Annotated in this window: 105 protein-coding genes and 1 pseudogene (1 of these 106 only partly in view); 67 read left to right on the top strand and 39 right to left on the bottom strand. The window is 73.2% G+C overall.

Annotated features, from left to right (window positions below):
• The first annotated feature begins 2 nt into the window (after positions 1 to 2).
• From ACWHYA_RS15105 to ACWHYA_RS15075, 7 genes and pseudogenes are all read left to right on the top strand, one after another.
• Positions 3 to 2,369, top strand: coding sequence for a bifunctional salicylyl-CoA 5-hydroxylase/oxidoreductase (locus ACWHYA_RS15105; RefSeq protein WP_425940940.1), 2,367 nt, complete (start codon positions 3 to 5; stop codon positions 2,367 to 2,369).
• On the top strand, positions 2,366 to 4,438 hold the full coding sequence (locus tag ACWHYA_RS15100; RefSeq protein ID WP_425940942.1) for an acetate--CoA ligase family protein: 2,073 nt from the start codon (positions 2,366 to 2,368) through the stop codon (positions 4,436 to 4,438). The genes ACWHYA_RS15105 and ACWHYA_RS15100 overlap by 4 nt, the downstream gene beginning before the upstream one ends.
• A 4-nt stretch (positions 4,439 to 4,442) precedes the next feature.
• The gene (locus tag ACWHYA_RS15095; RefSeq protein WP_425940944.1) at positions 4,443 to 5,978 is read left to right on the top strand and encodes an AMP-binding protein; all 1,536 of its coding nucleotides are present in this window, start codon (positions 4,443 to 4,445) and stop codon (positions 5,976 to 5,978) included.
• Positions 5,979 to 5,994: 16 nt separating this feature from the next.
• A complete protein-coding gene (locus ACWHYA_RS15090; protein WP_425940946.1) occupies positions 5,995 to 7,530 on the top strand; it encodes an acyl-CoA mutase large subunit family protein in 1,536 nt (511 codons plus the stop codon).
• Between the two features lie 472 nt (positions 7,531 to 8,002).
• Positions 8,003 to 8,926 carry a sodium:calcium antiporter gene (locus ACWHYA_RS15085; protein WP_425940948.1) on the top strand — a complete coding sequence of 308 codons (924 nt, stop codon included), beginning with the start codon at positions 8,003 to 8,005 and terminating at the stop codon, positions 8,924 to 8,926.
• A 167-nt stretch (positions 8,927 to 9,093) separates the two neighbouring features.
• Positions 9,094 to 12,036 carry a S8 family peptidase gene (locus ACWHYA_RS15080; RefSeq protein ID WP_431473743.1) on the top strand — a complete coding sequence of 981 codons (2,943 nt, stop codon included), beginning with the start codon at positions 9,094 to 9,096 and terminating at the stop codon, positions 12,034 to 12,036.
• Positions 12,037 to 12,146: 110 nt separating this feature from the next.
• A pseudogene (locus tag ACWHYA_RS15075) lies at positions 12,147 to 13,236 on the top strand (ISL3 family transposase); the annotation flags it as partial.
• A gap of 79 nt (positions 13,237 to 13,315) precedes the next feature.
• Here the strand turns inward: ACWHYA_RS15075 and ACWHYA_RS15070 are convergent.
• Positions 13,316 to 14,500: a thiolase family protein gene (locus ACWHYA_RS15070; RefSeq protein ID WP_425940952.1), complete on the bottom strand. Its 1,185-nt coding sequence runs from the start codon at positions 14,498 to 14,500 to the stop codon at positions 13,316 to 13,318.
• A gap of 31 nt (positions 14,501 to 14,531) precedes the next feature.
• Between ACWHYA_RS15070 and ACWHYA_RS15065 the strand changes: the two genes are divergently transcribed.
• Positions 14,532 to 15,311: an alpha/beta hydrolase family protein gene (locus tag ACWHYA_RS15065; protein WP_425940953.1), complete on the top strand. Its 780-nt coding sequence runs from the start codon at positions 14,532 to 14,534 to the stop codon at positions 15,309 to 15,311.
• A gap of 7 nt (positions 15,312 to 15,318) precedes the next feature.
• On the opposite strand, the gene ACWHYA_RS15060 is transcribed toward ACWHYA_RS15065, so the two are convergent.
• The 5 genes from ACWHYA_RS15060 to ACWHYA_RS15040 all read right to left on the bottom strand — a co-directional run bounded on the left by ACWHYA_RS15060 (position 15,319) and on the right by ACWHYA_RS15040 (position 18,845).
• The gene (locus ACWHYA_RS15060; RefSeq protein WP_425940955.1) at positions 15,319 to 15,603 is read right to left on the bottom strand and encodes a PAAR domain-containing protein; all 285 of its coding nucleotides are present in this window, start codon (positions 15,601 to 15,603) and stop codon (positions 15,319 to 15,321) included.
• Positions 15,604 to 15,611: 8 nt separating this feature from the next.
• The gene (locus ACWHYA_RS15055; RefSeq protein WP_425940957.1) at positions 15,612 to 16,088 is read right to left on the bottom strand and encodes a phage baseplate assembly protein V; all 477 of its coding nucleotides are present in this window, start codon (positions 16,086 to 16,088) and stop codon (positions 15,612 to 15,614) included.
• Positions 16,089 to 16,114: 26 nt separating this feature from the next.
• A complete protein-coding gene (locus tag ACWHYA_RS15050; protein ID WP_425940958.1) occupies positions 16,115 to 16,618 on the bottom strand; it encodes a glutathione peroxidase in 504 nt (167 codons plus the stop codon).
• Positions 16,619 to 16,683: 65 nt separating this feature from the next.
• Positions 16,684 to 18,288: a GMC family oxidoreductase gene (locus ACWHYA_RS15045; protein WP_425940960.1), complete on the bottom strand. Its 1,605-nt coding sequence runs from the start codon at positions 18,286 to 18,288 to the stop codon at positions 16,684 to 16,686.
• Complete coding sequence (locus ACWHYA_RS15040) at positions 18,285 to 18,845, bottom strand: hypothetical protein (protein WP_425940961.1); 561 nt, start codon at positions 18,843 to 18,845, stop codon at positions 18,285 to 18,287. Before ACWHYA_RS15040 ends, ACWHYA_RS15045 begins: the two co-directional genes overlap by 4 nt.
• Positions 18,846 to 18,978: 133 nt before the next feature.
• On the opposite strand from ACWHYA_RS15040, the gene ACWHYA_RS15035 reads away from it, so the two are divergent.
• Entirely contained in the window at positions 18,979 to 19,299 is a 321-nt protein-coding gene (locus tag ACWHYA_RS15035) for a putative quinol monooxygenase (RefSeq protein WP_425941030.1), read from the top strand.
• Between the two features lie 324 nt (positions 19,300 to 19,623).
• Here ACWHYA_RS15035 and ACWHYA_RS15030 read toward each other — a convergent pair whose 3' ends face one another.
• Positions 19,624 to 19,827, bottom strand: coding sequence for a hypothetical protein (locus ACWHYA_RS15030; protein WP_425940963.1), 204 nt, complete (start codon positions 19,825 to 19,827; stop codon positions 19,624 to 19,626).
• Here ACWHYA_RS15030 and ACWHYA_RS15025 point away from each other — a divergent pair.
• The gene (locus ACWHYA_RS15025) at positions 19,826 to 20,587 is read left to right on the top strand and encodes a hypothetical protein (RefSeq protein WP_425940964.1); all 762 of its coding nucleotides are present in this window, start codon (positions 19,826 to 19,828) and stop codon (positions 20,585 to 20,587) included. The genes ACWHYA_RS15030 and ACWHYA_RS15025 overlap by 2 nt on opposite strands.
• A gap of 59 nt (positions 20,588 to 20,646) precedes the next feature.
• Positions 20,647 to 20,994 (top strand): hypothetical protein, encoded by a 348-nt coding sequence (locus ACWHYA_RS15020; RefSeq protein WP_425940966.1) that lies wholly within the window; start codon positions 20,647 to 20,649, stop codon positions 20,992 to 20,994.
• Between the two features lie 52 nt (positions 20,995 to 21,046).
• Here ACWHYA_RS15020 and ACWHYA_RS15015 read toward each other — a convergent pair whose 3' ends face one another.
• Both ACWHYA_RS15015 and ACWHYA_RS15010 read right to left on the bottom strand, forming a co-directional pair.
• Positions 21,047 to 21,445 (bottom strand): DUF1304 family protein, encoded by a 399-nt coding sequence (locus ACWHYA_RS15015; RefSeq protein ID WP_425940968.1) that lies wholly within the window; start codon positions 21,443 to 21,445, stop codon positions 21,047 to 21,049.
• Positions 21,442 to 22,533, bottom strand: a complete 1,092-nt coding sequence (locus ACWHYA_RS15010; RefSeq protein WP_425940970.1) for a methyltransferase — start codon at positions 22,531 to 22,533, stop codon at positions 21,442 to 21,444. The genes ACWHYA_RS15015 and ACWHYA_RS15010 overlap by 4 nt, the downstream gene beginning before the upstream one ends.
• Before the next feature lie 74 nt (positions 22,534 to 22,607).
• Here ACWHYA_RS15010 and ACWHYA_RS15005 point away from each other — a divergent pair, with 74 nt between their 5' ends.
• The 11 genes from ACWHYA_RS15005 (at position 22,608) to ACWHYA_RS14955 (ending at position 33,935) form a co-directional block, all read left to right on the top strand.
• Complete coding sequence (locus ACWHYA_RS15005) at positions 22,608 to 23,027, top strand: MarR family winged helix-turn-helix transcriptional regulator (RefSeq protein ID WP_425940972.1); 420 nt, start codon at positions 22,608 to 22,610, stop codon at positions 23,025 to 23,027.
• 129 nt (positions 23,028 to 23,156) lie between these two features.
• Positions 23,157 to 23,294: a hypothetical protein gene (locus ACWHYA_RS15000; protein WP_425940974.1), complete on the top strand. Its 138-nt coding sequence runs from the start codon at positions 23,157 to 23,159 to the stop codon at positions 23,292 to 23,294.
• A 95-nt stretch (positions 23,295 to 23,389) separates the two neighbouring features.
• Positions 23,390 to 25,570 carry a glycoside hydrolase family 3 protein gene (locus tag ACWHYA_RS14995; protein ID WP_425940976.1) on the top strand — a complete coding sequence of 727 codons (2,181 nt, stop codon included), beginning with the start codon at positions 23,390 to 23,392 and terminating at the stop codon, positions 25,568 to 25,570.
• 147 nt (positions 25,571 to 25,717) lie between these two features.
• Positions 25,718 to 26,851: a N(5)-(carboxyethyl)ornithine synthase gene (locus ACWHYA_RS14990; protein ID WP_431473746.1), complete on the top strand. Its 1,134-nt coding sequence runs from the start codon at positions 25,718 to 25,720 to the stop codon at positions 26,849 to 26,851.
• A 47-nt stretch (positions 26,852 to 26,898) separates the two neighbouring features.
• Positions 26,899 to 27,171 (top strand): type II toxin-antitoxin system VapB family antitoxin, encoded by a 273-nt coding sequence (locus tag ACWHYA_RS14985; protein WP_425940979.1) that lies wholly within the window; start codon positions 26,899 to 26,901, stop codon positions 27,169 to 27,171.
• The gene (locus ACWHYA_RS14980; protein ID WP_425940981.1) at positions 27,168 to 27,560 is read left to right on the top strand and encodes a type II toxin-antitoxin system VapC family toxin; all 393 of its coding nucleotides are present in this window, start codon (positions 27,168 to 27,170) and stop codon (positions 27,558 to 27,560) included. The genes ACWHYA_RS14985 and ACWHYA_RS14980 overlap by 4 nt, the downstream gene beginning before the upstream one ends.
• A 138-nt stretch (positions 27,561 to 27,698) precedes the next feature.
• A complete protein-coding gene (locus ACWHYA_RS14975) occupies positions 27,699 to 29,291 on the top strand; it encodes an FAD-binding oxidoreductase (protein WP_425940982.1) in 1,593 nt (530 codons plus the stop codon).
• Entirely contained in the window at positions 29,288 to 30,100 is an 813-nt protein-coding gene (locus ACWHYA_RS14970) for a hypothetical protein (protein ID WP_425940983.1), read from the top strand. The genes ACWHYA_RS14975 and ACWHYA_RS14970 overlap by 4 nt, the downstream gene beginning before the upstream one ends.
• A 290-nt stretch (positions 30,101 to 30,390) precedes the next feature.
• A complete protein-coding gene (locus ACWHYA_RS14965) occupies positions 30,391 to 32,271 on the top strand; it encodes a zinc dependent phospholipase C family protein (RefSeq protein ID WP_425940985.1) in 1,881 nt (626 codons plus the stop codon).
• Between the two features lie 12 nt (positions 32,272 to 32,283).
• Positions 32,284 to 33,414 (top strand): hypothetical protein, encoded by a 1,131-nt coding sequence (locus ACWHYA_RS14960; RefSeq protein ID WP_425940987.1) that lies wholly within the window; start codon positions 32,284 to 32,286, stop codon positions 33,412 to 33,414.
• A gap of 50 nt (positions 33,415 to 33,464) precedes the next feature.
• Positions 33,465 to 33,935 (top strand): hypothetical protein, encoded by a 471-nt coding sequence (locus ACWHYA_RS14955; RefSeq protein WP_425940989.1) that lies wholly within the window; start codon positions 33,465 to 33,467, stop codon positions 33,933 to 33,935.
• Between the two features lie 621 nt (positions 33,936 to 34,556).
• Here the strand turns inward: ACWHYA_RS14955 and ACWHYA_RS14950 are convergent.
• Positions 34,557 to 35,255, bottom strand: coding sequence for a hypothetical protein (locus ACWHYA_RS14950; protein ID WP_425940991.1), 699 nt, complete (start codon positions 35,253 to 35,255; stop codon positions 34,557 to 34,559).
• Positions 35,256 to 35,390: 135 nt separating this feature from the next.
• On the opposite strand from ACWHYA_RS14950, the gene ACWHYA_RS14945 reads away from it, so the two are divergent.
• The 4 genes from ACWHYA_RS14945 (at position 35,391) to ACWHYA_RS14930 (ending at position 39,749) form a co-directional block, all read left to right on the top strand.
• Positions 35,391 to 37,352 (top strand): sensor histidine kinase, encoded by a 1,962-nt coding sequence (locus ACWHYA_RS14945; RefSeq protein WP_425940993.1) that lies wholly within the window; start codon positions 35,391 to 35,393, stop codon positions 37,350 to 37,352.
• Positions 37,340 to 38,011 carry a LuxR C-terminal-related transcriptional regulator gene (locus ACWHYA_RS14940; RefSeq protein WP_425940995.1) on the top strand — a complete coding sequence of 224 codons (672 nt, stop codon included), beginning with the start codon at positions 37,340 to 37,342 and terminating at the stop codon, positions 38,009 to 38,011. Before ACWHYA_RS14945 ends, ACWHYA_RS14940 begins: the two co-directional genes overlap by 13 nt.
• A gap of 57 nt (positions 38,012 to 38,068) precedes the next feature.
• Positions 38,069 to 38,218, top strand: a complete 150-nt coding sequence (locus ACWHYA_RS14935; RefSeq protein ID WP_425940997.1) for a hypothetical protein — start codon at positions 38,069 to 38,071, stop codon at positions 38,216 to 38,218.
• 76 nt (positions 38,219 to 38,294) lie between these two features.
• Positions 38,295 to 39,749 (top strand): phage tail sheath family protein, encoded by a 1,455-nt coding sequence (locus ACWHYA_RS14930; protein ID WP_425940999.1) that lies wholly within the window; start codon positions 38,295 to 38,297, stop codon positions 39,747 to 39,749.
• 52 nt (positions 39,750 to 39,801) lie between these two features.
• Here ACWHYA_RS14930 and ACWHYA_RS14925 read toward each other — a convergent pair whose 3' ends face one another.
• Positions 39,802 to 40,659, bottom strand: coding sequence for an alpha/beta fold hydrolase (locus tag ACWHYA_RS14925; protein WP_425941001.1), 858 nt, complete (start codon positions 40,657 to 40,659; stop codon positions 39,802 to 39,804).
• A 343-nt stretch (positions 40,660 to 41,002) separates the two neighbouring features.
• Between ACWHYA_RS14925 and ACWHYA_RS14920 the strand changes: the two genes are divergently transcribed.
• From ACWHYA_RS14920 to ACWHYA_RS14905, 4 genes are all read left to right on the top strand, one after another.
• Complete coding sequence (locus ACWHYA_RS14920; protein WP_431473750.1) at positions 41,003 to 42,340, top strand: HNH endonuclease signature motif containing protein; 1,338 nt, start codon at positions 41,003 to 41,005, stop codon at positions 42,338 to 42,340.
• Between the two features lie 232 nt (positions 42,341 to 42,572).
• A complete protein-coding gene (locus ACWHYA_RS14915; protein WP_425942848.1) occupies positions 42,573 to 43,370 on the top strand; it encodes an LLM class flavin-dependent oxidoreductase in 798 nt (265 codons plus the stop codon).
• Positions 43,371 to 43,570: 200 nt separating this feature from the next.
• Positions 43,571 to 45,562 carry an LTA synthase family protein gene (locus tag ACWHYA_RS14910; RefSeq protein WP_425942847.1) on the top strand — a complete coding sequence of 664 codons (1,992 nt, stop codon included), beginning with the start codon at positions 43,571 to 43,573 and terminating at the stop codon, positions 45,560 to 45,562.
• Between the two features lie 163 nt (positions 45,563 to 45,725).
• On the top strand, positions 45,726 to 46,796 hold the full coding sequence (locus ACWHYA_RS14905) for an alpha/beta fold hydrolase (protein WP_425942846.1): 1,071 nt from the start codon (positions 45,726 to 45,728) through the stop codon (positions 46,794 to 46,796).
• Here the strand turns inward: ACWHYA_RS14905 and ACWHYA_RS14900 are convergent.
• Together ACWHYA_RS14900 and ACWHYA_RS14895 are read right to left on the bottom strand one after the other, a co-directional pair.
• On the bottom strand, positions 46,742 to 47,344 hold the full coding sequence (locus ACWHYA_RS14900) for a hypothetical protein (protein ID WP_425942845.1): 603 nt from the start codon (positions 47,342 to 47,344) through the stop codon (positions 46,742 to 46,744). The genes ACWHYA_RS14905 and ACWHYA_RS14900 overlap by 55 nt on opposite strands.
• Before the next feature lie 262 nt (positions 47,345 to 47,606).
• Entirely contained in the window at positions 47,607 to 48,326 is a 720-nt protein-coding gene (locus ACWHYA_RS14895) for a hypothetical protein (RefSeq protein ID WP_425942844.1), read from the bottom strand.
• A gap of 309 nt (positions 48,327 to 48,635) precedes the next feature.
• Here ACWHYA_RS14895 and ACWHYA_RS14890 point away from each other — a divergent pair, with 309 nt between their 5' ends.
• Positions 48,636 to 49,598, top strand: coding sequence for an ATP-grasp domain-containing protein (locus ACWHYA_RS14890; protein ID WP_425942843.1), 963 nt, complete (start codon positions 48,636 to 48,638; stop codon positions 49,596 to 49,598).
• Positions 49,599 to 49,733: 135 nt separating this feature from the next.
• On the opposite strand, the gene ACWHYA_RS14885 is transcribed toward ACWHYA_RS14890, so the two are convergent.
• Complete coding sequence (locus ACWHYA_RS14885) at positions 49,734 to 50,915, bottom strand: FAD-dependent oxidoreductase (protein ID WP_425942842.1); 1,182 nt, start codon at positions 50,913 to 50,915, stop codon at positions 49,734 to 49,736.
• Positions 50,916 to 51,101: 186 nt separating this feature from the next.
• Between ACWHYA_RS14885 and ACWHYA_RS14880 the strand changes: the two genes are divergently transcribed.
• Positions 51,102 to 52,250 (top strand): 6-phosphofructokinase, encoded by a 1,149-nt coding sequence (locus ACWHYA_RS14880; protein WP_425942841.1) that lies wholly within the window; start codon positions 51,102 to 51,104, stop codon positions 52,248 to 52,250.
• Between the two features lie 38 nt (positions 52,251 to 52,288).
• Here the strand turns inward: ACWHYA_RS14880 and ACWHYA_RS14875 are convergent, their stop codons facing one another.
• The 4 genes from ACWHYA_RS14875 to ACWHYA_RS14860 all read right to left on the bottom strand — a co-directional run bounded on the left by ACWHYA_RS14875 (position 52,289) and on the right by ACWHYA_RS14860 (position 58,510).
• On the bottom strand, positions 52,289 to 53,533 hold the full coding sequence (locus ACWHYA_RS14875; protein WP_425942840.1) for an amidohydrolase: 1,245 nt from the start codon (positions 53,531 to 53,533) through the stop codon (positions 52,289 to 52,291).
• Positions 53,530 to 54,648, bottom strand: a complete 1,119-nt coding sequence (locus ACWHYA_RS14870; protein WP_425942839.1) for a pyridoxal-phosphate dependent enzyme — start codon at positions 54,646 to 54,648, stop codon at positions 53,530 to 53,532. The genes ACWHYA_RS14875 and ACWHYA_RS14870 overlap by 4 nt, the downstream gene beginning before the upstream one ends.
• 443 nt (positions 54,649 to 55,091) lie before the next feature.
• Positions 55,092 to 56,225, bottom strand: a complete 1,134-nt coding sequence (locus ACWHYA_RS14865) for a ScyD/ScyE family protein (protein ID WP_425942838.1) — start codon at positions 56,223 to 56,225, stop codon at positions 55,092 to 55,094.
• A gap of 56 nt (positions 56,226 to 56,281) precedes the next feature.
• Positions 56,282 to 58,510: a BTAD domain-containing putative transcriptional regulator gene (locus ACWHYA_RS14860; protein ID WP_425942837.1), complete on the bottom strand. Its 2,229-nt coding sequence runs from the start codon at positions 58,508 to 58,510 to the stop codon at positions 56,282 to 56,284.
• A 160-nt stretch (positions 58,511 to 58,670) separates the two neighbouring features.
• Between ACWHYA_RS14860 and ACWHYA_RS14855 the strand changes: the two genes are divergently transcribed.
• The 8 genes from ACWHYA_RS14855 (at position 58,671) to ACWHYA_RS14820 (ending at position 63,845) form a co-directional block, all read left to right on the top strand.
• Complete coding sequence (locus tag ACWHYA_RS14855) at positions 58,671 to 59,660, top strand: adenosine deaminase (protein WP_425942836.1); 990 nt, start codon at positions 58,671 to 58,673, stop codon at positions 59,658 to 59,660.
• Between the two features lie 148 nt (positions 59,661 to 59,808).
• On the top strand, positions 59,809 to 60,039 hold the full coding sequence (locus tag ACWHYA_RS14850; protein ID WP_425942835.1) for a hypothetical protein: 231 nt from the start codon (positions 59,809 to 59,811) through the stop codon (positions 60,037 to 60,039).
• A 181-nt stretch (positions 60,040 to 60,220) separates the two neighbouring features.
• Positions 60,221 to 60,781: a mycothiol transferase gene (locus tag ACWHYA_RS14845; protein WP_425942834.1), complete on the top strand. Its 561-nt coding sequence runs from the start codon at positions 60,221 to 60,223 to the stop codon at positions 60,779 to 60,781.
• A 104-nt stretch (positions 60,782 to 60,885) separates the two neighbouring features.
• Positions 60,886 to 61,413, top strand: a complete 528-nt coding sequence (locus ACWHYA_RS14840; protein WP_425942833.1) for a gamma carbonic anhydrase family protein — start codon at positions 60,886 to 60,888, stop codon at positions 61,411 to 61,413.
• 59 nt (positions 61,414 to 61,472) lie between these two features.
• Positions 61,473 to 61,784 (top strand): UBP-type zinc finger domain-containing protein, encoded by a 312-nt coding sequence (locus ACWHYA_RS14835; protein WP_425942832.1) that lies wholly within the window; start codon positions 61,473 to 61,475, stop codon positions 61,782 to 61,784.
• Positions 61,781 to 62,683 carry a DUF5996 family protein gene (locus ACWHYA_RS14830; RefSeq protein WP_425942831.1) on the top strand — a complete coding sequence of 301 codons (903 nt, stop codon included), beginning with the start codon at positions 61,781 to 61,783 and terminating at the stop codon, positions 62,681 to 62,683. The genes ACWHYA_RS14835 and ACWHYA_RS14830 overlap by 4 nt, the downstream gene beginning before the upstream one ends.
• A 110-nt stretch (positions 62,684 to 62,793) precedes the next feature.
• Positions 62,794 to 63,390: an NADPH-dependent FMN reductase gene (locus ACWHYA_RS14825; protein ID WP_425942830.1), complete on the top strand. Its 597-nt coding sequence runs from the start codon at positions 62,794 to 62,796 to the stop codon at positions 63,388 to 63,390.
• 71 nt (positions 63,391 to 63,461) lie between these two features.
• On the top strand, positions 63,462 to 63,845 hold the full coding sequence (locus tag ACWHYA_RS14820; RefSeq protein ID WP_425942829.1) for a nuclear transport factor 2 family protein: 384 nt from the start codon (positions 63,462 to 63,464) through the stop codon (positions 63,843 to 63,845).
• A 53-nt stretch (positions 63,846 to 63,898) separates the two neighbouring features.
• On the opposite strand, the gene ACWHYA_RS14815 is transcribed toward ACWHYA_RS14820, so the two are convergent.
• Positions 63,899 to 66,046 (bottom strand): ABC1 kinase family protein, encoded by a 2,148-nt coding sequence (locus ACWHYA_RS14815; RefSeq protein ID WP_425942828.1) that lies wholly within the window; start codon positions 66,044 to 66,046, stop codon positions 63,899 to 63,901.
• Between the two features lie 100 nt (positions 66,047 to 66,146).
• Between ACWHYA_RS14815 and ACWHYA_RS14810 the strand changes: the two genes are divergently transcribed.
• Positions 66,147 to 67,250 carry a maleylacetate reductase gene (locus tag ACWHYA_RS14810; RefSeq protein WP_425942827.1) on the top strand — a complete coding sequence of 368 codons (1,104 nt, stop codon included), beginning with the start codon at positions 66,147 to 66,149 and terminating at the stop codon, positions 67,248 to 67,250.
• Positions 67,251 to 67,317: 67 nt separating this feature from the next.
• On the opposite strand, the gene ACWHYA_RS14805 is transcribed toward ACWHYA_RS14810, so the two are convergent.
• Positions 67,318 to 67,956 (bottom strand): alpha/beta hydrolase, encoded by a 639-nt coding sequence (locus ACWHYA_RS14805; RefSeq protein WP_425942826.1) that lies wholly within the window; start codon positions 67,954 to 67,956, stop codon positions 67,318 to 67,320.
• Entirely contained in the window at positions 67,953 to 68,936 is a 984-nt protein-coding gene (locus tag ACWHYA_RS14800; protein ID WP_425942825.1) for a ring-cleaving dioxygenase, read from the bottom strand. The genes ACWHYA_RS14805 and ACWHYA_RS14800 overlap by 4 nt, the downstream gene beginning before the upstream one ends.
• A 143-nt stretch (positions 68,937 to 69,079) precedes the next feature.
• Between ACWHYA_RS14800 and ACWHYA_RS14795 the strand changes: the two genes are divergently transcribed.
• The 6 genes from ACWHYA_RS14795 to ACWHYA_RS14770 all read left to right on the top strand — a co-directional run bounded on the left by ACWHYA_RS14795 (position 69,080) and on the right by ACWHYA_RS14770 (position 75,701).
• Entirely contained in the window at positions 69,080 to 69,583 is a 504-nt protein-coding gene (locus ACWHYA_RS14795; protein WP_425942824.1) for a MarR family winged helix-turn-helix transcriptional regulator, read from the top strand.
• A gap of 141 nt (positions 69,584 to 69,724) precedes the next feature.
• The gene (locus tag ACWHYA_RS14790; protein WP_425942823.1) at positions 69,725 to 71,410 is read left to right on the top strand and encodes a ribonuclease J; all 1,686 of its coding nucleotides are present in this window, start codon (positions 69,725 to 69,727) and stop codon (positions 71,408 to 71,410) included.
• A gap of 44 nt (positions 71,411 to 71,454) precedes the next feature.
• Positions 71,455 to 71,994 (top strand): hypothetical protein, encoded by a 540-nt coding sequence (locus tag ACWHYA_RS14785; protein WP_425942822.1) that lies wholly within the window; start codon positions 71,455 to 71,457, stop codon positions 71,992 to 71,994.
• Positions 71,991 to 72,905, top strand: a complete 915-nt coding sequence (locus ACWHYA_RS14780; protein ID WP_425942821.1) for an ABC transporter ATP-binding protein — start codon at positions 71,991 to 71,993, stop codon at positions 72,903 to 72,905. Before ACWHYA_RS14785 ends, ACWHYA_RS14780 begins: the two co-directional genes overlap by 4 nt.
• Positions 72,902 to 74,539, top strand: coding sequence for an ABC transporter permease (locus ACWHYA_RS14775; protein WP_425942820.1), 1,638 nt, complete (start codon positions 72,902 to 72,904; stop codon positions 74,537 to 74,539). Before ACWHYA_RS14780 ends, ACWHYA_RS14775 begins: the two co-directional genes overlap by 4 nt.
• Before the next feature lies 1 nt (position 74,540).
• A complete protein-coding gene (locus ACWHYA_RS14770) occupies positions 74,541 to 75,701 on the top strand; it encodes a lycopene cyclase family protein (RefSeq protein WP_425942819.1) in 1,161 nt (386 codons plus the stop codon).
• An 83-nt stretch (positions 75,702 to 75,784) separates the two neighbouring features.
• Here ACWHYA_RS14770 and ACWHYA_RS14765 read toward each other — a convergent pair whose 3' ends face one another.
• Together ACWHYA_RS14765 and ctlX are read right to left on the bottom strand one after the other, a co-directional pair.
• On the bottom strand, positions 75,785 to 76,432 hold the full coding sequence (locus tag ACWHYA_RS14765) for a hypothetical protein (RefSeq protein WP_425942818.1): 648 nt from the start codon (positions 76,430 to 76,432) through the stop codon (positions 75,785 to 75,787).
• A 141-nt stretch (positions 76,433 to 76,573) separates the two neighbouring features.
• Positions 76,574 to 77,602, bottom strand: coding sequence for a citrulline utilization hydrolase CtlX (gene ctlX, locus ACWHYA_RS14760; protein ID WP_425942817.1), 1,029 nt, complete (start codon positions 77,600 to 77,602; stop codon positions 76,574 to 76,576).
• Positions 77,603 to 77,892: 290 nt separating this feature from the next.
• On the opposite strand from ctlX, the gene ACWHYA_RS14755 reads away from it, so the two are divergent.
• A complete protein-coding gene (locus ACWHYA_RS14755) occupies positions 77,893 to 78,327 on the top strand; it encodes a hypothetical protein (RefSeq protein WP_425942816.1) in 435 nt (144 codons plus the stop codon).
• A gap of 52 nt (positions 78,328 to 78,379) precedes the next feature.
• Here the strand turns inward: ACWHYA_RS14755 and ACWHYA_RS14750 are convergent, their stop codons facing one another.
• Positions 78,380 to 78,787 (bottom strand): hypothetical protein, encoded by a 408-nt coding sequence (locus tag ACWHYA_RS14750; RefSeq protein ID WP_425942815.1) that lies wholly within the window; start codon positions 78,785 to 78,787, stop codon positions 78,380 to 78,382.
• A complete protein-coding gene (locus tag ACWHYA_RS14745; RefSeq protein WP_425942814.1) occupies positions 78,784 to 79,188 on the bottom strand; it encodes a DoxX family protein in 405 nt (134 codons plus the stop codon). Before ACWHYA_RS14745 ends, ACWHYA_RS14750 begins: the two co-directional genes overlap by 4 nt.
• 133 nt (positions 79,189 to 79,321) lie before the next feature.
• On the opposite strand from ACWHYA_RS14745, the gene ACWHYA_RS14740 reads away from it, so the two are divergent.
• A complete protein-coding gene (locus ACWHYA_RS14740; protein ID WP_425942813.1) occupies positions 79,322 to 80,221 on the top strand; it encodes an SDR family oxidoreductase in 900 nt (299 codons plus the stop codon).
• Positions 80,222 to 80,226: 5 nt separating this feature from the next.
• Here the strand turns inward: ACWHYA_RS14740 and ACWHYA_RS14735 are convergent, their stop codons facing one another.
• On the bottom strand, positions 80,227 to 81,567 hold the full coding sequence (locus ACWHYA_RS14735) for a T3SS (YopN, CesT) and YbjN peptide-binding chaperone 1 (protein ID WP_425942812.1): 1,341 nt from the start codon (positions 81,565 to 81,567) through the stop codon (positions 80,227 to 80,229).
• Positions 81,568 to 81,949: 382 nt separating this feature from the next.
• Here ACWHYA_RS14735 and ACWHYA_RS14730 point away from each other — a divergent pair, with 382 nt between their 5' ends.
• The 6 genes from ACWHYA_RS14730 to ACWHYA_RS14705 all read left to right on the top strand — a co-directional run bounded on the left by ACWHYA_RS14730 (position 81,950) and on the right by ACWHYA_RS14705 (position 85,657).
• Positions 81,950 to 82,336, top strand: coding sequence for a GntR family transcriptional regulator (locus tag ACWHYA_RS14730; protein ID WP_425942811.1), 387 nt, complete (start codon positions 81,950 to 81,952; stop codon positions 82,334 to 82,336).
• A complete protein-coding gene (locus ACWHYA_RS14725) occupies positions 82,333 to 82,485 on the top strand; it encodes a hypothetical protein (RefSeq protein WP_425942810.1) in 153 nt (50 codons plus the stop codon). The genes ACWHYA_RS14730 and ACWHYA_RS14725 overlap by 4 nt, the downstream gene beginning before the upstream one ends.
• Complete coding sequence (locus ACWHYA_RS14720; protein WP_425942809.1) at positions 82,482 to 83,072, top strand: AAA family ATPase; 591 nt, start codon at positions 82,482 to 82,484, stop codon at positions 83,070 to 83,072. The genes ACWHYA_RS14725 and ACWHYA_RS14720 overlap by 4 nt, the downstream gene beginning before the upstream one ends.
• Complete coding sequence (locus ACWHYA_RS14715; RefSeq protein WP_425942808.1) at positions 83,069 to 83,848, top strand: hypothetical protein; 780 nt, start codon at positions 83,069 to 83,071, stop codon at positions 83,846 to 83,848. Before ACWHYA_RS14720 ends, ACWHYA_RS14715 begins: the two co-directional genes overlap by 4 nt.
• Positions 83,849 to 83,939: 91 nt before the next feature.
• Entirely contained in the window at positions 83,940 to 84,839 is a 900-nt protein-coding gene (locus ACWHYA_RS14710) for an ABC transporter ATP-binding protein (protein ID WP_425942807.1), read from the top strand.
• Positions 84,836 to 85,657, top strand: a complete 822-nt coding sequence (locus ACWHYA_RS14705; RefSeq protein ID WP_425942806.1) for an ABC transporter permease — start codon at positions 84,836 to 84,838, stop codon at positions 85,655 to 85,657. Before ACWHYA_RS14710 ends, ACWHYA_RS14705 begins: the two co-directional genes overlap by 4 nt.
• Before the next feature lie 31 nt (positions 85,658 to 85,688).
• On the opposite strand, the gene ACWHYA_RS14700 is transcribed toward ACWHYA_RS14705, so the two are convergent.
• A complete protein-coding gene (locus ACWHYA_RS14700; protein WP_425942805.1) occupies positions 85,689 to 86,156 on the bottom strand; it encodes a PPOX class F420-dependent oxidoreductase in 468 nt (155 codons plus the stop codon).
• 55 nt (positions 86,157 to 86,211) lie between these two features.
• Between ACWHYA_RS14700 and ACWHYA_RS14695 the strand changes: the two genes are divergently transcribed.
• The 5 genes from ACWHYA_RS14695 to ACWHYA_RS14675 all read left to right on the top strand — a co-directional run bounded on the left by ACWHYA_RS14695 (position 86,212) and on the right by ACWHYA_RS14675 (position 90,973).
• On the top strand, positions 86,212 to 86,448 hold the full coding sequence (locus ACWHYA_RS14695; protein ID WP_425942804.1) for a hypothetical protein: 237 nt from the start codon (positions 86,212 to 86,214) through the stop codon (positions 86,446 to 86,448).
• Positions 86,445 to 86,957, top strand: a complete 513-nt coding sequence (locus ACWHYA_RS14690; RefSeq protein WP_425942803.1) for a metallophosphoesterase family protein — start codon at positions 86,445 to 86,447, stop codon at positions 86,955 to 86,957. Before ACWHYA_RS14695 ends, ACWHYA_RS14690 begins: the two co-directional genes overlap by 4 nt.
• 2 nt (positions 86,958 to 86,959) lie before the next feature.
• Complete coding sequence (locus ACWHYA_RS14685; protein ID WP_425942802.1) at positions 86,960 to 88,204, top strand: cation:proton antiporter domain-containing protein; 1,245 nt, start codon at positions 86,960 to 86,962, stop codon at positions 88,202 to 88,204.
• A 109-nt stretch (positions 88,205 to 88,313) separates the two neighbouring features.
• Positions 88,314 to 88,541, top strand: coding sequence for a hypothetical protein (locus ACWHYA_RS14680; protein ID WP_425942801.1), 228 nt, complete (start codon positions 88,314 to 88,316; stop codon positions 88,539 to 88,541).
• A 137-nt stretch (positions 88,542 to 88,678) separates the two neighbouring features.
• Entirely contained in the window at positions 88,679 to 90,973 is a 2,295-nt protein-coding gene (locus tag ACWHYA_RS14675; protein WP_425942800.1) for a heavy metal translocating P-type ATPase, read from the top strand.
• Between the two features lie 122 nt (positions 90,974 to 91,095).
• On the opposite strand, the gene ACWHYA_RS14670 is transcribed toward ACWHYA_RS14675, so the two are convergent.
• A complete protein-coding gene (locus ACWHYA_RS14670) occupies positions 91,096 to 91,500 on the bottom strand; it encodes a secondary thiamine-phosphate synthase enzyme YjbQ (protein WP_425942799.1) in 405 nt (134 codons plus the stop codon).
• 170 nt (positions 91,501 to 91,670) lie between these two features.
• Between ACWHYA_RS14670 and ACWHYA_RS14665 the strand changes: the two genes are divergently transcribed.
• From ACWHYA_RS14665 to ACWHYA_RS14655, 3 genes are all read left to right on the top strand, one after another.
• Positions 91,671 to 92,567: a dimethylarginine dimethylaminohydrolase family protein gene (locus ACWHYA_RS14665; RefSeq protein WP_425942798.1), complete on the top strand. Its 897-nt coding sequence runs from the start codon at positions 91,671 to 91,673 to the stop codon at positions 92,565 to 92,567.
• Between the two features lie 82 nt (positions 92,568 to 92,649).
• Positions 92,650 to 94,233: an HNH endonuclease signature motif containing protein gene (locus ACWHYA_RS14660; protein WP_425942797.1), complete on the top strand. Its 1,584-nt coding sequence runs from the start codon at positions 92,650 to 92,652 to the stop codon at positions 94,231 to 94,233.
• 151 nt (positions 94,234 to 94,384) lie between these two features.
• Positions 94,385 to 94,768 (top strand): 2-polyprenylphenol hydroxylase, encoded by a 384-nt coding sequence (locus ACWHYA_RS14655; protein WP_425942796.1) that lies wholly within the window; start codon positions 94,385 to 94,387, stop codon positions 94,766 to 94,768.
• 5 nt (positions 94,769 to 94,773) lie between these two features.
• Here ACWHYA_RS14655 and ACWHYA_RS14650 read toward each other — a convergent pair whose 3' ends face one another.
• The 3 genes from ACWHYA_RS14650 to ACWHYA_RS14640 form a co-directional block, all read right to left on the bottom strand.
• On the bottom strand, positions 94,774 to 96,747 hold the full coding sequence (locus ACWHYA_RS14650; protein WP_425942854.1) for an FAD-dependent oxidoreductase: 1,974 nt from the start codon (positions 96,745 to 96,747) through the stop codon (positions 94,774 to 94,776).
• 104 nt (positions 96,748 to 96,851) lie between these two features.
• Positions 96,852 to 97,808 carry a hypothetical protein gene (locus tag ACWHYA_RS14645; protein ID WP_425942795.1) on the bottom strand — a complete coding sequence of 319 codons (957 nt, stop codon included), beginning with the start codon at positions 97,806 to 97,808 and terminating at the stop codon, positions 96,852 to 96,854.
• 29 nt (positions 97,809 to 97,837) lie between these two features.
• A complete protein-coding gene (locus ACWHYA_RS14640) occupies positions 97,838 to 98,533 on the bottom strand; it encodes an SDR family NAD(P)-dependent oxidoreductase (RefSeq protein WP_425942794.1) in 696 nt (231 codons plus the stop codon).
• 59 nt (positions 98,534 to 98,592) lie between these two features.
• On the opposite strand from ACWHYA_RS14640, the gene ACWHYA_RS14635 reads away from it, so the two are divergent.
• Entirely contained in the window at positions 98,593 to 99,471 is an 879-nt protein-coding gene (locus ACWHYA_RS14635; protein ID WP_425942793.1) for an oxygenase MpaB family protein, read from the top strand.
• Positions 99,472 to 99,566: 95 nt separating this feature from the next.
• Positions 99,567 to 100,010 (top strand): 2'-5' RNA ligase family protein, encoded by a 444-nt coding sequence (locus tag ACWHYA_RS14630; RefSeq protein WP_425942792.1) that lies wholly within the window; start codon positions 99,567 to 99,569, stop codon positions 100,008 to 100,010.
• 42 nt (positions 100,011 to 100,052) lie between these two features.
• On the opposite strand, the gene ACWHYA_RS14625 is transcribed toward ACWHYA_RS14630, so the two are convergent.
• From ACWHYA_RS14625 to ACWHYA_RS14610, 4 genes are all read right to left on the bottom strand, one after another.
• Positions 100,053 to 101,099 (bottom strand): NAD(P)-dependent alcohol dehydrogenase, encoded by a 1,047-nt coding sequence (locus tag ACWHYA_RS14625; RefSeq protein WP_425942791.1) that lies wholly within the window; start codon positions 101,097 to 101,099, stop codon positions 100,053 to 100,055.
• 70 nt (positions 101,100 to 101,169) lie between these two features.
• On the bottom strand, positions 101,170 to 103,020 hold the full coding sequence (locus ACWHYA_RS14620; RefSeq protein WP_425942790.1) for a DUF5671 domain-containing protein: 1,851 nt from the start codon (positions 103,018 to 103,020) through the stop codon (positions 101,170 to 101,172).
• Positions 103,017 to 103,472 (bottom strand): nuclear transport factor 2 family protein, encoded by a 456-nt coding sequence (locus tag ACWHYA_RS14615; RefSeq protein ID WP_425942789.1) that lies wholly within the window; start codon positions 103,470 to 103,472, stop codon positions 103,017 to 103,019. The genes ACWHYA_RS14620 and ACWHYA_RS14615 overlap by 4 nt, the downstream gene beginning before the upstream one ends.
• Positions 103,473 to 103,612: 140 nt before the next feature.
• The gene (locus tag ACWHYA_RS14610) at positions 103,613 to 106,084 is read right to left on the bottom strand and encodes a DNA gyrase/topoisomerase IV subunit A (protein ID WP_425942788.1); all 2,472 of its coding nucleotides are present in this window, start codon (positions 106,082 to 106,084) and stop codon (positions 103,613 to 103,615) included.
• A gap of 490 nt (positions 106,085 to 106,574) precedes the next feature.
• On the opposite strand from ACWHYA_RS14610, the gene ACWHYA_RS14605 reads away from it, so the two are divergent.
• Positions 106,575 to 107,123: a hypothetical protein gene (locus ACWHYA_RS14605; RefSeq protein ID WP_425942787.1), complete on the top strand. Its 549-nt coding sequence runs from the start codon at positions 106,575 to 106,577 to the stop codon at positions 107,121 to 107,123.
• A 144-nt stretch (positions 107,124 to 107,267) separates the two neighbouring features.
• The gene (locus ACWHYA_RS14600) at positions 107,268 to 108,518 is read left to right on the top strand and encodes an MFS transporter (RefSeq protein WP_425942786.1); all 1,251 of its coding nucleotides are present in this window, start codon (positions 107,268 to 107,270) and stop codon (positions 108,516 to 108,518) included.
• Positions 108,519 to 108,590: 72 nt separating this feature from the next.
• Here the strand turns inward: ACWHYA_RS14600 and ACWHYA_RS14595 are convergent, their stop codons facing one another.
• The 4 genes in view from ACWHYA_RS14595 to ACWHYA_RS14580 are tightly spaced (at most 46 nt apart) and all read right to left on the bottom strand, a layout consistent with a single transcriptional unit that may run on beyond the window.
• A complete protein-coding gene (locus ACWHYA_RS14595; protein ID WP_425942785.1) occupies positions 108,591 to 108,860 on the bottom strand; it encodes a muconolactone Delta-isomerase family protein in 270 nt (89 codons plus the stop codon).
• An 11-nt stretch (positions 108,861 to 108,871) separates the two neighbouring features.
• The gene (catA, locus tag ACWHYA_RS14590; protein ID WP_425942784.1) at positions 108,872 to 109,768 is read right to left on the bottom strand and encodes a catechol 1,2-dioxygenase; all 897 of its coding nucleotides are present in this window, start codon (positions 109,766 to 109,768) and stop codon (positions 108,872 to 108,874) included.
• A gap of 46 nt (positions 109,769 to 109,814) precedes the next feature.
• On the bottom strand, positions 109,815 to 110,975 hold the full coding sequence (locus tag ACWHYA_RS14585) for a mandelate racemase/muconate lactonizing enzyme family protein (protein WP_425942783.1): 1,161 nt from the start codon (positions 110,973 to 110,975) through the stop codon (positions 109,815 to 109,817).
• A protein-coding gene (locus ACWHYA_RS14580; RefSeq protein WP_425942782.1) for a LysR family transcriptional regulator crosses the window boundary here: on the bottom strand, positions 110,972 to 111,453 show its 3' portion. 460 nt of this gene lie beyond the right edge of the window; only the last 482 of its 942 coding nucleotides appear in the window; the start codon falls outside the window, past its right edge; its stop codon occupies positions 110,972 to 110,974. The genes ACWHYA_RS14585 and ACWHYA_RS14580 overlap by 4 nt, the downstream gene beginning before the upstream one ends.

The following is a 111,453-nucleotide window of genomic DNA, read 5'->3' as shown; positions in this document are numbered from 1 at the left end:
GGATGCGCATCGCGATCATCGGGGGAGGCCCCGGTGGGCTCTACTTCGCAGCGCTCACCAAGGCGCTCGACCCGTCCCACGAGATCACGGTGTGGGAGCGCAACGCCCCCGACGACACCTTCGGCTTCGGGGTGGTCTTCTCCGACGAGACCCTCGGCGGCATCGAGCACGCCGACCGCGCGGTCTTCGAGGCGATGCAGCGCGACTTCGCGCGCTGGGACGACATCGACGTCCACCTCGACGGGCAGGTCTTCACCTCGGGCGGCCACGGCTTCGCGGCGATGACGCGCAAGCGGCTCCTGGAGATCCTGCAGGCCCGCTGCCGCGAACTCGGTGTCACCATGCACTTCCGGACCGAGGCCCCGGACGTCGAGGAGCTGGCCCGCGACCACGACCTCGTGCTCGCCGCCGACGGGCTCAACTCGGCCGTGCGCCGTCGCTTCGGGCAGACCTACCGGCCCACCCTCGACGCGCGCAGCGCCAAGTACATGTGGCTCGGGACCTCCAAGGTCTTCGACGCCTTCAAGTTCTTCATCCTGCGCACCCCGTGGGGTGTCATGCAGGTGCACGGCTACCCCTACGACGCCACCGGCTCGACCTTCATCCTGGAGATGCACGAGGACGTGTGGCGTGCCGCAGGCTTCGACGCGTCCGAGGGCAGGCAGTGGGCGCCGGGGGAGAGCGACGAGGAGTCGATCGCGCGCGTCCGCGAGCTGTGCGCCGACATCTTCGAGGGTCACGACATCTTCGCCAACAACTCGCGCTGGATCACCTTCACCACGGTGCGCAACGAGACGTGGCGCGCCGGTGAGCGGGGCAACGTCGTCATCCTCGGCGACGCCGCGCATACCGCCCACTTCTCGATCGGCTCGGGCACCAAGCTGGCGATGGAGGACGCCCTCGCGCTCGCGGCCTGCCTGCACGAGCAGGGCTCGGTCGACGAGGCGCTCACGGCCTACGAGGCCGAGCGCAAACCGGTCGTCGAGTCCACCCAGCGGGCGGCGCAGGCGAGCCTGGAGTGGTTCGAGAACCTCGGACAGTACGTCTCGCAGGACCCCGAGCAGTTCGCCTTCAACATCATGACCCGCAGCCGACGGGTCACCCACGACAACCTCAAGGTCCGCGACCCCGAGTTCGTGACGAGGATCGACGAGTGGTTCGCCAGGTCCACGCCCGGCGGCCGGCCGGACACCCCGCCGATGTTCCAGCCCTTCCGTCTGGGCGAGCTCGAGCTGACCAACCGCGTCGTGGTCTCCCCGATGGACATGTACGTCTCTCCCGGCGACGGCATGCCGACCGACTTCCACCTGGTCCACCTCGGTGGAAAGGCCATGGGCGGGGCCGGGCTGGTCATGACCGAGATGGTCTGCGTGTCCCCGGAGGGCCGGATCACGCCGGGCTGCACCGGGATCTGGAGCGAGGAGCAGACCGCGGCCTGGGGACGGATCGTGCAGAGCGTGCACGACCTGTCGTCGGCGAAGATCGGGCTGCAGATCGGCCACTCCGGCCGCAAGGGCTCCACCAAGCTCATGTGGGAGGGCATCGACGAGCCGTTGGAGGAGGGCAACTGGGAGGTGGTCGGCCCCTCGCCCCTGCCCTACCGGGAGGGCGTCAACCAGGTCCCGCGCGAGCTGAGCCCGGCCGACATGGAGCAGATCACGGACGAGTTCGTCGAGGCGGCCCGCCGCGGCGCCGAGGCCGGCTTCGACCTGCTCGAGCTGCACTGCGCGCACGGCTACCTGCTCTCCTCCTTCATCTCGCCCCTGACCAACCAGCGGACGGACGACTACGGCGGCGATCTGGCGGGTCGGCTGCGCTACCCGCTGGAGGTGTTCGCCGCGATGCGGGAGGTGTGGCCGGCGGAGCGGCCGATGACCGTGCGCATCTCGGCGACCGACTGGACCGAGGGCGGGATCGACGTCGAGGGCGCCGTCCAGATCGCCCAGGCCTTCAAGGACGCCGGTGCCGCGGCGATCGACGTCTCCTCCGGGCAGGTCACGCCGGACGAGCAGCCGGCGTTCGGCCGCTCCTACCAGACCCCCTTCGCCGACGCGATCCGCAACCGGGTCGGCATCCCCACGATCGCGGTCGGGATCATCTCCTCCTGGGACGACGTCAACTCGATCGTCCTGGCCGGCCGCGCCGACCTGTGCGCCGTCGGCCGGGCCCACCTCTACGACCCGAGCTGGACCCTGCACGCGGCCGTCGAGCAGGACTACGACGGACCCGGTGCGGTGTGGCCGCAACCGTGGCGCGCCGGGCGGCGCAAGCCGCAGGGTGGGCGCTCGGACGGCCCCAAGCCGCGGCTGCAGCTGGTCCGTGAGGGTGAGCCGCAGGCCCGGCACGCACGGTGGAGGCCCGGCCGGTGACCCTGCGCCCCCTCTGGGAGGCCCGCGGCGTCGCGGTCGTCGGGGCGAGCGACCGCCCCGGCGCGGTGGGCCGCCTGCCGGTCGAGTTCCTCCGGCGCTACGGCTATGCCGGCGGTGTCTACCCGGTCCGGCCCGACGGCGCACCCGTCTGCGGCCTGCCGTCGTACGCCTCCGTCGTCGACGCGGGCCGGCACGGGCCGGTCGACCTGGCCATGCTGATGGTCGCGGCGGACAAGGTGGTCGGGGGGGTGCGCGACTGCGCCGCGGCCGGTGTGCCCGTCGTCATCGTCTGCTCCAGCGGCTTCGCCGAGACCGGGGAGACGGGCGCCGCGCTGCAGGACGAGCTCGTCGGGGTGGCCCGGGAGCTGGGCGTCCGGGTCCTGGGGCCCAACTGCATCGGCACCGTCGGCACGGGCAGCGGGCAGGTCAGTTCCTTCAGCCCGCTGTTCTCGGGGGAGTCGACCGAGCTGGTTCCGGGCGGCCTCGGCTTCGTCAGCCAGAGCGGTGCCCTGGGGTATGGCGCGGTCTCGCTCGCGTTCCAGCGCGGGCTCGGTCTCGGCTGGGTGGTCAACACCGGCAACGAGGCCGACATCGGTGCGGCCGAGGTCATGGCCGAGATCGCCCGGGAGCCCGGGTGCACCGGGATCCTGGGGTATGCCGAGTCGCTCACCGACGTCGGTGCGCTGGCGCAGGTGGTCGCCTCCGGCGTGCCCGTCGCGGTGCTGAAGGCCGGCCGGTCGGAGTCCGGAGCCCGGGCGGCCGCCTCGCACACGGGAGCGCTCGCGACCGGGGACAGGGTCGTCGACGCGGCGCTGCGGCAGGCGGGGGTCGTGCGGGTCGACGACATCGAGGAGCTGCTGGACGTCGGTGACGTCATGGGCCTGGTCCCGTCGGTGCGGGGACGGCAGGTGCGCCGCGTCGCGGTCGTGACGACCTCCGGCGGGTCCGGGATCCTGGCGGCCGACGCGATCGAGGCCGCGGGGAGGGGCCTGGAGCTGGCGGCCCTGTCGGAGCCGACGCTGGCCGCGCTGGAGGAGATCGTGCCGGCCTTCGGCTCGACGGCCAACCCGGTCGACGTCACGGCCTCGGTGATGAGCGACCCGGCCCTCTTTGACAGGGCGCTGAGCGTGATCGCCGAGGACGGGAACGTGGACGCGATCGTCGCCTGCTTCTGCGTCCTCACCGGCAAGGACGTCGACGACGTCGTCGCGGCCCTCGCGCGGGTCCGGGAAACCCGCGACGTCCCCGTCGTCGTCGTGCGCACCGGTGCCGACCACCTGGCCCCCGACGCCGGCGCCGCCATGCGCGCCGCCGGCCTCCCGGCATACCCCACCCCCGAGCGCGGTGTCCGGGCGCTCGCCGCCCTCGGCCGGATGGCTGCGTCGGAGCACCGGGACCGGCCGACCTCGTCCCCGGTCGACCTGGAGCTGTCCTGGGACATGGGCGAGGACGCGCTCAAGCAGGCCCTCGCCCGGCACGGCCTGCCGGTGCCGGTCGGGCGGATCGCCCTCGACCGCGCCGACGCCGTCGCCGCGGTCGAGGAGGCAGGCGGGCTCGCGGTCCTCAAGGCCGTCGTCCCCGGCCTGCTCCACAAGTCCGACGCCGGCGGCGTGGTCCTGGCCGTCACCGCGGAGGCTGCCCCGGACGTCTTCGACCGCCTCGCCGCGATGGGTGGCTCCGTCCTCGTCGAGGAGATGGTGCCCGGCGGCGTCGAGGCGCTCGTCGGCACCACCGACAGCCCGCTCGGACGGGTGCTCACGGTCGGCGTCGGCGGGATCCTCACCGAGCTGGTAGCTGACGTCGCCCTGCGGCTGCTGCCCGTCGACCGCCAGGACGTGGAGGAGATGCTCGACGAGACCCGGCTGGCCCGCCTGCTCGACGGCGTCCGCGGTCAGGGCCCCGCCGACCGGGCCGCGCTCGTCGACACCGTCCTGGCCGTTGCCGACGTCGCTGCAGCCCTCCCGCCCGGCGCCGAGCTCGACCTCAACCCGGTGACGGTGCTGGCCCAGGGCCGGGGAGCACGCATCCTCGACGCGGCCCTCGCCATACCCCAGGAAGCAGGAGACTGACGCCATGGACATCGGCACGCTGGTCACCCGGGCCGGCCACCGCTTCGGCGACCGGGTCGCGATCGAGGGCACCGACGCCTCCCAGAGGCGGACGTTCGCCGAGCTCGCCGACCGCGTCAGCCGTGTCGCCGGCGGCCTTCTCGCGCTCGGGCTCGAGCCCGGCGACCGCGTCCTGGACCTGCAGAGCAACAGCACCACCTACGTCGAGACCGACCTGGCGATCCGCGCCGCCGGGCTGGTGCGGGTCGCCCTCAACTACCGGCTGCACCCGAGCGACTGGCAGCGGATCGCCGCCGACTCCGGCGCGCGGGGACTGGTGTACGCGGAGCGGTTCGCCGACGACATCGCGCCGGTGCGGGAGCAGGTGCCGCACGTGGTCGTGGTCGGCGACGGCCCCGAGACCTCCCTCGAAGCTCTGGCGAGCGACGCCACCGCCGGGACGCTGCCGGTCCGCGCACCCGACGACCTGTGCGGCCTGCACTACTCCTCGGGCACGACCGGTCACCCCAAGGGCGCGCAGCGCACGCACCGCAACTGGTTCGCCTCGATCGTGAACATGACCCAGGACGTCCTCGACGGCCCGCCCGGCCCCGACGACTGCTACGTCCACGCCGGCCCGGTCACGCACACCAGCGGCCTGTTCGTGCTGCCCTTCCTCGTCGCCGGCGCGCGGCAGATCGTGCTGCCGACGTGGGACCCGCAGACCTTCGTCGAGGCGGTCGTCGAGCGGGGCGCCACCCACTCCGCGCTCGTGCCGACGATGGTCGCGCGCCTGATGTCGCACGGCGCCACCCGGGAGGAGCTCGCCGGGCTGAAGATGCTGGGCTACGCGGGCGCCCCCATGCCGCCCGAGCAGATGCGCCGGGCGCACGACCAGCTCACGCCCCACCTGGTGCAGTACTACGGCCTGGTCGAGGCGATCCCGCCGGTCACCGTCCTGGACGCCGCGGACCACGCGCGCGGCCTGGGCGGGGAGCCGGAGCTGCTCACCAGCGCCGGCCGCCCGGCGCTCGGCGTCGAGCTCGCCGTCGTCGACGAGGACGGCCGTCGCCTCGCGCCCGGTGAGGTCGGTGAGGTCATCACCCGCGGCGACCACGTCATGGCCGGCTACTACAACGCCGCGCAGCGCAGCGACCTGTCCAAGGCCGTCGTCGACGGCTGGCTGCACACAGGCGACCTGGGTCGTCTCGACGAGGAGGGCCACCTCTGGCTGATCGACCGCAAGGGCGACATGATCATCAGCGGCGGCTACAACATCTACCCGCGCGAGGTCGAGGAGGTCGTCGCCGAGCTGCCGGACGTGGCCCAGGTCGCGGTGCTCGGGGTCACCGACCCCGACTGGGGACAGCGGGTCGTCGCCTTCGTGACCCCGCGCGCCGGGACCCGCGTGACCGAGGACCAGGTGCGCGAGCACTGCGCGAGCCGCCTGGCGTCGTACAAGAAGCCCAAGGAGGTCCGCGTCGTGGAGGAGTTCCCCCTCAACTCCACCGGCAAGATCGCCAAGAAGCAGCTGCGCGCGCAGCTGGAGGAGGGCTCGTGAGCCCAGGAGGTATGCCGTGAGCTGGGAGGATCCGCAGCTCCGGGTCGACTACGCGCCGGAGGGCGCGGAGCACCCGGGCGAGTACCCCTACACGCGGGGGGTCAGCGCCGAGCCCAAGGTCTGGATCATGGGCCAGTACGCCGGCTTCGGGACCGCCAAGGAGTCCAACGCCCGCTTCCGCGCGCTGCTGGACGCGGGCGTCACCGGCTTCTCCGTGGCGATGGACCTGCCGAGCCAGATGGGCATCGACTCCGACGACCCGCGCGCGGCCGGCGAGGTGGGTCGGGTCGGCGTGGCCATCGACAGCCTCGCCGACATCGAGGTGCTGATGGACCGCATACCGCTGGAGGAGCTGTCCCAGGTCCGCACCACCGCCAACTCCATCGGCTACCTGTGGGCCGCGCTGTTCGTCGCGCTCGCTGAGAAGCGCGGGGTGCACCCGGACCGGTTCGGCATGTTCATCCAGAACGACGTGCTCAAGGAGTTCATCGCCCGCGGCACCCAGATCTTCCCGCCGGAGGCCTCGCTGCGGCTGTCGGTCGACTGCATCGAGTACGTCGCGCGCGAGGCGCCGAGCTGGGTGCCGCTGGCGATGAGCGGCTACCACATCCGCGAGTCCGGGTCGTCGGCGACGCAGGAGATCGCGTTCACGTTCGCCAACGCCCGTGCCTACCTGGACGAGTGCGTGCGCCGAGGGATCGACGTGGACCAGGTGGCACCGACGCTGTTCACCTTCCTGGCGATCACGACCGACGTCCTGCCCGAGGTCGCGAAGTTCCGGGCGGCCCGACGGGTCTGGGCGCGCCTCATGCGCGAGCGCTACGGGACCACGGACCCGCGCTCGGAGCAGCTGCGCATCTTCGCGTTCACCGCCGGTTCGACGCTGACCGCCCAGCAGCCGATGAACAACGTGGTCCGGACCTCGGTGGAGGCGACGATCGCGGCGCTGGCCGGGGTGCAGACGCTGCACGTGTCCGCCTACGACGAGGCGCTGGGCGTCCCGACCGAGGCGGCCGCGACCCTCGCGCTGCGCACCCAGCAGGTGGTCGCCCACGAGACCGGCCTCACCACCACCCTCGACCCCTTCGCCGGCTCGTACGCCGTCGAGACGCTGACGGACGAGCTCGAGACCTCGATCTGGGCGCTGATGGAGGACGTCGAGGAGCGTGGCGGCGCGCTGGAGGCCATCGGGTCGGGCCGGTTCGCGCGGGACCTGTCGGAGGCGGCCTACCGGCTGGCCCGGTCGGTCGAGTCCGGGGAACGGACCGTGGTCGGGGTCAACACGTTCCCCGCCAGGACCGAGCCGCTCGAGGTGTTCACGATCGACCCCGGCACCGAGCAGGCGCAGGCGGAGTCGGTGCGCCGGCTGCGCCAGAGCCGCGACCAGGCCGCCGTCGACGCGGCCCTCACCCGCCTGGGGGAGGACGTGCGGGCCGGCCGGTCGGTGATGCCGGCCACGATCGAGGCGGTGAGGGCCTACGCGACGATCGGCGAGGTGGTCGCGGTCCTGAGGGAGGAGTTCGGCAGCTGGCGACCCAGCGCCGACTTCTGAGGCGAATCCGGCTCTTCGTCTTCGAGGGTGGGGTGAGCGCGGCGCGCCGACGGGCTGGGTGAGGCGGGGACGGGGTCGAGGTCCCCGATGATCAGAGGACTCTGACCTCTCCTGATCTCCAAGGACCTCGACGTGAATCACCCTACGTCGTGCTGCCGTGCCCTGGGCGCCGGCGGCGCGTACTGCCACAATTGCGACCTGCTCCTGGGGCTGGAGGGCCTGCATGTGCTGGCGGTCGACCGCGGCCCGGACCTGCTCACCGTCACGGTGGAGTCGACACCAGGGCCGGTCGGGTGCCCGGCCTGCGGAGTGGTGGCCGAGTCGCTGGGCCGGCGGACGGTTCGGTTGGTCGACGCGCCGTGCTTCACGTGGCGCTCGCCTACCGGTCGGGGCTCGTGCGGCCGTAGGCGGGCCGGTGGCTGGTGGGCCGCTCCGCAGGACGTGGGGCCCTTCGCCCCTAGTGTGCGTGCGCGTGGACCGCGACGCCGGCCGCATCCTCCTCGGGCTCGTCCTCCTGGTCGCCGGTGGTGAGCTGCTCGTCCGGGGCGCGTCGTCGCTCGCCGTGCGGGTGGGACTCAGCCCGCTGGTGGTGGGCCTCACGGTGGTGTCGGTCGCGACGTCCTCGCCGGAGCTGGCGGTGAGCGTCGGCGCCGAGCTCGACGGGCAGTCCGACCTCGCCGTCGGCAACGTCGTGGGCTCCAACGCCGCCAATGTGCTGCTGATCCTGGGCATCTCGGCGCTCGTGCTGCCGCTGAGTGTGCGCGAACAGCTGGTGCGCTTCGACGTGCCGTTCCTCGTGGGGCTGCCGGTGCTGCTGCTCGTCCTCGCCCTGGACGGCCGGCTCTCCACCGGGGAGGGCGTGCTGCTGCTCGTGGCGATGGTCGTGCACACGGTGCTGACCGTGGTGGTCCGCGGCGTCGGAAGGCCGCCGCGCAGGCCCCGGACGAGACCGAGGCCGGCAAGCCACCCGCCCGGCTCGTCGTCTCGCTGCTCCTCGTCGTCGCGGACGTCGCCCTGCTCGTCGTTGGGCAGCTGCATCGCCAACCTCGGGCTGGTGCTCGGCCTTCCGGCGGTGATCTCCTCCGGCGGCCTGCCCGTCGCCCCGGCCGCGGTCGCCCTCGACATCCCGCTCATGCTGGCGGCGAGCGTGGCCCTGTTGCCGGTGGTCCTGACCGGCTTCTGCGTCGCCCGGTGGGAGGGCGGGCTGTTCGTCCTGCTCTACGGCGCCTACGTCGGGTATGTCGTGCTCCAGGCGATCAACCACGACGCCCTCGAGGGGTTCACCCTGTTGATGGTGGTCTTCGTCCTGCCGCTCGTGCTCGTCACTCTCGTCAGCACGGTGGTCTTCGAGGCCGGGGTCCGGCGCGGCCGGCGGGAGGCGCTGCAGGACCATTGACCCGGGGGAAAGCGAGCGCTAGCGTCCTGCGGGTGCGCTCACGCAAGGCAGGGTGACGCCGATGTCGCCGGTGCCGCGCGCACGTCTCGGCTGCGACGGCGCTACCGGGGACAAGGAGAACGAGCATGGGGCACAGAGGGCGCAGGACCTGGGCAGTGGTCGGGGCGATGAGCATCGGGATGTCGATGGGGCTGGCCTCCATCGCCTCCGCCGCACCTGACGACGCGGAGCTCACCTTCGACGGCCGGGTCGTGGAGAAGAGCGAGACCGGCAGCTACGTGGTCCTGATGGAGGAGGATCCGTTGGTGGTCACCGTCGGCCGCGACCGGATCGACACGCCGTCCGGACGGGCGAAGGGCCGCGAGATGCGGGCAGAGCATGCGCGCGCGGCCGATGCGGCGGACGTGCGCATCCTCAACGACTACACCGTTGCCCTCAACGGGTTCTCGGCGCAGATGTCCCACAAGCAGGCGACGGCGCTGGCCGCGCGTGAGGACGTGAGGCTGGTCCTGCCAGACGTGTGGCGGGAGGCCACCACCGACTCCAGCCCCGAGTTTCTCGGTCTGACGGGCGCCGGTGGCGCGTGGGCCAACGGCCTGACCGGCGAGGGCGTCGTGGTCGGTGTGATCGACACCGGCATCTGGCCCGAGCACCTGAGCTTCGCCGACGACGGCAGCTACCCGGCCGCCCCGGAGGACGTGCCCGAGGACCTCCCGTGCGAGTTCGGCAACTCCGAGCACAACGCGGCCGACGCCCCCTTCGACTGCAACAACAAGCTGCTCGGCGCACGGCAGATGCTCGAGACCTACCGGTCCGTCGTCGGCGCCGAGCCCTTCGAGTTCGACTCGGCGCGCGACGACAACGGGCACGGCACCCACACCGCCTCCACGGCGGCGGGCAATGCCGGGGTGCCCGCCACCATCGAGGGCCAGGACCTCGGCGAGGTCTCCGGCATCGCGCCGGGCGCCCACGTCATTGCCTACAAGGGGCTCGGGACGCTCGGCGGGTTCTCCTCGGACCTGGCCGCCTCGATCGACCAGGCCGTGACCGACGGCGTCGACGTGATCAACTACTCGATCGGCGGCGGAGCCTCTCTCAACGGCGCGGACGACCTCGCGTTCCTCTTCGCGGCGGACGCGGGCGTCTTCGCCGCCACCTCAGGCGGCAACTCGGGTCCGGGGGCCGGGACCATCGGTGGGCCCGGGAGCGTGCCGTGGATCACGACGGTCGGCGCCAGCACCCAGTCGCGGTTCTGGCAGGGCACGATCGAGCTCGGCAACGGCGAGAGCTATGTCGGCGCATCGCTGACGGACGACGTGCCCGACCAGACCCCGCTCGTGGACGCCGCCTTCGCCTACAAGGGAAGGCCGACCGCGCCCGACGCCGACCTGTGCCTGCCGGGGACCCTCAAGCCCGGGGTCGTGCGGGACGCCATCGTGCTGTGCCGCCGGGGTGTGATCGCCCGGACCGACAAGAGCCTGGCGGTGCAGCAGGCCGGTGGCGCGGGGATGATCATGTACGAGAACGACGACGCCGGCGACCGCATGACGGACAACCACCACGTCCCCACGGTGCACGTGGACAACACCCCGGGTCTGGCGATCAAGGCCTACATCGCCGGCAAGCCGCTGCGCAAGGCCACGGCCGCCCTGGTCGACACCGCGACAGCCGGCGTCTTCGAGGGCGCCCCGTCCATGACGTCGTTCTCCTCACGCGGGCCGGACACGGTCGCCCTCGACCTGATCAAGCCGGACGTCACCGCACCGGGGCTGCAGATCCTCGCCGGTGCGAGCCCCTACGCGGACCCGGGCGGCAACGACTTCCAGTCGATCGCCGGCACCTCGATGTCGAGCCCGCACGTCGCGGGGCTGTTCGCGCTGCTCAAGCAGGAGCACCCGGACTGGTCGGCCGCCGCGGCCAAGTCGGCGCTGATGACCACGGCCAGCCAGGACGTGCGCAGCAACGACCGCCTGACCCCGGCCACACCCTTCGAGATGGGCGCCGGTCACGTCGCCCCGGGCTCGCCCACGGAGACCGGCTCGTCCTTCGACCCCGGCCTGGTCTACGACGCGGGGCTGTTCGAGTACGTCGGGTTCCTGTGCGACGCCGCCCCCGGGACCTTCACGGCGGGCAGCTGCGCGTTCGTCGAGGGCCGGGGTGTTCCGATGGAGTCGGAGGACCTCAACGTCCCCTCCATCGGCGTCTCGGACGTGCCCGGCACGAAGACGGTGACCCGCACGGTCACGAGCGTGTCCGACACGGCACAGACCTACACCGTGTCGGTGGACGCCCCGGAAGGGTTCGAGGCCGTCGTCTCGCCGACGACGCTGGAGCTCGGCCCGGGCGAGTCCGCCTCCTACACGGTCACGCTGAACACCCTGGACGCCGAGATCGGGGACTGGCGCTTCGGATCGCTGACCTGGAGCAGCGGCAGCTACGACGCGACCAGCCCCATCGCCGCACGCGCCTCGTTGCTGAGCGTCCCGGACGAGGTGACCGGTTCCGGTGAGGCCGGGTCCGTCAGCTTCGACGTCACGTTCGGCTATGACGGCGAGTACACCGCCGGCGACCACGGCCTGACTCCCGCCACCGTGTGGGTGGACGACGTCGCCCAGGACCCGGACCAGACGTTCGACCCGGGCGACGTGGGCAACGGCGCCGTGGCCCACGAGGTGACGACGACGGACGCCGCCCTGCTGCGGGTGGTGATCCCGCCGGACGGCGTCACGGACCCTGATGTCGACATCGACCTGTTCGTGCACGACTCGGCCGGCAACCTGGTCGCCTCCAGCACCAACGGTGGCACCGACGAGCAGATCGACCTGGTCCTGCCCGCCGACGACACCTACAGCGTCTACATCCACGGGTGGCAGACCGTGGACCCGACGACGTCGGTCACGAGCTACCTGTGGGTCCTGCAGGCCGACCCGTCGGCAGACGACGGCAGCCTCACCGTCGACGGGCCGGCGGCGGCCAGCGTCGGCGCCACGGAGACCGTCACCGCGTCGTGGACCGGGGCGACCGCGGATCAGTGGCACCTCGGCGCCGTCTCGCACAACGACGGCGACGGCGTCATGGAGCTGACGGTGGTCGACATCGACAACCGGTAGCCGGTCGTCACAGCAGCGGGAGGGGCTCCGGTCGAGCGACCGGGGCCCCTCCTCGTGCTCAGTCCCTGCTTACCGAGTTTCGGCGACTCGCCGGACGAACCCCCACCCCGGTCGTGCTGCTGTGGCACAAGCGCCGCTACCGGTGCCGCGAGGACGCCTGCGAGAAGGTCACGTTCACCGAACAGGAACTGGACCTGGCCCGCCCTCGTGGGCTGCTCACCACCCGTGCCGCGCGGTGGACGATCGCGCAGATCCGGCGCGAGCACGCCTCGGTGCAGGGCGTGGCCCGCCAGCTCGGGGTGCGGTGGCGCACGGTGTGGGCCGCGATCAAGCCGATCTTGACCGCAGCCGCCGCTGAGGAGTCCCGCTTCGCCGGCGTCACCGCCCCCGGGGTGGACGAGCACGTGTGGCACCACGTCTCCACCTGGGCGCCCGAGGACGGCGGCCGAGGACCCAAGGAGCTGACCGGCATGGTCGACCTGACCGTCGATGAGAACGGGGAGGTCAGTGCCCGTCTGCTGGACCGGTCCAGGGTCGTACCCGGGCCGCGTACGCCGACTGGCTGGAGGCACGCGGGGAGGAGTTCACCGCGGGTGTGGACGTGGCCACCCTCGACCCGTTCCAGGGGTACAAGAGCGCCATCGGCGATGAGCTGGCCGACGCCACGGCGGTCCTGGACGCCTTCCATGTCGTCGCGCTGGGCACCAAGTGTGTGGACGAGATGAGGCGGCGGGTGCAGCAGGACACCACCGGGCACCGTGGTCGCAAGGGCGACCCGCTGTACGGGATCCAGAACGTCCTGCGCGCCGGCTCCGAGAACCTCACCGACAAGCAGCGCGGGCGCATCGAACGGGCCTTCGCCGCGCACGCCGAACACGAGAAGGTCGACCTGACCTGGCAGTGCGCCCAGCAGCTGCGCGCCGCCTACAAGCATGGGACAAGGCCGAGGGTCGCAAGATCGCCGAGCGCATCGTCGCCTCGTTCCCCTCCTGCCCGATCCCCGAGGTAGCCCGCCTGGGCCGGACCCTGCGCAAGTGGAAAGAGGCGTTCCTGGCCTACTTCGACACCGGCGCCACCAACGGCGGCACCGAGGCCACCAACGGCCTCATCGAGCTCCACCGCCGCATCGCACGAGGCCTGACCAACTTCGAGAACTACCGCCTGCGCATGCTCCTCATCGGCGGAGGGCTGAACCTATGACCCCACCCTCAAAGACGAAGTGCCGCGAATCCCGAGCGACGGGGGCGGCGGCGTCCTTGGCTCGGGGGGGTGACCCGGGTCAGGTGCGTGGCACCTCGACCAGAACCGCGGTGCCCTGACCCACGCCGATGCAGGCCGCGGCCACGCCGAGCCCGCCGCCGCGGCGCCGCAGCTCGCGGGCCAGGTCCACCACCACGCGGGGGGCGCTCGCGCCGAGCGGGTGCCCGATGGCGATCGCACCTCCGTTGACGTTGACCCTGTCCGGGTCGATCTCCGGCAGCTCGTGCAGCACCGACAGCACCACGGCGGCGAACGCTTCGTTGATCTCCCACAGGTCGACGTCGTCCGCGCGGTGCCCGGTCCGCTCCAGCAGCTGCTGGATCGCCGGCACCGGAGCCACGGCGAAGAGCTCTGGTGACACACCGACCGTGCGCGAGCCCACGATCCGCGCCAGTGGGTGCACCCCCAGCTCGTCCGCCGCCCGCGCGGTGCCGACCAGCGCGGCCAGCGCTCCGTCGTTCACGGGTGAGGAGTTGCCGGCCGTGACGCTTCCGTTCTCGGTGAACGCCGGGCGCAGCGCCCCGAGGGACTCCATCGAGGCCTCAGGTCGGAGCGACTCGTCCCGCTCGACACCCTCGAACGGCACCACGAACCCCTCGTGCAGCCCGGCCTCGTAGGCGGCGTGCACGAGACGGTGCGAGCGCACCGCATAGTCGTCCATCTGTTCGCGCCCGATGTCGCGGTCCCCCGCCACCAGCTCGGCGGAAGCGCCCAAGGACGTCGTCCAGTCCGCAGGGAAGGCGGGGTTGACCATCCGCCACCCGACGGTCGTCTGGTGCAGCTCCATGCGTCGTGGCAGCGCCTCGTCGGGCTTGGGCAGCACGTAAGGCGCCCGGCTCATCCCCTCGACACCGCCGGCGACCACCAGGTCGGCGTCACCGACCGCGACGGCACGGCCGGCCTGGACCAGGGCCTCCGAGCCGGAACCGCAGAGCCGGTTGACGGTGACGCCCGGAACCGTGACGGGCAGCCCGGCGAGGAGCGCGGCCATGCGGGCGACGTTGCGGTTCTCCTCGCCCGCCCCGTTGGTGTTGCCGTAGTACACGTCCTCGACGCGGGCAGGGTCGAGGCCCGGGTGGCGGGCCATCAGGCTCCGCAGCGGTGCGGCCGCGAGGTCGTCGGTGCGCACGTGCGACAGCCCGCCCCGCAGCTTGCCGAACGGCGTGCGCACAGCGTCGAGCAGAAACACTTCGTGACCGGCCATGTGCCCATGATGCCCGGTGCAGGATGGGGGCATGACGACGACGCTCAGGTACGGCGGGTCACCGGACCAGGTGGTCGAGGTGCTGGAGCCGCTCGGGGTCCCTGCGGGTGCGGCGGTCCTGCTGCACGGCGGCTACTGGAGGGCGCGGTTCACCAAGGCGCTCATGGACCCGCTGGCGCAGGACCTCCTGGACCGCGGCTGGTGGGTCGCCAACGTCGAGTACCGCCGGCTCGGCGTGAAGGACCCTCAGCCGCCCGCCGGCGAGGAGAGGTCCGGCGCATGGCCGACGTCGCTCGTCGACGCCACGGCCGCGCTGGGGGCCGTGCGCGACCACCTCCGAGGGTCTCGGTTTCACCTGCCGGTCGTGAGCGTAGGGCACTCCGTCGGCGGCCAGCTGGCGCTCCTCACCGCAGGGCAGGTCGACGCGGTGGTGGCGCTCGCCCCGGTGACCGACCTTGCCCGCACCCGCGAGGAGAGGCTGGGGGAGGACGCGGTGCGCGGCGTCATACCGGAGCCTCCGCAGGAACGGCCCGAGGCGTATGCCGAGGGGTCGCCGCTGCACCAGCTGCCGGTGGGACGACCGACCCTCCTGGTGCACGGGGACGCGGACACCAGGGTGCCGCTCTCGCACAGCGAGGCCTACCTGCGTCGGGCCAGGGAGCTCGGTGACGATGTCGGGCTGACGGTGGTGCCGGGCCTGGACCACCTGGGTCTGATCCGCCCGGACGCGCCCCACTGGCCAGGGGTCGTCGACTGGGTGAGCCGGTGCTCAGGCGCTCCTGCCCCGGGCGACGACCTCGTCCGCCCCTGACCGCCGCTCACCCGCCGATCAGCACGGTCGGGCACCCCTGCACCAGGACCGCGCCGCAGCCGGTCCTGTCGCCCACGCGAGCAGCCGGTCGTCCGCCGACCAGCACCGTGCTGCTCGCGCTGGTGATGACCGACGAGCCGTGAAAGACCCCCGGGGACCACTGCATGGGGCAGGTCGTGAGGTCCCCCAGCACGGCGGCCGGCACTCCGCCGACCAGCACGGTCGGGACACCGGGCGGCGCGACCCCGCCACCGTGGGTGGTGGGGTCCGCGATGCGGGCGGCGGGCGGCATACCCGACCTCAGTTGATCCGGACGAGGGATCCGGTGACCTCGCACGTGCCGGACGAGCGCAGCGTCGTCGCGGCACCTCCCTCGAGCCTCAGGGTGGCACCGGCCCGGAGCGTCACCCCCGCGGTCGTGAGGACCAGCTCGGCCGAGCCGTCGGCGAGGCGGAGGGTGATGCCGTCCTCGTCGATGACGACGCTGTGCCCGGCGTGCGTCAGCCGCAGCTCGGTCGGCTGCTCGGCGCGCGGGGTCTCGACCGGGGGACCGAGACGCCCCAGGACGACCGGACTGCCTGTCCCACGGCCCTCGTGACCGACGAGCACGGTCTCGCCGACGGCCGGCGGCCGCCCGGCGTCCGCGCCGAGCGGCAGGCACACCTCCGCCCAGGCCTGACGACGGGACCGGGCCCGCCCCGCGAAGGAGACCTGGAGACGCCCACGACCCTCCGGGTCCTCGACGTCGACGACCTCGGCACGTTCGAGCTGTGTCATGGGGACATCCTGCCGTCCCCGGCGGCTCAGCGGGTGACGCCGATCCCGGCCAGCGCTGCTTCGATCGCCCCGACGACCTGCGGGTCGGTCGGCTCGGTGCGGGAGCGGAACCGGGCGACCGGCGCACCGTCGCCGTCCACGACCCACTTCTCGAAGTTCCACCCGACGTCGCCGGCCTTACCGTCGCCGTCGCGCACCTGCGTCAGTTCGTCGAAGAGCGGGTGCCGGTCCTCCCCGTTGACGTCCACCTTGTCCATCATCGGGAAGCTCACGCCGTAGGTCGCCGAGCAGAACTGGGCGATCTCCTCGTTGGTGCCCGGCTCCTGACCGCCGAACTGGTTGCAGGGGACGCCGACCACGGTCAGGCCGCGCTCGCCGTACTCCTCCTGCAGCCGCTCGAGGCCGGCGTACTGCGGGGTCAGCCCGCAGCGGGAGGCCACGTTGACGACGAGCAGGACGCGACCGGCGTGCTCGCCGAGGGTTGTCGGCCGGCCGTCCATGGTGGTCAGGGGGATGTCGTGGAGAGTCACCCGGCCACTCTAGGCACATGCCGGCGGCGTGCCGGTCGCCGGAGCTGTCGGTCGGGGCCTCGCCGTCAGAGGTCACCCGTGCGCAGCTGGTCCATGATGTGCTCGGCCTGCCTCATGGCCAGGGCCACGATGGTCAGGGTGGGGTTGGCCGAGGCCCCGGTGGTCATGACGGAGCCGTCGCTGACGAAGAGTCCCGGGACGTCGTGCGCCGCGCCCCAGGCGTCCAGCGGCCCGTCCTCGGCGCGTCCGGCCATGCGGCAGGTCCCCAGGTTGTGGGTCGAGGGGTAGGGGGGCGTGTGGTGGACGCCCTGGGCTCCGACGGCGCGGTAGAGCTCGTCGGCCGCGCGGTAGGCGTAGCGGCGCATGGCCGCGTCGTTGGGGTGGTCGTCGAAGTGGACGTTGGGCGCGGGCAGCCCGTGCTGGTCCTTGACGTCGGCGTTGAGGGTGACCCGGTTGGAGGCCTGCGGCATGTCCTCGCCGACGATCCACATCCCGGCGGTGTTCTCGTAGGCGTCGAGCAGGTGGGTGAACTCCCGCCCCCACGAGCCGGGCTCGACGAAGCTGGCCAGGAAGGCCGGGCCCAGGGAGAGGGTCTCCATGTAGAACCCGCCGACGAACCCCCGGGAGGGGTTGTAGGAGGCCTCGTCGGCGATGATCCCGGCCATGGTCTCGCCGCGGTACATGCGCACCGGCTGGTCGAAGCGTGCGTATGCCGAGCCCGTCAGGTGCCGCATGTAGTTGCGGCCGACCTGGCCGGAGGAGGAGTTGGCCAGCCCGTCGGGGTGCATCGAGGAGGCGCTCATGAGCAGCAGCCGCGGGGTCTCGATCGAGTTGCCGGCGACGCACACGGCCCGGGCTGCCTGCCGGTGCAGGGCACCGTCGGCGTCGAGGTACTCCACCGCGTCGACCCTGCCGGTGTCGTCGTGGGTGATGCGCACGGCCTGGCACTGGGTGCGCAGGTCGACGTTGCCGGTCTCCAGGGCCCGGGGGACCTCCCGGGCGGCGGTGGACCACTTCGCCCCTGACTTGTCCCCCTGGAAGTTGAAACCGTCCTGGATGGAGGCCGGTCGTCCGTCGTAGGGCTCGGCGTTGGTCCCGTAGGGGCCGGTGGCGTAGTACTTGTAGCCCACGCGTTCGGCACCGTTGGCGAAGACCTTGTAGTTGTTGTTCGCCGGCAGCGGTGGGCGGCCGTGCCGGTGGGTGGACCCGATCGCCTTCTCGGCCCGGTCGTAGTACGGCTCGAGGTCCTGCAGGGTGATGGGCCAGTCCAGCAGGTTGGCCCCCTCGACGGGACCGTAGGTGGACAGGGCCTTGAACTCGTGGGCCATGAACCGGGGCGTTGCCCCGGACCAGTGCGTGGTGCTGCCGCCGACGGCCTTGACGATCCAGGCCGGGAGGTTGGGGAAGTCGCGCACGATGCGCCAGGACCCGGACGTCGTGCGCATGTCGAGCCAGGCCATCTGGGTGAAGGCCTCCCACTCGTCGTTGACGTAGTCCTCGCGCTGCAGGTAGGGCCCGGCCTCCAGGACCACGCACCGGACCCCGTTGGTGGCCAGCTCGTGGGCCATGGTCCCGCCGCCGGCCCCGGAGCCGATGATGACGACCACCGGGTCGTCGTGCTCGATCTGCTTCCCGTGCTGGGTGGGACGTGGCTCGGTGGTCTGGCTCATGCGTCCGCTCCCTGGGTGTCGGAGGTGATGATCTCGGGTCGGGGCTCGCCGTCGTACTCCTCGATCCTGGGGTCCGGCAGCCAGTCCAGGTCGTCGAAACCGCGGTCGACGTACCCACCCTGGTCCACGCTGGGACCTTCGTAGCCGAGCAGCTGCCAGACCTCTGAGTCGTCGTAGAGGGCGACCACGGCGACCCCACGGACGGCGCGGAAGTAAGGCTCGTCGGAGTACTCGCGCAGCCACCGGGTCGCTGTCTGCTCGTCGACGGAGAGGAAGTCACCGCCGGCGATGACGTCCAGCTGGTCCAGGTCCTGTCCCAGGGTCCGTGCCAGGCGCTGGTCGTCGGCCGTCGCCGCGACCACCGCGTCGGCGGTGCGCTCGTAGGGCCCGTCCGGGAAGGAGTCGTGGGGATAGGCCACCCGCAGCAGCCGGACGAGGATGGCACGCTGCCGTTCGCTCAGCTGTGCGGGTGAGCCGGCCACGGTCGCGCTGGTGTCGCGCTTGATGTCCTCGGGGTCCTTGGCACTTCGTCGGTCTGCGTCGTGGGTCTGGCTCACGGACTGCCTCCTTGCAGGTCAGCGAACGCTGTGTGATCTGCGCCACGCTAGCGACTCCGGCCCTGCCCGCCAACCCCTCCGGCGCACGTGTGTGGTCTTGACGGCGAGGGCGAGCCTGGGGAGCATGCCTGGCATGTACCTCATCGTCGTCAAGTTCCCCGTCAAGCCCGAGTCGGCCGACCGATGGATGGACATCGTGGCCGACTACACCTCCGCCTGCCGTTCCGAGGAGGGCAACCTCTTCTTCGAGTGGTCCCGCAGCGTGGAGGACCCCCACGAGTACGTCCTCGTGGAGGCGTTCACGGACGAGGGCGCTGCCGCCCACGTCCAGAGCCCCCACTTCCAGCAGGGCATCGACGCCATGCGTCCCCACATCACCGGGACCCCCAAGATCGTCTCCCGCCAGGTGGAGGGTGACGGCTGGGACGAGATGGGCGAGCTGAAGATCGACTGACGGTCCGGCGGTGTTTCCGTCGCCGTGTGCGTCTTGCTCAGGTTGTCGGCGCTCATGGCTGGGTCGCGGGTCATCTGGGCGGTAGGTGTGGTTCATGAGTCAGGGTCGTGCCAAGGGTCCAGGGTGCGCCCCTGCACGAGGATCGTGCGGCTGGTAGGGGCTCGTCGGTAGTCCGGGGTAGATTCCATCCCATCGATCGACGGTGGGAGGGGCCCACCGGCAGGAGGGACCGAGGGTGACGAAGCGAGCACGTGCGTGGACGGCAGGTGCCGCGGTTCTCGTGCTGGTCGCGTGTTCGCCGGGGACGGACGAAGACACGGCGCCTCAGCCGCCCGCGCCCTCTCCTGCTGCCACCGAGACCGCGTCCGCGGCCGCGACCGCGGAGACCACGGTCGAACCCACGTCGGAGACCACGGAGGCGGACCTCCGCGAGATGGTGGACGACGCGGTGACCTCCGCCATCAGCGATGTCACCCCCGCGATGTGCGAGGACTGGCAGGACCGCCGCGAATCGATCCTGGATCTCATGACCGAGACGATCGTCGAGAACCTCGAACCACTCCAGCCCGGGGATCCGGACCAGATCGTCGAAGTGTCTGAAGCGGCGATCAGCGAACAGCTGGACAAGCAGTGCCAGGACATTCTTGCCGAGGGCGAAGCCACCGTCTCCAGCGGCATGGCCGCTGCGGCGGGTCTGGAGACCTGCAACGAACCGTGGACGACGACCGACCACGTGGGCAACGACTTCACCGTCACGGTGTGCACCACCTCTGACGGCCAGTCGGTCAGCCTGTACGAGTACGAACGGTCGCAGTATGCCGGCATGGTGCGCGAGTACACCGAGACCGCGCACGTGGCACCCACGTGGGCGGTGGCCGCGTCCAGCCAGCGACAGCTCGAGAGGGTGCTCGTCCGGCTCGGTGCGGCCGGGTGGGCAGGGGCTTCCGGTCAGCGCCCCGCTCAGGTGGAGGAGCCGCCGGCACCTCAGTCCGAGACGGATGGCTGGGACGTCGTCAACGGGGACTACTACGCCACCGTGACCGCTTGTCCGATCAAGGACGGTTTTCCCACGGCGGTGGTGAAGGTCTTGAACGACGGCTCCGACGACGCGGACGTCATCGGGACCGTCGAGGTGATCGACCTGGACACCGACGAGCGGGTCAGCGAGCTGTACTACTACGCCGAGCGGGTCAAGCCGGGACAGACTGTCAGCGTCGAGGCGATGGGCTTCGAGGACGTCCCGGACAACCGGTTCTGTGTGGCGCTCACCGTGGAGCCGATCGACTGACCGCCCACGTGTTTGGCAGCCGCCGGTCTCAGTGGCATGGGGGTGGATACAGTCGCAGCATGAGCGACCTCCAGTGCGCGGCGCGCATCATCCTGCTCACCCCGCCCGGGCTGAACGACGTCACGTGGCTGGCCTCCGAGCTCTACCGGGAGCGCGTGCAGGCGGTGTACGCCGCCGACGACGTGCCCGACACCGGCCCGGTCGAGACGCTGGCGGAGGACCTCGGCGTGCCCTGCCACAGCGGTCACGGAGACCTCGGGGACGGCTCGGCGGGGCTGGAGGAGATCGTCGACCGTCACCGGGGCGAGACCGTGGTCGTCGTGCGCGGCGGCTCCTCGACCAGGCCCATGCTCATGCGCGTGGACGCGGACGGCACGAGCGTCCACAACCTGGACGAGAGCGTCTGACGCAGGTAGCCGTGGACGACTCTGTCCCCTGGCGCGGGGGTGCCTGGGACACCTAGACGGCGAGGGCGACCAGCGCGGCTGCCGGGAGGATCGACGAGCCGATCGTGCCCTTGATGCTGCCGCCCCTGGGGAGCCAGTAGCCGAGTCCGTCGGCGGCGGCCATGAACAGCGACGCGACGAGCATGTAGATGCAGCCCACCACGACGACGACCGTCCCTGTCCGTGCATCACCGACGTTGACCATCAACAGGCCGATCAGCGTGCCGACCCCGGCGAGGGCGTTGCGCGCGCCCAGGCAGAACGACCACAGGTGCACGTTGCGGATGCCCTCGGGCTCGATCTGGAGGAAGCGCTGCACCCAGGGCCGGTCGATGAGGAAGGCCTCGAGGGGGAAGACCACGATGAGCGTGAGTGCGGCCAGACCGGCGCACAGCTGGGCGACGATGTTCATGACGACCTCCTGGGGGAGGACTCGAGGAGCGAGACGGAGGAGAGGGTGGGCACGATGCGCGGCGGCTCGAACCCGGTGGACGTCAGCAGCGTGCGCCACTCGGCGTCGGTGCGCTCCCGGCCCCCGACGAAGACCATCATGTCCAGGTCGAGGGCCTTGGCGAGGTGTCGTGCGTTGCCGGCCGGGACGACGCTCTCCACGACCAGCAGAGTCGCGTCGTCGGGCATCTGGCTGCGTAGGGTGGTGAGGACCGCGGCGGCCTGCTCGTCGTCGAAGTCGTGCAGCACCCGCCGCAGGACGTAGAGGTCGGCGTCGTCGGGGGCTGCGTCGAAGAACGACCCCGGCTGGATCCGCACGCGGTCGAGGACACCGGCCGTGCGCAGGAGCTCCTCGGCGCGGCGGGCCACCGCCTCCCGCTCGAGGAGTATGCCGCGCGCCGTCGGCGCCGCGGACAACATCAGGGCGAGCAGCTGACCGTGCCCGCCGCCGACGTCGGCGATCGTGGAGAACCGCGAGAAGTCGTAGACGGCGGCCACGGTCGGCCAGTCGAGGGCCGTGAGCCGGCTCATCGCGTCGTCGAAGGTCGCGCCGAACGCCGGGTCGTGGTCCAGGTGCTCCCACAGCGACCGTCCCAGCGTGTGCTCGGCCACCGGGGTGCCGGTGCGCACGCTCCCGGCCAGCCCACCCCATACCTGCTGGTAGTCGGGGTGGCCCAGCATGAGGACCACGTCGCGCATGGAGTCCGCCGTCCCCGACCGGAGCCGGTCGGCGGTCGGGGTCAGGGCGAACCGCCCGTCAGGACCCTCGCGGAAGACACCCCACGCCGCACAGGCCCGGAGCAGCCGGTACGTCGCGTCCGGGTCCGTGCCGAGCACGGCGGCCACCTCGGCCGGCGACCGTGGACCGTCGGCCAGCACGCCGGCGACCCCGAGCTCGGCCACGGCGAAGAGCGTGCGCGACGCCATGAAACCCGACGCGAGCTCCAGGAGGGCGACCTCGGGCGGCACCATCCGGCCGGTGACCCGCTGCAGCGCTGCGCGCACGGAGGCGGCAGCCCTCAGGAGGGTGGTGGGTGGGAGCCTGGTCATGGCGACTCCTCTATGATGGTCAGCGTCACTGACCATTATCGTCAGCACTGCTGACCACTGTCAAGGGGCACCCGATGGACCTCGCCACGCTCATGTTCATCTCCTACCGCGCCATGGACGAGCGCGTCGTCACGACGATGCAGGACGCCGGCTACCACGTCACGGTGGCGCAGGCCCGCCTCGCGCAGCGCATCGCCGACGACGGCTCCCGGCTCACCGACCTGGCGCGGCAGGCGCAGGTGACGAAGCAGACGGCGAGCATGCTGGTCGCCGCGCTGGAGCGGGAGGGGCTCGTGGAGCGGGTGCCCGACCCCACCGACGGTCGCTCGCGGCTCATCCGGTTCACGCGCAGGGGGAGTGCGGCCACCCGCCGCGCGCAGGAGGTGGTGGCGGGCGTCGAGCGCGAGTGGGAGGAGCACCTGGGGGCCGAGCTGACGGCGCACCTGCGCACCGCCCTGACCAGGCTGCGGGAGATCACCGACATGGAGCGCTGACCCCTGGCAGCACCCGGCAGCTCGGCGCCGGCCGACCGGCGAGCGGGGCCGGCCGACCGGCGAGAGGCGCCGGCCGACCGGCGAGCGGGTCCTAGGATGTTGGTCTCGACCCGACCCGAGGAGCGCTGCGTGGACGACATCTGGAGGATCGTGCTGATCGTCGCCGTGGCCGTCGGGGTGTTCCTCCTCGTGCGTTGGCTGGCGACGAGGCAGGCCGCGGCCGCGGTGCGTCGACGGCGGGCGGGGCGGGACTCCCCGCGGACCTGAGACGGGTGACGGACGTGCCGTCTAGTCTCTGACGTGGGTGGTCGTCGGGGGCGCCGACGGGCACCCGGACGACGTCCCCACCCAGGAGGAACCAGATGCCGAGCACCACACCTGACCAGCCCGTCCTGGGCACCCGGTCGCGCTCGCCGATCGAGGTCGACGGCATGTCCTTCCGGGACCTGGACGGCGACGGGCAGCTGTCGCCCTACGAGGACTGGCGGCTGCCCCCGCCGGAGCGGGCGGCGGACCTCGTGGGCCGGATGACGCTGGAGGAGAAGGCCGGGCTCATGCTCATCGACACGGTCAACGCGGGGTGGGGCGGCACCGTCACCGACATCGGGCGCGACCACGTCGGCGAGCAGCACCTGCGCAGGGTCATCTTCCGCAACGTGGTCGCGCCACCGGGGGAGGAGACGCAGGGGGACGACAGCCACCCGTTCATCGCCGGCTCCTCGGTCACGCCCCGGCAGGCCGCCGTCTACCTCAACGCCCTGCAGGAGCTGGCCGAGGACAGCCGCCTGGGCATCCCCGTCCTGGCGAAGTCCAACGCGCGCAACCACATCGACCCCGACGCCCGGGCCGGGATCAACGAGAGCCACGGGGCCTTCACCGGATTCCCCAAGGAGGCGGGCCTGGCGGCGGCAGCGCTCGGCGCGGGGAGCATGGAGCCGGTCGTCGCCTTCGCGGAGGTCATGGGTGCGGAGTGGCACGCCATCGGTCTGCGGGGCATGTACGGCTACATGGTCGACCTCATCACCGAGCCGCGGTGGTACCGCACCCACGAGTGCTTCAGCGAGGACGCGACCCTCACGAGCGAGATCGTGACGGCGCTGCTGCAGACCCTGCAGGGCCCGGAGGTGGTGGACGGGTCCTCGCTCGGCCCGGGCAGCGACGTCGCCCTGACGGTCAAGCACTTCCCCGGGGGCGGGCCGCAGGAGCGCGGGCTCGACCCGCACTACTCCTTCGGCAAGACCCAGGTCTACCCGGGTGGGCGGTTCGGGGACCACCTGGAGCCGTTCCGGGCCGCGATCGCGGCGGGGGCGGCGGCGATCATGCCCTACTACGGCGTGCCGATGGACGTCACCCACGAGGGGGTCGAGCTCGACCAGATCGGTATGGCGTTCAGCGGGCAGCTGGTCACGGGGCTGCTCCGCGGGGACCTCGGTTTCACCGGTTACGTCAACTCGGACACCGGCATCGTCACCGAGCGTGCCTGGGGCCTGGAGGAGAAGAGCGTGCCGGAGCGCCTGGCGGCGGCGATCAACTCCGGGTCCGACGTGCTGTCCGGGTTCCACGACCCGCGGACCGTGACGTCGCTCGTGGGGTCCGGCCTGGTGACGCAGGAGCGCATCGACGAGGCCTGCCGGCGGCTGCTCGAGCCGCTGTTCCGGCTCGGGCTGTTCGAGAACCCGTACGTCGACGAGGACGCGGCCGACGCGGTGCTCTCCGACGCCGAGCACGAGGCGGTGGCCCAGGACGTGCAGCGGCGGTCCGTGGTGCTGCTGCAGAACCGGGACCGGGCGGACGGCAGCGGTGCCGCGCTGCCCCTGCGCGAGGGCTCGACGGTGTACGTCCTCGGGGCCGTCGACACCGAGGTGCTCGCGTCCTACGGCTACCGGGTCGTCGACGGCAACGCGCAGGAGCGTCCGAGCGCCGCGGGCGTCGACCACGTGCTCATCACGCTGAGCGCGCTGACCCAGGGCACCGCGGACTACCGGAGCGCGGACCCGGACTCCGGGATGCACCCGGGGCGGATCAACCCCGTCGTCCTCCCGGGCGTGCGCGGGCTCGACGGGCGCAGCCCCTACGGTGCCGCCGACGCAGGGGTGGCCTACGGCGCGGAGAAGGCGACCGACGACGGCCTGCCGTTCGGCGGACCGCTGCCGTGGGAGAGCGGAGTGCTCGACTTCACCGGGATGGAGGAGGCGGAGTCGTGGACGGTCCGTCCCTCCCTGCGGACGGTGCAGGAGGTGTTGGCCGAGGTCGGCGACCCGACCAGGGTCGTCCTCGACGTCTACTTCCGCCAGCCGTTCGTGCTCGACGAGGAGAGCGGGCTGCGCGACGCCGGCGCGATCGTCGCCACCTTCGGCATCAGCGACACCGCGAGGCTGGACGTCCTGTCGGGACGTGTCCCACCCCGGGGGCGTCTGCCCTTCGCCCTGCCGGCCACCGCGGCGGCCGTGGCGGAACAGCTGAGCGACGTGCCCGGCTACGCCGGGACGGCGGACGGTGCGCTCTACGAGTACGGCCACGGCCTGACGTACGCGCAGCGCTGACGCGCGGCATACCTGCGACGCGTCTGCGGGAACGACGGCTAGGCTTCTGAGCAGCGAGACCGTCCAGGTCTCCCTCTCAGAGGCCGCGCCATGTCAGACACGTCTCCGCGCACCGCGACAGTGGAACCCCTGCTCACGGTGGGAGTGATGGCCCGCTCCCGCAAGGAGAACGAGCACCGGCTGGCGATCCACCCCGAGCACCTGCACTCGGTCGAGGAGGACCTGCGGTCCCGGATCTTCCTCGAGGAGGGCTACGGCGCCCGTTTCGGGGTGAGCGACGAGACGCTCACCGGCCTCGTCGGGGGCGTCCGGACCCGCGCCGAGCTGATCGCGGAGTGCGACGTCATCCTGCTGCCCAAGGTGCAGGCCGAGGACCTCGCGGAGATGCGGGACGGGCAGGTCGTGTGGGGGTGGCCGCACTGCGTCCAGGACGCCGGGCTCACCCAGCAGGCGGTCGACCGGCGCCAGACCCTGGTCGCGTTCGAGGCGATGAACCACTGGTCGCGCAGCGGCAGCTTCCTGCTGCACGTCTTCCACCTCAACAACGAGCTGGCCGGTTACTGCTCGGTGCTGCACTCGCTGGAGCTCATCGGCTCGACCGGCAGCTACGGCCCGAAGCGGCGGGCCGTCGTCATCGGCTTCGGCGCCACGGCCCGCGGTGCGGTGACGGCGTTGACCGCCCTCGGCATCACCGACGTCCGGGTCCTCACCCAGCGCAAGGTGGCCGCCGTCGCCTCGCCCATCCACTCCGTGGAGATCGTCCACCTCGACCAGGACGAGGACCCGGCCCTGACGACCGTCGTCACCAGGGAGGGCCCCGTCCCGCTGGCGCCCTACCTCGCCGAGAACGACATCGTCGTCAACTGCGTCCTGCAGGACACCGCGGCCCCGTGGACCTTCCTCACCGAGGAGGACCTGGCGCTGTTCCGGCCGGGGAGCCTGGTCGTCGACGTCTCCTGCGACGAGGGCATGGGGTTCAGCTGGGCCCGGCCGACGACCTTCGACGAGCCCACCTTCGTCGTGGGCGACAACATCACCTACTACGCCGTCGACCACACCCCGTCCTACCTGTGGAACTCGGCGACCTGGGAGATCAGCGCCGCGCTGCTCCCGCACCTGCGCACGGTCCTGTCGGGTCCGGAGGCGTGGGCGGCGGAGCCGACGGTCGACCGGGCGGTCGAGATCCAGGACGGCGTGATCCGCAACCCGGCGATCCTGGCGTTCCAGGGCCGTGAGGCGACCTATCCGCACCAGCGCGCTGCCGAGGCCGTCACCCGCTAGACCCCGTCGTCTACCGATCTTCCATGAACCCGGGTAGAATGGTCGACATGGGACTGAACATCAAGAACGAACGCACCCATGCCCTCGTGAAGGAGCTGGCCCGACGCACCGGACGGTCCCAGACCAGCGCCGTCGAGGAGGCCGTCGCCGCCCGGCTCGCCACGCTGGGCGAGGACGTGGCCGACCCGGCTCGTGAGCAGCGTCTGGACGCGGCACGGGCCGTGGTCGCCGCCTTTCGTGCTGACCTCACCGACGAGGACGTGTCCCTCATCACGAGCGCTGACCACGACCTGTACGACGAGAAGGGCCTGCCGCGGTGATCCTCGACACCTCGGCCCTGGTCGCCATCCTCGTGGGCGAGGAGGACGGCGACGAGCTTCTCGAGGCACTGGTGTCGGCGACGGCCCCCAAGATCTCGGCCGCCACGCTCGTCGAGGCCGGGATCGTGCTCGACATCCGCACGAGTCCGCAGCAGCGACGACGCCTCGACGACCTGCTGGGTGCAGCAGGCGTGGAGGTGGTTCCCTTCGACGCTCGGCAGGCGGAGGTTGCGCGTCAGGCCTACGCGGACTTCGGGCGGGGGAGCGGGCACCCTGCACGGCTGAACCTCGGTGACACGTTCGCCTATGCCCTGCACCGGGTCACGGGCGAGCCGATGCTCTTCAAGGGGCAGGACTTCGCCGCCGCGGGGGTCGAGCGGGCGGGATAGCGAGCACCGTCACGGTCCGCGCAGGTGTTCAATGGGTCATGAGCACCGTGACGGCGAGCTGAGCGGCCGGCCATGTCATCGCCCCGCCCGCCGACGTGGCGTGCTGCCGGGGCGCACCGACCGCGGCGCCGGAGGTTGGTGCGGTGGTCGGTCGTCGTCCTCGCCCTCCTCGTGGTCCTCGTCGTGGGCGGACCGCAGTACGCGGTGTGGTCGGGGGAGCCCGTGGCGGCCAAGGACTGCGTGGTCAGCCCGGTCGACCCCCTGCCGGCCGAGGGGCTGAGCCGCACGTCCGCGCGGGCGGGCGCGGCCGCATACGCGGGGGGTCTGGCCCAGCAGGGTGGGACGGTGACGGACGCGAGCTGTCTCACCCGCACCCCTGTGTATGGCGTCGCTCGCCCCCGCGACGAGGGGGAGGTCCGGACCGCGCTCGCCTTCGCGCAGGAGCACGACCTGGTGGTCTCCGTCGGGGGCACGCAGCACGCCCTCGGCGGGCAGGCGTCCTACCCCGGCGGGCTGGTGGTGGACATGCGCGGCCTGGACGCGGTCACCGTCGACGAGGGGGAGCGGACGGCGGTCGTGCAGGCCGGTGCGACCTGGCACCAGGTGCTGGAGGCGGTGCACCCGCTCGGCCTGTCGGTGGCCACCATGCCGAGCGTGGACGTGCTCAGCGTCGGGGGCACGGTCTCGGTCAACGCGCACGGGCTGGACTTCCGCGCGGGGAGCCTGTCGTCGACGATCCGCTCGCTGCGGGTGATGACCGCCGACGGCGTGGTGCACCGGGTGAGTCCGGACGTGGAGCCGGAGCTGTTCGAGGCGGTCGTGGGCGGGTACGGGCTGTTCGGCGTCGTGCTGGACGTGGAGCTGGAGCTGGTGGACAGCGAGATGTACCGCCTGCGCAGCAGGACGATCGAGCACCGCGACCTCCCGGAGGTCTTCGCCGCGCAGGTGGCCGGCGACGACGCGGTGCGGCTGACCTACACGCACCTGTCGACGGCGCCGGGCAGCCTGCTGCAGGAGGCGATCGTCTACACCTACGAGAGGACCGGCACCGACGAGGAGGTCCCGCCGCTGAGGGAGCGGGCGTCGGACCGCACGAGCCGGCTGGTGTTCAACCTGGCCCGGACCGGCGACCTGGGGCAGCGGGTCAAGTGGGGCGCCCAGAAGCACGTGCTGCCGCGGGTGCGCGGGTGCCTGGAGTCGCGCAACGAGGCGCTGCGCGAGATGGAGGCGTGCATGGTGGCGCGCAACCAGGCGATGTACGAGAGCCTGGGGTTCCTGCGCAACCGGCTGCCGCAGTACACCGACGTGCTGCACGAGTACTTCCTGCCGCACGAGCAGATCGTGCCGTTCCTGGACGAGCTGCGCGCGCAGCTGGGGGAGCACGACGCGCAGCTGCTGAGCGCCTCGATCCGGTCGGTGCACCGGGAGGACGTCGTGCTGGACTACGCGCAGGGGGAGCGGTTCTCCGTGGTGCTGTACCTGAGCCAGGAGGTCAGCGAGGCGGGCAACGAGGACATGGCGTCGCTGACGCGGGCGCTGGTGGCGTCGTCGCTGGAGCTGGGCGGGACGTTCTACCTGCCGTACCAGCAGCACTACACGCGGGAGCAGGTGGCGCAGGCGTATCCGCGGCTGGAGGAGTTCGTCGCGACGAAGCGGAGGTACGACCCGGGGCTGCGGTTCCAGAACAGCTTCTGGGTGCGGTACGGGCCCCAGCCCGAGGAGCGCCCATGAGCAGCAGGCCGATGGTCACGGTCGACGGCGTCGCGCCCGCCCTCCTCGCACGCGAGCTGGTAGGGCTCGTCCTCCATGAGCGGCGGCGGCATCCTGGGCGTCTGAGGCTCCGCGTCGCCCTCTCGTCCGACCTGCTGCGCGACCCCCGGCAGGGCCCGGGGCTGCGGTTGGGGGCCCTCGTCGGTGCCACCTTCGAGCCCGACGACGCCGCGTGGGGGTTCGAGGGCACCGTGCGCGCGATCAACGTGCGCCGGCCGCAGGACGGTGGACCGGTGGTGCTCGTGGACGTCGAGGACGGCCTGGGCCGGCTGCGCACCGGCCCCCGCACCCGGACCTGGCACGACGTCGGTGAGACCGACCTGGTCAGCCGGATCGCGGCCGAGCACGGCCTGGGCGCCCAGGTGGACGACCTCCCCGGGGTGCACCGGTTCGTGCGCCAGGAGGCCGTCAGCGACCTCGCCTTCCTGCAGACCCGGGCCGAGGCCGTCGGTCACGACCTGTGGGTGCACGGCCAGACCCTGCACCAGGGCCCTCCGGGTCGACGGTCGTCCGCCCACCTGGGCCTCCGGTTCGGGCAGGAGCTGGTCACGGCCAGCGTCCGCACCAGCCACGCCGACGGGGACGACGACGCACCCCGGACGCACGTCACGGGTGAGACCGTGGCCACCCCTGCTCCCGTCGTGGGGTGCACGGTCTCCGTGACGGGGGTCGCCCCGTGGGTCGACGAGCGGGTCCACCGGGTCACTGCGGCGCGGCACACCTACGACTCCCAGGGTCTGCGCACCCGCTTCCGCGCGAGCGCTGACTGAGTTGTCCGGCCCCGAGCGGCGACCGGGATTTCCGCGCGAGCACCGATCCTCCGCCCCAGCGCCGACCGGGTGGCGCCTCCGGCCCGTGCGGCGGCAACGCCCTGTCTCCGTGGCCAGATGCCTCTTGCGCGTGCTCCGGACGTGCTCGCATACTGAGGAGTGCACTGAGTCGCGCCGAGTCCGCCTGGATCACGCCGGGGCGGACGGGGCCATCCTGAAGTGTCATCTCGCAGTCGTCTGCGACCGCCCCACCGTCGGGGGACCTCATGCCAGGGCCTGCGCTGCACCACATGATCGCCGAGCGACTCAAGGGCGCGATCCATACCGACGCAGGGCTCGGCGAGAGCCTGACGCCCGCGGAGTATGCCGACCTGCAGTCCCTGCTCGCGGACCCGAAGAACCTGCCCTACTACTTCGTCGGCTGCCACGGTCCCGACCCGTTCTTCTTCAACACCAAGGACGTCAGCGGGACCCTGGCCACGTTCGTCGCGGCCTACAACGACGTCGCCGACTTCATCGCGGACTTCGAGAAGATGCTGCTGGACGCCGTCCCCCAGCCCGTGCTCGACGCGCTGGCCGCCTTCGACGAGTTCGCCGACGACGTGATCCAGGACTCGTCATTGCTGTCGGAGATCCAGCAGACCTTCGACGACCTCAACCAGGTGCTGCAGGGCTTCGCGGCCCTGCTCAGCGAGGCGCTCAAGCGGTTCGTCAGCGAGTTCAACCTCTTCGACCTCGTCTCCCACCCGTACCGCGACGGGGAGAGGGAGGGGGAGTGGTGGTGGTTCGACGCCATGCACTACCGCCGCACCGGCAAGTTCGCGTCAGCGCTGCTCGAGGCGACGCGGGGGGCCTCGGGACCCGAGCACCTCTACGCCCTCGGCTACCTCACGCACGTCGCCGCCGACACGGTGGGCCACGCCTACGTCAACCTCTACTGCGGCGGTCCCTACCGGAGCCAGGCGCAGCGGCACAAGACCGGTGAGAACTACCAGGACGTCTCCAACCTGCTGCAGGAGTTCGGCGTCGACTTCAACCACTCCAAGCTGCACCATCTCTACAACTTCAACTTCGACGGGGGTCCCGACCCGGACGCGCACACGGTCATGCCGCCCGACCTCTGCGCCCTCATCGCCGACACCCTGAACGCCGTGTTCCAGGAGGACGGCGACCCCGACCCCGACTACGCGACCCGCATCACCGCAGGCGACGTGGACGACACCTACCGGCTCTGGTACCGCTTCATGAAGGGGTTCACCGAGACCGGCACCCTGCCGCCGCCGGTTCCCTACTCGCTGACGGCCGAGCTGCGCGAGGTGTGGGACAAGGCGGTCGACAACCTCGGCGACGTCGGCGACTTCCTCAAGGACGCGATCGACAAGACGTCCGGCTTCGGCATCCTCTCGATCTTCCTCGCCCTGGCGGCGGCCGTCGCGGCGGCGGTGCTCGCCGCGGCAGCCATCGCGGACGCGGTGGCGGGCGGCCTGGCGACGCTCGGAACCGCGACCATCCGGTATGCCGCGTGCCTGATCTACGAGCAGCTGTACAACGCCTTCCAGACCTTCCGCCTCGCGCTGAGCCTCAACGGCCTCGGGTTCCCGATGGTGGAGCACCTGACCGAGCCGCGGCTGCGGCAGTTCGCGTCGCCGGACCAGGACGACCCGACCGGCGTGGACGCCAGGGACGTCGCCCCCTTCGAGCCGCTCCTGCGCTTCACCGCCGACCTCCTGCCCGATCCCCTCGCCGTCATCTTCCACCAGGAGCGGCACCTCATCTACCCGCTCACGGACGGGGAGAAACGGGCGGTGCGGCCGGCGCCGGCCAGCTACTTCACCCAGCCCGCCACCCATCCCGCCTTCGGGCGCATCCCGCTCGACCGGGACCTCGTCGAGCAGCTGGTCGACCTGGCAGCGACCGGCACCGCCGACGAGGACGAGCTGCTGGCCCTGCTCGAGGGTCGGACGCTGGGCAACGCGCTCGCTCTCAGCGCCGAGCTGTACGACCGGTGGTTCCGCGGGGCGAGGATCCCGGACTTCAACCTGGACTCCGACCGGGGCTACGGCTACCTGTGCTGGGCACAACCGGGTGACACGCCCCACGAACCGTCCCCCCTGCGGACGCACGACTCCGCGGGCGACCCCACCGAGGTCGAGCTCCACGTGCTGCCCTGAGAGGAGTCGGCCATGTCTGACCTGCGCGAGTACCTGCACGAGGTGCAACGCCGCCGGGCCGCGTACGACGAGGAGTCGGTCTCCGACCTGGCCGGTCTGTTCCGGGAGCGGGACCGCAGGCCGCCCACGATGTTCCACGACAGCTCCTTCCTCTACCTGCGTTCCTACAGCGCCGACGAGGGCGTCCGACCCCTTCCTGGCGTGACCTTCTGGCTCTCGCCGGACCTCCTCGTCCGACCCGTGACGAGCACCGGCGCCTACACGACCACGCTGGTGGCCGGCCAGACCTACGTCCTGACGGCCCTGCTGCGCAACCGGGGTGACCTCGCGGTGCCCAGCGCCAAGGTGGAGTTCTTCCTCACCGACCCGACCCTGGGTTTCGACGTCCGGTACGCCACCCGGCTCACCCGGCTGGAGACGGTGCCGGCGGCGTGGGTGCCCTCGGGAGGCTCGGCCTCCGTGGACTTCCGCTGGACGGTCCCGGCCTCGGAGTCGGGGCACAAGTGCCTCTTCGCACGAGCCTTCTCGTTCTCGCCGCTGGAGCTGCCCCTCGACGACCATGCGCTCGACCCGCGGCTCGACCGCCACATCGCCCAGCACAACCTGCACATCGTCGGTCAGGCGCAGCCGTTCGGCTTCACCGTGGTGCACCGGCCCACCGCGCGGCTGCGGCTTCTGCTCCAGGCGCTCGAGCCCGAGCAACTCCTGGCCCTGCAGCACCCGGTGCTGGCCGACGTGACGCCGGCCCGGGAGTTCCGCCGCGAGGGACTGCTGCGTCAGGCGGGGATCGACGTGGTGGAGTCGCCGGGGGACGTCGGCCTGGAGCCCGAGGAGGACAGCCTGATGCTGTCGACCCACGACCCGGAGGGCCCCGACCCGGCGGACGTCCGAGAGCTGGAGGGCGCCCTGCGCGAGGTCCTGCACGCGGTCGCGGCCGGCAGGACGACCATGGCGGCGAACCGGGACCTCGTGCAGCGCTACCGGGAGATGAACACCCACACGGGCCAGAGCCGTCTGACGATGACCACGCCAGACCTCGGACTCGGACGTGGCGAGGCGGTCGCCCTCACCCTCACCGCGACCGACGACAACATGCCCGAGCCCGAGGTCGCCGGGGGAGTGACCATCGTGCTGACCGGGTAGGCGCCCCTCACCGTCGACGACAGGTCACCAACAAATCCACAGGAGGACGCATGCGTTCGATCGATCTGCTCACGATCATCTCGCGGGTACGGCCGGAGGTGTGGGACGTCATCGTCCCGCGCTACTCCGTCGTGAAGACACGAGCCGATGCCGTCGCGCTGAATCCGCAGCCCCTGCCACCTCTGCCCCCTCCTGACGCCTTTCTGGTCGGTGCCGCCGAGATGGCTCACGCGGTCACCAGGATGGCGGTCGAGGCAGAGGTCCGAGGGGAGTCCGCCGCGTTCGTCGACCAGCTGATCGAGGACTGGTGCGGAACGCCGTGGCCACGGAGGTGGCCATGGCCCTGGCCGGACCCACGGACCGCAGACGGACCGATGCCCGACCCGTGGACCGTCGGCTCCGGCCGCATGGTCGGGGCGATCGTCTTCGCCTCCGTCGGAGCGAGGCTGGAGGAGGGCGACCTGCGCACGTCGCTGCTCGAAGGAGCCGAGAAGCTGGCCGAGGCGGCGATGCCGGGCTAGGCGCGCCGTTCCAGGCCGTCGTCACCCACGTCGACCGGCCGACCGAAACGTGCAGACGTAGGTGGTGACGGTGCAGCCGCCGTCCATGGCGATGAACGAGCCGGCTGCCGAAGCAGCGGTACGACCCGGGGCCTTCGTGCGACGGGGACGTGCAGTGACGCGCGGCCCAGGGCGGGTGGACACGGGAGAACAACGGGCGCCTGTGCGCGATGTCACTCCGTCGAACGGGAACCCGCCAGCCCCCACCGCCACCACCCCCTCCGGCGGCGTGTGGTGCCCGAGGCCTACGCGGTGCGGTGCGGGCCGGGGGAGACGTCGAGGATGAACCCCCGGCTGCAGGCACCCCGCGTCACGCTGCGACGCACCGGGTGAGCCGGTCCGGTTCGGAAAGGCGGCCGCGTCCTCGGGCACGCGCGCGAAGGGTCGGTCCCTCGAGGTGGTGCACGTCGGTGCCGGTCCCCACCCGGGTGAGCTGCTCTGCATACCCGACCGCGCGTCAAGGGGGTGGACGTCGGCGAGCTGCACGACGCGCCGAACGTCCGCCCCGTGGTGCGGCACGTCCGCGGCAGGCCGAGGTTCCTCTACCAGGGGCGGCATGCGCCGCGGGGCGCGCCTGCTGTCTCAGGCACGATCCTCGGACCGCAGGTAGACCACCCCGATCGCCGCGAAGACGAGCATCTGGGCGGCCTGGGCTAAGTCCTGCGGACGTCCGGGGAACGCGAACAGCAGGACGGTCAGCACGACCACGGCTGCGGGCAGCCACCGGGGCGCGGTCCCGGCGCGCAGCAGCGCCACCGCCAGCAGCAGGGTGCCGACGGTGAAGGTCAGGAACCCGACCATGTGCAGGAGCAGCCCGTGCCCGGGGTTGGCCTCGGCGTGGGCCAGCAGCGCCGTCCCCTGGTCGGGGGAGAGGACGGCCGGGTCGGTGGCATGCCAGACGAGCGAGGCGAAGGCCGAGGCGCCGAGGGCGAACACGACCGCGCCGACGGAGGTCAGCGCGCCGCCCGCGGTGGCCCAGGCACGGCCCCGGCCGCGGACCAGACCCCCGACGACCACGGCCAGACCGGTACCGACCGCGACCATGGCCAGCGCGTCCGCGAGCAGACCGGCCCAGGCCGCGTCGCGGATCGGCGCCAGTGACGCGTAGCTGAGGTCGTTGCGCTGCCCCCAGGGCACGAAGACCATGAGCACGACGATGGTGAGCGCCCCGGTGATGAGCGCGGCAGCGGGCAGCGTGTGCCGGTTCGGGCGGGGCGGCCCTGGGGTCGGCGTGGCGGGCGAGGTGGCGGTGCGGGTTTCCTTGCCGTGCGCGGTGGTCATGACGTCCTCCTGGTGCGTGGTCCCTTCCTGCCGACGCTAGGGATCGGAGCGACCGGGCACATCGTGGCCAGCGCTGGTGTTCACGCCCGTGCCAGCACGGAGGCCCGGCGCCCGGGCCACCCCTAGAGTTGACCCATGACGTGGCCGCGTCGACTCGCGACGGCCGGTGCGTTGCTCACCGGCGGGATGCTGATCGCCGCCCTCGTGCTCGGCCTGATGGCCCCCACGCCCCCTACGCTGCTCGCCCTCGCGGTGGGGGTGTCCGTGGTGCCGCTCTCGACCGTGCTGGGTCTGCTCGTCGCGCGGGGCACCGGAGGCAACCCGGTGGGCACCTGGTTGATCCTCGTCGGCCTCACGGTCATGGTGACGGTCACCGCCGACGTCGGCCGGCGGGTCCTGGGCGGCCGTCCCGAGCTGGCAGAGACGCTGGCCTGGCTCGTCGCGGTGCTCGCCGAGAGCGCCTGGTGGGTCCTCGCCACGGTCGCCCTCCTCCTTCTGCACTTCCCGGACGGACGGTTGCCGTCGCGGCGGTGGCGCTGGGTGCCGTGGGTGCTCGTCGCGGGCGTGCTGGTGCTGCAGGCCCGTGGGGCACTGGCGGACGAGCCGTTCCGGGAGCCGCTGGAGGGCCTGGCGCGGCCGTTCGGGCCCGTGCCGGCCTGGCTGGACGCCCTGTCCCTGCTGGCACTGGTGGTCGTGCTGTTCCTGGCGCTGGCCAGCGCGCTCTCGCTGGTGCGGCGCCATCGGCGCAGCGACCTGCGGCAGCGGCGGCAGATCCGCTGGCTGGCCGTCGGCGGGCTGCTCGTGGCCGCCTTTCCGCTGCTTTGCCTCGTCGAGATCGCGGTGTGGGGGCGACCTCTGTGGCTCAGCACGGCCGTCGGTCTCGCGGGCCTCGTCGCCATCCCGGCGACCACCGGCATCGCCATGCTCCGCCACGATCTGTACGACGTGGACCGCACCCTGGCCGGGACGGTCACCTGGGGTCTGGTCTCGGCGACCCTGCTCACCCTGTATGCCGTGGCGACCGTGCTCACCGGCGTGACCCTCGGGCGGGAGTCCCCGCTGGCCGCCGCGACGGCCACCGCCCTGGGCGCGGTGCTGCTCTCACCGCTGCGGGCCCGGTTGCAGGCTCAGGTGGACCGGCGGATCTACCCGCTGCGTCGGGCGGCCTACGCGGCGCTGGAGCGGCTGCAGAGCGACATCAGCACCGGGCACGCTGCGCCGGAGCAGCTCGACGACGTGCTCCGCACCGCGCTCCGAGACCCGGGACTGCGTGTGGGCTACCGGGCGCCGGGAGGTGCTGGCTTCCGGACCGTCGACGGGCGGGAGGTGGTCGCGGGCGGCGTGGCGGTGAGCGTGGGCGGCGAGCAGGTGGCCGCCCTGGTGCCCGGCACGGTCCAGCTGAGCGAGGAGCTGCTCGAGCAGGTCGGACGACGGGCCGCGGGTCTCGTCGAGATGGTGCGGTTGCGCCTGGAGCTCGCGGAGGCGCTGCGCCAGGTGGAGTCCAGCCGGGCACGGCTGGTGCAGCTGGGCTACGAGGAGCGCCGACGCCTCGAGCGCGACCTGCACGACGGGGCCCAGCAGCGCCTCGTCTCCCTGGGCATGAGCATCCGGCTGGCCCAGCGTCACCTGGGCGACGGGACGGTGGACGTCGACGAGCTGCTCGACGAGTGCGTCGCCGAGCTGGGGACCGCGGTGGCCGAGCTGCGCCGGCTGGCGCACGGCATACGCCCCAGCAGCCTCGACGACGGGCTGCCCGCCGCCCTCGCCCGCCTCGTGCGCGCGGTCCCCGTCGAGGTCGACCTGCGGGTCCAGGACGCGGTGCTGCCCGACGACATCGCGACCACAGCCTACTTCGTCATCAGCGAGGCGCTGGCCAACGCGGTCAAGCACGCCGGGGCGAGCCACATCGGGCTGGAGGTGCAGCGGTTGGACGGCCACGTGGTGGTGCGGGTCAGCGACGACGGCCGGGGCGGGGCGACCCTGGCGGCGCAGTCCGGTCTGGCGGACCGGGTGGCCGCGCTCGGCGGCTCGCTGAGCGTGGCCAGCCCGCCGGGGCACGGGACCGTCGTCGAGGCGGAGCTGCCGTGCGCGTCGTGATCGGTGAGGACTCCGTGCTCTTCCGCGAGGGGCTGAGCCGTCTGCTGGAGGACGCCGGCCACGAGGTCGTCGCCAGGGCCGGTGACGCGCCCACGGTCGTGGAGGCGGTGGAGCGAACCGATCCCGACCTGGCCGTGGTCGACGTGCGGATGCCGCCGGACCTGACCGACGACGGTGCCCGGGCCGCCAGGGTGCTGCGGGAGCGGTGGCCCGAGCTCGGCATCGTGCTGCTCTCCCAGCACGTCGAGTCCCGGCACTCCGTGGAGCTCGTCGCCCGCGGGCGCTTCGGATATCTGCTCAAGGACCGGGTCCTCGACGTGGACGAGTTCCTCGAGGCGCTGCGGCGGGTGGCCGCCGGCGGGTCGGCGCTGGACCCTGAGGTCGTGACCACCCTGCTGCGCGGTCGTGGCCGGGCCGACCCGTTGACGCTGCTGACGCCGCGGGAGCGCGAGGTGCTCGCCCTCATGGCCGAGGGGCGCACCAACGCCGGCATCGCCGCGCGGCTGTGCCTCAGCGACCGGACGGTCGAGACCCACGTCGCCAGCATCATGGTCAAGCTCGGGCTGCGGGAGTCGTCCGAGCACCGACGGGTGCTGGCGGTGCTGACCTGGCTGGGGCTTCGCCCGGAGACGGGTGAGGGAGGGGCGGTGCGCCGCTGAGCCGCACGTCGTGTCCTGCTCGGGGCCGTGGATGACGGGCCGGGTTCGAGTCATGCCGTGCCGAGCGCGGTTGCTCCGACCCCGACCCTGACCCGCCACCGGGGCGAGACCGTGGTCGTCGTGCGGGGCGGGTCGGCCACCGAGCCGGTGCTCTTGCTCGTCGACCCAGACGGCACGAGCATTCACAGCCTGGACGAGAGCGACTGAGCGAGGAGCCCTGCACCGCCACCACCCCCTCCGGCGGAGTGGTGGCGCCCTGGCGCGCTCGGCGCTTGAATGGCGTATGCCGCACACCGAGCCCAGCACCGCGGGCGCCCCGATCCAGCCGCTGCCGACGTCGGTGACCGGGTTCGTCGGGGCCGCCGACGCCGGGCCGGTCGACATGCCAGTGACCGTCGCCAGCGCGGGGCACTACCACGCGATCTTCGGGCCCAGCCTGGACGCGGACCGCCCGCTGGGCCACGCGGTCGACCTGTTCTTCGCCAACGGCGGGAGCAGCGCCGTGGTCGTGCGAGCGGCCGGACCGGCGCCCGAGCAGCTGGTGCCGGTGCAGGGTCCGGGGGGCTTGCACGCGCTGGACGGCACCGGGATCACCGTGCTGGCGCTGCCCGGCCTCACCGCGGCCCACCCCGACCAGGTGGGTGTCGCGCTCGGGTGGTGCGCGGCACGCCGCGCGGTGCTGCTGCTCGACCTGCCGCCCGGCCCGTGGGGACCCGTGCCCGAGTCCGCGCTGCAGCAGGTGGGGCAGGAGCGGGAGCGGGCGACGGCATACCACCCCTGGGTCGTCGTCGGCGGGGTGGGCGTGCCGCCGTCGGGCGCGGTGGCCGGGGTGGTCGCGCGCACGGACGCGGAGCGTGGGGTGTGGAAGGCGCCCGCCGGGGTCGAGCTCCGCGGGGTGGACGGGCTCGCCGAGACGCTGGCGGGCCCGCAGGTGGACCTTCTGGTCCAGGCCGGGGTCAACCCGCTGCGCGATCTGCCCGGCCGGGACTTGGTCGTCTGGGGCGGCCGGACGCTCGCAGGAGCCCTGGCGGCGGACCCGTTCGTGCGCTACCTGAGCGTGCGGCGGCTCACCGACCACGTGCTGGGCTCGGTGACCACCGGGCTGGAATTCGTGCAGGAGGAGCGGAGCGAGCCGGCGCTGTGGGGGCGGGTCCGGCAGCTGACGGAGGACTTCCTGGATCAGCTGTGGCGGCGGGGCGGGCTGCAGGGGGCCAAGGCGGAGCAGGCGTACGGGGTCCGCTGCGGACCCGGGGAGACGATGACCGAGGCCGACGAGCTGACCGGGCGGGTCGTGGTGCGGCTGTGGTTCGCCCCTGTGCGGCCCGCCGAGTTCGCGGTGCACACGGTGACCCTGCAGACCCCGGTGGCGTCGGGGGAGGGTATGCCGCCGGCGGAGTCCGCCCCTCCGGTCGCCTCGAGCCTGGTGGTCCCGGCCGTCGTCGAGGAGCCGGCCGCCGTGCGGCGCGTCGACCTGCGGCGGGTCGTGTCGCGCTACGTCGGGGAGACCGAGAAGAACCTCGCCCGGCTCCTCGACCGGGCGCAGGAGACGGGCGAGGTGCTTCTCTTCGACGAGGCGGACGCGCTGTTCGGGAAGCGGACGGAGGTGCGGGACGCGCACGACAAGTACGCGAACCAGGAGGTGAGCCACCTGATCGAGCGGATGGCGCGGGAGCGCGGGGTGGAGGTGCGCTGGGAGCGGGGGAAGCGGCGGAGGCGGTGGCCGCGCCGGAGGTGGTGAGCGGGGCGGGGGGTGTCGACGACGTGCGCCGGCGCTGGTTCGTCCGGTCCGGTCAGGAGGGGGGAGTCGCGGTGTTGGTCTCGTCCGCCTCGTATGCCCCGTCCGCCGCGTATGCCCCGTCCGCCGCGTATGCCCCGTCCGCTTCGATCCACGCGAGCACGTCCGTCGGGATGCGGCCGCTCATCGCCGCGCCCACGTGGTTCTTGCCCTCGTAGAGCCGGACCGTGGCGTCGGGGATGAGGTCCGCAGTCTCCTGCACGGCGGCGGGGGAGAAGAACTCGTCCTCGTCGCCGCACAGGATCAGGACAGGTGCCTGGATGTGCGCGAGGACGTCGCGGGCGTCGAAGGCGGCCTCGGCCCGGGCCTCCACCAGCAGGTCCTGGGCGGGGACGGCCGAGCGGGCGAACAGCTGGCCCGCCACCGGGCCGAGGGCCCGGCGGAGCCAGGCCCGCCCGGGTCCGGGCACGACATACTCGAGGAAGACCTCGCCCGCCTGCGCGTGCCGGCCCTCCCCGCGGGCGGTCGCCCAGCGCACGTCGAGGTCCTTCCCCTCGTCGCTGATGGTCGCCGCGGCCAGGGCCAGGACGACCCTGCCGACGCGCGAGGGGTGCCGGGCCGCGAGGTACTGCGCGATCATGCCGCCGTAGGACTCGCCGACGACGAGGTCCACGTGCCCGCCGAGCAGCTCCTCGATGAACTGCGCGTGGTCGTCGGCCATGTCGGCCACGGTGTGGGTGGTGGGCATGGAACGACGGCGGGTGACGATCCAGACGGTGTAGCCGGCGCGGACGAAGGGGGTGTGCTGACGGGTCATCACGCCGGCCATGGGACCGGTCGGGATCTCGCTGCCCGGCCCGCCGGGGATGAACAGCAGGGTGCGGGGTCCGTCACCCAGCGCGAGGTAGTCCATCCCTGTCGAGGAGGCACCTGAGCGACGTGGCACGGCCGGTCGGCTGCGGAGCAACCCCCTCCCCAGGACCGCGACGGCGCCGATCGCAGCAGCTCCGATGGCGGCGGCACCGACAGCCACCGGCAACGCTCCTCTGCTCATCCTTGCCAGCCCTTGTCGTCATGGAACGCCTCCTGGTGCTTCCATGATGCACCCGGGTGATCGGCGTCGCGCACCCGCACCCTGTCCCTGCCAAGGCGTGCCAGCAGGTGCTGTCGCCCGGGGAGGAGACGGCAGGTGTCTGGCCCTGCGAGATGACAAAGGAGACGGCAGGTGTGTCGGACCCGTCTCGTACGTTTGTCCTATGAGGGAGTCCTGGGGTGGGGAGGTGCTGCGGACCTCGGCGGGGGCGCTGGTCGGGGAGGGTCGGCTGCCCGCTGCGCGGTTGCCGGGGGAGCGGGTGGTGGGGTGTCTGCGGGAGGCGGGCCGGGAGGCCACCCTGGCCGACCTGGCGGCTCAGGACGTGGCGCTGGTGCAGGACGTCGAGCTGGACGCGGCCCTGGGTGCGGTGTCGGTGGTGGCGGGGGCGGTGGAGCGGGCTCGGGTGCGGCTGGCGGTGGAGGCCGCCGGCCGGGGGCTGCCCACCGCGGCCGGGATGACCCTGACCGACTGGTTGCGCGCCCGCTGCCCGGAGGTGCCCCGGGGTGTGCTGCACGACCTGGTGCGCCTGGCCCGGGCCGGGCAGGAGGGGGTGCACGCACCCCTGCTGGAGGGGGTGCTGTCCGGCGGCATGCCGCTGGCCCGGGCGGCCAGCCTGCACCGGGCGCTGGCCCGGATCCGGGGGGCGCTGTCCCCGCAGGACTACGAGCAGGCGGTGGGGCTGCTGGCCGACGCCGGGTGCAACCCGGTGTTCGAGGAGGGGGACGTCGCCCGGGTGAGCGGCCGGTTGCTGGCCGCGTGCCTGCCGGAGAAGGAGCACGAGGAGCGGCGCCGGGCCCAGCACCAGCTGCGCGACGTGCACGAGTCGTCCCTGGCCGACGGATCCGTGCAGCGGATCATCATGACCTTCGGGCAGGACGGCGACTACCAGGCCGTCCGCGCGATCCTGAGGTCACCCCTGGCCGCGCCGGCCACCGCCGAGGAGGTCGAGGCCACCGGCCAGCAGGACACCCGCACCCCCGGGCAACGGCGGTACGACGCGCTGATGACGGTGCTGCGCCGCGGTGTGGCCGGCACCAGAGGTGAGCCCACCACGCCCAAGGCCACCGTGGTGGTGACCATGGACCTGGACACCCTGCGCGCCGACCTGGCCGACACCGGTGGGCTCGTGCCCGGGTGCGGCGCCACCCTGGAGGGCGACCTGGTCGCCGCGGAGTCGGTGCGCCGGCTGGCGTGCGAGGCCGACCTGGTCCCGATGGTCCTGGGCAGCGAGGGTGAGGTGCTGGACCAGGGCCGCCGCAAGCGCCTGGTCACCCCCGGGCAGCGCCTGCGCCTGGCCGTGCGCGACCGCGGCTGCACCATCCCCGGGTGCACCGTCCCGGCGACCTGGTGCGAGGCCCACCACATCGTGCCCTGGGCCCGAGGTGGCCGCTCGGACCTGTCCAACTACGCCCTCCTCTGCCCACGCCACCACACCTGGGTCCACGACAAGGGGCTCACCGCCACCATCACCGCCCACGGCACCACCTGGCACCTGAGATGACCCCGCCCCGCACCCGGCCCACCACCGGCCGGGCCACACCCATGCCCCATCTCATCCCCGAACAGCGGGTCGCGGCCGTGCCCGGTCTCATCCCCCACCGCCGGGCGCAGCCGTGCCCGGGTGCCTCCCGAACCGCCGGCCCTCGGGCATGCCCCGGGCATGCCCGGTGAGTCTGGGTGGACGACAGGTCCGTATGCGGCGCCCCGGACTCTCGCGTGTCTAGCCTGGGGTCATGAGGTTCGGCATCAACATCCCCCCGTTCACCGATCCTGCCCGGGTCGTTGGCTGGGCCCGGGAGGCCGAGGTCAGCGGCTGGGACGGCGTGTTCCTGTGGGACCACGTGCAGTGGCGGCCCGGGGCGGCCCCGCTGGACCCGTGGGTCATGCTCGGGGCGCTGGCGTCCGTGACGGCGACGGTCCGCCTGGGCACCCTGGTCACCCCGCTGTCGCGCCGACGCCCCTATGCCGTCGCGAAGCAGCTCACGACGGTGGACCGGCTCAGCGACGGCCGGGCGGTGCTCGGGGTCGGCCTCGGGGAGCCGCCGGACCGGGACTTCGCCGACCTGGGGGAGGAGTCCGACCCGCGCCTACGCGCCGCGATGCTGGACGAGGCGCTCGACGTCGTCGACCAGCTGCTGCGCGGCCCCACGGACGTCGACGGCGACCACTACCGCGTCAGGGCCGACCTGCACCCACGCCCGGTGCAGCAGCCCCGGCCGCCGATCTGGGTCGCCGGGGTGGCGCCCCACCGCCGGCCCCTGGCCCGGGCCCGTCGCTGGGACGGGATCGTGCCGATCGGTCGCGACGACCACCTCACCCCGGCGCAGCTGGCCGACTACCTGGCCCTGGACGGCACCGGGGCCAGCCCGGGCTGGGACGTCGTGGTGGACCCCGCGTCGGGCGTGCCCGTGCAGGAGTACGCCGACGCCGGAGCGACCTGGCTCGTCCGTTCGGTCTCTCCCACGGAGGAGCGGTGGGAGCACCAGGTCGACGCGTTGGTCCGGGAGGGCCCGGTCACCAGTTCCGGCTGAGCGCGTGCACCCGCTCCGGCTGAGCGTGCACCAGCTCCTTCGCGACGCCCCAGGTGTGCCTTGGCACGACACACCACCGCGATGGCGACGAGGAGGCGGCGCATGACGCATACCGTGGACGGATGGGACCGGCGACGACGCCGGGTGGTGGATCGACGCCGCCCGTGACAGCTCGTCGGCGCCCCGGTCGGGGTGCCGGCGTGAGGCCGCTCGCCCTCGTGCGGTTCCTCCTGGTCGCGGTCCTCTTCCTCGAGCTGGTCCTGCGAGCTCGGACCGAGGCGCCCTTCCTGACCGTCGGGCTCGTCTGGGCCGCGGTCTTCGCCGGGGTCGCAGCCCTGGTGATCTCGCTGGTGGCCGGCCTGCTGCCCGGGCGGGCCCGCGACGCGGTGGTGGGGCTCGCCCTGGCGTTCCTCACGCTGCTGTTCATGTCGCAGCTGATCTACTACGACATCTTCGGCACCTTCTACACCGTCTTCTCCGCCACCAACGCCGGACAGGTGGCCGAGTTCGCGGCCGACATCGCGGGCAAGGTCGGTGAGAACGTCTGGTGGCTGCTGGCACTGTCCGTCCCGCTCGTGATCTTCCTCGCGTCGCGGTGGCGGGCGGGCGCCCGCCCGCGTGCCTCCTGGCGGCAGCAGGCCGTGACAGTGGGACTGCTGGCCCTGGCCGTCGGCGTGGCCCTGGCCGGGATCAACCTCGGCGACCGGGGGCAGAACAGCGCTTACGACATGTACTACCGCGACCAGCACCCGGTCACGGCGGTCAACCGGCTCGGCCTGGTGACCACCATGCGGGTCGACCTGCAGCGCAACCTGCTCGGCCTCGGTGGGGAGGAGCCGCCTCCTGCCGCGGTGGCGCCCCCACGGCATACCCCCGACGGGGCCGGCACCGAGCAGCCTTCCGCGGAAGGGGCCAGGCAGACCGCGGGTGGCCGGGCGGAGCCCACCCGGGAGGCGGTGGTCGAGCACAACGTGCTGGACATCGACCTCGAGCGGCTCGCCGCCGAGGAGGACGACGAGGAGCTGCGCGCCCTGCACGAGTACTTCGCCGCGCGGGAACCGACCGCCCAGAACGAGCACACCGGCCGGTTCGAGGGCTACAACCTCGTGTTCGTCACCGCCGAGGGCTTCTCCCACCTCGCCGTCGACCCCGAGGTCACGCCCACGCTGCACAAGCTGACGCAGGAGGGGTTCCGGTTCACCGACTTCTACACCCCCCTGTGGGGCGTGAGCACCTCGGACGGGGAGTACGTGGCCACCACCGGGCTCATCCCGAAGAGCGGGGTCTGGAGCATGTACCAGTCCGGCGACAACGCGATGCCGTTCGCGATGGGCAACCAGCTGGGCCGCCTGGGCTACGCGACCTTCGCCTACCACAACCACACCTACGACTACTACCGGCGGGACGTGTCGCACCCGAACCTCGGTTACGACTACAAGGGACTGGGCAGCGGGCTGGACGTGACCCCCACCTGGCCGGAGTCGGACGTGGAGATGATCGAGCTGACCGCGGCCGAGGTGCTCGAGCAGGAGCCCTTCCACGCCTACTACATGACCGTCAGCGGACACCTGCAGTACAACTTCGGCGGCAACTTCATCGCCGCGAAGAACCGTGAGCTCGTCGAGGACCTGCCCTACTCCGAGGCGGGCAGGGCCTACCTGGCGACGCAGATCGAGCTGGACCGGGCGCTGGAGCTGCTGCTGGAGGAGCTGGAGGAGGCCGGCGTCGCCGACCGGACGCTCATCGTGCTGAGCTCGGACCACTACCCCTACGGGCTGACGCGGGGGCAGATCGAGGAGCTGGCGGGGCAGGAGGTGGACGACGTCGAGCTCTACCGCAACGGCCTCGTCGTCCACGCCGAGGGGATGGAGCCCGAGACGGTCGACGAGCCGGTCTCCAGCATGGACATCATCCCGACGGTGTCTAACCTCATGGGCCTGGAGTTCGACTCGCGACTGCTCATGGGCCGGGACGTCTTCTCCGACGCCGAGCCGCTGGTGATCTTCAGCGACCGGAGCTTCCTCACCGACAAGGGGAGGTATGACGCGGTGGCCCAGGAGTTCACGCCCGCCGAGGGGGTGGAGGTGCCGGAGGGCTACCGGCAGGCGGTCTCCGACGAGGTCGACCGGCGGTTCTACTACTCGGCGATGGTGCTGGACCGCGACTACTACGGGGTGATCGTCGACCGGTGAACGGCTGATGTCGAGCGTGACCACGACGACCGGCAGCCCTCGGCCACGAGGTCTCTCAACGATCCCCATCCAGCAGACCCGTCCACGGGTGGGGGAGCGCCCGTCGACACCGACCCCTGGGTAGGCTCGCCGCACCCCGACCCTGCTCGACGAGGAGACAGAGATGACGTTGGAGAACCCGTTCTACAGCCCCGAGGTGCAGGGAGCCTACGAGCTCCGCTCGATCGGCCGGTTCGAGCTGGAGGAGGGCGGGGTCATCCCCGACCTGCAGCTGGCGGTCGCGACCTACGGCGAGCTCGACGAGGCCAAGGACAACGCGATCCTCATCCCCACCTGGTTCTCCGGCACCCACCAGACGTGGGAGCTGGCCTACATCGGCGAGGGGCGGGCGCTGGACCCCTCGAGGTACTTCATCGTCGTCGTCAACCAGATCGGCAACGGCCTGTCGACCTCCCCGCACAACACCGACGGCGAGATCGCCATGTCCTCCTTCCCGCACGTGCGGATCGGCGACGACGTGCGGGCCCAGGAGCAGCTGCTGCGTGAGGTCTTCGGCATCGAGCAGCTGGCGCTCGTGGTCGGCGGGTCGATGGGCGCGCAGCAGACCTGGGAGTGGGCGGTGCGCTTCCCGGAGAAGGTGCAGCGGGCCGCGATGATCGCCGGGACCGCGCAGAACACCCCGCACGACTTCCTGTTCACCCAGACGCTCATGGACGCCATCACCTCGGACCCGGGATGGAACGGCGGGGAGTATGCCGCCGTCGCCGACGTCGGCGAGGGGCTGCGCCGGCACGCCGACATCTGGGCCGTGATGGGCCTGTCCACCGAGTTCTGGCGGTCGGAGTTCTGGCGCACCGTGGAGCTGCCGGACGTCACCTGGGACACCTTCGAGGAGTTCCGGGACCGCTTCCTACGGCCAACGTTCGCGGCGATGGACCCGAACGCGCTGCTGTCCATGGCGTGGAAGTGGCAGCGAGGCGACGTCGCGCGCAACAGCGACGGCGACCTGGCCGCGGCCCTCGGCCGGATCAGCGCGAAGACCTTCGTCATGCCGATCGACGAGGACATGTTCTTCCCGCCCCGCGACTGCGAGCGGGAGCAGGCGATGGTGGCGGGCAGCGAGCTGCGCACGCTGCACTCGATCGCCGGGCACTTCGGGCTGTTCGGGTTCGAGGAGTCCTACCTGGGCGAGGTCGACGCGAACCTCAAGGAGCTGCTCGACTCGGAGGTGTGAGGCGACCCTGGCAGGGGTTCGTCCGACCCCGCCAGGTAGGCGACGGAGGTCGCGAGGCTGAAGAGCGTCACCACCGAGACCAGAACGGTGGCTGGCAGCGTGCCGGTCTGCCCGCCTGCGGCCATCAGCAGCATGGCGGCCACGATGCTCGTTCCCATCAGGGCCGAGAAGACCAGCCAGGGGCCCAGCCAGAGCAGGCCCCACGCCCGGCCGCGCCAGGCCGCCACGCCGGTGAGGACGAAGGCCGGCAGCACCATCGACAGGTCGACGACGTGGATCGGGTTGACCCACAGGCCCGCCTCGACGATGCTCGCCGGCACCTCGCCCGCGAGGAGCGCCGGGACCAGCTCGCCCAGCCACAGGCCGCCGAAGAGCACACCGACGCCGATGCTCACTGCTGCAGCCGTGCGGCGCACCCGGCCTGCCGGGAAGGTGAGGTCGGCCCGGCGCAGCGGGCCGTGGTGGAAGACGAGCGCCCAGGCGCTGAGGCCGAGGACGGCGACGTAGACCAGGAAGAGGTCGTTGAGGTGCACGGCCACGGCATACACGACGAAGGCGTAGACGAGGTAGAGCAGGTGCCGAGCCAGACCAGGCCCGCACGGGACGACCCGCGGCGCCAGCGGTCGGCCGAGACGAGCAGGACGGCGACGGCCAGGAGGTTGCCCACGTCCTGCCCCTTGGCCTGGGTGGCCCAGTTGAGGGTCTCCTGCGCGTACACGTCGGGGTCGGTCAGGCCCGTGACGCTGGAGACGAGCACGAGGACGGCGACGAGGAGGGACCAGAGAGGGACCGAGCGGGGGGCGGAGGTGGTCATGCGTGCTCCTTCGGGGATCGCAGGACGAGGGCGAGGAGGGGGGAGGCGACGAGCAGGGTCAGCCACACGAGCGAGATGACGAGGATCTCGAAGGTGTCGCCCCGGTCCGGCCCCTCGAGGGCGGTGACCACGGCGAAGGAGACGGCCACGGCCACCGCGCTCCCGACGAACAGCCGGCGCAGGACGCGAGCGGGACGGGTCCCGGTCGGCAGGGCGGGCACGAGGCTGAGCAGTGCCAGGCTCATCAGCACGTAGCCCAGCTCCTCCAGGGCGAGAAAGACCCCGTTGGGGTTGTACTGCGTGAGCATCGACCATCCGTCCAGCTGACCCTTGGCCAGGCTCACGGGCAGCACGGTCACCTGCACCCAGTAGTCGACCAGCAGGACGCCGGCGGCGATCGCCGCCAGCGCGACCGCGAGGAGGCTGTGGACCCTCCGTTCCGGGGCCGTGCGCTCGTGGACGGTGGCGACCAGGGCGACGAAGAGCACCATCAGCACCATGGCGGGGTACATCCAGAGGTAGTCCCCGGGCCACTGTGCGGCGATCACCTCGTCGGTGAACGGGTAGGGCACCCGGTCCGGCAGCGCCGTCAGGGCAAGGGCGAAGGTGATCAGGGTCAGGGCCCCCGTGGCGAGCGCGACCCGTGCGCCGGACCGGGCTGCTCGATCGACCGGCACGGGGGAGGGCGGGCTCTGGGGCCGGGTGGACACGCGCACGTGGCGTCACTTCCTCACTACGCCCCATCGTAGTACTTCGCCGGGTCGGGAATGCGGGGGTGAGGTAACACCGACCTCATCGATGCATAACATCACCTACTCTTTACCTAAGGTGACGTGTCATGGATCGAGGACTGCCGAGCCGTGCCTACCGGTCCACCTGACCGAGGAGACGGCTGCCTCGCCCGGGGCTGCCCTTCTCCATCGTCTCCGGCTGGCCCGGGCCTCCGTGCTGACCGTCTCCTTCTTCCTGGACCTGCCCATGGGCCCGGGCCACGGCATCTTCCTTTGAAAGGACAGCTGATCACCATGACGACCCCCACGATCTACGCCCTGCACGAGAACCCCGAGTGGTTCCCGCCCTTCGCCGAGGCGTTCGCCGCCGAGGGCGTCCACGTCGAGGAGTGGCTTCTCACCGACGGGGTCCTGGACCTGGACTCCACGCCGCCCGAGGGTGTCTTCTGGTCGCGGATCAGCGCCTCGGCGCACACCCGGGAGCACCACCTGTCCAAGGACTACACCCGGGCCGTGCTGTCCTGGCTGGAGTCCCACGGTCGGCGCACCGTGAACGGGCGCCAGGTGCTCGAGCTGGAGATGAGCAAGGTCGACCAGCTCGCCCGCCTCCGGGCCGCCGGCATCGAGACCCCGCGCACCGTGGCCGCGATCGGCCGCCAGCACGTGGTCCAGGCGGCCGCGGCGGTGCCCGCGCCCTTCGTCACCAAGCACAACCAGGGCGGCAAGGGGCTCGGCGTGCGCAAGTTCGAGGACCACGCCGAGCTGGCGGACTACGTGCACTCCGAGGAGTTCGAGGAGCCGCAGGACGGCATCACCCTGATCCAGGAGTATGTCGTGCCCGCCCGCCCGAGCATCACCCGGGTCGAGATCGTCGGCGGGGAGTTCATCTACGCCATCGAGGCCGACACCGCGCGCGGCGGCTTCCAGCTGTGCCCGGCCGACGCCTGCGCGGTCGACCCGGCGACCGGTCAGCCGATCATGCCGCCCGGTGCGACGCTGGCACCGGAGATCGGCCAGCAGCTCTTCTCCCTGCGGGAGGGCTTCGACCACCCGATCATCGAGAAGTACCTGGCGTTCGCCCGCACCAACGGCATCGAGGTCTGCGGCATCGAGTTCATCGAGTCCGTCGACGGCCGCATCCTGACCTACGACGTCAACACCAACACCAACTACAACGCCGTGGTCGAGCAGGCGGCACCGCGGTCCGCGCCCCGGGCGCTGGTGCAGTACCTGCGGTCGGTCGCCGAGAGCCTCTGAGCCTCAGCTCCCGTCCGTCCGCGGCCCGGACGGGTCCGCAGGTGGCGCCCGGAGAACCGGAGGGCCGCCCGGTTCATGACCTCCAGGAGGGAGGGCAGCACGGGTCTCTGCAGCCGCCTCTACGCGAGGCCGGACTCAGGGGATCAGCCGCCCCTTGAGCAGCGACCGGAAGTAGATCATCGGCTCGACATACCGGTCGAACGCCCACAACCAGCGGCGCGGCACCGTCAGGTCGACCAGGCCCGTCGTCTGCTGCTGGGCGCCGGTCCGGTCGAACTCCGCGAGGAACAGGTGCCGGCGGTCGACGGTGATCGGGACGATCGTGTAGCCGTCGTAGTCCTTCAGCGGCTCGTCCAGCCGGGCGGCGCGGATGTTGTCGGCGAGGATCTCGACCTGGCGGCGCAGCGCCCCGCCCGAGGGCCGGGTGCCCAGCGCCGCGACGTCGCCGAGGCTCCACACCCGCGGCGCCGTGCGGTGGGCCATCGTCCCCGGGTCGACGTCCACCTGCCCGGCGGTCCCGCCCGCCAGCGGCGCCAGCCACTCCGGCCCGCGGTAGTGGGGCACCACGAACGCGTGGTCGACCTCGTCGAGCAGCACCCCGCTGGCGGCTCCGGCGAGGGTGACGGTGCGGGCCTGGTGGTCGACGGCCGCGACCGTGGACCCGTGGTGCACGCTCACGCCCGCCTCGGCCAGGCGCGGCTCCAGCCGGCGGTCGGCGAACGGTAGGTCCAGCACCGAGGAGTACGGCGTGACCAGGTGCACGTCGATCCCCGCCAGGACCCCCTGCTCGCGCCAGTGGTCCACGGCCAGGAACAGGGGCTTGAGCGCCGTGCCCCCGCAGGGGGAGGGCTCCGGAGGGATGGTGAAGACCACCCGGCCCCGCGTCATACCCCTGATCGCGGTCCAGGTGCGCTCGGCCTGCGTCTCCAGGTGCGCGGTGGTGGACCACCCCGCCTCCATCGCCGCCGCCAGACCGGGCATGCCCTCCAGGTCCTCGGTGAGCCCGGGGGCCAGCACGAGGTCGCCGTAGCCGACCCGTTCGCCGCCCTCCAGCTCCAGCTCGCGCTGCTCCGGGTGGACCGCGACGGCGCGGGAGCGCAGCCAGGTGCACCCGTCGGGCGCGACGTCGGCGGCCTCGCGGGTCAGCTCGCTCATCGACGCCTGCCCGCCGGCGACGTAGTTGAGCATCGGCCGGTAGCGGTGCGGGCGGTCGGGCGTGACGATCGCGACGTCACGGGCGCCGATCCGCCGCAGCCGGGCGGCCAGGGAGATGCCGGCGTTGCCTCCGCCGACGACGACGACGTCGTGCCAGACCATGGGGTGCTCCCGTCGTTGCGTGGTGCAGTGGGTGGTTGCGGGGTGGTGCAGGGTATGCAGCGACCCTAGTCGCGCAGGCGGCGCGGCGGCGGGTCGAGCGCCGGGGGGCGTGCCTCCGTTAGCCTGACGCGCACCAACACGACGGCCGGGGCGCAGCTGCTCCGGCCAGAGCGGCAGGAGAAGCACGTGCGCATCGGCATCCTCACCGGCGGCGGAGACGTCCCGGGGCTCAACCCCTGCATCAAGGCCGTGGTCAACCGGGTCCACGAGCAGGGCCACCAGGTGACCGGCATCCGGCGGGGGTGGGGCGGTCTGCTGAGCACCGACCTGGACGACCCGTCGTCGGTGGCCGAGCACCTCCTGGACCTCGACCCGGTGGGCGTGCGCACCGTCGACCGCACCGGTGGGACGTTCCTGCACAGCTCGCGGACCAACCCCGGGAAGGTGAAGACCGGCGACGTGCCGGACTTCCTGGCCGACTCGGTCGAGGGTGCCGGCCCGCACGACCTCACACCGCACGTGCTGCGGGTGATCGAGGCCGCCGGCATCGACGTGCTCATCCCGATCGGGGGCGACGACACCCTGTCCTACGGGCTGCGGATGCACCAGGAGGGCGTGCCGACGATCGCCATCCCCAAGACGATGGACAACGACGTCAACGGCACCGACTACTGCATCGGCTTCTCCACGGCCGTGACGCGGGGCGTGCAGTTCATCCACAACCTGCGCACCTCGACCGGGTCGCACGAGCGGATCGCGGTGGTCGAGCTGTTCGGGCGCTACTCCGGGGAGACCTCGCTGATCACGGCATACCTCGCCGGGGTGGACCGTGCCCTGATCCCGGAGGTGCCCTTCGACATCGACCGGGTCTGCGAGCTGCTGATGGCGGACAAGGCGGCGAACCCGTCGAACTACGCGATGGTGACGATCTCCGAGGGGGCCACCGTCCGCGGCGGCGACATGATGCTCTCGGGGGAGGCCGACGCCTACGGCCACCGCAAGCTGGGCGGCATCGGGCAGGTGACCGGCGAGCTGATCAAGGAGCGCACGGGGGAGGGGATCATCTACCAGCAGGTCGGCTACCTCATGCGGTCGGGCAGCCCGGACTCGCTGGACCTCATGGTCGCCACGAACTACGCCGTCATGGCCGCCGACCTGGCGCTGGACGGGTCGACCGGGCGGATGGTGGCGCTGCGCAACGGCAGCTACAGCAGCGTGCCGATCTCGGTGACCGGGGAGGGCGTCAAGCGGGTCGACGTGGGCGAGCTCTACGACACGGCGAACTACCGGCCGATGGTGCGGCACGTGCGCGGGAAGCCGATGTTCCTGTACTGACGCCCGGCCGCGCCTCACCGGTGGGGCGGGGAGGAGGATCAGGTCGGCGGCAGCTCGGCCCGGACCGCCTGGACGAGGAACGCCACCCCGGCGGGAAGGATCTCGTCGTTCAGGTCGTAGTCGGCGCTGTGCAGGGGCGTCCCGCCGCGGCCGGGCCCGGTGCCGTTGCCCAGCAGCGCGAAGCACGCCGGGACGTGCCGGGCGAGCACCCCGAAGTCCTCGCTCGGCATGACCGGGTCGCAGTCGGCGACGACCCGGCCCTCGCCGAGCGCGGCGACCGCGGCCGCGACCGCCCGGGCGGTGACCTGCGGGTCGTTGACCGTCGGGGCGAACTCGTGGGTGTAGGTCACCTCCGCCCTGGCGCCGTGCGCGGACGCGACCCCGGTCGCGACCGCCCGGATCCGTTCCTCCAGCAGCGCCTGGACCCGCGGGTCGAAGCTGCGGGTGTCCCCGGTGATCCGGACCGTGGAGGGTATGGCGTTGCGCGCACCGTCGGTCTCGAACCCGGTGCAGGACAGGACGGCCGGGCGCAGGGGCTCGACGTTGCGGGCGACGACCGTCTGCAGCGCCAGCACGATCTCGGCGCCGGCCACGAGCGGGTCGACGACCGCCTCCGGACGGGCGGCGTGCCCGCCGCGGCCGTGGACGGTGATCGTGAAGTTGTCCTCGCTGGCCATGATGCTGCCCGGGCGCACGTGCAGGTGCCCCGCCGGGATGCCGGGCAGGTTGTGCAGACCGTAGAGCACGTCGAGCGGGAACCGCTGCAGCAGACCGTCGTCGAGCATCGCCTGCGCGCCGCGGCCGGGCTCCTCGGCCGGCTGGAGGACGAGCCGGACCGTTCCCTCGAAGCCGCCCTCCTCGGCCAGCACCGCGGCGGCGCCCAGGGCCATCGCCATGTGCCCGTCGTGGCCGCAGGCGTGCATGGCCCCGGGGTTGGTCGACCCGTGCTCACGGCCCTCGACCTCCTGGATGGGCAGCGCATCCATGTCGGCGCGCAGGCCGACCGCCCGTGGCCGCTCGGGCTCCGGTTCGTCACCGGCGGGGAAGGCGGGGGCGCTGTTCCGGTTCGCCGCGTCGCCCCGGGTGAGCGAGGCGACCAGGCCGGTGCCCCCGACGCCGCGGGCGACGGCATACCCGAGGTTCTCGAGGGTCGTGGCGAGGACGTCGGCCGTGGCGTGCTCTTCGAACGCGGTCTCCGGGTGCCGGTGCAGGTGATGGCGCCAGTCGCGCAGCTGCCCGCCGAGTGCGCGTTCGACGTCGAAGGGCGTGATCACGTCGGTCATGCCGCATCGACCCCTTCCGTGCTGAGCAGGACGACGACGGCGTCCGCCGGGAGGTCCAGGTCGGCCCGTCGTGTGAGGTTGCCGAGCGCGGCGCGGACGCCGGCCAGCGTGGCTGCGCCGCAGGGGCCCGAGGAGACGCCGAGCTCCTGGAGGTCGAGGGAGGCGGTCAGGGCCTGTTCGTCGGTGACGTCGACCGCGGCGTCGCACCCGTCGTGCAGGACCGGCCAGGCGAGGGCGGAGACGGTGCCGCAGTTCATCCCGGCCATGACGGTGCCGGCCGTGGGGACCGAGGTGGGTGAGCCCGCGCGCAGGCTGGTGAGCAGGCAGGCTGCGGTCGCAGGCTCGACGGCCAGGACCCGGGTCGGGTGCGGGGCGGCGGGACGGTCCTGGTCGTCCACGGGTCCGTCCTGGTCGTCCGTGGGTCCGTCCGGGTCGTCCGCGGGTCCGTCCGGGTCGTCCACGGGTTCGGGCTGCCGGTAGTGCGACACCACCGCCTGGGCCAGGGAGCCGACGCCCACGGGGACGGCGACCAGGTCGGGTCGGCGTCCCAGCTGCTCGTCGACCTCCTCGACCAGCGTCCGGTAGCCCTCCACGATCCAGCCCGGCACGTCCTCGTATCCCTCCCAGGCGGTGTCCTGCACGAGCTCCCGGCCCGGTGCCGCCGTGTGGTCCGCCGCCGCCCGGACCGCGTCGTCGTAGTCGCCGTCGACCCGTACCACCCGCGCCCCCTCGCCCTCGATGAGCGCGGCCGTGCTGGCGGGCATGACGGCGGGGACGAAGACCGTGGCGGTCGTGCCCAGCTCCCGGGCCGTCCGGGCGACCGCCCGCCCGTGGTTGCCGTCGGTGGCGGTGACCAGCTCGGCGCCGGGGGACCGGTCGAGCACCTGACGGCAGGCCCAGGACGCGCCCAGGATCTTGAACGCCGGCAGGCCCAGGCGGGAGGACTCGTCCTTGACCAGCACCCGGCCCACGCCCAGCTCCTCGGCCAGGGCCGGCAGGTTGACGAGGGGGCTCGGGGCGTAGCCGGGCAGGGTGCGGTGGAAGTCGCGGGCGCCGCCCGTGGCGTCGGGCAGCGACCACCGGCGGGCCGAGGGGTTGCTGGACCAGGACGTCATCCGGCCAGTCTGCCGGGTCGGGCGGCGGGCGGCGGGCTGCGGTCCCCACGGGGCCACGGGGCCACGGGGCCAGGACCAGCGACGGCTCGCACGCGGTGGGATGCGGCTGGTGACATGCCGGCGCTCCCGCTGCGGCGTGTCGCGTGCTGCAGCACCGGGGTCCAGGCGCGCGACACGCCGCAGCGGCTGGTGCACAGTGCGCGACACGCCGGGGTGGGGCCAGAGGCTCTTGGGCGGCCTGCGTCCCACCGCGACGACGACGAGACCCTGGTGCGCACCGTCAAAGCCGGCCGACGTGCCCAGCCGGCCGACGTGCCCAGCTGGCCGACGTGCCCAGCCGGCCGACCTGTCCAGCCCCGGCGGTGACGTGGCCCCGATCCCCCGAGCAAACCGGGGCCACGTCACCTGGTCCGGGTGAGGGTCACGGTCCCCACCCGAGGTCCTCACCCGAGGTCGATCGCCCGCACCCGGGGGTCGAAGAGGATCTTATCGAGGAGCCACGCCTGGCCGTCGCGGTCATAGGCGAGGGCGTTCGGCATCGTGAGCCCGTCCGCCGCCACGGTGCACGTGCCCGCGGCGACGTCGCAGCGGTGGACGGCCCCGCCCTCCGCCGCGCCCACGAGCATCGCCAGCCAGCCGGCCTCGTCGAGCTCGGTGACCATGAGGTCACCCTCCGGGGAGAAGTCGAGGTCCACGACGGACGTCATCCCCTCCAGCACGAGGGTGCACTCGGCCGAGGGGCACTGCACGTCGCGGGCGTCCGCCTCGAGCCGCCAGACGCGGGAGAGCCCGGACTGCAGCATGAGCGCGGGGTCCTGGCTGACCTCTCCGGTCAGCTCACCCACGTAGAGGGCGCCGTCCGGTCCGAGGGTGACGGCCGTCGCCACCGGCTGGACGTAGCACGGCGTGCCGTCCGCCAGCGAGAAGAGCACGCGAGGCTCCCCGTGCTCGTCCAGGGGCGGGGTGAGCACGGCCATGGTCTCCACCCGGCCGTTCGCCCGGACGCTCAGCACGGTGTTGCCCGCGGCGTCGGCCAGGGCGACCTCGCCGCCCGACAGCCTGGCCAGCTTGTAGGGGTTGGACTGCGGACCCTCGGAGAAGCCGCCGTAGTCCTCGCACCGCGGGTCCTTCCAGACCGCCCCGTCGGGGTCGTGGGTCCGCTCGAACGTCTCGATGTCGCCGACGAGCCGCGCACCCCCTGGTCCGACTCTCCACACCCCTGCGCCTTCGGCGAGGTCCAGGGCGCCGCGGGCCACGAACGAGGTGCCCGTACCCACCGGTGCCACCCCCTGGACCGCGGTCCCCTCCAGGTGCGGGACGCCGCCGAACTCGCTGGTCGTGCCCGTGTCCGGGTCGATCCGCACGAGGTCGCTGCCGGTGGTCACGAGCAGGTCGCCGTTGGGTACGGCAGCCAGGTCGTAGGCGGGGGCGGGCACGCTGAAGGACGGGTCGGCCTCGTGGGCCGCGACCGGTTGCGCCGCGACGGTCGCCGCCGCCAGGGTCGCACCGAGCGACAGGGCGGCCAGGCGTCGGGGGGTCGTCGCGTCGTTCCGGGGGCGGGACGGGGTGGCGTTCATGGATCTGTCCTCTCCTCGTGGAGGCACCACCATCCCGTCGGGCGCTCACCAGCCGCTCAACGCGCGCTCACCATGTCGTTCCACGACCGCCGGATGCGGTCCTCGAGCCGTCCCCGGCGGTCTCCGTCGAGCTGCTGCCAGACGTCGCTGAAGTGGAGGTGGAACAGCATGGCCGGGCCGTAACCGGGAGAGACCGGCCGGTCGAGGACCTCGGCCGCCTCCCGGGCCTCGCCCAGGGCGAGGTGGACCAGCCCCGCCTCCACGGGGTGCTCGTGCGGGTCGATCGCCGCGAGCACCGTGCGGGCGGCGGGCGCGTCCCCGGTGGCGACGTGGCTCAGCGCCAGGGCGGTGTCGGGCCCGTGACCGGCCCAGGCCGTGCTCAGGGCCCCCGAGGTGGTCGTGGCCAGCGGGGAGAGGGTCTCGACCGCGTCCTCGAACCTGCCCAGGTCGTACAGCGCCAGACCGGCGTAGTAGCGCGCGGTCGTGAAACCGGGGGAGAGCGCGACGGCCCGCTGTGCCTCGGCGTGGGCCGCCGCCGGGTCTCCGCCGGCGAGCAGGGCCAGGGCCAGGTTGCTGACCGCCTCGGCCGAGAGGGGGTTGAGCTGCACGGCACGGCGGGCCGCCGGGAGGGCTTCGCGGGGCCGCCCGACCGTGAGCGCCATCCAGGCCGTCCAGCTGTGCGCGTCGGCGTGTCCGGGGACGTGGCGCAGGACCCGGGCGTATGCGGCCCGTGCGGCGGGCGCGTGGAACCGGGCCTCGGCGATCAGGCCGCGCGCGACGTCGGCCTCGGGGGCCGTCGGGCGCAGGGTCAGGCAGCGCTCCACCGCCGACTCCGCCTCGGTCAGGAGCCGCTCCCGGTCGCCGTAGGCGTAGTCGGCCGTCAGGGCGAGCGCCTCGGCCAGGCCGAGCCACGCCGGCAGGTAGTCGGGGTCGAGGTCGATCGCCCGCCGGAACAGCTCCGTCGCCCGGGCGAAGTCGTCCTCGGTCTTGCGGTCGAAGTGCAGCCGGCCCTCGGCCACGAGCCGGTAGACCTCGAGACTGGACGTGGTCGACGGCAGGTCGGCGACCAACCGGCGCGACAGGGCGGCGGAGAGGTCCCGCGCCAGCTCGCACTGGACCCCGAGCAGGTCCGGGGCGGCCAGCGCCACGTCGTAGCTCTCCGCCCACCGGTGCCGCCCGTCGGCGGCGTCCACCAGCTCCACCGCCAGCGCGAGGCGGTCGCCCGACACCCGGACCGAACCGGTGACGACCGTCCCGACACCGAGCTCGGCCGCGATCCGGGGCAACGGGCTGACGGTCCCGGCATACCCGAGGACCGAGAACCGCCCGACGACCGTCAACCGCTCCACCTTCGCCAGCTCGACCAGCAGCTCCGCGTGCAGCCCGGCCGCGAGGAGCTCGGCCTGGTCCCCGCCGAGCACCTCGAAGGGCAGCACGGCCACCGAGGGGGTCCTCCGGTCCCTCGTCGAGGCCTCCGGCCCGGTGCCGACGCCCTCGAGGTGGCCCGGGGCGAGCGTGTCCAGGCGCGGGTCGTCGTCGAGGAGCAGCAGGTGGGTCTGCTGCAGGGCGCGGGAGGGGTCGACGCCCAGCTCCTGAGACAGGGTCCGCCGCATCCGGTCGTAGGTGGCCAGGGCCTCCGGGCGGCGGCCGCAGCGGTGGAGCGCGAGCAGGAGCCGCAGACAGAGCGACTCGGCGAGGGGGTGCTCGCCGGTCAGCGCGCGCAGCTCGGGAAGGAGCGCCTCGTGCCGTCCGTCGGCCAGGTCGAGGTCGATCCTGGCCTCGGTGGCCCGCAGCCTGAGCTCGGTCAGCCGGTCGCACTCGGCCATCAGCGCAGGGTGGTCCCCGAGCTCGCCGAAGGGTCGACCACGCCAGAGCGAGAGGGCCTCCCCCAGGAGGACCCGCTGCCGGGCCGGGTCGACCACCGGTCCGTCGGGCCGGGCCGCCTCCCGGACAAGACGCTCGAACCGGTGGGCGTCCACGCGTTCCGGCGGCGCGGTCAGCACGTAGCCGGACTCCTGCCACGCCAGCGTGCCGCCCACCGCGTGCAGCGCACCGCGCAGCCGGGACACGAACACCTGGAGGGTGTGGCGGGCGTCCTCAGGCGCCTGCTCCCCCCAGAGGGTGTCGAGCAGCGTGCGCGCGGTGACCACCTCGTCGGCGTGCGCGAGCAGGAGCGCCAGCACGAGCCGCTGCTTGGGCCCGCCCAGGCTGATCGGCCGGGCCGTGGTGCACTCCATCGGTCCGAGCACACGCAGCTCCGCGGTCCGTGCCGACACGTCCGTCATGAGGTGGCTCCTCGCGCAGCAGGCCGCTGCCTGGGGTCACGCCTCAGGGTAGGGGGTCGGGTGCGGCCCGCGCGAGCACCTCGGAGGGTAGGTGCCGCAGATGATCAGCACACCGGAGCCTGGATCCGTCCCACGGCCCTCGTCCTGCCATCATGCCCCCATGACGATCCCCACCGCCGAGCTGCACCTGCACCTCGAGGGCACGCTGGAGCCCGAGCTCATCTACACCCTCGCCGAGCGGAACGGCGTCGAGCTGCCGTGGGCCGACGTCGACGACCTGCGCTCGCGCTACGACTTCACCGGGCTGCAGCACTTCCTGGACCTCTACTACGCCAACATGGCGGTGCTGCGCACGGAGGACGACTTCGCCGACCTGACCCGCGCCTACCTGGCACGCGCGGCGGCCGGCGGCGTGCGGCATACCGAGGTGTTCCTGGACCTGCAGGCGCACACGGCCCGGGGGATCCCCGCCGAGGTGGCGCTGCGCGGGGTGTCCGCCGCCCTGGGCGCCGCCGAGACCGAGCACGGGGTGAGCACCGGTCTCATCCTCACCTTCCTGCGGCACCTGCCCGGCGAGGAGGCGACCGCCGCGCTGCGCGAGGCGCTGGACGTCGACGTGCCCCTCCTCGGGGTGGGGCTGTGCTCCTCCGAGACCGGGTCGGCCGCACCGTTCCGCGACGCGTTCGAGCTGGCCGCCGCCCACGGGCTGCGCCGCGTGGCGCACGCCGGTGAGGAGGGGCCGGCGGCGAACGTCACCGAGGTCCTCGACGTGCTGGGCGTGGAGCGGGTCGACCACGGGCTGCGGGCGCTGGAGGACGACGCGCTGGTGGACAGGCTGGCCGCCGAACGGGTGCCGCTGACCCTGTGCCCGCTCTCGAACGTCCGCCTGCAGGTGGTCGACTCGCTGGACGGGTACCCGCTGCGGGAGCTGATGGACCGCGGGGTGGTGGTGACCGTGAACAGCGACGACCCCGCCTACTTCGGCGGCTACGTGGACGACAACTACCGCGAGCTGACCTCGACGCTGGGCCTGAGCACCGACGAGCTGGCGACGCTGGCGCACAACAGCGCCGAGGCGGCCTTCGTGACGTCGCGGCGCCGGGCGGAGCTGGTCGCCGAGATCGAGGAGTGGCGGGCCTCGCAGGCGTAGCCCCCGGGACGTCCGGTACCGGCGTTTGGCCGGCGTTGAGCGGACGACAAGCCGGGCGAGGCACGGTGGAGGTGCAGCACGCAGCTGCACCCCGACGGTCCGGGCAGCGGAGCCCGGGCAGGGGTCGGACACAGGGAGATGACCGAGGATGAACGCACAGCTGGGCCGTCGCATGCTCACGAGCCTGTCCGCCGGTGCGATCGCGGGGGTGCTCGGTGCGACCGGGATGGCCGCCTTCGCCGCCGACGGGGGACCGCGCCCCATGGTGGTCGTCGACGACGACGGATGCGGCACCGCGATCGACGCCGAGAACGTGGACGGCGACCGGGCGACCTCCAGGACGACCTGGTTCGGGGCCGAACTCAACGCGCTCGAGTGAGCCGGCACCGGCGGCGCCCGCCCCGGCGGGCGCAGGTCGGCACAACCCACGGGTCCACGGCCCCGGACGAGACCGTCCGGGGCCGTGGCCTCTCGCGGGACGACCGGGCCGGCTCCGGACGCTCACCCCTGGCGGGACCGACCGGTTGTGGGGTGCCGCTCGTCGTGGGGACACTGACGGCATGACCGCTGCTGCGACCGACCTCGTCCGCGCCGTCCTGCTCGACGGCTTCCAGCGCATCGAGGAGGGGGTGAGGGAGGTCCTCGACGGGCTCGACGCGGAGGACCTGCGGTGGCGTGCCGGCATCGACGCCAACCCGGTCGGCTGGCTGCTGTGGCACCTGAGCCGCCAGCAGGACGCCCAGCTCGCCCAGGTCGCGGGCGAGGAGGAGGTATGGCGTGCGGACGGCTGGCAGGAGCGGTTCGACCTGCCCTACGCCCCGGACGCGCACGGCTACGGCCAGGACGCCGGGGACGTCAGCCGCTTCGAGGTCCGGGACCCGGCCCTGCTCGAGGGGTATGCCGCCGCGGTGCACGACCTGACCCGGCGCCTCCTGCAGGACCTGGGGGAGGAGGACTACGGCCGGGTCCTCGACGAGAGCTGGGACCCGCCGGTGACGGTCGCGGTGCGGATCTACTCCGTGCTCGAGGACGCGGCCAAGCACCTCGGGCAGGCGGAGTACGTCAAGGGGTTGCTGTCCCGGCGCGGTGGAGGGGGGCCTTCGAGCGAGCGGGGCACGTAGGACAGACCGGCGCGGCCCCCCCGGAGTCGTGGCCGGTACGGGCGGACGTGCCTGCGCCGGCTGCGGAAGGATGGTGGACATCCATCTGGAGCGAGGAGACGACGATGACGGCATCAGGTCTGGTCCTGCCCCTGGGCGAGCGGCGGCCGGAGGTGGACCCCGACGCCTGGCTGGCGCCCCACAGCGTGGTCAGCGGCAGCGTGCGGATCGGGGCGGGCAGCAGCGTCTGGTACGGCGCGTCCGTCCGCGGCGACAGCGAGCAGATCACCCTGGGGGAGCGGGTGAACCTGCAGGACAACGTGGTCGTGCACGCCGACGCAGGGTTCCCGGCGACGGTCGCCGACGACGTGTCCGTCGGGCACGGTGCCGTGCTGCACGGGTGCTCGGTCGGTGGCGGCACGATCGTGGGCATGGGGGCGGTGGTGATGAACGGAGCGGTGGTCGGGGAGTCGTGCCTGGTGGCGGCCGGCGCCGTCGTGCTCGAGGGGACGCAGGTGCCGCCGGGGTCGCTGGTCGCCGGCGTGCCGGCCAGGGTGCGGCGCCCGCTGACGGACGAGGAGCGCGCCGGTCTGCGGGACGGCATCGGGCACTACCCGGGCCTGGCGCAGCTGCACCGGCAAGCCCTGACCTGATCCTGCGCCCGGACGGCGGGCGCCCCTAGCATGAGACCTCCGGTACCCGAGGAGAACCCATGGCCACGCCTCCCTGCACGCACCTGGACACGGTGCGCGACGTCATACCCTCCGCGCAGGGGTGCGAGGACTGCCTGCGGACCGGGGACCGCTGGGTCCACCTGCGCATCTGTATGACGTGTGGTCACGTCGGGTGCTGCGACAGCTCGCCCAACCAGCACGCGACCGCGCACCGGCGCCAGCACGAGGACCATCCGTTGATCCGGTCGTTCGAGCCGGGTGAGCACTGGTGGTGGTGCTACGTCGACGAGGTGGCGTTCGAGGTCCCCGGGGCCGGACCGGCGCCCTCCTACGACCCGTCTCCGACGTGACCGGCTCCGCCTGGCCGCAGCTGCCGGTGGAGGGGTGGGTCGACACGCGGGACACCTTCACCCTCTGGCTGCAGGTCGTCGGCAAGATCCGGATCGCCCGGACCCCGCTGCTCAACCACTGGTGGAACGCCCCGCTCTACCTGACCGGCCGGGGCCTGACGACCTCCCTGATGCCCGACCGGCCCGGGCGCAGCTTCACCATCGACCTCGACCTCGTGGCGCACCGGCTCGACATCGTGACCACGACGGGGGAGGCCGGGTCGATGGCCCTCGAGCCGAGGTCGGTGCGCGACTTCCACGCCGCGCTGATGGGGCGGCTGGACGAGCTCGACCTCGCCACCGAGATCTGGCCGGTGCCCGTGGAGATCCCGGGAGCCATCCCCTTCGTCGACGACGAGGTGCACCATGCCTACGACGCCGAGGCGGTGACGAGGTTCTGGCGAGGGATGGTCGAGACCGGGCGGGTTCTGGACGTCTTCCGCGCCCGGTTCGTGGGCAAGTCGAGCCCGGTGCACCTGTTCTGGGGCGCGCTGGACCTGGCGACCACGCGGTTCTCGGGCCGGGGTGCACCTCCGCACCCCGGGGGCGTGCCGAACTGCGGGCCGCACGTCATGCACGAGGCCTACTCGCACGAGGTCAGCAGCGCAGGGTACTGGCCCGGTGGCGAGGAGGAGGGTCTCTTCTACTCCTACGCCTACCCCGAACCCGACGGTTTCCGGACCTGCTCGCCGGGGCCCTCCGCTGCGCGCTTCGACGAGGAGCTGGGCGAGTTCGTCCTGCCGTACGCGGCCGTGCGCGCCGCCGACGACCCGGACGCGGTGCTGCTGGACTTCCTCCAGAGCACCTACGAGGCGGCCGCCACGACGGCGAGGTGGGACCGGGCGGCGGTCGAACGCTGAGCTGTGACGAGGGCCACGGCGGGCGGGGGAACATCCGGCGGTAGTTGACGCTTCACACACATGCGCCGTGGGACCTACCCGCAGCGATCTGTGAAGAGGAGAACGACACCGTGACGAAGATCGCCATCGTGACCGGCAGCGTCCGCCCGGGACGCAAGAGCCTCGAGGTCGCCGCCTGGGTGAAGTCGCTCGCCGACGCCCGCGGCGACGCCGACTTCGAGGTCCTGGACCTGGCCGACTTCGAGCTGCCGGTGTTCGCCGAGCCGGCCTCGCCGTCGATGGCTTCGCCGCAGAGCGAGGCCGGGCAGCGGTGGTCGACGGCCGTCGACGGCTACGACGGCTACGTCTTCGTGGTGCCGGAGTACAACCACTCGATCACCGGTGCGCTGAAGAACGCGATCGACTACCTCTCCCCGGAGCTGCAGGACAAGGGCGCCGCGTTCGTGTCCTACGGCGGGGTCGGCGGGGCACGTGCGGTCGAGCACCTGCGCGTCATCCTGTCCCAGATGCAGATGGCCCACGTGCGGGCCACCGTGTCGCTGTCGCTGTTCCACGACTTCGAGAACTTCTCCACGCTCGCCCCGACCGAGCCGGTCGTGCGGTCCGTCGGGCCGATGCTCGACCAGCTCCTGCGCTGGACCAGGGCGATGGAGGCCGTCCGCGGCGGGAAGTTCGACGCCGAGGAGCGGTCGGAGGCCGCCGCCTGACACCGAGGGGGCCTCTTGCCCCACCGGCGCCGAGCCTCCACCATGGAGGAATGGGTCAGGAGGAGCTTCCCGTGGACGACCTCGACCGTCGGACCGCCCGGCAGGTGCTCGACGATCACCTCGCCATCGCCAACAGCTGGGTCGATGAGCCCGTGGAACGGATGATCTCCGAGGACCTCCGGCGCAACGTGGCCGACGACGTCGTGGTCCTCATCAACCGGGGCGTGTTCCGCGGGCACGACGGTGTCAGGGAGCTGGCCCGGATGCTCGCCGAGGAGCTGCCCGAGCACCGGGCCTTCGAGTACACCCACGTCGCCGTCGAGGGCCGGATGGGCCTGCTGGAGTGGACCTACGAGGACGCCGAGGTCAGGGTCCGGGACGGTGTCGACTCTTTTCTCATCGAGCAGGGCAAGATCGTCGCCCAGACCATCCGCTACACGGTCGAGCCCCGGTAGCCACGGTCGCACCACCCGCGCCCTCCGCCCAGGGACGGCTTCCTCGGTGGGGCTCAGCGGCCCCGGCGTGGCGACGGCCCCGGGTCGCGGAAGACCCGCGCGAGCGAGCGCGCGCCGAGCACGAAGGCGAAGAGGAACAGCGTCCCGCCCAGCAGCGGGTTGAGGTCGATCGTGGGGGGCAGGGCCGGTCCGCCCGGCGCGACGAGCAGCAGCACGCCGCTCAGCGCCAGCACGGAGGCGAGGACGGTGATGACGAGATGGTTCACCACGCCCGTGACGAAGGACCGGTCCGACGGGTCGGCCAGCCAGCGCACCCGCAGCTGCGCCTCACCGCTCTGCACGGCGGCCGCGATCGCGTCCACCCGCCGGGGGAGGCGCTGCAGGATGGGCAGGACGTGGACGAGGTGCTCCTCCAGCGTGGCGCGCACCTCCTGGGGGCTGAGCTTCTGACCGAGGTAGTCCTGACCGGCCGACCGCGACGCGGTCACCAGGTCCAGCTCGGGATGCAGCGCCTGCAGGGTCCCCTCGAGCGCGCCGAGCGCCCGGAAGGCGGCGGCGATCTGCGGCGGGACGGTGAACCCGTGCCGGACCACGAGCACGAAGAGGTCCCCGAAGACGCTGGTGGTGGGTCCGGCGCTGCCGTTCTGCACCCGGGAGATGACCGCCCCGACCTCGCGCTCCAGGGCACGGTCGTCCAGGCCGGCGGGTGCGTCGATGACGTCGCAGAGGGAGTCGACGGCACCGAGGGAGTCGCCGCGGTCCACCGCGAACAGCAGCCGGCCCACCGCGTCCCGCGCCGTGCGGTCCAGACGGCCCACCGATCCGTAGTCCAGCAGTGCCAGCCGAGCCGGACCGGTGGCGTCGTCGTTCCCACCCTCGCCACCGGGCCTGTCGGCACCGTCGGCACCGTCGGCACCGTCGTCGCCGGCGGGCCGGCCCACCCGCTCGACCAGGACGTTGCCGGCGTGCAGGTCCGCGTGGAAGACGCCGGTCTGCAGCACCTGCGTCAGGACGCTGCCCAGCAGCGCGTGCGCGAGCCGTTCGCGCGTCGTCGCGTCCAGCCCCCGCGTCGCGTCGGCCCGGGACAGGGGCACGCCGGCGACCCGCTCCATGACGAGCACCCGCGACGTCGTCAGGGAGGGGTATGTCGTGGGCACGCGCACGAGCGCGTCCGCACCGGCGTCCTCGCGAGACCGGGCCTGCGGGCCGGTGCCGACCGGCGCACCCGCGGAGGGACCGGTCCCGGCCGCGACCGCCGCCGCGTTGGCCGCCTCGACCCGGTAGTCCAGCTCCTCGGTGAGACTGGCGGCGAAACCCTCCGCCAGGTTCCGCACGCCCAGCGCCCGGCCCCAGGGCGTGGTCCGCTCCAGCCAGCGCGACATCCGCAGCACGATGTCCAGGTCCGCACGCACCTGCTCCTGCGCCCCTGCCCGCTGCACCTTGACGACGACGGGCGAACCGTCGGCCAGGTCCGCGCGGTAGACCTGTCCCACGGACGCGGCGGCGAGCGGCTCCTCGTCGAACGCGGCGAACTCGTCCCGCCACCCCTCACCCAGCTCGGCGCGGAGGGTCCTCTCGATGTCCGGCCAGGCCTGCGGCGGGGTGTCCGCCTGCAGCTGCCCCAGCTCGGCCGCCAGGTCGGGGCCGACCACGTCCGGCCGGGTGGCGAGCATCTGACCCAGCTTGACGAAGGTCACCCCGCCGTCGCTGAAGGCCATCCGCAGCCGCCGTCCGAGCCGGGCGTGGTCGTGGTCCTCAGGCAGGCGGGACCCGGCGCGCAGGAAGCCGCCGAGGCCGTGCTTGACCGCGACGGCGACGATCTGGCCGTACCGGCGGCTCCGTCGACGCCGGGCGGGCAGGTCCCGCAGCACCGCGACCGGTGAGGGCAGGGTCCCGGTGGGGACGAGGGCCTCGAGGAGCACCAGCCCACCGACGCCCAGCGCGACACCCCACGCGACGAGGAGCAGGAGCACCAGCGCGACCACGGTGAGGTCGTCCGAGGGCTCGGCCAGACCGCCGTCGCTGGTGATCCCGAGCCGTTCGCTGGCCAGCTCCAGGAACCCGCTCATCGCCCCGGTGACGACGATCGCGACGAGCAGCGTCCGGAACCACCCGACCGGTACCCCCAGCAGACGTCGCGTGAGCACGAAGAGCAGGGCGGTGTTGAAGGCGAAGCCGATGGCCGTGAGCACGGGCGTCACGGGGTCCTCCCTCTCCTGCGCGGCAGGACCGATCCTAGGTCCACGGGGGTATGCCGTGGGTCGCCGGGCCCGCCCCGTCCGCCCCGGGCAGGATGGGGCCATGAGCGCACCAGGGCCTACCCCGGACCGGCTGACCTTCGAGCACCGGACCCTTCCGCAGCGGGTGCTCTTCGGCAGCGGGTCCGCCGCCGCGAACCTGCGGGAGGAGCTCGAGCAGCTAGGGTCCCGCCGCCCGATGGTGGTGGTGACCGGCAGCGCCGCGGCGGTCGCGCGCCGGCTGCTGGAGGGGACCGGGGTGGCGGTGTGGTTCGAGGACGTCGTGCAGCACGTGCCGGTCGCCAGCGCCGAGCAGGCCCGCGCGGCGGCGCAGCAGCACGACGTCGACGTGGTGGTCAGCATCGGGGGAGGGTCGGCCACCGGGCTGGCCAAGGCCGTGGCCCTGACGACCGCCCTGCCGGTGGTCGCCGTGCCGACGACCTACGCCGGGTCGGAGGCGACCGACGTGTGGGGGATGACGCAGGACGGCCGCAAGAGGACCGGGTCGGACGGGCGGGTCCTGCCGCGGACGGTCGTCTACGACGCCGAGCTCACCGTGTCCATGCCGGTGGGGCTGAGCGTGGCCAGCGGGCTGAACGCGATGGCGCACTGCGTCGACTCCCTGTGGGGTCCACGGGCCGACCCGGTCGCGACGGGGCTGGCCACCGAGGGGGTCCGGCTCCTCGCCGAGGAGCTGCCGCTGGTCGTGGCCGACCCGCAGGACCTGCGGGGGAGGGAACGGGCGCTGGCGGGCGCCTACCTGGCGGCCGTGGCCTTCGCGGCGGCCGGGTCGGGGCTGCACCACAAGATCTGCCACGTGCTGGGCGGCCGGTTCGACCTGCCGCACGCGCAGATGCACGCCGTCGTCCTGCCCCACGTCCTGGCGTTCAACGCCCCGGCTGCGCCCGGAGCCGCGCGGCGGCTGGCCGAGGCGCTGGGCGCCGAGGACGCGGTGGCCGGGCTGGCCGCGCTCTACGACGAGCTCGACGCGCCACGGTCCCTGCGGGAGCTGGGGCTGCAGGAGTCGGACCTGCCCGAGGCCACCGAGCTGGTCCTCGGGCAGGTCCCGCCGTCCAACCCCCGGCCGGTCGACCGCGACAGCCTGGCGCAGGTGCTGCGGGCGGCGTGGGAGGGGGACCTGCCGGGCACCGGCGGGCGGCCGGTCTGACGGCCAGGGGCGGGCGGTCGGGCTCGACCGCACCGCCCCACGGGTCCAGCCGAGGCTCGCCGAGGATTCAGGCGAGCCGCGACACGGCCTCCCGACCCGCAGCGAGGTCCTGCGGCGAGATGCCGTGGCCACCCTCGCGCAGGTGCTGCTCGACGTCGGCGCCCCTGTCCCGGAGCACCTCGACGAGCCGGGTCACGCTGTCGAGCGGAGCCATCGGGTCCGCGCGCCCGTTGAGGGTCGTGACCCGGACGCCGTGCAGGTCCTTGTCCGCCGCCTCGTCGCGGTCCGCGAAGGGGTACATCCCCGAGAAGGCGACCACCCGGTCGACCACGTCCGGGTGCAGCATGGCCGTGGCCAGGGCGATGTTGGCGCCGTTGGAGAAGCCGACGGCGACCAGCGGGCGGTCGCCCAGCCCGTAGTGCTCGCGGGCGGCGGTGACGAACCCGGCCAGCTCGCCGGCGCGGAGCACGACGTCGTCGACGTCGAAGACCCCCTCGCCCATCCGACGGAACCATCGCGGCATACCGTGCTCGCGCACGAGCCCGCGCGGGGCGAGCACGCCCGCCCGCGGGTCCAGCTCGGGGGCCAGGGCGGAGATCTCCTGCTCGTTGCTGCCCGTCCCGTGCAGGGTCAGCAGCACCGGGGCGTCGTCCTCGCCGGAGACGAACAGGTGCGGCCAGTTCTGGAGGGTCTCGGGGGCGCTCACCGGTCGGTCCCCGTCGAGCCGTCCAGCGTGGGGTTGTTCTCCTGCGGCAGCTCGATCGGGACGACCGAGTGCTCGATGGCCTCGCGGCTGGGCTCCAGCCACGGCGGCAGCTTGAGCGAGCGGCCGAGCTCGAGCAGGGGCTCGTCGATGTCGAAGCCCGGCGTGTCGGTGGCGATCTCGAAGAGGACGCCGCCGGGCTCGCGGAAGTAGATGGAGGTGAAGTACTGCCGGTCCAGGATCGCGGTCACCTGGTGGCCCCGCTCGACGAGATCCTGGCGCCACTGCTCCTGCGTCGCCTGGTCGGGGACGCGGAAGGCGATGTGGTGCACCGTCCCGCCGGCGGTCAGGCCCTCCTGGGCACGGGGGTCGGCGACCACGTCGACGACGTGGCCGGGGCCGCCGTCACCCGCGGCGACCCGGGTGCGCGGTCCCTCCTCCTGGACGACGCTCATCCCGAGGTCCTCGGTGAGCACGCGCAGCGTCCCGGCGGGGTCGCCGACCGTGAGCACCGAGGAGTGCTGGCCGCGCACGGCGTGCTCGGCCGGGACGGAGGCGGAGTCCCACGCGTCGCGCGGGTCGGTGGTGGAGGAGGCGACGAGCTCGATCACCAGGCCGTCGGGGTCGCGGACGAGCAGGCGGTCCTCGCCGTTGCTGGAGGTCAGCGTGGGCTCGACGCCCAGCCCGGCGAAGTGGTCCTTCCACCAGCCCAGGCTGTCCTGCGGGACCGAGAAGGCCGTGGAGGTGGACTGCCCGGCGCCGACGCGGCCCTTGGGCACCCCGCGCCAGGGGAAGAAGGTCATCAGCGAGCCCGGGTTGCCCGACTCGTCGCCGTAGTAGAGGTGGTAGGTCGACGGGTCGTCGAAGTTGACGGTCCGCTTCACCAGGCGCAGCCCCAGGCCCTCGATGTAGAAGTCGATGTTGCGCTGGGGGTCGCCGGCGATCGCCGTCACGTGGTGCAGGCCGCTGGTCCGTGCCGTCATGGTGTCCCTCCTCGGGGATCGGGTCCGACGGGTCCCGTCGGTGTCACCATGCTCAACGGGACCGCTGCTGATATTATTTCCACGGAAACTGTTTCCGTGTCAACGAGGTCCCGCGGAACGTCTGCCCGAAGGAGGAGAGCGCCGTGACGGCATTCGGGACGCCCGGCAACGGCCCGGCGGGTGGGGGCGTCGTTCCGGCAGGCGGTGGCATCAGCACGGACCCGGTGTCGCTGTGGGGCCACGTCATCGAGGGCTTCCAGCGCACCAACCGTCACCTGCACCGCACGGTGGAGCAGGAGCTCTCGCTCACCCCCGCGGAGTCGGAGGCGCTGCTGCGCCTGGGCCGCAGCCCCGACCAGCGGCTGCCGATGGCCGAGCTCGCCGGGCAGGTCGCCTTCAGCACCGGAGGGGTGAGCAAGGTCGCCGACCGGCTGGTGCGCCGCTCGCTGGCACTGCGCGTCCCCAGCGCTGAGGACCGTCGGGTGATCTACCTGACCCTGACCCCCGAGGGTGCGCAGCTCGCGGCGACCCTGCAGGAGCGGGTGCGCGAGGTCGTCCAGGAGACCTTCGTCGACGTGCTCGGGCCGGCCAGGGCCACCGCCGTGGCCGAGGCGATGGCGGTCCTCGCCGAGGGGCGCCCGGGCTGACGGCGCGGACGTGCCGGTTCCGGCGGGGGTATGCCGTGCCCGCCGTGTGACGCGTGGGTCACCTCCGTGGGCGAGTAGGGTCGACCCCAGCACCGGCGCGTGCCGCCGGAGACCCCATACCCCTGATCGACGAGGAGATCCATGAGCCACCCGCACCCCGAACTGGGCGCCCCGCCCTCCCTGCCCCGCAACGGACTGCGCGTGGTGCCGCTGGGAGGCCTGGGCGAGGTCGGCCGCAACATGACCGTCCTGGAGCACCGCGGCAAGCTGCTCGTCATCGACTGCGGCGTCCTCTTCCCCGAGGAGCACCAGCCGGGCGTGGACGTCATCCTGCCTGACTTCTCGATGCTGCGGGACCGCCTGCAGGACATCGTCGGCATCGTGCTGACCCACGGTCACGAGGACCACATCGGGGCGGTGCCCTACCTGCTCAAGGAGCGCAACGACATCCCGGTGATCGGCTCGCGGCTGACCCTGGCCTTCATCGAGGCCAAGCTCAAGGAGCACCGGATCCGTCCCAAGACGATCCAGGTGGCCGAGGGCGACCGGCAGTCGTGGGGGCCCTTCGACTGCGAGTTCATCGCCGTCAACCACTCCATCCCCGACGGGCTGGCGGTCGCGGTGCGCACGGCGGCCGGGCTGCTGCTGCACACTGGTGACTTCAAGATGGACCAGTTCCCCCTCGACGAGCGGCTGACCGACCTGCGCGCGTTCGCACGGCTGGGGGACGAGGGCGTGGACCTGTTCCTCGTCGACTCCACCAACGCCGAGGTGCCCGGGTTCACCACCGCCGAGCGGGACCTGACGCCGGCCATCGAGACCGTCTTCCGCACGGCCCCGGGCCGCATCGTCGTCTCCAGCTTCGCCAGCCACGTCCACCGCATCCAGCAGGTCATGGACGCCGCGCACCAGCACGGGCGCAAGGTCGCCTTCGTCGGCCGTTCGATGGTGCGCAACATGAAGATCGCCCAGGACCTGGGCTACCTGAAGGTGCCCCGCGGGCTGGTCGTGGACGTCAAGAAGCTCGACGACATGCCGGCCGACAAGGTGACGCTGGTCAGCACCGGCTCCCAGGGCGAGCCGATGGCGGCCCTGTCGCGGATGGCCAACCGCGACCACCAGATCCGCATCGGCGAGGGCGACACCGTGCTGCTGGCCAGCTCGCTGATCCCCGGCAACGAGAACGCCGTCTCCCGCGTCATCAACGGGCTGACCCGCTGGGGTGCCAAGGTCGTGCACCAGGGCAACGCCAAGGTGCACGTCTCGGGCCACGCGAGCGCCGGCGAGCTCGTCTACTGCTACAACCTCATCAAGCCGCGCAACGTCCTGCCGGTCCACGGCGAGTGGCGTCACCTGCGGGCCAACGCCGACCTGGCCGTCGCCACCGGGATCGCGCCCGACCGGGTGCCCGTGATCGACGACGGCATGGTGGTCGACCTGGTCGACGGGCGGGTGAAGGTCACCGGCAAGGTGCGGGCGGGCTACGTCTACGTCTCCGCCGGCACGGTCGGCGACGTCACCGACGAGGAGCTGCGCGACCGCGTCACCCTCAGCCGGCAGGGCACCGTGACCGTCGTGGCCCTCGTGGACGCCGAGACCGGCCAGCTGACCGAGCCGCCGGACTTCGTGGGCCGGGGTCTGGGCACCGACGAGACCATCTTCGACGCGGCGGTCCCGGAGATCGAGAAGGCGCTGGCCGCCGCGGCGGCCGAGGGGATCGGCGACCCCGGGGAGCTGGAGAAGCGGATCGGCAGAGCGGTCTCCCGCTGGGCCGAGCGCAAGCACCGGCGCAACCCGCTCGTCATCCCGGTGGTCATCGAGGCCTGAGGCACGTCGGCGGCGGCGGATAGGCTCGGGGCGGAGGTGGATCCATGCTGGTCCGGCTGATCCCGCTGCTGCTGCTCGTCCTCGTCGTCGTCTCCGTCTACCTGCTGCTGCGGCAGGTGCGGTCGGGCGGACCGGGAGGGGCGCCCCGCGGTGCCGCCGGCACACCGGCGGCACCCGGGGTCGACGCCCCGGGCCGGGGTGCGTCGGTGGACCCTGCGCCCGCGGCCGACCCGGCGGCACGCCATACCGACGCGGTGCGTGCTGCCCGCGAGCTGGTCCGGCAGGCGGAGGCCGCCTACGCCCGGGCGGTGGCGCGGGCCCAGGAGCGGCTCACCCTGACCGAGATCCAGGCCGAGCGGGACGCCGACGGTGGCCGCGCTGAGGAGCGGGTGGAGGCGGCCCGCCGCGACCTGGAGGCCGTGCGGGACGACACCGAGGAGCTCGACCGCGCCCGGATGACGCTGGAGGACCTGGAGGGGGCCGGACCGCTGCGGGGAGACCTGCCGTCGGCGCCGCCGGGACCGGAGGACGGCGAGGGCGGGGACGACGGGGGCGACGACGCACGAGGGGGAGGAGCACGATGAGCGAGCAGCTGGTCACGGTCCACGGCCTGCGCAAGCGGTTCGGCGCGGTGCAGGCCCTGGACGGGCTGGACCTGGAGGTCGGACGCGGGGAGGTGCACGGCTTCCTCGGTCCCAACGGCTCGGGCAAGTCGACGACCATCCGCGTCCTGCTGGGGCTGATGCGGGCCGACGGGGGCCGGGTCGAGCTGTTCGGCGGCGACCCGTGGACCGACGCGGTGCGCCTGCACCGGCACCTGGCGTACGTGCCCGGCGACGTGACGCTGTGGCCGGGGCTGACCGGTGGCCAGTGCATCGACATCCTGGCCCGCGCGCACGGGCACGTCGACGAGCGGCGGCGGGCCGAGCTGGTCGAGCGCTTCGACCTGGACCCGACGCGACGCTCCCGCGACTACTCCAAGGGCAACCGGCAGAAGGTCTCCCTCGTGGCCGCCCTGGCGGCGGACGTGGAGCTGCTGGTCCTCGACGAGCCGACGGCCGGCCTGGACCCGCTCATGGAGGAGGTCTTCCAGCAGGTCGTCCACGAGCGGCGCGCCGAGGGCACCACCGTGCTGCTCTCCAGCCACCTCCTCGGGGAGGTCGAGGCGCTGGCCGACCGGGTCTCTATCATCCGGGCCGGCCGCACCGTGACCACGGGCACGCTGACCGAGCTGCGACGGCATACCCACAGCGCGGTGCGGGCGGTGACGGTGCGCGCTCCCGCCCTGGACCGTCTCGAGGGGGTGGCGGACGTGCAGACCGGTACCGACGAGGAGGGCCGGACCGAGCTGCACGCCAGCGCCGAGCCCGACGCGGTCGGTGCCCTGGTGGGGGCGCTGCACGAGGCGGGCATCCACACCCTCACGGTGACCCCGCCCAGCCTCGACGACCTCTTCCTGCAGGCCTACGCGACGCCCGAGGCGGAGCGGGCATGACGGGCACCCACCGCGAGTCCCGGACGGGGGTGCTCGGCCCCGGCACCCAGGGGGTGGGCACGATGGTGCTCGTCGCGCTGCGCACCGGCTGGAAGGCGCTGGCCGTGTGGGTGCTGGCGCTGGTGGGGGTGATGGTGCTCACCGGATCCTCGATCGGCGCCCTGTACGACACCCCGGAGAAGATCCGCGGGTATGCCGAGTCCCTCGGCGGCGACGCGATGGCCGTGCTCAACGGGCGGGTGGCGGGGCTGGACACGCTCGGCGGGGTGTTCGCCAACGAGTTCGGCTTCGTGCTGTCCTTCGGGCTGCCCCTCATGGCGATCGCGCTGACGTCGCGGGCCACCCGGCGCGACGAGGAGGCGGGGCGGCTGGAGCTGCTGCTGGCCGCACGCATCGGCCGGAGGGCGCCGCTGCTGGCCGCGGTGCTCGTGGCCTCCGGGGCGGTGCTGCTCACCGGGCTCGGCTGCGGTGCCGCCATGGCCGCCTTCGGCGCCGACGCGCGGGGGTCGCTGCTCTACGGGCTGGGGATCGCCGCGCTGGGCTTCGTCTTCGTCGGCATCACCGCCGTGGCCGCCCAGGTCGTGGAGCACGGCCGGGCGGTCTGGGGGATCGGGCTGGCGCTGACCGTCCTGCTCTACCTGGTGCGGGGGATCGGTGCGCTGGAGCGCAACGGCCTGGTCTGGCTCTCGCCGCACGGCTGGGTCGACCAGGTGCGCGCCTTCGGCGACGCCCGGGCCTGGCCGCTGCTGCTCGCCCTCGGCGTGGGGGTGGCGCTCGTCGCCCTGGCGTTCTGGCTCCTGGACCGGCGCGACGTGGGCAGCGCGCTCGTGCGGCCGCGGAGGTCCGCACCCCGGGCCTCGGCCGCGCTGCGCACCCCCCTGGGGCTGGCCGTCCGCCAGCACCGGGGCGCGGTGATCGGCTGGGCGGTCGTCGGGGCCGCGCTGATGGCGGTCTACGGCTCGCTCGCGCAGGCCGTCATCGACGTCATCACCGAGAACCGGGCCCTCGGCGGCTTCCTGGGCGCGGACGTCGAGGCCGCGGCCGAGGTGGTCCTGCGCACGGTCATGTCGACCTTCGTCATGATGCTGGCGATGCTGGTGGCCGCCTTCGTCGTCGCCGGGGTCGGGACGCTGCGCAAGGAGGAGGAGAGCGGTCGCCTCGAGGTCGGCCTCTCCTCGCAGCGGTCCCGGGGATCCTGGCTGGGGGTCCACCTGCTCGTCGTCCTGGCCGGGGCGCTCGTCGTCGGGCTCGTGGGGGCGCTGGCGCTGGGCAGCACGACCGCGGCCTCGCTGGGGGAGGACGCCTGGGTGGGCGACGTCCTGGCCGGTGCCGCCGCCCAGGCGCCGGCGGTCCTGATCTTCGCCGGTGTGGCCGTCGCGCTCTTCGGGTGGCGCCCGCGCGCCCACGCCCTCGGCTGGGCGGCCCTGGCGATGGCGGCCCTGCTGGCCTACCTCGGACCGGGCTTCGACCTGCCGGACGTGCTGCTGGACGCCTCGCCGTTCCTGGCGGTGGGGCAGGACGTCGTGGGCGACGGTGCGTCCAGCACCGGTGTCCTGGTCCTGCTGGTGCTCAGCGCCCTGCTCGTGGCGGCCGGGTTCCTGGGCTTCCGTCGTCGAGACGTCCCGGTGGCCTGAGGTGGCCGGGCACGACGTCGCCGTGGTCGGCCTGGGCCCCGCCGGCCGGTCGCTGGCCTCGCGCTGCTGCGCCGACGGCCTGTCCGTGCTCGTCGTGGACCCGCGCCCGGACGCGGTCTGGACCCCCACCTACGGCATCTGGGCCGACGAGCTGGGCGACCTGCCGCCCTCGGCGGTCCGGGCCCGCGCCGCCGTGCCGGAGATCAGGGTGCACGGCGAGCACCCGATGGACCGGGAGTACGTCGTCCTGGACAACGCCGCCGTCCAGGCCGCCCGGCCCCTCGAGGGGGCCGAGGTGCGCCGGGCGCGGCTCACCGACGCGCAGGTGGCTGCGCTGCGCTCCGAGGCCCGGGTGGTCGTCGACGCCCGTGGAGCCCGGCCCGACGGCGCCGTGCCGGACGACCCCTCGCCGGCGCAGACGGCCTACGGCATCGTCGTGCCCGCCGCCGAGGCCGAGCCCGCCCTGCAGGGCGCCGAGGCGCTGCTCATGGACTGGCGCACCGACTGGACCGACGACCCGCGGCCCTCCGCCACGCCGACCTTCCTCTACGCGATCCCGCTGGGGCAGGGAGAGGTGCTGCTGGAGGAGACGTGCCTGGCGGCGGCGCCCGGGATGCCGGTCGCCGAGCTGCGCGGGCGGCTGCGGCACCGCCTGCTCTCGCGCGGCGTGGATCCCCGGGTGGTCGAGGAGCCCCAGGGCCGCGAGATCGTCCGGATCCCGATGCGCGGACGCGACCGCCCGGCGCCCGAGGGGACGGTCGCCGTCGGGGTCGCGGGGCGCGGTGGGAACCTGGTGACCGGCTACTCGGTGGCGCACTCGCTCGCCCGCGCGGACGGGCTGGCACGAGCGGTGGCGGACGGGATGCTGACCGAGGCGGACCCGCCCGGTCCGGCGGACGTGCTGCGCGAGGCCGGCCTGCGCGCGCTCCTGCGCCTGGACACGGCGGGCACGCTGGACCTCTTCGAGGCCTTCGGTCGTCTTCCCCGGGAGCAGCAGCGCGACTTCATGTCCCGCGACTCCCGCACCGCAGGCCTGGCCCGGGCGATGTGGGGGATGTTCGGAGGTATGCCGTGGGGCGCCCGCACTGAGCTGGTGCGGGCCACCCTCGGGCCGGGGCGGGTGCGCCCGGTGGAGGGTGCTCCTGCGCGAGGACCCGCGTAGGCGCACGGGTCGGACGCGTGGGGCGGTCCTCCCGGGCCACCCTGTGGTGACCCGGGAGGGCTGTCGCCCGGGTGAGGGGGTGTTCAGTTGGCGATGCCGCCGCAGAGGGCGGGGATGGTGGCCTCGAGCGGGGCCGCGGGGGTGAGCGAGGAGGGGCCGGCCCCGAAGTCGTAGGTGCCGTCGCCGTTGATGTCGATGCCGTGCACGACGACCTGGGCGGTGTCGGCGTTCGCCCACGCGGTCGCGTCGTCGAAGGTGCGGGTGTAGCTGATCCGCCCCGCGGCGTCGGCGACCGGGAAGCGGTCGAGCGCGAGGGCGCTGGCGCTTGTCGTGTCGCCGGAGGTGGTGAGCGAGGCGAGGATGCCGCCGTAGAACGGAATGCCGTCGACCACGCTGACGATGCCGTCGCCGTTGTCGGCGCCCGGGCCGGGGCAGCCCATGTCGACGCCGTCGGTCACGCCGTGCAGGTGCATCGCGTGCGGCAGGCCGGGTGCGAGGCCGGAGGCCTGCACCTTCACCTGGACCTTGCCGTTGGGCAGGGCGGTGATGCGGGTGGAGCCGGAGCCCTGGCTGTTCGCGACCGTGTCGGCCTGCACCGGGGCGAGCTCGTAGGCGTAGGTGGCGACCTGCGCGGAGGGGTTCTTGTCGTGCGCGGCGGTGGCGGTCCCGGCGATCCCGACCGAGGCGATCGCGGCGGCGACTGCGGCGGCGCTGATGGTGCGTGTCCTCATGATGGCTCCTTCGTGGCGTTCCGACGACCCGGTGTCGTCGAGGTGCCAGGGGTTCGGAGCCGGCTGCCCGGTCGGATTGGACCGTGCGCGGCGGCGCACGGCCGGGGCACTCGACCGTGGGGGGGAGAGCGCGACCCGCGCCTACGCCATACCCTCCGCGACGTCCTGGCCGTCCGCGGTGTGCGGGTGCTCGTCGATGGCTTCCGCGGTCGCTGTCGGCACGCCGCCCTCGGCGGGGCGGGGGTCGAGGTGGACGCCGGCGATCATGCAGCGCACGGAGCCGCCGGCCAGCTCGATCGTGGGCACGTCCACGGCGACGATCTCGCAGCAGCGCTCGATCTCCGCGACCTGGTCGGGGCGCAGGCTGCGGCGGGCGCTGCCCGACATCGTCATGACGTAGCGCTTGCTGCCGTCGGGCCGGCGGCCGCACAGCTCGACGGCGTTGCCGGCGAAGTGGCGCACCTGCTCCTCGGTGATCTCCACGACCCGTCGGCCGTTGACCGAGAGCCGCTCGCGCACCTCCTCGCGGCGCTGCTCGTCGGGGATCATGCCCAGCGCGACGAGCGCGACGTCGGTGCCGATGCAGGCGATGACGTTGGTGTGGTAGACCGGCACCCCGCCCGCGTCGACGGCCTCGAAGGCCATCGGCTCGTAGCGGAAGTCGGTGCAGAACCGTTCCAGGACGTTGGTGTCGGCGCGGTGGCTGACGGCGGTGTAGGCCACCCGCGAGATGTGGTCGAGCACCATCGCGCCGGTGCCCTCGAGGAAGATGCCGTCCGGCTCCAGGCCGGAGTAGTCGATGATCGTCTGCACCCGGTAGGTGGACTTGAGCATCTCCAGCACGTCGCCGCGCCGTTCGTGGCGGCGGTTGGAGGCGTACATCGGGTAGACCGCGACGTAGCCACCCTGGTGCGTGGAGAGCCAGTTGTTGGGGAAGACGCTGTCTGGCCGGGTGTGGTCGTCGTCGTCGAAGACGTGCACGCGCACGCCGACGTCGCGCAGCGCCTGGGCGAGGGCGTCCATCTCCGCGAGGGCCTGCGCGGAGGTCTCCTCGGTGGGCTGCCCCGCGGGAATGACGTGCTGGAAGGCGTTGTCGGCCGCGGTCGCCGGGTTGGGGACGAACTTCGTCGCGCGGACCAGGATGACGGACGAGGGGGCCTGTGCACTCACGAGCAGAATGTAGACGATGGCGCGGTGCAGGGACGCATCCGTGCGCCTCGGCAGCAGGACCTCGGGCGGGACGTCGCTCCTCGACCCGGACATGCACGGGCGCAGGTGTCTGGTCCGCCATGGAGCCGTGCTGCCCCCGTCTCGCCCGGCCCCGGTCTTACGGGCCGCGACGTGCTGCCTGATCCCGCTGTGCCCGTTGTGATCTCGCCGACACTTCGGCGCTCAGGGGACGGTCCAGGACTAGCGTGGGAGGCGAGGCCGACGACGACCTCGCGACGAAGGAGTCAGCCATGAGGAGCACAAGAGTCAGGGCGAGTGCAGCTGCGGTCGGGGCGGCGGCGATGCTGCTCACGGTCGGTGTCGCGGGGGCGGCGTCGGGAGCCCCGAGCACGTGGTTGCCGGACGCGGAGATCTGGTGCGAGGGTGCGACGGAGGGCAGCCGTTGGGTGGCGATCCCGCCCGCCGACAGCCTGTGGATCGAGGACGGGCCCTACGCCGGCCACTACGTCATCCTCACCAGTGCGCACTACTTCGCTCCGGGGTACGTCGAGGAGCCGTCGGAGGACCTGTACGTCGAGGACGAGCTGCTGGAGGCTCGGACCATCGGCACGAAGAAGGGGCTCGAGGCACGCGCCGTCTCCTGCGACTTCGTCTCCCGGTTCACCACCCCCGAGGGGACCTTCTCGGTCGTCGGTCCGCTGAGGATCGCCAAGGTCTCCGGCTGAACCGCCTGCGGCGGGGCTGACCCAGGTCGCCCCGCCGGAACCCTCTCCTGCGTCAGCGCGACCTGAGGCGGTGGGCTCCGGCGAGAACCATCGAGATGCCGCTGGCGAGGTTGGCCGCGATGGCGGCCCGGGCCGCGCCCGTGGCGGGACGTCGTCCCCAGGTCACCGGCTCGATGGCGGTGCCGACGAGGACCATGGCTCCGACGGTGGCGACCGTCCGCGCGGGCCCGGGTCCGTCGCCCGTCGCCCGCCACGCGGACCAGGTCGCGACGGCCGGCATCGGCCACGGTGCCGCGACGCCGGCGCCCCAGCCCGCGGCCAGCTGTGCCACGACGCTGCCCGGAGCGCGCAGACCCAGCGGCTCTCCGGGGACGGCCGGGTGGCGGGCGGCGACCACGCTCGCCGCAGCGGTGCTGAGGGCGAAGATCCCCGACGTCGCCAGCAGCAGCCTGTCGGTCACGGGCGGGACCGCCGGTCGCGTGCGAACCACCCTCCGCCGAAGAGCGCCCACAGCACCAGGACGGGCTGGAAGAACAGGCGCACCAGACGCTTGCGGTCGGTGTCGAGGCCGAACGCGTCGGTCCCCTCGACGTACTGGGCGACGTTGCCGGGGAAGATGACGACGAAGAAGGCGGCGAGCAGGGCCCCCACGAGCCGCTTCCTGCGCGGCAGGACGAGAAAGGACGCACCCAGGGCGATCTCGGCGACGCCGGACCCCAGCACCGTGAGGTCCTCGTCCAGGGGGAACCAGTCCGGCACCTGAGCCTGGAACTCCTGCCGCTGGGTGGTCAGGTGGCCCACGCCGGCCCCCACCATGGCCAGGCCGAGGCCGATGCGGGCGACCGTGCGGAGCAGCGACATGCAGCCAGCCTACGCCGACGGGGCACGTCCGCGGCCCGTCAGGAGTAGCGTCGGTCCCGGGACGACACGGGTGTCGACCGACCCGGCCGACGGTCGCCCTCGGGGGTCGCGGAGGCGGCCGTGAGGAGGAGCCATGTTCCTGGTCTGCGGTGCCACCGGTGATCTGGGGGGACGCGTCGTGCGGCGTCTGGTGGCGGACGGTCGGCAGGTCCGGGTGCTGGTTCGCCCCACGAGCGACGCCGGTGCGCTGGAGGCGCTGGGCGTCGAGGTCGTCCCCGGTGACCTGCGCGACCCGGCCAGCCTGGTCCCGGCGATGGCCGGTGTCCACACCGTGGTCTCGACCGCCAACACCCTCGCCCGGATCCTCGCGGGGGACAAGGGGCTGTCCGTGCGCGACGTCGACGTGGAGGGCAACCAGCACCTCGTGCGGGCGGCCGAGGAGGCCGGCGTGCGGCGGTTCGTCTACCTCTCCGCCGCCGGTTTCGACCAGGGCGCGGGCGCGCGCGCCCCGTTCGTGGCGGCCAAGCGGGCCACCGAGCGGGCGCTGCGGCAGACGTCGATGGAGACCGTCCTCGTCCGGCCCGACATGTTCCAGGAGGTGTGGCTCTCGCCCACCGGCGGGATCGACCCGCAGAAGGGCAGGGCCACGATCTACGGAAAGGGAAACGCGGCCCACCGGTACGTCGCCGTCGACGACGTGGCGGCCCTCGTCGCCCACCTGGCCGTGGCCGACACCGTGCCCCCTGAGGTGGAGTTCGGCGGGCCCGAGGCGATCACCCCCAACGAGGCGGTGGCGGCGTTCGAACGGGCCACGGGCCGCTCGTTCACCGTTCGGCACGTGCCCCGGCCCGTGCTCGCCGTGGCCAGCAGGCTGCTGGCCCGGCCCAGGCCGGCGCTCGCCTCGGTCATGGGGATGTCGCTGCACTCGGACACCCACCCCAGTACCTGCGACGACCGCCCGCTGCGCGAGGCGGGGATCGATCCGAGGTCGGTCACGGCCTACGTCGAGGAGACCGCGGCGTCGACGGTCTGAGCCGCCTACCCCTCGCTCTGCCCGAACGTCACCACGTGCCGCAGCGCCGCCCGCAGGTCGCGCACGGTCGACTGCCATCCGTGCAGCTCGCCGGTGGCCACCCGGGCCTCCTCGACGTCGCCGGCGGCGCGCGCCTCGTCGACCGACTCCCGCCACGAGATCGTCTGCTCCTCGGCGATCCGGATGAACCGCAGGATGAGCGACCGGTCGTGGTGGCACACGTCGGCGACCAGCGCCGGCTCGAGGCGCTCCTGACCCTCGGGGTCCAGGTTGAGCAGGGTCAGCAGCTCCACGGGGAGCTCGCCGTCATCGCCGTCCTCGCGACCCCCGTCCTCCCCGCCCTCCCCGGACGGCACGTCCCCCGCTCCGTCGCCGGACGACTCGTCCCCGGCAGGGACGGGCTCGGCCCCTCCGGGCCCCTTGCCGGTCATCACGTCGATCCAGCGCCGTCCCTGCACGCGCAGCGCCAGGGCGTCGTCGAGGCGGTCCAGCTCCCGGCCCATGAGCTCGATCATCCCGACGAGATGCCGCGGGACGAACGGCAGGCTGGGGATGGCCACGCTCGCCACTACCTGACGACCCACGAGGTGGAACTTGGCGAAGACCGACTCCCGGTTGAGGATGCCGACCTCGCGGCGGGCGGCGTCCAGGTCGGCGACGTCCTGCACGAGGATGGCGAAGATGCTCACGACCGGCTGCGCGTCGGCGGTGCGGACGTAGACCAGCGTGGTCCCGAAGACGATCGGGACGTCACCGTCCGCGTCGCGCCGGGGCGGGTGCCCCATGGTCGCGTGCAGGGTCGTCTCGACCGCCTGCCGCAGCTCGGCCGGGGTGGTGACCCGCACCGGTTCGTCCAGGTCGATCTGCGGGCGTTCCTGCGCCTGGTCGGGATCCGGCGGGGTGATGGTGAGGGTCCCGGCGTCGAGAAAGGCCGGGTGCGGCGCGCCCACCACCTGCCGGAGGGTGTCGGACACGACCGCCGCGAGGAGGTGGGCGTGGGTGCGGGGGAGCTCGACGAGGTATGCCGTGCCCCGGACGCCGTGGTCCTCACCCTCGTGCTCCGCCGCCGACGGGGAGGACGGGACGGCGGGCTCCTCGTGCCACCCCAGCGCGAGCAGGTGGCGGTGGTGCTCCTCGTCCAGCGGCGGACGGTCGCCAGGGGTCCGCAGCTCGGCGCGCAGGACGTCACCGTCGGGCCTCACCTCCAGGACGGGCGCGCTCTCGGACCCGGCGCCGTAGGGGGTGATGCGCAACGGCTCGGCGGTCGTCGCGAGGTGCGCGGCGAGCCGCGTGAGGAACCCCGCCCACCCGACCTCGGTGGCGCGGTCCAGGTCGAACTCGTCCATGCCCCGACCCTAGTGGGCGGAAGGGCCCGCGGGTTCGGGCGTGGACGGTCGGGGGACCCCTTCCCTGCGGATCTGGTCGAGGGTCGGGGTGCCTGGCCCCCTGCAGCCAGGCACCCACGACCTCCTGTGTAGCCGTCCGAGGCGTACGGGCACCAGCCTTCTGTGGATATCCGTACGACTCCGTACACCTCAAGCCTCTGACCTGCGGCTGAGACGCCGGCCCACCGCGCCCGAGATCCTCCTCTACGCCCCGCGGCAGGGAACGGCGCCCCGGAGGGCTTGCGCCCCCGGGGCGTCGACGTGCGCCCGCGGGGGTTGCGCCGACCCTCGTTCTATGGTTCATTAGTCATGTAATGAACCACTGAACAGATCGGAGGTGGCCATGGCCACCGAGGCCGTACCGGCGGAGTTCGAGCCGTTCGACGACCGCACGCCGATCTACCAGCAGATCGCCGACCGGATCCGACACGCGGTCCTGGTCGGCGACCTCCCGGAGGGGGCCCAGGTCATGTCGACTACGCAGTACGCGACCACCCACCGCATCAACCCCGCGACCGCGGCCAAGGCGATGGGCTCCCTCGTCGACGAAGGTCTGCTGCACAAGAGGCGCGGGCTGGGCATGTTCGTCTCCGACGGCGCGCGCGAGCTGCTGCGCCGGCAGCGGCGGGCGACCTTCTGGGACGACACCTTCGGGCCGGTCCTCGAGGAGGCCCGGGCGCTGGGGATCACCACCGACCAGCTCATCGACCATCTCAAGGAGCAGCCGTGAACACGCCGCTGGGCGTCGAGGTCGACGCCGTCACCCACCGGTTCCGGGGCGCCGAGGCGCTCTCGGACGTCAGTCTGACCGTCCGGCCGGGCACCATCACCGGGCTCGTCGGGCGCAACGGCGCCGGCAGACGACCCTGCTGTCGTTGATCGCCGCGCTCCGTCCGGTCCAGACCGGCACCGTGCGCGTCGGCGGCCGCGAGGTGTGGGAGGACCCCTCGGTCACCTCCCGCGTCTGCCTCGTCCGCGACCGCGGCGGCATCTTCGAGGACCAGCGCATCCGCCATACCCTGCGCCTGCAGCGCGCGCTGCGCCCGCACTGGGACGAGGAGTATGCCGTGGAGCTGCTCGGGCGCTTCGGGGTCCCCCTGAAGAAGAACCCCGAGCAGCTCTCCCGCGGTCAGCGCTCGATCCTGGGCGCCGTCATCGCCCTGGCCTCCAGGGCCGAGCTGACCCTGCTGGACGAGGTCTACCTCGGGATGGACGCCGTCGCCCGCCGGTTGTTCTACGACGAGCTGATGGCCGACTACGTCAGCCATCCGCGCACGATCGTGCTCTCCTCCCACCTGCTCGACGAGGTCGAGGACCTCATGGAGGACGTGGTCGTGCTCGACCGCGGCCGGGTCGTCGCCGCCGGCGACGCCGACACCGTGCGCCAGCAGCACTCCACCGGCGACTCCCTCGCCTCGCTCACCGACGTGCTGGTGCACGTCAGCACCGGAAGGACCGCGTCATGACCACCACCTCCACCGCCGCTCCGGCGACGTCGACCGGCCCGCGTGCACCCCGGCCGGCCCAGTGGGCGGTGCTGACCCGCATGCTCCTCGGTGCGGCGATGAACAGCCTGCTCATCACCACCGGCGTCGTCCTCGCCTGTCTCGCGGTCGGGGTGCTCGTCGCCCGGTGGCGGGGCTGGCAGTTGGTGGGGATGACGGAGACCGACATGGTCGGGCTCGAGGTGATCGCCGACGGGGACGGCGTCACCCTCATCGCCTCGCTCTTCATCCTCCCCGTCGCCGTGGGCATCGCCTCCGTCGTCATGGCGGTCGTGCTCGCGGCCCGGACCCGGGTCTACGTCGCGACCGGGGCCACCCGCCGGGCCGTGGCCACCGCCCAGCTCCTGACGGTGCTGGGGTCGGCGGCCTACGTGCTGCTCGTGACCGCGGTGGTGCTCCTCGTCGTCGGGCGCGGCCCGGACGGGGCGCTCGCCCTCCTGCAGGCCGACGGTGCCGGCGACGTGGCCACCCTGAGCGTGAGCGCTCTGGGCGCGGTGCTCCTGGGCATGGCCGGGGCGACCATGATCACGGCGCTCTTCCTGCGCTGGCCGTGGTGGGTGGGCGTGGGCCTCCTGCTCCTGCTCTTCGTCGTCCTGCCGCCCGTCACGACCTTCCTGCTGCCGGCCGTGGGTGCGGCGGTCGACCGCGCCTCCGGCTGGTGGGGCTGGGACCTGAGCGTGGCCGTGGTGGTGGCCGCCCTCTTCTGGTGGATCCTGCGACGGGTCCCGGTGCGATGAGCCGCGGCGTGCACGCACCGACCACCCTGCCCGCACCGACCACACTCTCTGCACCGACCACCCTGCCCGCACCGATCGAGAGGCTCGACCTGTGATCGAGATCCAGGGTCTGACCAAGACCTACGGCGCCGCCACCGCGGTCGACGACGTCAGCTTCACCGTGCAGCCGGGGCGGGTGACCGGCTTCCTCGGCCCCAACGGGGCGGGCAAGTCGACCACCATGCGGATGATCTGCGCACTCACCCGCCCGACGTCGGGCCGCTCGCTCGTCCTCGGCCGCACCTACGAGAGCATCCCGAACCCGGGCCGCTCCGTCGGGGTCCTCCTCGACGCGCAGGCCCAGCACGCCGGCCGCACCGGCCGGGAGGCCCTGACGGTCAGCGCGCTGACCATGGGCCTGGACCGTCGGCGGGTGGACCAGATGCTGGAGCTGGTGGGCCTGACCCCGGCCGAGGCGAGGCGACGGGTGGGCGGCTACTCCCTCGGGATGCGCCAGCGCCTCGGCATCGCCAACGCGCTGCTGGGCGACCCCCAGGTTCTCGTCCTCGACGAGCCGGCCAATGGGCTCGACCCGGCCGGCATCCACTGGATGCGCACCCTGCTGGCCGACTTCACCCGGTCCGGCGGCACGGCGCTGCTCTCCTCGCACCTGCTGCGCGAGGTGGAGGTCATCGCCGACGACCTCGTCGTCATCGGACGGGGACGGATCGTGGCCCAGGGCAGCAAGGCCGAGCTGCTCTCCACGGGCGGCACGGTCGTGCGGTCCGCCGACGACGCCACCCTGTTCGTGGCCCTGCAGCAGGCCGGGCTGGACACCCTGGAGTCCCCCGGTGGGGGTCTGGCGGTCCAGGCCGAGCCGGTCGTGGTGGGACGGGTCGCCGCCGATCACGGCATCGCCCTGACCGAGCTGCGCCCCTCCGGCGGGGGCGGCCTCGAGGAGCGCTTCCTGCAGCTGACCGCAGCCGACGCACGAGAAGGAGTCCAGCGATGAGCACCACGACGGGCACGACGGGCACGCCGGGAGCCGCCGACACCTCGGGGGCCGCCCGGCCACCGCGCGCCGGGGCCGACACGCGAGCCATACCCCTGCCCCGGCTGGTGCAGGTCGAGCTGCGCAAGATGGTCGACACCCGGTCCGGGCTGTGGCTGCTTGCCGCCATCGCCGTCCTCAGCGTCGGTGCCGTGGTGCTGTTCCGCCTCTTCGGCCCCGAGGAAGGGCACACCTTCTACGGCTTCGCCGGAATGGCGCTCACTCCCCAGGCCTTCCTGCTGCCCGTGCTGGGCATCCTCCTGGTCACCAGCGAGTGGAGCCAGCGGGCCGGCCTGGTGACCTTCACCCTGGAACCACGACGTGGGCTCGTCGTGCTGGCCAAGTCGATCGCCGCCGTCGTGGTCGGCCTCCTGGGCCTGGCGCTCCTGCTCGCGGTGGCCGCCCTCTTCGCGGCCGTCGCCGGCAGCGGTGAGGTGTGGGACGTCGGGGCCCGTGAGCTGGGGTACTTCGCCCTCCTGCAGATCCTGGCCATCATGCAGGGCGTGGCCTTCGGGCTGCTGCTCATGAACAGCACGGCCGCGATCGTCCTCTACTTCGCACTCCCCGTGGCGATGAACCTGCTCATCACCTTCGTGGAGGCCCTGCGGGAGAACGCCGGCTGGTTCGACCTGGCCACCGGGCAGGCCCCCCTGTTCACCCAGGAGGCGCTGACGGGGGAGCAGTGGGCCCAGCTGGGCACCGTGACCGCGCTGTGGATCGTCCTGCCGCTCGTCCTGGGCTGGGTGCGGCTCCGGCGAACGGAGATCAGGACGGCCTGAGCCTCGTGGGCGGCTCCCGGGGGGAGGGCGCTCAGTCCTCCACGAGCCGCGCCGGGAACCCGCCCGTGGCGACCGGCGACCACCGGGTCGGGGTGATGCGCAGCAGCGACTTGCCCTGGGCGATCATCGCCCGCCGGTACTCCTCCCAGTTCGGGTGCTCCCCGGCCACCGCCCGGAAGTAGTCGACGAGCGGCTCCACCGACTCCGGGCAGTCCAGCACCTCGCAGTCGCCGTCGACCTGCACCCAGGCACCGCCGAAGTCGTCGGAGAGCACGACGACGCTCACCCGCGGGTCGCGGCGCGCGTTGTGCGTCTTGGCGCGCTCGGGGTAGGTCGAGATCACGATGCGGCCCCGCTCGTCCACGCCGCCGGTGACGGGGGAGGCCTGCGGCCGGCCGTCCTGACGGATGGTGATGAGCACGAGGTCGTGCCGCGGCCGGACGAACTCCAGCAGCCCCTCGCGGTCGACGGTGGTGGTGGTCGCGACGGTCCTGGCCATGGAGCCCAGTCTGTCACCGGGTGCGCCGGGGCCGACCCGTGGCTACCGTGACGGGATGAGCGATCAGCAGAGCACCGGAGGGGCCGAGGAGGCCGAGGCCCGTCAGCAGGCCGCCGACTACGTCGTCGAGCGCACCGAGAGCTGGGACGAGGGCGCCCGTCCAGAGACGGTCCGCGAGGACCTCGAGGAGGGCATGGCCCAGGCCGAGGTGGACGTGGAGGAGGGTGAGCTGGACCGGATGGCCCAGGAGATCCACGACGACGGCAGCGCAGAGACCCCCGACGTGGGGTGAGCGGACGCCTGCGCGTCCTGCTCCTGGCCGACACGCACGTGCCCGGGCGGGCCCGCGAGCTGCCGGCCCGGGTCTGGGACGAGGTGGACCGTGCCGACGTCGTGGTCCACGCCGGCGACTGGGTCGAGCCGGCGCTGCTCGACGAGCTCGGGTCGCGGGCCCGACGGCTGGTGGCCGTCCACGGCAACAACGACGGGGCCGAGCTGCGCCGTCGTCTCCCCGAGGTGGCGCGGGCGGACCTGGGGGGCGTGCGGTGGGGCGTGGTCCACGAGACCGGTGCCCGGGCGGGACGCGAGAGGCGGGCGCGTGCGGCATACCCCGACCTGGACGTGCTGGTCTTCGGGCACAGCCACATCCCGTGGGACACCACCGCCGAGGGTCTGCGCCTGCTCAACCCGGGGTCGCCGACGGACCGGCGCCGCCAGCCGTTCTGCACGTACATGACGTGCGAGGTCGGCGACGGCGTGCTCGGTAAGGTCGTGCTGCACCGGCTGCCGCCGAGGAGGTGAGCATGGACTGGCTGGCCCCCTCGCTGGCCGTCCTGGGCGTCGGCGGCGTCGTCCTGGCGCTCGTCAGCGGGCCGCTGGAACGCTGGGTCCCCGTCAGCGAGCCCCTCGTCGCCCTCGCGGCGGGCGTGCTGGTGGGGCCGGCCGCCCTCGGGCTCGTCCGCCTCGAGCAGGAGCTGGTCGACGTCCTCCTGCTGGAGGGCAGCCGGGTCCTGCTCGCCGCCTCGGTCATGGCGGCCGCGCTGCGCTACCCGTGGGAGAGCCTGCGCGGCCTGCTGCGACCCACGGTCGTGCTGCTCGCCGTGGTCATGCCGCTCGCCGCCCTGGCGACGGCGGCCTCGGCGCTGGTGCTGGCCGTACCGGTGTCCCTCGCCCTCCTCGTCGGGGCCTGCCTCGCTCCGACCGACCCCGTCCTGGCCGCCGCCGTGGTCAGCGGCGAGCCCGCGGAGCGGACCCTGCCGCACCGCGTCCGTGCCCTGCTCACCCTCGAGAGCGGCGCCAACGACGGGCTGGGCGTCGTGCTCGTGGTCGTGCTCGTCGCCGTGGTCCTGCCCGCGCAGGGGGTGGTCCACGCCCTCGGCCTCGTGGCCTGGGAGGTGGGTGCAGGGCTGGCGGTCGGCGGGCTGGTGGGATGGCTGGCCGGCCTGGGGCTGAGCCACGCGGACCGGCACGACGACGTGGGCGAGGGGCCGGAGCTGGTGTACACCCTGCTGCTCGCGGTCGGCGTCCTCGGGGTCGCCCGCACGGTCGAGGCGGCCGGGGTGCTGGCCGTCTTCGTCGCGGGCCTGGTCTACAACCGCTTCGCCGGGAGCAGCCCACGGGAGAAGCAGGACGCGGTCGACGAGGGCATCAACAAGTATGCGGTGCTGCCTCTGGTCGCGGTGCTCGGCGCCGTCCTGCCGTGGGGGACGTGGGCCGACTGGGGATGGCGGGCCGCCGTCTTCGCCGGTCTGGTGCTGCTCCTGCGGCGGCTGCCGGTCCTGCTGGCCCTGCGCCGGCCGCTGGGGGTCGCGGCGCACCAGGCCGGCTTCATGGGGTTCTTCGGGCCGATGGGGGTGAGCGCGCTGTTCTACCTGGCGCACGCGCGGCACGAAGGGGTCCACGACCCGGCGCTGTGGGGCGCGGTGACGCTCGCGGTGGCGGTGAGCGTGGTGGTCTTCGGGCTCACCGGGGCGCCGGGTCGCAGGGCCTACGCACGGCGTCACGGTCACGAGGGGGACGTGGAGCAGCAGCCCTCGCCGGCGGTCTGAGGGGTCCCGTGGCCGTCGGCCGTCGAGGTTGGCGGTGAGCGCCCGTCGAGGGGACGGCACGGTGCCCGTCGGGGTGCCCGGCCAGGTGGGCAGCCGTACGGTGGGGGGTATGACACACGACGACGACCAGGCACCGGTGGACGACCGCGAGGGCGAGGAGACGACGGAGCGTCACGACGAGGCTGGTGCCGGGAGCGGCACGGTCTCGGAGGGTGGGTCCGGGGCGCTCAACCCGGACACCTCGCTCGGAGGGGCCGACAGCGTGCCGGACACCCCTGACATCAACACCGCGGTGAGCGACGAGGTCAGTGCTGAGGAGCCCGGCCGGGACGGCTGACCCGACCCGTCCGGTCGCCCCCGCGACGGCGACCGACCCCCTCCGGGGGAATGGGCGGGGTCGGTCGCGCGTTGGCCACGACATACCCCCATGGGGTATACATCAGGATCGACCTCGACCGAGGAGACGTGGACGGCATGGACGAGCACCAGCTGACGGACGGGCCCGCGAAGCACGACGGGCGCGCAGCGCACGGCAGGCACGAGGGCCACGGCCCGCACGAGGGTCGGGACGGACAGGGGGCCCGCCAGGAGCGCGGCGGCCACGAGGGCCATGAGGGGGCTGCCGGTCACGAGGGCCACGGTGGCCACGGTGGCCATGAGGGGCACGGCGGCCACGAGGACCACGTCGCGATGTTCCGGCGGCTCTTCTGGATCATGCTGGCGCTGGCCGTCCCGACGGTGCTGACCAGCATGATGTTCGCGGACCTGCTGGGGTACCAGCTGCCCGACGTGCCCGGGGTGCGCTGGGTCGCGCCGGTGCTGGGCACGATCATGTACGTCTGGGGCGGCCGGCCCTTCTACACCGGCGCGATCGAGGAGCTCAGGCAGCGCCGGCCCGGCATGATGCTGCTCGTCGGGATGGCGATCACCGTCGCCTTCGTCTCCTCGATGGCGGCCAGCCTCGGCCTCCTCCCGCACGACCTGGAGTTCTGGTGGGAGCTGGCGCTGCTGATCGTCATCATGCTCCTGGGCCACTGGATCGAGATGCGCTCCCTGGCGCAGACGTCCTCGGCGCTGGAGTCGCTGGCGGCCCTCCTGCCCGACGAGACGGAGAAGGTCGAGGGCGACTCGACCGTCACCGTGTCCCCGGCCGACCTCGAGGTGGACGACGTCGTCGTGGTCCGACCCGGTGCCCGGGTGCCGGCGGACGGAGAGGTGGTCGACGGCGAGGCGGCCCTGGACGAGTCGATGATCACCGGTGAGTCCACGACCGTGCGGCGCGGCGTGGGTGACACCGTCGTGGCCGGCACCGTCGCGACCGACTCCGCCCTGCGGGTGCGGATCACCGCCGTCGGCGACGACACGGCCCTGGCCGGGATCCAGCGCATGGTCGCCGACGCGCAGAGCTCCACGACGCGGGCCCAGCGGCTCGCCGACCGGGCCGCCGGGTGGCTGTTCTGGTTCGCCCTGGCCGCCGCCGTCCTGGCCGCCGTGGTCTGGCTGAGCGTGTCCACGCCCAACACCGCCCTGATCCGGGTCATCACGGTGCTGGTCATCGCCTGCCCCCACGCCCTGGGACTGGCCATCCCGCTGGTGGTCTCCATCACCACCGAGCGCGCCGCCAAGGGCGGGGTCCTCATCAAGGACCGGATGGCGCTGGAGCGCACCCGTGTCGTGGACACCGTGCTGTTCGACAAGACCGGGACGCTGACCCGGGGCGAGCCGGCCGTCGGGCACGTCGTCGCCGCCGGGGGCCAGTCCGGGTCCGGGACGTCCGGGGGCGCGCTGTCCGAGGACGAGGTGGTCGCGCTGGCGGCCGCCGTCGAGGCCGACAGCGAGCACCCGCTGGCCCGGGCGATCGTCCGGGCCGCCGAGGACCGCGGCCTGACGGTGCCGCGGGCGAGCGACTTCTCCTCGGCCCCGGCCGTCGGGGTCACCGGCACCGTCGACGGGAGCAGGGTGCGGGTCGGCGGACCCTACCTGCTGGAGGAGGAGGGGCTGGCGCCGCTCGACGCCTCCCGGGAGTGGGGCGAGCAGGGCTCGACCGTGCTCCACGTCGTCCGGGACGGACAGGTGGTCGGCGCCCTCGCCGTCGCCGACGAGGTCCGCGAGGAGTCCCGCGAGGCCGTCGACACGCTGCACCACCTGGGGATCCAGGTCGTCATGATCACCGGTGACGCCGAGCCGGTCGCGCGGGCCGTCGCCGAGGAGCTGGGGATCGACGAGGTCCTCGCCGGCGTGCGTCCCGAGCACAAGGCGGACAAGGTCAAGGCCCTGCAGGAGCAGGGGCGGACCGTCGCGATGGTCGGCGACGGCGTCAACGACGCCCCCGCGCTGGCGCAGGCCGACGTCGGCATCGCCATCGGGGCGGGGACGGACGTCGCGATCGCCTCGGCGGGCGTGGTCCTGGCCAGCGACGACCCGCGGTCGGTCCTCTCGGTCATCCAGCTCTCCCGGGCCGGCTACCGGAAGATGAAGCAGAACCTGTGGTGGGCCGCCGGCTACAACATCGTGGCCGTCCCGCTCGCCGCGGGGGTCCTGGCCCCGGTCGGGTTCGTGATGCCGATGGCCATCGGTGCGCTGCTGATGTCGGCCTCGACGGTCGTGGTGGCGCTCAACGCCCAGCTGCTGCGCCGCCTGGTGCTCACGCCGGAGGCCAGCGCCCGGGCCCTGCGGGAGCAGGACCCCGTGCCGCAGCACGGACGTACGGCCGCCGACGTCGAGGACCAGCCGTCGGCCCCCGAGCCGGTGGGGACCTCCCGCGGCTGACGGGCGCGGGCCGGCGCCGCGCCACGCGACTCGCCGCGACCCGCGCAGCGGCCACCGCGGGCCGGCACCGCGACCACGACACCACCGCCGCCGACCGGGGACCCCCCGGTCGGCGGTGCTGGTCACCCGGTCAGGAAGTCCAGCCGGACCGTCCGGTCGTGGTTGTCCACGTTGAGGTCGACCAGGCAGATGCTCTGCCAGGTGCCCAGTGCGAGCTGGCCGTCCTGCACCGGCACCGTCGCGTAGGGCGGCACGATCGCCGGCATCACGTGCGACCGCCCGTGGCCGTGCGAACCGTGCCGGTGGCGCCACCTGTCGTCCGCCGGCAGCAGGTCCTCGAGCGCGGCCAGCAGGTCGTCGTCGGACCCCGCCCCCGTCTCGATGATCGCCAGGCCGGCCGTGGCGTGCGGGACGAACACGTGCAGGAGCCCGTCGCCCCCGTCCCGGACGAAGTCCGCGCACTCGCTGGTGAGATCGAGCACGACGTCCTCGCCGCCCGTGCGGACCTGCAGGTGGGTGGTCTTCATGGGTGCACCTCCGGCGTCATGTCCCCATCCTGCGGTCCCGGCCCCCACGGCACCACCCGGAGGCCCCGGAGGTCGTCGGCGGTAGCCGGGTGCGCGGCACGGGGCCGGCGCACGAGATCGCCGCGCACACGACATACCCCGCGGCCGCTGCGGTCTGCGAGGCTGGACCCGTGACCGACACCGCCCCTGCCCCCGCCGACCCCGCGAGCACGGGGGAGCGGCACCTCGCCCTGGTCCGTCGTCCCGGACCCCGGCTCGCCGACGGGCTGATCACGCACATCGACCGGCAGCCGGCGGACGCTGAGCTGGCGGTGCGGCAGTGGGAGGCCTACGTCGACGCGCTCCACGCAAACGGGTGGCGGACGGTGGAGGTCGCGCCGGCCGACGAGTGCGCGGACGCGGTGTTCGTCGAGGACACGGTCGTCGTGCACGGCGACCTCGCCGTGCTGACCCGGCCCGGTGCCCCGTCCCGGCGGGCCGAGGTGGACGCGGTCGAGCAGGCCGTCGTCGAGGCGGGCTACCGGGTGGCCCGGATCGAGGAGCCCGGCACGCTCGAGGGCGGTGACGTGCTGAAGTTCGGCAGCACCGTGTGGGTCGGCCTGGGCGGGCGCAGCAACGAGGAGGGTATGCGGCAGCTCGCCGCCCACCTCGAGCCCGCCGGGGTGCAGGTCGTCGGGGTGCCCGTCTCCCGTGTGCTGCACCTCAAGAGCGGGGTGACGGCGCTGCCGGACGGCACCGTGGTGGGGTTCGAGCCGCTCGTCGACGACCCGTCGGTGTGGTCCGGTGGCGCGGACCCGACGCGGGGTGGCGACAAGACGGACGAGGACGGCGGCGGGCACGGTGACGGCGGGGGTGGTGGCGACGGTGGGGGCTTCCTCCCGGTGCCGGAGGAGTCGGGGGCGCACGTCGTGCTGCTGGGCGGTGACCGGGTGCTCATGGCGGCCGACGCTCCGCGGTCGGCGCAGTTGTTCCGCGACCGGGGGTACGCGGTGACCGAGGTCGACATCAGCGAGTTCACCAAGCTCGAGGGCTGCGTGACCTGCCTGTCGGTGCGGCTGCGGGGGTAGGGCAGGACCGCCTGGCGGTCGACCCTGCGACCCCCAGGCTGGTTCGAACGGGTGTGTCAGTGGGGGGTGCTTGGGTGGGGGTATGTCGTTCTTGTGGGGTGGGGCAGCGGGGGTGGTGGAGGAGGTCCACGACGCGGGCGACGTCGTGCCGGAGCCGGTGTCGGAGCGGGAGCGGCTGTTCGTCGCGGGGGTGATGGCGCAGCAGGACGTGCAGGCGCGGGAGTGTGAGGATCAGGCGGGGGCGGGGTACTGGGAGCTGCTGGCCGACATCGAGGAGACGCTGGCGGCGGAGGCGGGCGGGGACGGCGGCTGGGGCGTCCCGGGCGGGTTGGCCTCGCAGGAGCTGGCCGCGGGGTTGGACCTGGCGCTGGTGGGGCTGGACCGGGCCGCGGTGGGTCCGCAGGGTGTGGTGGGGGTGTTCGACCCGTCCTTGGTCGAGGGTCTGGAGGCGGCCGGTCGGGTGCGTGCCCGGGTGGATGCACTGGTGGTGACGTTGGCGGTGGAGGCGCAGCGGCGGGGGTTGCCGGGCGCGGTGGGGATGGGTCTGGTGGACTGGGTACGGGTGCGTTGCCCGTGGCTCTCGGGCGCGGAGGCGGCGCATCTGCGGGCGGTGGTGGTCGCGGCCGGTCAGTACTGGGGTGCTCCGGTGCTGCAGGCCGTGATCGAGGGGCGGGCGGGGTTGGCTCGGGCGGGCCGGGTGGCGGCCACCCTGTCCCGGGTGGTGCCGGGGTTGGACGTGGACCAGGGGCAGGCGTACGCGCAGATCGCGACCGGCGCCGCGTGTGATGGGGGGATCAGCGAGCGGGACCTGGGGCGGGTGTGCCAGAAGCTGCTGGTGGACCTGCTGGAGGAGGCGCCCCGGGAGGCCGAGCAGCAGACGGCGGAGGGGTTGCGGTGCGTGTCCCGGCGGCGGGTGGGTCCGGGGTTGGTGCGCTACGTCCTGGACGCCCCGGACGCCGACGCGGTTCTGATCGACGGGGTGCTGGACGGGCCGCTGGCCGCGCCCGATCCCGCCCGGCACGCCGACGACCACGGCGACAACCACGACAACGACGGTGGCGGTGGCGACGGTGGCGGGTCGGGACACGGTGACTGCGGTGTCCCGGGGCGGGTCGAGGGGGAGGGTGGCGGTGCTGGCGGTGCTGACCGGGACCCGCGGTCGGTGGGGCAGCGGCGTTACGACGCGGTGCTGATGGTGCTCACGCGGGGGTTGGGCAACCCGGGGGCGCCACCGTCGACGGGCCGCGCCAGCGTGATCCTGACGGTGGCGGCGGACCCGGACACGGGTCGTCCGCGGGGGGCGGCGTTCGCGCAGGCCGGTGATGCGGGGCTGGACGCGGGGCAGGCAGGCCGGTACGCGTGCCTGGGCGACGTGACCCCGGTGGTGCTGGCCCCCACGGGGGAGCCGTTGCGGCTGGGTCGCACGGTGCGATTGGCCACGCCGGGACAGTTCAAGGCGTTGCTGGTCCGGGACGGGGGGTGCACGTTCCCGGGGTGCTCGGTGCCCGGGTCGTGGTGCGAGGCCCACCACCTGGTGTGGTGGTGCCGCGGCGGGGGCACCGACATCGAGCTGCTGGTCCTGCTGTGCGGGCGGCACCACAAGAGGGTCCACCAGAAGGACCTCATGGCCACCGTCACCGGTGGCACCACCACCTGGCACGTCTAGCGACCCCGCCCCGCTCCCGGCCCCACCCGGCCGGGAACACCAACACGCCCGGCGGACGGCACGAACGCCCGGACGGTGGACGCGCCGGATCGGATGGATCGGTGGAGTCCTCCTGCTTGTCGAGCGAACCTTGCTGCCCAAGGATGGCCGGATGAGCGACGGACGGGCCGATGGTGGCGGCGGGGCAGGAGATCAACCGCACGACGACGTGGACGGTCACAGGTGGCTCGTCGTGAACGGCCGGCGATGGCGACGACAGGATCCCGGCCTGCCCGTCGAGGTGGCCGAGCGACTGCTGTCGCACCTGGGGCGTGGCCGGTCCGGGGTACGGAACGCGCGGCGGACGGGTAAGGACCCCGCCCCGTGGCGACGCCGGGTGAACCTGGCCAAGCACGGGCTGGGAGAACGAGGCACCCCCTGGTGGGAGCAGGACGAGCACGAGCGGAGCGAGCGTTGGCGGGTAGCCCTCGAGCGTCTGGACGAGCTGGACGCGCCGGACGCGCCGGACGAGGTGGACGCGCCGGATTCGACCTGACCGTCTCAGAGGCGGGCGGCCAGCTCGGTGCCCTGCCGGATCGCGCGCTCGGCGTCCAGCTCCGCCGCGACGTCCGCGCCGCCGATGACGTGCGCCCGTGGCAGGGCGTCGACCAGCTCGCGCACGGAGTCCTGACCCGCGCACAGGACGACGTGGTCGACGGCCAGGACGTGGGGCCGGCCCTCGACGGTGACGTGCAGCCCCTCGTCGTCGACCCGGTCGTAGGTCACCCCGGTCACCTGGTGGACGCCGGCGTCGCGGAGGTTGAGCCGGTGGGCCCACCCCGACGTCTTGCCGAGCGCCGCCCCGATCCTGGTCTCCTTGCGCTGCAGGAGCCAGACCTCCCGCGCCGGCTCGGGCAGGTCCTTGGGCACCAGGCCGCCGCGGTGCTGCGCCGGGTCCGCGACGCCCCAGCGCGCCATCCACCCGGCCAGGTCGGTCTCGACGTGGGTGAGGAAGTGGGACACGTCCACCCCGATCCCGCCGGCCCCGACCACCGCGACGCGGGGCCCCGGGACGACGCGGCCGGCGAGGACGTCGGCGTAGGTGACCACCGAGGGGTGGTCGACGCCGCGGAGCTGCGGGACACGGGGGCGGACGCCGGTGGCGAGGACCACGTCGTCGAACCCGGCGAGGTCCTCCGCCGACGCCCGCGTGGCGAGCCGCACGTCCACGCCGAGCACCTCCAGCCGGCGCCGGTAGTAGCGCAGCGTCTCGGCGAAGTCGTCCTTGCCCGGCACCCGCATCGCCAGACGGAACTGGCCGCCGAGCTCCTCGTCGGCCTCGAACAGGGTCACCCGGTGCCCGCGCTCGGCCGTGGCCGTCGCGGCCGCGAGCCCCGCTGGCCCCGCGCCGACCACGGCGACTCTGCGCGGGCGGGGGGCGGCGGTGAGCACCAGCTCGGTCTCCCGCCCCGCACGGGGGTTGACCAGGCAGGAGGCGCGCTTCCCCACGAAGATGCGGTCCAGGCAGGCCTGGTTGCACGCGATGCAGGTGTTGATCTCCTCCGCCCTGCCCTCGGCCGCCTTCACCACGAAGTCGGGGTCGGCCAGCAGCGGGCGGGCCATCGACACCAGGTCGGCGCTCCCGTCGGCCAGCAGCGTCTCGGCCATCTGCGGGGCGTTGATCCGGTTGGAGGCCATCACCGGCACCGACACCTCGGCCCGCAACCGAGCCGTCAGGCCGGTCCACGCCCCCCGGGGCACCTGCGTGATGATCGTGGGGATCCGCGCCTCGTGCCACCCGATCCCGGTGTTGAGCACGGAGACGCCGGCCTCCTGCAGCAGGTGGGCCAGCTCGACCACCTCGTCCCACGTCTGACCGCCCTCGACGAGGTCGATCAGCGAGATCCGGTAGAGGACGAGGAAGTCCTCACCGACCGCGTCGCGCACGGCCCGCGCCACCTCGACCGCGAAGCGCATCCTGCCCCTGGCGTCCCCGCCCCACTGGTCGGTGCGCCGGTTGGTGCGCGCCGCGAGGAACTGGTTGAGGAGGTAGCCCTCCGACCCCATGATCTCCACGCCGTCGTACCCCGCCCGGTGCGCCAGCCGCGCGGAACGGGCGAACGCGGAGACGGTGCGGCGCACCGACATCGAAGACATCGCACGCGCCGAGAACGGGGTGATGGGGGACTTCGAGGCGGACGCAGAGACGGCGAGGGGGGAGTAGGCGTACCGACCGGCGTGCAGGAGCTGCAGGGCGATCTGGGCGCCGTGCTCGTGGACCGCGTCGGTGACGACCTGGTGCCGGCGGGCGGTGACCGGGTCGCTGAACTGGGCGCCGAACGGGGTCAGCCGTCCGCGCAGCGTCGGCGCGTAGCCCCCGGTGACGATGAGGCCCACGCCGCCGGCGGCCCGCTCGGCGTAGTACGCGACGAGCTCGTCCCGCAGCCAGGGGCGGTCCTCCAGGCCGGTGTGCATCGACCCCATGACCACCCGGTTGCGCAGCCGGCCCCCCGGCACCTCGAGCGGGGAGAGCAGGTGGGGGTATGCCGTCGCGGCCGGCCCTGAGGCGTGCGGGGCAGGTCCCCTGCCGGGGCCGGGGGTGGACGGCGTCGTGGTCACGAGACGATGTTACCGGCCGGTCACCCTCCGGTCGGGTCCTCGTCCGGGACGTGCTCGACGTCGAAGGCGTCGGCCCCCAGGATCCCCGCGAACCGGTCGATCTCCTGCGGCAGCCGCTCCTCCCAGATGTTGACGACCCCCCTGCGGCGCAGCTGCGCCGGGACGGACCTCGGGGGTGGCAGGAGCCGGTCCCGCAGCAGGACCGTGCGGGTCTGACGGCGGCCGTCGGTGGTCACGGCGACGTCCACCCGGGAGAACTCGTCCCGGGGGACGAACGTGATGAAGGAGGCGGCGTCGGCGACGTGGGTCGGGCGCATCGAGGTCGACTCCAGGCCCACGACCAGCGCGCAGCGGTGCCGCAGCGGATAGACCGCGGGCTCGATCGACGGTGGCGGCCACATCACGACCCTCGAGGCCCGGGTGTGCAGCACCTCGTCCCACGGGTCGTCGTCGAGGTCGTACCCGTCCACGACGGCCACCGTGGGCCGGCGGCTCTCCATCGTCTCAGCGAAGTCGGCCGCGGCCGTGGCTCCTCCGTGCACGCTCAGGTCCAAGACGCGCATCCGGGCGTCGAGCCAGGCGTCGTGCAGGTCGCTCTCCATGAGGGCGGCCGCGGACAGGCCCAGGCCTCCGGCGGCCACGTCCAGGAGCAGCTCCTCGCGGGAGCGAAGGGTCGAGGCCAGGACGGTGCGCCACGACTCGCCCGCCGCCCAGGCGGCGATCCGACCCAGGACCTGGGCCCGGAGCTGCGCCGGGGCGGCCACCACGGTGGTGGTCCCCACCACCAGCCCGCCGCCGAGGAGGTCGAGCAGCGGCCACCCGGTGCCGATGTGGACCCGGCCGCGGCGCACCGCCGCCCGCAGCTGCGCCAGGCTGGGCACCGGGGCGAGCTCGCCGTCCATCCGCGATCCCGGGGGCCCGTCCGCACCCTCGCCCGGCCCCCCGGATCCCGCACGGCCCAGCCCCTCGTCACCCATCTGGTCATTGTGGCAGCAGGCACCGACGGTCAGCCGAAGGCTGACGCCTCCACCACGGCCTCACCCCGCTCGACCGCCTCGACGACCCGCTCGGCCACGACGGCCGGCTCCAGGCCCTGGGGGAGCCGGGGCGCGGTGCCCGAGAGCGCCCGACCCACCAGGCCGGTCTCGGTGTGCGGCACGCGCAGGTCCACCACGGAGACGCCGCTGCGGCGCAGCTCCGTCCCCAGCGCCCGGTCGGCCGCCGCCAGGGCCGCCTTGCTCGCGCCGTAGGCGGCCATCCCGGCGGTCGGCCGGTCGGCGACGACCCCGGAGATCTGGGCGACGAAGCCGTCGGTCTCCACGAGCAGCGGGAGCACCCGGCGCAGGAGCCACAGCGGCCCCACCACGTTGGTCAGGAAGAGCTCCTCCACCACCTCGTCCGGGGTGTCCACCAGCGGCCCGAAGGCCACCACGCCGGCCGCGTTGACCAGGCCGTCCAGCCGGCCGGGTCCCGACCGCACGTGCTCGACGAGACGGTCGCCCAGGCCGGCGTCGGTCAGGTCCCCCACGAGGACCGAGCTCGAGGGCAGGTCGCGCGTCGCCGCGGCGAGCCGTTCCTCGTCGCGGCCCACGCCGACAACGGTGGCCCCGCGGGAGGCGAGGACCTGGCAGATCTGGCTGCCCAGCACTCCCGAGGCGCCCAGCACCGCGACCTGGGAGCCCGACAACGACCTGTGCGACATGGTGCCTCCGGCGACGTGCGAGAATAGTGTCTGTCCAATCTACGTCAAAGGTGTGTCTCATGCACGTGTCACCCCTCGTCCGGGTCCAGACCGCCCTGGGTTCGGCCCTGCGCTCGCGCGTCGCCGGTGACGACGCCCAGGAGCGTGCCCGTCTCATCTGGCAGACGCCGGGGGAGCGGTGGTTCACCCCGCAGGACCCGGTCTGGCGGGTGCACGCCGACGCGGCGATGTTCCCCGGCGGCGTCAGCGCCCTCCTCCTGCAGATGCTGCACCCGATGGCCATGGCCGGCGTCGCCGGGCACTCCGGCTACCGCTCCGACCCCTGGGGGCGCCTGCAGCGGACCAGCACCTACCTGGCGGCCACGACCTTCGGCACCGTCGAGCACGCCCGCGCCACGATCGGGCAGGTGCGTGCGGTGCACGAGCGGGTCCGGGGCAAGGACGCCTTCGGTCGTCCCTACCGCGCCAGCGACCCGCACCTGCTGATGTGGGTCCACGTCGCCGAGGCCGTCTCCTTCCTGCGGGCCTTCCAGGCGTATGCCGCCGCCCCCCTCACGGCGGAGGAGGCGGACGCCTACGTGGCCCAGGCGGGCGTCTCCGCCGGCCTCCTCGGCGTGGTCGACCCGCCAGGCTCCGTCGCCGAGCTGCACGCCGTGCTCGAGGGCTTCCGGCCCGAGCTGGAGACGACCTCGGCCGCGCAGGAGGCCGCCCGGTTCCTGCTGGCCGAGCCGCCGCTGCCCCGGGCCTCTCGGCCCGGCTACTGGGCGATCGCCGCCGGCGGGGTCGCCCTGCTCGAGCCGTGGGCCCGGGAGATGCTGGACCTGCCCTCCTCCCCGCTGCTGTCCCGTTCGCTCCTGCGACCGGTGGGGCGGGTCAGCACGGCCGGGGTCCGCTGGGCGATGGCGGGCGTGGACGACTCGAGGCAGCCCGCGGCGTGAGCCCCGAGCGGGTCGCCCCGCACGGACCCGCCGGGCGGCTTCCATGAGCCCGGGTCACGCACTGGGTTCTGCTCCACCCCGACGACGAGGAGCTGGTGCGCCGGCAGTGGCGGGCCCTGGAGGAGGCCGGGGTGCCTTCCCTGGCCCGGCACCGGGGGACGACCCACCGGCCGCACCTGACCCTCGTGAGCGGCGGGCAGCCCGACGCCGCCGTGCTCGACCTGGCGAGGGCGGTGCTTCTTCCCCCGCTGCCGCTGACGGCCTCCGTCGCAGGTCCCGTGCTCCTCGGCGGCCGCCGCTCGAGCCTCGCCCACCGCCTGCAGGTGCCCGAGGCGTTGCGAGTCGCCAGGGAGCTGCTCGTCGCACGCTGGCCCGGTGCCGACCGGCGGCCCTGGGTGCCGCACGTGAGCCTGACCCGGCGCACGCACAAGCGCCACCTCTTCGCGGCGCTGACGGCGCTCCGTCCTCCAGGGCCGGACGTCCGTCTCGTCGAGGTGAGGTGGTGGGACCCGGAGACGGGCACCGTCACGCACCTGTGACACAGCAGCGGCGCCCCGGCCGGAGCGCCGCTGCCGCGCGCGTCACCAGCCGTGCGGGACGACCACGGCGCGCGCCGTGAGCTCACCCTCCTGCAGCTTGCGGTAGGCGTCCAGGGCGTCGTCGAGCGTGTAGCGCTCCACGATCGGGGTGATCTGGCCGAGGCGGTACATCGCGGCCACGTCGTGCAGGTCCTCGATCGTGCCCCAGTAGGTCGAGGAGAGGTTGACCTCGTAGGGGACGGTGAAGAAGTTCCACGGGAACGTCCCGCCGCCGATGCCGACGACGGTCAGGGAGCCCTGCTGGGCCACGGTGGCACCGGCGAGCTTGAGGGTGGAGTCGACCCCGACCATGTCGAAGACCGCGTCCACGCCGCGCCCGCCGGTGAGCTCCTTGATCCGTTCGGCCTGGTCGTCCCCACCGGGCACGGTGACCGCGCCGTACTCCTCCGCCTGGGCCATCGCCTCGGGCTTGAGGTCGGTGGCGATGACCTGGGCCCCGGTGAGGGCCTTGAGGATCTGCACGCCGACCAGACCCAGGCCGCCCAGCCCGACGACGAGGGCGCTGCGGTCGCCACCGGCCAGGTGCGGCAGGGCCCGCTTGATCGCGTGGTACGGCGTCAGCCCGGCGTCGGCGAGCGGAGCGGCGTCGATCGGGTCGGCGTCCCCCAGCGGCACGAGGTTGCGGGCGGGCGCGACCAGGTACTCCGCCATCCCGCCGTCGCGCCCGAGGCCCATCGCGGCATACCCGACCTCCTGCGGCTGGGCGCAGTAGGTGTCCTGACCGCGCGAGCAGGCCCGGCAGCGGCCGCAGCCCACGGGCCCGTAGACCAGGTAGGCCGCACCCTTCTCGAAGCCGGTGACGCCGGGGCCGACCTTCTCGACCCAGCCGGAGTTCTCGTGACCGAGCACGAACGGCGGCGTCAGCAGGCCGGTGGGGTCCTCCTCGAACTCGTGGAAGAGCCCCACGTCGGAGTGGCAGGCGCCGGCGCCCGCGACCTTGAGGAGGACCTCCCCGGGTCCGGGGCTGGGACGCTCCACGTCCTTCAGGACGGGAAAGGTCTTGTACCCCTCGAAGACGACTGCGCGCACGACGGCCTCCTGCTGGTTCAGAACGGCCGGCGCGAGGGCTCGTGTGACCAGTCGCTGAAGACCGGTCGTCCTAGCCTGAAGTGTAGTGATCGACCGGGACCGCCCGTAGGCCGGTGGCGTCCACGAGCAGCAGCAGGTCGCTCTCCGGGACGGCCGCCACCGCCTCGGCCAGCTCCTCGAGCGAGGGACGCTCCGGCGGGGCGGCCCGGGGCAGCCAGAGCTGGACGTCGGCGCCCGTGCGGTCGGCCAGGTCCGACAGCTCGGCAGGGGACAGGCTCCCGACGAGCAGGATCGTGCGGCGTCCGTGGGCGTCGGCCGCGGCCGGGGTATGCCGTGATCCGGCCGGGGCGGCCCAGGCGGGCGCCCCGTCGGTCCGGGCGGCGAGCTCCGCGGCCCGGGCGGCCTCCGCGGCCGGTGCGCGCCGCTCGAGCTCGGCCCGGTCGGCCCGGAAGACCGTCCAGTGGTAGGCCGACAGCAGGGACGTGGTCGCCAGGATGCCGAGGGCGAACCGGATGCTGCGCATGGTCTCGGTGTCGATCCCGCCGGCGAGCGCGTCCTCGAGGATCAGGTAGACGAGCGTGATGAGGGCGATCACCGCGGCGACGCCGGAGACGCCGAAGAGGACCAGCAGGTAGGTCCGTCGGGTGGGGGAGGCCAGCTCGCCCGCCGGGTCGGCGACCCGGGCGCGCTGCGCGAGCCGCCAGTGCCACCACCACACCGGCAGGCCGACGGCGAGCAGGACGAGGGCGGCCAGCAGGGCGTTGAGGGCGCTGCCCCCGACGACGAGGTCGCTGCCGGCGGCGATCGCCTCGACGAGCGTGACGATGACCATCACCAGTCCCGCGGACGCGGCCAGCAGGCCGATCGCGGCCATGACGTACTCGTAGACCCGGCGCACCTCGGTGCGGGCCGCAGCACGACCGGCGCCGAGGACCTCCTGGTGGTACCACCACACGAGCAGGCCGACCACGACCGCACCGGCCAGGTCGGGCGCGGCGGCGAAGTGGTCGCGGGCGGTCGTGGCGCTGGGGTCCCCCAGGAGCCAGACCAGCACGTCGTAGCCCAGCACGCTCAGCGCGACGATCGCGGTGAGCAGCCCGCCGCCCACCCCGGCGAGCAGGACGAGCACCAGCCACCCGGTGGTGCGCGGCCCCCGGGCCACGTCCAGCACCCAGTAGACGCCCCAGACGAGCGCGCCGACCACGAAGGTGACGGCGGGACGCAGGAGGCCGTCGACGCTGCTGCCGACGATCGACTCGCCCGCGAGCCCGGTCAGCAGGTCCAGGCTCGCCGCGACGAGCGCGCCGAGCCCGGCGGCCGCGGTCGCCAGCCCCACCAGGGAGCCCAGCAGGGCGAGCGGGTGCAGGTGGCTGCGCGGGGTGCCCCGCCTGCCCCACCAGTGGTGCCCGGCCCACACCAGCGTCCAGACGACGGCGGTCGCCAGGCTGCCGCTGCGGTAGGCATCCACGCCCAGCAGCATCGTCAGGGTCTGGTGCCAGCCGACCATCGCGACGACGAGCGAGACCAGGCCGACCAGGGTCAGGTATGCCGCCCAGCCGAGCGAGCGCAGCTCGCGGGGGTCGGCGCCGGCCCGGCGGACCGTCCACCACGCCAGCAGGGCCCACAGGGGCAGCGCGATGAGGGTGAAGGCCAGCTGGAGCGCCAGTCCGGTGTCGTCGCCGACGAGCACCGGGTCCGGGTCGAACAGCCGGCCCAGGAGGCCGGCGACACCCGCGGCGGCGGCGAACAGCAGCCCGGCGAGCAGCAGGAACTGGAAGAAGCGGCGCACCGACTGGCCGCCCCCCTCGGGGGCCTGCGGGTCGGGCTGCCCGGAACGCCGTCGCACGGCCATGACGACGGCGACGACGATCCCGGCGAGGACGGCCAGCGGGAGGAACGAGCCGAGGATGCCGAGGATCATGGCCGCACCCCTTCGGGGAGGTTGCAGTTGAACATCGGCCACGGGGCGCCCGTGATGACCCACCCGCCCCCTGGGTCGGCCAGCCGGAACACCTCCTCCTGCGTCCACTCGCTCCCGCCGAACGGGGCGCTGTCGGTGTGCACCAGCTCGATCCGGACCGTCGCGCTGTCTCCGTCGACGTCGGTGGAGCGCAGCACCACCCGGGCGTCCCGCTCCAGGAAGGCCATCTCCAGGTCCTCCACGGTGCACTCGCCGTCCGGGTCCAGGTGGGCGGCCGCGGCGTCCAGGTCACGGGCAAAGACGTCGGTGACGTACTGCTGGACCACCGCCTCCGGAGATCCTTCCGGCAGCTCGGCCCGCGGCCGGTTCGCCGAGAGCACCCCGGCGACCACCGCCAGGAGCACCAGCACCGCCACAGCGATCGCGAGGACCTTCCCGGCCCGACCGTTCATACCCCCAGCGTCCCACCGCGCTGACCTGCGGTACAGCGTTGCGGGTGTGACCTGGGACACGGTGCGGGAGGCGCCTGCCCGCACCGGGTCGAGGGGCGGGGACGAGCCGCGCGCGGCCCCGGTCGTGGTGCCGGCCCGACTCAGCCCACGGCTGCGATCGGCGCGCCCGCGGACGTGCCCGAGCCGTCCCGCTTGTCGTTGGTCTCGGGCAGGTCGACCGGGACGCCGTTGCCCGAGGCCGCCCGCGGCGGGGCGGTCCCGGCCCAGGCGAGCACCAGGGCGTCCTCGCCGCGCAGGAACCGGTGGCAGCGCACGCCGCCGGTGGCCCGGCCCTTGGAGGGGTAGGCCCACATGTCGGTCACCTTGACCGAACCGGTCTGGGTCCCGGGCGGTGTTCCGGCGCTGCCGGCGACGGTGACGAGGACGTTCTCCTGTCCCGGCTCGACGACGCTGAAGGAGACGACCGAGGCGCCGGGGGAGACCTTGACCCCGGCCACGCCGCCGCCGGTGCGGCCCTGCGGCCGCACCCCGGAGGCGGGGTAGTGCAGCAGGTGGGCGTCGGAGGTGACGAACACCAGGGACTCCTGGCCGGTGGCCAGCTCCACGGCGCCGACGACCCGGTCGCCGTCCCTCAGCGCGATCACCTCGAACGCGTCCTTGTTGCCCGGGTAGTCGGGGTTGACCCGCTTGACCACGCCCTGGGCGGTGCCGAGGGCCAGCCCCGGGCCCTCACCGGTGAGGGTGCACAGCGTCAGCGCCCTCTCGTCCGGCGGCAGGTCGACGAACGCGCTCAGCGGGACCCCGCCGGACAGCGACGGTGCGTCCGCCGTGGGCGGCACGGTCGGCAGCTCGACGACGGACAGCCTCACGACCCGCCCGGCGGAGGTGACCAGCCCCACCTCGCCACGGGCCGTGGCCAGCACCTCGGCCACGATCACGTCGTGCTTGGACCGGCGTCCGCCGGTGCCCAGCGGTTCGTCGGTCGTGGTGCGCGCCAGCAGCCCGGTGGAGGACAGCAGCACCCGGCACGGGTCGTCGGCCACCTCCAGCCCGGCCCCTCCCCGGGCGGCCTGCGCGCCCGCGCCGGCCGACGGCATACCGACCTGCCCGTCCGACTCGAGCAGGACGGTGCGGCGAGGGGTGCCGTGCACCTTGGCGACCTCGGCCAGCTCGTCGGAGACCTCGCGCCGCAGCAGCGCCTCGTCGGCCAGCAGCGCCTGCAGCAGCTCGATCTCGCGCAGCAGGTCGTCGCGCTCGGACTCCAGCTCGATCCGGGAGAACTTCGTCAGCCGGCGCAGCTGCAGGTCCAGGATGTGGTTGGCCTGGATCTCGGACAGGTCGAAGACCTGCATGAGCCGGGTGCGGGCGGTGGCCACGTCCTCGGCCGCGCGGATGAGCTGGATGACCTCGTCGATGTCCAGGATCGCGACCAGCAGACCCTCGACCAGGTGCAGCCGGTCCTGCTTCTTCCCCAGGCGGTGGGCGGTGCGGCGGCGCACGACGTCGGTGCGGAAGTCGACGTAGACCTGGAGGAGCTCCTTCAGGCCCAGCGTGCGCGGCTGGCCGTCGACCAGCGCGACGTTGTTGATGCCGAAGGACTCCTCCATCGGCGTCATCCGGTAGAGCTGCTCGAGCACCGCCTCGGGGTTGAACCCGGTCTTGATCTCGATGACCAGGTGCAGGCCCTTGGTCCGGTCGGTGAGGTCGACGATGTCGGAGATGCCCTGCAGCTTCTTGGACTGGACCAGCTGCTTGACCTTCTCGATGACCTTCTCCGGGCCCACGAGGTAGGGCAGGTCGGTGACGACGATGCCCTTCTTGCGCGGGGTGACGTTCTCGATCCGCGCGGTGGCCCGGGTGCGGAAGGAGCCGCGGCCGCTCTCGTAGGCGTCCCGGATCCCCTCCAGCCCCACGATCCGTCCGCCCAGCGGCAGGTCCGGCCCGGGCACGAAGCGCATGAGCGCCTCCAGGTCGGCCTCCGGGTCGGCGATGAGGTGCCGGGCGGCACCGACGACCTCGACGAGGTTGTGCGGGGGCATGTTCGTGGCCATGCCGACGGCGATGCCGGAGGCGCCGTTGACGAGCAGGTTGGGAAACGCCGCCGGCAGCACCTCGGGCTGGTAGAGCTGGTCGTCGTAGTTGGGGACGTAGTCGACGGTGCTCTCGTCCAGGCTGGCCGTCATCAGCAGCGCCGCCGGCGCCATCCGTGCCTCGGTGTAGCGGCTCGCGGCCGGCCCGTCGTCCAGCGAGCCGAAGTTGCCGTGCCCGTCGACCAGCGGCAGCCGCATCGTGAACGGCTGGGCCATGCGCACCATCGCGTCGTAGATCGCGGTGTCGCCGTGCGGGTGGTACTTGCCCATGACCTCGCCGACCACCCGCGAGCACTTCACGTGCGGCTTGTCCGGGCGCAGCCCCAGCTCGTCCATCGCGAAGAGGATCCGCCGCTGCACCGGCTTGAGGCCGTCCCGCGCGTCGGGCAGGGCCCGGGAGTAGATCACCGAGTAGGCGTACTCCAGGAAGGCGCCCTCCATCTCCGCCTGGACGTCGATCTCGACGATCTTCTCCTCGACGTCGAACAGGTCGCTCTCCTGCGGGCGCTTGCGACGGGCCATGGGGGTGCGGGCGCTCCTTGCTCTGCCGCGTCCGGCGGCGGGGTGGTCCGGGACCGCCCCAGGGTATGCGGTGCGCGCGGGCGGGCCACGCAGGCGCGGCCCGGCGGGGTGGGTGCGGCCCAGCCCGGCGACCGCCCGGTCGGCACGAGGGGCCACCGCTGTGCACCCGCGAGGAGTTCTCGACGGACCCTTGTCCGGCCCTCGCGGGCGGAGTACCGTGCGACGGAGCAGGCAGCGGCGGTCGGGGCACGCCGGGTGCCGGTGGTCGTGGTGACGATGCGGGGGGCGCGCAGCGGGATGCTGCGCCGGGTGCCGCCCGCTCAGACCAGGTGGTCGCGCTGCCGCTGACCGCGCCTCGTCCGGCCGTCCGGGTCAGCTCCCGGGTGGCCCTCCGCCGGTCCCGCCCGGCGCGAACCGGCACCGACGCACCACACCTCGCCCGTGGACGACGCGCGGCGCCGGTCCCGGGCCAGTCCGAAAGGACGCTCCGATGCCACGACGCCACCGAATCCTCAGCACCGCCCTGGTCACCGGCGCGCTCACCGCCGTCCTGGCCGCACCGGCGGGAGCCCAGGTGGTCGACCGCTACTCGTTCGACTTCTACGACGAAGGCACCATGACCGACTTCTGCGGCGTGGACGAACTCGCGCCCACCTACACCGTCACGCAGGAGAGCACCGGTTTCCTCCGCGAGCAGGGCCGCGACAAGCTCTGGTACTTCCACGACCGGATCAGGGCGGTGCAGACCTTCACCTGGAACGGCATGACCGTCACCGACATCCAGCCGAACACCCTGGTGAAGGACCTGGAGGTCGTCGACAACGGCGACGGCACGGTGACCGTCACCATCCTGCTGACCGGGGGCAGCCGGCTCGTCGGCAACGACGGCAAGCTGCTCGCCAAGAACGACGAGCAGGTGCGGGAGCAGATCGTCTTCGACACCGTGGCCGGTGAGGTGATCAGCTCAGAAATCATCTTCGGGTCGACCGGCACCAACGACGACTTCTGCGAGGCGATCCTGGAGCACTGGGGTCTCTGAACGCCGGATCCGGCGTCCTCGGACGCCGGCCTCACGGAACTCCGCAGGTCGATGGTCCACCCGCGCAGCCGGGCCCGTGACGTCGGCCACCCGGCTCGGCGACGTCAGCCACCCGGCGGTGGTCAGTACACCTAGGCTGTCGCGGTGTCCCGACGCGCGAGCCTGCTGACGATCCTCGCGGTCGTCCTCGTCGCGCTGAACCTGCGCGGGGCGATCGCCGCGGTGCCCCCGGTGCTGGAGGACCTGCAGGCCGCGGTGGGCCTGACCACCGCGCAGGCCGCGCTGATGACGAGCCTGCCCGTGCTGCTCTTCGCCCTCGCCGCGCCGCTGGCCGCGCGGCTGGGGCGGCGGCTCGGCCCGGGGCGTGCGGTGCTCGTCGGTCTGGCGCTCATCGGGGCCGGCACCCTCGTCCGGGTGGTCGGCGGGCCGCTCGTGCTGCTCCTGGGGACCGCGGTGGTCGGGCTGGGGATCACCGTGGGCAACGTGCTCGTGCCGGTCGTCATCAAGCGGGACCTGCCCGGCCACGCCAGCCGGGTCACCGGCTTCTTCACCGCCACCCTCGCCGTCGGCGCGGCCCTGACGTCGGCGCTGACGGTGCCGGTCGCCCAGCTGCTGGGGTGGCGCGCCGCCCTGGCGCTGTGGGTCGTGCTCGTGCCGGTGGCCGCGGTGGGCTGGTGGCGCCACGTCGTCCGGCGGGAGCGCGGACCCGTGGGAGGACCAGCCCCGGGAGCGGAGCACGCCCGGTACGCGTCGCGGGCCCCCGGCCCGTCGCACACACCTCCCCCCTCCGCGCGCGACGACCGCTTCGTGTGGCGGCTGCCGATCGCCTGGGCCCTGGCGGTCGTGCTGGGCTGCCAGTCGGCGCTCTACTACTCCCTCACCACCTGGCTGCCGACGATCCTCGTCGACCGGGCGGGGGTGACGCACGCGGTCGGGGGGACGGCCATGGCGCTGTACCAGATCACCGCGATCCCCACGGCGCTGACGATCGCCAACGTCGCGCGCCTGCGCCCGCGCCAGGGCTGGATCGGGGTGCTCATCGGGGTCGCGTGGACCGTCATGGTCGCCGGTCTGCTCCTCGCGCCCGGAGCCTGGCCGCTGTGGGCCGTCGTCGGCGGGCTGGCGCAGGGCGCGGGGTTCACCTACGCCCTGACGCTCATCGTCCTGCGGGGGCGTGACGAGCACGTCGTGCGCGCCCTCAACGCGATGGGGCAGTTCGTCGGCTACACGATCGGGGCGGCCGGGCCGTTCGCGGTGGGGTGGCTCGCGCAGACCACCGGCGGATGGACCGCCCCGGGCCTGCTGCTCGTCGGGCTGGCGGTGGCGCTGGGTGCCAGCAGCCTGGTCGCCGGGCGCGACGTCGTGGTCGAGCCTGCGCCGTCCCGCGCGACCTGACGCGTCCGGGCCGGAGGGCTGGCCCGGTCGCGGTCGTCGGGCGCGAGACCACCCCTCCGGCCCGGACCGGCTCTAGGCGATCGCGTTCGGGTGACGGTTGAGCGCCTCAACCTGCGTCGAGATGTAGGCGAACATCGGCAGCCCGGAGACGCAGGCGTGCAGCTCCTCGTGGTCGGCGACGTCGAAGAGGCAGTAGTTGGCGAACTGTCCGGAGACCCGCCAGATCGCGGCGATCCTGCCCTCGCGCTGCAAGCCCTGGCTGTACTCCCTCTCCTCGGCGACGAGCCGCTCGCGCAGGTCGGGGTCGAGGTCGGGCGGCAGGTTCACCTGCATGCGGACCATGTAGAGCACGGTCAGCCGATCGTCGCGGAGGCCGGTGTCTGCTCGGAGGCGGGGTCCAGGACGAAGGAGTACTCCATCGCCCGGCCGTCACCGGCGTCCTGGGGGTCGAGCATGAGCTCGGGCTTGACCGCCGAGGCGATGTCGTCCTCGTTGTGCGGGTCGCCCGGGAAGTAGAGCTGGGCGGTGAGCATCTCGTGACCGGGCGCGGACACCTTGACGTGCAGGTGCGCCGGACGCCAGGCGTGCCAGCCGGCGGCGGCGATGAGCTTGCCGCAGGCGCCGTCGGTGGGGATCTGGTAGGGCGCCGGCTCGACCGTGTCGATCTGGAAGCGGCCCTCCTCGTCGCTGGTGAAGGTGCCGCGCAGGTTCCACTCGGGGATGTCGGGGGCGAACTGGGAGTAGAAGCCGTCGGCGTCGGCGTGCCACAGCTCGACCTTGGCCCCGCCCAGCGGGCTGCCGTCGGTCGAGGTGACCTGGCCGGTCCACCGCAGCGGGGTGCCCGGCTCGTCGTCGCGCATCGGGATGGTGCCGTGGGCTCCCTGCTCGGGCGCGTCCGGGACGTAGTAGGGACCCTCGATGGAGCCCTTCGAGCCCTCGCGGTGGGCGGTGTTGACGTCCTCGACCACGTGCTCGACCCACACGTCGAGGAAGAGCGGCCACTCGCCGTCCTCGCCGACCTGGATCAGCCACGCCTTGAGGGCGTCGTACTCCTCGTAGGTCACCTCGTGCTTGCGGATGACGTCGTGGATGGCGGCCAGGGCGTCGCCGGCGAGGGCGCTGACCCGCTCCTGGGAGACCTGGGCACCGGCGTGCTGCTTCCTGCGGAACGACTCGGTGGCGCTCTGGCCCGAGGCCCGGGCGGTGGCCGCGGTGTCCTGTCCGTCGGTGTGGACGCTGTTCTCGGTCATCGTCGTGCTCCTTCGCTGATCGGTGATGACGGTCGGGGTCGGACGCTCACGCGTCCTGCCGGTAGCGGGCCAGCTTGTCGGCGTCGACGTGCAGGCCCAGCCCGGGGGCGGTGGGGGCGGCCATCCGGCCGTTGGTGATGGTGAGCGGCTCGACCAGCAGGTCGTCGCTCATGTCGAGGAAGTTGGACAGCTCGGCCGCGCGGGCCGAGGTGGAGGCGTGCGCGGCGGCGAAGGTGACGGAGGCCAGCGTGCCGATCTGGCCGTCGATCTGGTTGCCGACGACCACCTCGACGCCCAGCCCCTCGGCCAGGTGCAGCACCCGCTGCGACTCGGAGAACCCGGTGCGCGCGGTCTTGATCGAGACCGCGGTCGCCGAGCCGCCGAGGATCTCCCGGGTGACCTCCGCCGGCCGGGTGGCGCTCTCGTCGGCGACGAAGGGCACCGGGCAGCGCTCGACCAGCCAGCGTCGGCCGAGGACGTCGTCGGCGGGGTTCAGCTCCTCGGCCAGGGTCAGGCCCAGGTCGGCCATCTCGGCCATCGCCCGGGCCGACTCGGAGGCGGTCCAGCCGCGGTTCCCGTCGACGTAGAGCTCGATCTCCTCGCCGAAGGCCTCGCGCAGGGCGCGGACGACGGCGACGTCGAGCCGGTAGGGATGCCTGCCGACCTTGACCTTGAACGTGCTGATCCCGTGCAGGTCGCGCATCCGGGCGGCCTCCTCGACCATGACCTGGGGTTCGTCGAAGCCGAGCATGTGACTGACCGGCACGGACTCGGCATACCCTCCGAGGAGGCGGTGCACCGGCTGGCCGAGGAACTGGCCGACCGCGTCCCAGGCCGCCATGTCCAGGGCGGCCTTGGCGGTGGGGTTGCCGATCGTGCGGTGCAGCCGGGTGCGGTGCACCTCGCGGTCCAGGACCGAGGTGCCCACCAGGGCGGGCCCGAAGAGCTGGTCGACCACGGCCACGATGGAGGACTGGGTCTCGCCGTAGGTGAACGGCCGGGGTGGTGCCTCGGCCTGCCCGACCACGCCGGCGGCGGTGTGCACCCGCACGAGGACGTGCTCGGCGGTGCGGACCTCGCCGGAGGCGAAGCGCAGGGGCTTGGTGTAGGGGATGGCGAAGGGGACGGCCTCGACGCGGGTGACGACGAGGTCGTCGGCGTGTGCGAGGTGCCGTTCGGGGGTGGTGCTGGTGGCCGGGGCGGTCACGCGATCTCCTCGACGGCGTCGGGACGGGGGGACGGGTCGGGGTGGACGAGACCCTGGGCGTGGAGCGCCTCCAGAAGACGGGTGACCACGGGACGGGGTCGGTCGGCGGGCCAGGCCAGCGCGAGGTCGAGGCGTCGCGCCGAGTCCACCGTGCGGAAGACGACCCCGTCCAGGCTGAGCGCGGCGGCGGACTCCGGGACCAGGGCGACCCCCAGCCCGGCGGCGACCAGGGCCACGGTGGTGGAGGTCTCGGTGACCTGGTGGGCCCGGCGGGGGACGAACCCGGCGTCCTGGCAGGCGTCCAGCACGGTGCGCAGGACCACCGAACCGGTGCCGTCGGCGTAGGTGATGAAGGCGTCGTCGGACAGGTCCGCCAGCCGCACGGGGCTCTCACCCGGTCCGGCCAGCGCGTGGTCGGCGGGCAGGGCGGCGACCAGTCGTTCCCGAGCCACGACGACGTGGTCCAGCTCGGGCGAGG

This window comes from Ornithinimicrobium carbonis (assembly GCF_977012275.1).
Note: the sequence above shows the minus strand (reverse complement) of the source record. Positions and strands in the feature narration are given on the sequence as shown.

Coding starts and splice junctions, on each gene's coding strand:
- ACWHYA_RS15105 (WP_425940940.1), top strand. CDS start 3: ATGCGCATCGCGATCATCGGGGGAGGCCCCGGTGGGCTCTACTTCGCA.
- ACWHYA_RS15095 (WP_425940944.1), top strand. CDS start 4,443: ATGGACATCGGCACGCTGGTCACCCGGGCCGGCCACCGCTTCGGCGAC.
- ACWHYA_RS15080 (WP_431473743.1), top strand. CDS start 9,094: ATGAGCATCGGGATGTCGATGGGGCTGGCCTCCATCGCCTCCGCCGCA.
- ACWHYA_RS15070 (WP_425940952.1), bottom strand. CDS start 14,500: ATGGCCGGTCACGAAGTGTTTCTGCTCGACGCTGTGCGCACGCCGTTC.
- ACWHYA_RS15065 (WP_425940953.1), top strand. CDS start 14,532: ATGACGACGACGCTCAGGTACGGCGGGTCACCGGACCAGGTGGTCGAG.
- ACWHYA_RS15060 (WP_425940955.1), bottom strand. CDS start 15,603: ATGCCGCCCGCCGCCCGCATCGCGGACCCCACCACCCACGGTGGCGGG.
- ACWHYA_RS15055 (WP_425940957.1), bottom strand. CDS start 16,088: ATGACACAGCTCGAACGTGCCGAGGTCGTCGACGTCGAGGACCCGGAG.
- ACWHYA_RS15045 (WP_425940960.1), bottom strand. CDS start 18,288: ATGAGCCAGACCACCGAGCCACGTCCCACCCAGCACGGGAAGCAGATC.
- ACWHYA_RS15035 (WP_425941030.1), top strand. CDS start 18,979: ATGTACCTCATCGTCGTCAAGTTCCCCGTCAAGCCCGAGTCGGCCGAC.
- ACWHYA_RS15025 (WP_425940964.1), top strand. CDS start 19,826: ATGACCGAGACGATCGTCGAGAACCTCGAACCACTCCAGCCCGGGGAT.
- ACWHYA_RS15030 (WP_425940963.1), bottom strand. CDS start 19,827: ATGAGATCCAGGATCGATTCGCGGCGGTCCTGCCAGTCCTCGCACATC.
- ACWHYA_RS15020 (WP_425940966.1), top strand. CDS start 20,647: ATGAGCGACCTCCAGTGCGCGGCGCGCATCATCCTGCTCACCCCGCCC.
- ACWHYA_RS15015 (WP_425940968.1), bottom strand. CDS start 21,445: ATGAACATCGTCGCCCAGCTGTGCGCCGGTCTGGCCGCACTCACGCTC.
- ACWHYA_RS15010 (WP_425940970.1), bottom strand. CDS start 22,533: ATGACCAGGCTCCCACCCACCACCCTCCTGAGGGCTGCCGCCTCCGTG.
- ACWHYA_RS15005 (WP_425940972.1), top strand. CDS start 22,608: ATGGACCTCGCCACGCTCATGTTCATCTCCTACCGCGCCATGGACGAG.
- ACWHYA_RS14995 (WP_425940976.1), top strand. CDS start 23,390: ATGCCGAGCACCACACCTGACCAGCCCGTCCTGGGCACCCGGTCGCGC.
- ACWHYA_RS14990 (WP_431473746.1), top strand. CDS start 25,718: ATGGCCCGCTCCCGCAAGGAGAACGAGCACCGGCTGGCGATCCACCCC.
- ACWHYA_RS14985 (WP_425940979.1), top strand. CDS start 26,899: ATGGGACTGAACATCAAGAACGAACGCACCCATGCCCTCGTGAAGGAG.
- ACWHYA_RS14970 (WP_425940983.1), top strand. CDS start 29,288: ATGAGCAGCAGGCCGATGGTCACGGTCGACGGCGTCGCGCCCGCCCTC.
- ACWHYA_RS14965 (WP_425940985.1), top strand. CDS start 30,391: ATGATCGCCGAGCGACTCAAGGGCGCGATCCATACCGACGCAGGGCTC.
- ACWHYA_RS14960 (WP_425940987.1), top strand. CDS start 32,284: ATGTCTGACCTGCGCGAGTACCTGCACGAGGTGCAACGCCGCCGGGCC.
- ACWHYA_RS14955 (WP_425940989.1), top strand. CDS start 33,465: ATGCGTTCGATCGATCTGCTCACGATCATCTCGCGGGTACGGCCGGAG.
- ACWHYA_RS14950 (WP_425940991.1), bottom strand. CDS start 35,255: ATGACCACCGCGCACGGCAAGGAAACCCGCACCGCCACCTCGCCCGCC.
- ACWHYA_RS14945 (WP_425940993.1), top strand. CDS start 35,391: ATGACGTGGCCGCGTCGACTCGCGACGGCCGGTGCGTTGCTCACCGGC.
- ACWHYA_RS14930 (WP_425940999.1), top strand. CDS start 38,295: ATGCCGCACACCGAGCCCAGCACCGCGGGCGCCCCGATCCAGCCGCTG.
- ACWHYA_RS14925 (WP_425941001.1), bottom strand. CDS start 40,659: ATGGACTACCTCGCGCTGGGTGACGGACCCCGCACCCTGCTGTTCATC.
- ACWHYA_RS14920 (WP_431473750.1), top strand. CDS start 41,003: ATGAGGGAGTCCTGGGGTGGGGAGGTGCTGCGGACCTCGGCGGGGGCG.
- ACWHYA_RS14915 (WP_425942848.1), top strand. CDS start 42,573: ATGAGGTTCGGCATCAACATCCCCCCGTTCACCGATCCTGCCCGGGTC.
- ACWHYA_RS14905 (WP_425942846.1), top strand. CDS start 45,726: ATGACGTTGGAGAACCCGTTCTACAGCCCCGAGGTGCAGGGAGCCTAC.
- ACWHYA_RS14890 (WP_425942843.1), top strand. CDS start 48,636: ATGACGACCCCCACGATCTACGCCCTGCACGAGAACCCCGAGTGGTTC.
- ACWHYA_RS14885 (WP_425942842.1), bottom strand. CDS start 50,915: ATGGTCTGGCACGACGTCGTCGTCGTCGGCGGAGGCAACGCCGGCATC.
- ACWHYA_RS14875 (WP_425942840.1), bottom strand. CDS start 53,533: ATGACCGACGTGATCACGCCCTTCGACGTCGAACGCGCACTCGGCGGG.
- ACWHYA_RS14870 (WP_425942839.1), bottom strand. CDS start 54,648: ATGACGTCCTGGTCCAGCAACCCCTCGGCCCGCCGGTGGTCGCTGCCC.
- ACWHYA_RS14865 (WP_425942838.1), bottom strand. CDS start 56,225: ATGAACGCCACCCCGTCCCGCCCCCGGAACGACGCGACGACCCCCCGA.
- ACWHYA_RS14860 (WP_425942837.1), bottom strand. CDS start 58,510: ATGACGGACGTGTCGGCACGGACCGCGGAGCTGCGTGTGCTCGGACCG.
- ACWHYA_RS14855 (WP_425942836.1), top strand. CDS start 58,671: ATGACGATCCCCACCGCCGAGCTGCACCTGCACCTCGAGGGCACGCTG.
- ACWHYA_RS14850 (WP_425942835.1), top strand. CDS start 59,809: ATGAACGCACAGCTGGGCCGTCGCATGCTCACGAGCCTGTCCGCCGGT.
- ACWHYA_RS14845 (WP_425942834.1), top strand. CDS start 60,221: ATGACCGCTGCTGCGACCGACCTCGTCCGCGCCGTCCTGCTCGACGGC.
- ACWHYA_RS14840 (WP_425942833.1), top strand. CDS start 60,886: ATGACGGCATCAGGTCTGGTCCTGCCCCTGGGCGAGCGGCGGCCGGAG.
- ACWHYA_RS14835 (WP_425942832.1), top strand. CDS start 61,473: ATGGCCACGCCTCCCTGCACGCACCTGGACACGGTGCGCGACGTCATA.
- ACWHYA_RS14810 (WP_425942827.1), top strand. CDS start 66,147: ATGAGCGCACCAGGGCCTACCCCGGACCGGCTGACCTTCGAGCACCGG.
- ACWHYA_RS14800 (WP_425942825.1), bottom strand. CDS start 68,936: ATGACGGCACGGACCAGCGGCCTGCACCACGTGACGGCGATCGCCGGC.
- ACWHYA_RS14790 (WP_425942823.1), top strand. CDS start 69,725: ATGAGCCACCCGCACCCCGAACTGGGCGCCCCGCCCTCCCTGCCCCGC.
- ACWHYA_RS14785 (WP_425942822.1), top strand. CDS start 71,455: ATGCTGGTCCGGCTGATCCCGCTGCTGCTGCTCGTCCTCGTCGTCGTC.
- ACWHYA_RS14780 (WP_425942821.1), top strand. CDS start 71,991: ATGAGCGAGCAGCTGGTCACGGTCCACGGCCTGCGCAAGCGGTTCGGC.
- ACWHYA_RS14775 (WP_425942820.1), top strand. CDS start 72,902: ATGACGGGCACCCACCGCGAGTCCCGGACGGGGGTGCTCGGCCCCGGC.
- ACWHYA_RS14765 (WP_425942818.1), bottom strand. CDS start 76,432: ATGAGGACACGCACCATCAGCGCCGCCGCAGTCGCCGCCGCGATCGCC.
- ACWHYA_RS14755 (WP_425942816.1), top strand. CDS start 77,893: ATGAGGAGCACAAGAGTCAGGGCGAGTGCAGCTGCGGTCGGGGCGGCG.
- ACWHYA_RS14745 (WP_425942814.1), bottom strand. CDS start 79,188: ATGTCGCTGCTCCGCACGGTCGCCCGCATCGGCCTCGGCCTGGCCATG.
- ACWHYA_RS14740 (WP_425942813.1), top strand. CDS start 79,322: ATGTTCCTGGTCTGCGGTGCCACCGGTGATCTGGGGGGACGCGTCGTG.
- ACWHYA_RS14735 (WP_425942812.1), bottom strand. CDS start 81,567: ATGGACGAGTTCGACCTGGACCGCGCCACCGAGGTCGGGTGGGCGGGG.
- ACWHYA_RS14730 (WP_425942811.1), top strand. CDS start 81,950: ATGGCCACCGAGGCCGTACCGGCGGAGTTCGAGCCGTTCGACGACCGC.
- ACWHYA_RS14715 (WP_425942808.1), top strand. CDS start 83,069: ATGACCACCACCTCCACCGCCGCTCCGGCGACGTCGACCGGCCCGCGT.
- ACWHYA_RS14705 (WP_425942806.1), top strand. CDS start 84,836: ATGAGCACCACGACGGGCACGACGGGCACGCCGGGAGCCGCCGACACC.
- ACWHYA_RS14700 (WP_425942805.1), bottom strand. CDS start 86,156: ATGGCCAGGACCGTCGCGACCACCACCACCGTCGACCGCGAGGGGCTG.
- ACWHYA_RS14695 (WP_425942804.1), top strand. CDS start 86,212: ATGAGCGATCAGCAGAGCACCGGAGGGGCCGAGGAGGCCGAGGCCCGT.
- ACWHYA_RS14685 (WP_425942802.1), top strand. CDS start 86,960: ATGGACTGGCTGGCCCCCTCGCTGGCCGTCCTGGGCGTCGGCGGCGTC.
- ACWHYA_RS14680 (WP_425942801.1), top strand. CDS start 88,314: ATGACACACGACGACGACCAGGCACCGGTGGACGACCGCGAGGGCGAG.
- ACWHYA_RS14675 (WP_425942800.1), top strand. CDS start 88,679: ATGGACGAGCACCAGCTGACGGACGGGCCCGCGAAGCACGACGGGCGC.
- ACWHYA_RS14670 (WP_425942799.1), bottom strand. CDS start 91,500: ATGAAGACCACCCACCTGCAGGTCCGCACGGGCGGCGAGGACGTCGTG.
- ACWHYA_RS14660 (WP_425942797.1), top strand. CDS start 92,650: ATGTCGTTCTTGTGGGGTGGGGCAGCGGGGGTGGTGGAGGAGGTCCAC.
- ACWHYA_RS14655 (WP_425942796.1), top strand. CDS start 94,385: ATGAGCGACGGACGGGCCGATGGTGGCGGCGGGGCAGGAGATCAACCG.
- ACWHYA_RS14645 (WP_425942795.1), bottom strand. CDS start 97,808: ATGGGTGACGAGGGGCTGGGCCGTGCGGGATCCGGGGGGCCGGGCGAG.
- ACWHYA_RS14640 (WP_425942794.1), bottom strand. CDS start 98,533: ATGTCGCACAGGTCGTTGTCGGGCTCCCAGGTCGCGGTGCTGGGCGCC.
- ACWHYA_RS14635 (WP_425942793.1), top strand. CDS start 98,593: ATGCACGTGTCACCCCTCGTCCGGGTCCAGACCGCCCTGGGTTCGGCC.
- ACWHYA_RS14620 (WP_425942790.1), bottom strand. CDS start 103,020: ATGATCCTCGGCATCCTCGGCTCGTTCCTCCCGCTGGCCGTCCTCGCC.
- ACWHYA_RS14615 (WP_425942789.1), bottom strand. CDS start 103,472: ATGAACGGTCGGGCCGGGAAGGTCCTCGCGATCGCTGTGGCGGTGCTG.
- ACWHYA_RS14610 (WP_425942788.1), bottom strand. CDS start 106,084: ATGGCCCGTCGCAAGCGCCCGCAGGAGAGCGACCTGTTCGACGTCGAG.
- ACWHYA_RS14605 (WP_425942787.1), top strand. CDS start 106,575: ATGCCACGACGCCACCGAATCCTCAGCACCGCCCTGGTCACCGGCGCG.
- ACWHYA_RS14595 (WP_425942785.1), bottom strand. CDS start 108,860: ATGGTCCGCATGCAGGTGAACCTGCCGCCCGACCTCGACCCCGACCTG.
- catA (WP_425942784.1), bottom strand. CDS start 109,768: ATGACCGAGAACAGCGTCCACACCGACGGACAGGACACCGCGGCCACC.